We start from the raw sequence: 114883 nt of genomic DNA, 5'->3' as shown, positions 1-114883 counted from the left end.
GGTAAAGATATTATAATTATCTAGCATTAGCTCTGGATCTTTATTTTGGATATTCGCTAAAGCTTGTTTCTGCTCTAAATCACTACGACATTTTTTACCGGCAGCAAAATAATCAAAGCCAGAGCTGGATTGTAAATCCTTGCAAACTGATTCTCTCACTGCTGAATCTTTAGGCAAAATGGAAGCGAAAATAGCTTTAGTCATCTCACAATCAGATTTGGCAAATTGATTCATTTCCATAGCAAGATTTCTTAAATCTTTTAAGGCATTTTCTATTTGCGGAGCAAAGGTCTTAAGACCCAATGAAAATGCATAAGCTTTTGCTTGCGAGCCTATATTTTTCATTAGTTGTACCAGCTCTTCACCTGAAATAATCGAAAAACTACCAAGATAAGAATCAATACCGCTACAGCTCATGGTCAGTGTTGGCGGAGTTATAGAGATCGGATTAAAAGCTGTTTTACTAGTCCGCATTGATAATCCTCCTGCCGCATAATAGCCAGCAGCTTGAGATTGATATGCACCAGGTTTCGTTACATTAACACTCATCCCTTCAAATACATCCTGTAAGTCCCAAGCATAAGTTGTTACTTGTAACAATAAAACTATAATGAGAATATGCATCACATGTTTTATGTAGATCACTCTTCTAAACTTACTGTTACCAATCATAATCACTAACCTTTAGTACATTATAGTACTGCACTATCAATAAAATATTTTCAGCAATTTTATTTTCACTAATAATGCCTTTTGCAATTAGATATATTTGTTTGCCGCTGCTATCAACTAAATATAATACCGGTACAATATTTTCTGGATTTAGTGTTTTTAACAAACCGGTATCCTTAATGGTTGGCATCCCTTGAAATCTAGTTTCACTATTACTTACAAAAATTAATTGAAAGCCATATTTATCTGCAAATTCTCTTACAATAGGGGTAAATGCCTGACAGTAATTGCATCCTTGATTTACTTGCATAATTAATCCCCAATTCTTAGCTAAAAATCTTAGTTTTTGGCTGTTTTCTTCTTCTTGCCTTACTTCATATAATTTCTTATGTAAGGAATTTACTGGTTCATCCATGTTTACTAGCTTGTAATCTAATATCGTTGCTAGTTGCCACATGGTGGCAAATTTATGTGATTTTTCTAAAATTTGTTTATGTAACCTTTGAGCAATAATGACATTTTCAAGAGTAGGATCATCTAAGGCTTGGTGCTGTGCTCTATTAAATTCCTTCTTTAAAGCTTCTATCCTTTGATCATAAGGCTCAAGTTCTGGCTCTTGCTTTTTTTTATCTTGAGAAAATTTTAATATTTCTGGCTTGTAAGCATGATCCTCGTTATACCATAAAAACCCTTGAGGTTGTTGCCAAAACTGATTATTTACATTAAACCTGATCATTTCATTTTTATTACTACTATCTAACTCCATAGTACCAGCAAATGCATGATTTGACCAATCATTGATTAATAACCATAAATTAATTACTAGTAATGTAATGGCTAGTAATAATTTATTTGCTATGTTTACCAGCCACTTCATCATTTTAATAGGATAAATTTGAATCAGTATGATTATTATTAAATCTTTGTTGTTGCATTATAGGCATCTGGTTTTTTAGTTGCTGCGGAAAATTCTTATACATTTTACTTTTAGCATGATCAAGTAAATCACTAAATAACTCCTCTAAATCCACTTTAGAAAAATCTATTCTTTGCAGCTCTTCTACTGTAAACCCCCTGCAATTAGCATGTTGTGCCGTGCCAAAACCAATAGCTAATTGTTTTTTGCCTTGTTCCTGAAATACTCGTGCAAGTTTTGAATTAAAACAACAATAAGTAGATTTTTTGGTAATACATTTCTTAAATATAGGATCTTTCTTAGCACAATATGTACCAACATAGTAGCACTGACCTTTTGCCCTTTTTAAGGCTAAGGCTTGTTCTTCTGCATTACATCTGCTAAGCCCTAGATCCTTACCCCAACCTTTGAATCCGGAACAACAATTAAGAAAATTACCGATATTTGTTTTACGACAATTATCGCTTGTACCTTTAAAAACCATCATCGGATTTGTCTGCATATCTTTTTTCATTTCATTTAACATTGCAAGATACCCAACATTTCCCATATCAGTATTTGGTGCAATAGTTGCAGTATGACAATCCCCTCCTAAACAAAACATTCGAGCTCCAGCAATAGAAGAACTCAGCTCTTTTTCCTTAATGTAACAGCTATAATCTCGCCTCCATTGCAAACAGATACTAGAGGCTTGCTTAATGCAGTTACTACTTTTTAATTCACAACCTTGCTTCTTTAAATGATGACACCCATCTTTTGGCTCGCTACTACATTGATATTTAATTTGCTCACTCCAGCATGGACGATTAACCCGATATTGATCATAAAATATCTTCTCTCCTCTTTCTAAACATACCGTACCTAGCTCATGACATTCATTATGCTCTATTAATGATTCTAATTCTTCTGGATAAAGAAGCCAATATTCTCCTTTTTCCTTAAATTCTTTTTCCTTTTCTCTAAATCTATATTTAAAATTATATTTATCCCACTTTACCTCATGTCTTCTACATTCAGTTAAATTTCCGCTGCCCCTTGGATTAATACCAATTTCTTCACTAATTTGTTCTAAATTTACTCCTAGCTTTTGGGCAATAATACTTCTTACTTCACTTTGAGTGCCAATGTCACTACGCATATGCATACCATTGCGTTTCTTTTTCCAATGAACCGGATATAGTAAGTGGTAATGTAACCTACATATCTCCTCTCCAGATATATCAATAGTTCTATCTTGCCATGCTCCCCATTTATCTATTAATTCTGTTTCTAAATATAGCTTCCTAATTATATCAACCGTAAAATCTACCCCTTCAATACAACTCTTAGCAATTTTTGTTTTGGTAATTATTTCGCTATTAGAAAAACTATCTCCTTCTGTATGTTTTAAAGGATCTGCCTCAATCTTAGCTAAATTAATAATCAAGGGGTTTTTAGAATTAATGTCATATTCTTGAGAAGCATCTATTTTTTTAAGCTCACCTTGTTGTAGTAATTGACCTGCTGAACTATTATTTAACATTTGACCGCCTTGCTTTGTTAAATCTTGATCACTCATATTACTTAAATTTGAAATATCTGCATCTTTATCAAATATTACTTTATTGCCCATTTGATCAGGATTGCCAAGCCTGATACTATTTTCATATTGTTTAGCCCTATTATAACTATCGTGAATGTTAGTAATCACATTAAAACTAAACAATACAATAATCATTGATAAAAACGTGAACCTCATGAATTTTCTTTGTTCATAATTTCTAAAGCATCATGTAATGACATGTGACCAGTTAGTCTTTTTACTCCCTTGTCTTCACTATTCACTATTATTGCTGGTACAGCAGTAATTTGATATTTCTCAAATAGATTTGGATCAATATCAAAACTAATACCAATTTCATCGGCTTTTGCTTTAGTCTCGACAAAAGAATTATTTTTTAGACCTCGCATTACAAGTTTTGCTCCTGCTCGTTCTGCTTCAACATAATAACTCTTTAATGCTGCATCAGGCATTGAAAATGAGATAAAAATGTAGATTTGATTATATGTTTTAGGCTGTATTATCTTCTGTAATAATTTTTCTTGTTCTGCCAAAGCATTTGTGCTACCTAAAATTAGTAAACTAGTTAAAATTATTGTTTTTAGGTTAAATTGCATATTTTTCTGTATCTTGTCATATCATTATAGCCTTAAAGTCGGGTAATGAAAGAAAGTTACCTTTCTTCCATCCCCTAAGAACCGTACAGGATACTTTCGCATCATACGGCTCAAGCCTCTTAAAGCCCAATTTATTTAGAACCAGCTTCAACATTGAATCTCCGATTATGGATCTGTTTATGGCAATTGATGTGTAGCATCATCAAATTTGAGCTCCTATTATCACCACCTTTTGATTTTGGGATAACATGATGTATATCCCAATCTGTTTCTAATGTGATGATTTGCGTGCAATTCGGACACTTACCTTTTTGCTTATTCCATAGATTTAATAATTTTCTGTTATCTGATAAAGATTCATACATTTTATGTTTTAATCTTTTTTCAAAATAATCATCCCATTTCTTATCATATGGATTAGCTTCGGACAAAATCTTTACATGTCGCTTAATAGGCAGTTTAGCTGGGTCAATAAGCTTATAAGTAATTGGTTCTTCCCCTAATTTTGGCTTGTCAGCTATACAAGCAAATCTCCAAGCATCACCTCTTATAAACTTAAAATACTTATTCTTAACCCAGTTACTACTCTTATTTGGATGCCGACGTTTAGACCATCGCCACACAATCTTAAATATCTCGTGCCTTAATTTACTGAAACTCTCTGTAGCAACTATATGTCTATGATATAAAGTCCAACCCCTGATAATAGGGTTGAGCATAGTTATCAATAAAACTTGTTTGATCATCTTATTATCTTTAGCAATTTTCCTTATCTTTCTTATGACATTTTGTAAGTTGTTTTTAGATGGCTTGATAAGAAACTTGCCATTATATTTCCGTACATTCTGTCCTAAGAAATCAAAGCCTTGATCAATATGAGTAATTTTGGTTTTAGTACTAGATAGCTTCAATCCTCGCTCTTGCAAGAATTGCTCTACAATAGGTAAAACAAGATTCTCTAATTGTTCCTTGGATCGACCTGTGATAATAAAATCATCAGCATAGATAATATAGTTGATCTTATGAGCCGGTTTTCTTGAGGATATTTTCATCGGAAACTTTTCAGCTAGTAACTTACCCAATCCACTTAGAGTCATATTCGCAAGTAATGCTGAAGCGATGCCACCTTGCGGAGTGCCAGATTCAGTAGGGTAGATATTACCAGCTTCCATATATCCAGCTTTTAGCCATTTTCTTAATATGGTTTTATCCATTGGAATATTATCTAGAAGCCATTGATGACTAATATTATCATAACATCCTTCAATATCAGCTTCCAGTATCCATTGAGCAGCACATTTCCTAGAAAGGACTATATAACACTGTTCTATGGCATCTGCAGCTGATCTTTCTGCTCTAAACCCATACGAATGTCTATCTGCTGTTGTTTCTGCAACTGGTTCTAATGCTAGCTTATAAAGAGCTTGCATAGCTCTATCTTTCATAGTAGGTATACCAAGTGGTCTCTTACCATTCACCTTTGGTATATAAATCCTTCTAAGAGGGGATGGATTATAACCATGTTGCCTCAAGTTTATTATTGTCTGAGATTTAAGATCAGGTGTATGCCAAATTTCTTGATCTACACCCGCAGTTCTTTTTCCTCGATTCTCAGTCACTCTTCTAACTGCAAGAGCTTTGCCGCTAAAAGAATGGGTTAATAGTCGTTGTAAAGCTTTAACTTTACCCCATCTACCTTCCTGTATTGCTTTTACGATACGCATCTGATGACTTCTAATAACTCTGTTACATCGACTCCAGTTAATACTGTGCCAACTCACATTGCTGTCAGTAGATGCACTAGCTACAATTTGATTTGTAACCACCATTTGCTTTTCTCCTTTAAAAGTTTCATCAAATTCTCTCGTAATAAGAGACCATAACGGAAGTCTGCCCGCTTTCGCGTAGGGTAATGTTACAACCCTTATCTGCCTCATTACAAAACAGCCTTCGCTTTCTCCGTCTCTCCTCTACCTGCATCCCTATCAGCTTACCTTACAGCTTACTTTCCCAGTCCAGGAAGAAATACAGGCTTACTGTGTTCTATATATATGACATAGATAGGTTAGGTTCTACCTTTCTGCCGGTGATCATAAAGTCTACGTATCGTGAGCCTATAGCACAATAACCAGATCACTTATCCTTTTGGACAGAGCTTATCAGCATCTTTAGCTCCTTACGACTGTAACGACATTTATCAGTAGTTCACATATGTTAACCATACCATCTAAGCCTAGCCTCTAACCACATGATGCTTGCAGTTTAATCTTTACCTCACAGCTTAGATTCTCTTTAAAAGCCGAGTACATTGTCCTGGTAGCTTCAAACAAAGAATTACTTCAATGCATGTACCAGTAGGCTACTGTTGGTAGAACAACAGGTTTAATCAATTTTCATAGTTAAACAATCATATATATAACCTCACATCGCCCAGAGGCAGCAGGCTCTTTTCCTCCAAATCAAATAACCAAAATCCTCACCTTTAACCGGGAATTCGCGTGCACCCTGCCAGGTAGTTTCAGTCTCACCAATTTTTTTACAAGAATAAACTTCTGGTATAGGATAGGTCATCTGCAGTCTATATTGGCTCTTCTTGATTATTGGCATTGGATATTTACCGCATAATCCGCTACTCCCAATATATCCCCATAATAACAACTCCCTATGTAACTTAGCCATAAATTTAGCCACTATTAATGCAGAAGTTCCAACTCCGCCATTATAAGAGCTAGTTGTACCGGTAAAGGGATAAAGAGAACCTTGACATCCCCCGCACCAAAACATCGTATCATTTGAGAGGTTACCAGAACTACAGCTCACACAATCAGCTATGCAGGCACTTTGAGCTGCAATATTGCCAAATAATAAACTTTCAGGATTTAATATAGCAGCCTTGTTATCATCTCCCCATAATGGATCAAATTCAGTTAAATATGCGATATCTACTTGTGACATCTCTAAACAGGCAAAATCAAGTAATATTTCAAGCCAGTAAATCACTGGATAAATATACCAATGAACATGATAAAAGCTACTTCCCTCTATATCATCCTTAACACCTTTTTGCATGCTAGTACCAAGATTAATGCCTCCAAGGCTTACCATACACATCGGAGATTTAGTTACATCCACCAGTCTTACCGGCTCCCAGAATCCAATTGGAATTCCTGGCACTGGCATCGGAATTGAAGGCTTAGGGCAAAAACAAACAATTTGCCTTGGGTTATTAGTATCAGCCATAGAACTTGACACAATTTTTACTCCTCCGATAGTAATTGGAAATAAACATTTCCAGCAAACATCAGTGATTGGATTTACAAACCTGCCTACGCAGCCAATTGATGCATAACTATAATTACCAAGCAAAATAATTATAATAAACATTATTAACTTCATTATTACTTGTATATTTCAGAAGTTATTAAATCTGTATTTGCTTGTACCTTTGCTTGCTCTGCTATCATATTATTTTTCTCACCTGCTATTAAATACACTACTTCTCCACTAGGCTTTACTATTGCGTGCACCCTACCTTGTAATACATTTTCGATTATCTTTTCTAAATTTTTCTTTGCTTCTGGTAATTGCCACTTCTTCATAGATTACCTCCGGATTTGATCAGTTGTTATTCACACCTTAATTTTTACTCAAATACTATAATATTTCAATTAATCTTGATTTCACTAATCTTTAATAAAATCCCTTCTTGTTCTATTATAACTGGAATAGCTTTTATCTTAAAACGAGTAGTTAGAACGCCACCTTGATCAAAAAATATTTGCTTGTTTAATTCTTGCCCAAGCTCTATAGGGTTTCCTTTAGTAAGTACTAATTTTCCTATTTGTGATTTAGACCACTTAACCTGCTGCTCATCATCTCCATCAATAAATATTAATGGTTCTCCCCAGCTTACTTTTTCTAAAGGATTGACACTTGTGCCAGCTTTTACTATGATCTTTCCCGCTTGATCTTTTATATCTGTCTTTTGTATAAAGCTCGGATCATAGTGCCAATTTCGGTTTATGCTTGTTTTTGCTAAAGCTAAGATAGCAGTTGGTCTAGAGATTTTCTGTTTTACTTTATTTTTAAATTCTTCCTGCATTTTCTCTAAAACGCCATTTTGTTTTGCTATTTTGAGCCTCGCCATAATGACCTCTAATAATGACTCTTCAATAATTGGAAATACATGACCTTGTACTTCATAATCTTTAATTTCTATTTTAGAATTATTATCTATGCTTATGTCTAAATTATTATTGTGTGCATTTACATAACTTACCTTCAATATAATCATAAATAAAACAAAGGAGTTTATGGCAATAATTTTTATGTCTAAATACCTTCTCATATTTTCTAATCACTTTAAGCCAAGCCTCGCTCTTCCATGATACTATTAATTGCATCCGTTGCATTTAAGCCTTGAATCATTCTATCCTCTATAGCTTGGTAATCCCTAGCATTAGTAGATGTTAGCATCAGAGTAAATGGATCTAACATTAACCTTGCTACTACTCCGTTAACACTTGGTCCATAAATCGCTGCTTCACTATAATGCGGTGGATTTGAATGAATAGACTGCAGTAAATTTAGCTTCCAGTCCTCATCGACAAAACCTGCAAGTTTGGGGTTGGCTCTCATTGCTTTAAAGCTCTCAGGATTTTGCTTGAGAATAACTTTATGTGATGAATTCTCAAAAGCTTTTTCAGCAGCTGATCCTGCTTCCCTAAAGTAATCAGTTAATTGCTGAGTAGCAAGGGTTATTGAGCCGTTGTATTTTCTAGCTATTCTTCCGGCTTCTTCAATAAATTCTCCAGATCTCTTGCCGGATAGTAATTTCCATGCTTCATCAATCATGATTAGAAACGGACGCTTCCTATCACCTTTAACCATTGCTTGGTTAATATGCACAATCATGATTTGCACGATCACTGCAAGTAGTGCCGGGCTACTACGAAGATGATCAGTTTCAATTACTACTATATCTGAGCTTAAGGATAATTTTGCCTTACCACTAAAAAACTTGCCATATTGCCCATCACGGGTAAATGGAAATAGCATATTACCAAGTTCTTGCGAGTAAGACTCTTCTCTTTTAAGCAACCAATCTGCTATGTCAGTGATCTCAGCTCTTGCTCCTTTTGCTTGCCACACAGCTATTAAGGCTTTTTGCAGCATTGGTTGCTGCAAATCATTAGTTCCATACTGAGGAGCTGCCATGGTTGCTAGAATCGATGGAAAACTTGCTAGAAAATCTGCTTGTGCTTCAATTGAGTCTTCGCTGCCGCCTGCTGGAATTTCTGAGAATGGATTAATTGATATCGGATTTTTTACATCAAATTCAATATAATTACCGCCCAGTAGCAAACAGGTTCTTTTAAATGATCTACCATAATCAAGAACAAATACTTTGCCGCCAGTGCCTAAGACTGATAGCATTAGTTCTTGCATAAATACTGATTTACCGGATCCTGGTACTCCTGCTATACAAAGATTAAAATTTTCATTGGGAGCTGCAGCTGTGCTATATAAATTTGAACCAATTAATGCTGAACCAAAGGGCGACCAATACATTATCTGTCCTCTTCTACCGGTAAGCAGCATGCCAGGAGAGCTTAAATCCCCTTTCCATTCACCAATAATAGGCAGTAACACCTTACTTTCTGAAGCAATAGTCCTTATGCCTCTACCAAGATTTGATAATGCTACGCCAACTCCCCTAGTCTTTTTATTAAATATGTTATTGAATCTATTAAATTTACCTACTAAAGAATTTGGTGCTGCTTCAACTAACTGCATCGGCAAACTAGCAAGTACCACCGCTAAATGATCATATTTACAAGGGACAAAATACCAGCCACTTCGACGAAGCTGTGAGCAAAACTGTGATGCTGCTTGTTTGGCTTTATTCTTCTGATCCCACATAATGACATTTAAGTGGATATTTACTACTCTATCACCATTTTGTAAGCACGATACTGCTCCTGCTAAATCTTGTGCCTCGTACTGCAGATTAGGAAAGAATTTCGGCTCTGTCGCATCTATTGCCAAGTGTCGTAATATAGGCTATAAAGAGCCAAAAAATTAGCAGTATGCCATTTGCAATATCACCAAAACTTTTGAAGTATTTTAAAGGATTTTGTTCATCTCCTGAGATAATCATGTTATTTGTGTATATGAAATGTAGATTTTCGTTAAGTTACAGAGAACTTGAGGAGATGGCAAGTATCAGAGGTGCTAAAATAGATCACGCTACTCTTCAAAGATGGTTAATTAAATTTGCTCCTTTGATAGATAGGGAGGTTAGAAAACGTAAGAAACCGATTGGCAATAGCTGGAGAATGGATGAAACATATATTAAGCTCAATGGTAAATGGGTATATCTATATAGAGCCATCGACTCTTGTGGCGATACTATTGAGTTCTTATTAAGAAAACGTAGAGATGCTGCAGCTGCTAAGGCGTTTTTTAAAAAAGCCTTTAAGAGTAACGATATACCTAAAAAGGTAGTAATAGATAAGAGTGGTAGTAATACTTCGGCTCTTACTGACTTTAATAAAAACTCACCTAAAGAACAAAAGATAAAAATACTTCAAAATAAATATCTGAACAATTTGATAGAACAAGATCATAGATTTGTTAAGAAACGAACTAAGCCAATGCTTGGTTTTAAGAGTTTCCGTAGTGCTAAGATAACTATTGCTGGTATTGAAAATATTCGTATGATTCAAAAAGGACAAATAGTAGGAGCTAATGAGCAGGTATCTACTTTTGAAAACTTTAAAATGTTAATGGCAGCATAATATCTAAAATCTTAGGTTTTAGTGAAAATACTAGACATGATGTATAGATGCGACAGAGCCCACTTTTTTCATTAATTTTAAGAGTTAAGTTATACTTAAAATTATCTTGATTTATAGCAAAATTCATGAATCTAAGTTTGTTTCTATATTATTGCTGGTCAGGTTTTTTACACTTTCAAAATCACCTTTAATAAAAGCGATATCTAAATCAGTTGCCTCTAAACGTTTTAGTTCTTTCACTCTTTCAGGGGAGTCAGCTAACTTTTTAATTGTTTTAATAGCAATAGGAAGTAATGCTGTTATTTCTTCATTTTCAGGGTCGTGACTATCTGTTATAGCTTGATCAATTGCACATCTTATAATATCAATATAACTATTATTTGCTTTACTAGTTTTAACAAATTCTACTTTTTTTATATTTTTTAATTGAGTAATTAAACCTTGTAAATTTAAATTAAAAATATCTGTGTTATGACTATCAAAATTTAATTTTCCATGCATAAATAATTTCCTTTAATAATTATAAATTAACTTTTAGTGCATTACCATATAATATGGTTCTAAAGTTTGTCAACAAAAAGTTTATAATAATTAAGATTTCAGTATAATAAATATTAATATAAATTAAACTAATGATTAGTTTATCAACTTTCTTTTGAAGCAGCGTAAATATTTTACATTAGTTTAATATCAAGCTATTCTTGATTATTATTAAAAAATCTTTAACAGAGGTGATTATGACTAAAAATAAAAAATCAGTTCGATTTAATGAAAATCCACAAATTAAAGAATCCAAAACTCGATAAAAATAGCGATATCTATTCTATAAAGAGAAAAATAATTAATATAGTTGACGATGAGGTAGAAAATGAAACTAAATTACTTACTGAAACTCAGTTTCTTGTTAAAAAAACTCTGCATGGTAAAGATTTCAGATATGAGATAACTGGTTTTATTAATAAAGCTGGGGAATATATAACTGAACCTGAACAGATAAAACAAAATTTAAAATTATACGCTTTTGCAGAATTTGCCGATTTACAAAAAGATATTTTAGGCAAGTTTGATAAGGAGGGTAATTTAAAAATATCTAAAAATTTTGAAGCCGATGAAGAGATAGTATTACGAAAAAATGGTAAGTTATTGTTTGTTAAAACAGAGAAAGGCTTAGTAATATAGGCAAGGAGAATTGAAGAAAGTGAATAAAATTTTACAAAAGATGGATTCTTTTTTGAAGATTCAGTGTAAAAGTTCCAAAAAGTGCAATAAGTCCTAATGGAAAGCCAAAAAAGTCGATTCTTAAAAGAAGTTAAAATAATATTTTATTCTTATCGTAAAAAAGAAATTTAAAAATTATTTAAAATAGTGTTTGACAACATTCGAAATTATGGATATAAAATCAATCACACAAGGTTTGAAACACAAAACTTTGTAGCTGTTTAAAAAGTTGATAAAGCTAAAAACTAAATACACCGCGATAATAAAAATTTATATCGTGAGTTAGATACTGAAGAAATTGTAAAATTAATTCTGTATGCATCGTGTAATCTCAAGTAATAAAGCGTAAGTAAATATAATAAGAGCATTTGGTGGATGCCTTGGCATTAGAAGGCGATGAAAGACGTAATACGCTGCGATAAGCTTCGGGGAGCTGCGAATAAGCTTTGATCCGAAGATTTCCGAATGGGGAAACCCACCTAATTTATTAGGTATTGTATAGTGAATACATAGCTATATGAGGCAAACCCAGCGAACTGAAATATCTAAGTAGCTGGAGGAAAGGACATCAACCGAGACTCCGTTAGTAGTGACGAGCGAACGCGGACCAGGCCAGTGGCTTCAAAAAAATAACTAAAACAACATGGAAAGGTTGACCGTAGAGGGTGATAGTCCCGTATAGGTAAAAAGTTTGAAGTCCTTGAGTAAGGCGGGACACGTGAAATCCTGTCTGAACATAGGGGGACCACCCTCTAAGCCTAAGTACTCTCTAGTGACCGATAGTGAACAAGTACCGTGAGGGAAAGGTGAAAAGTACCCCGACAAGGGGAGTGAAATAGTATCTGAAACCAAATGCTTACAAGCAGTCGGAGCAAGCATTTATGTCTTGTGACGGCGTACCTTTTGTATAATGGGTCAGCGACTTAGTTTATCTAGCAAGCTTAAGCCGTTAGGTGTAGGCGTAGCGAAAGCGAGTCTGAATAGGGCGACTATAGTTAGATGAATTAGACCCGAAACCGAGTGATCTAGCCATGGCCAGGTTGAAAGCGGAGTAAAATCCGCTGAAGGACCGAACCCACTACTGTTGAAAAAGTAGGGGATGAGCTGTGGTTAGGGGTGAAAGACCAATCAAACTCGGATATAGCTGGTTCTCCGCGAAATCTATTTAGGTAGAGCGTTATAGCGGTTACCATCGGAGGTAGAGCACTGAATGAGCTAGGGGGTCCCACAGACTTACCAAACTCAATCAAACTCCGAATGCCGATGAGTATAGCATAGCAGACAGACTATGGGTGCTAAGGTCCATAGTCGAGAGGGAAAAAGCCCAGACCGCCATCTAAGGTCCCTAAATCATGACTAAGTGTTAAAGGATGTGAGAAGACCAAAACAACTAGGATGTTGGCTTAGAAGCAGTCATCATTTAAAGAAAGCGTAATAGCTCACTAGTCTAAATAAGTTTTCTTGCGCCAACAATGTAACGGGGCTCAAGTCATGTACCGAAGATGCGGATTCACACATTTGGTGTGAGTGGTAGTGGAGCGTTCCGTAAGCCTGTGAAGGTGAACCGTAAGGTTTGCTGGAGGTATCGGAAGTGAGAATGCTGACATAAGTAGCGATAAAGAATGCGAGAAACATTCTCGCCGAAAGTCCAAGGGTTCTTGCGTAAAGTTAATCTGCGCAAGGTTAGTCGGTCCCTAAGGTGAGGCTGAAAGGCGTAATCGATGGGAATCAGGTTAATATTCCTGAACCTGAAGGATGTGACGAAAGTAGTAAGTTGTACAGTCTTATTGGATTGATTGTGCAGCGAATATTTTCCAGGAAATAATACCTTCATTATAGACCGTACCCGAAACCGACACAGGTGGACAGGTAGAGTATACCAAGGCGCTTGAGAGAACGATGCTGAAGGAACTAGGCAAATTGCATCTGTAACTTCGGAAGAAAGATGACCTACATATGGGCAACCATTTGTGGGTGGCACAAGCTAGGGGGTAGCGACTGTTTATTAAAAACACAGGGCTCTGCAAAGTCAATAGACGAAGTATAGGGTCTGACGCCTGCCCAGTGCTGGAAGATTAAGAGGAGGGGTGCAAGCTCTGAATTGAAGTCCCAGTGAACGGCGGCCGTAACTATGACGGTCCTAAGGTAGCGAAATTCCTTGTCGGGTAAGTTCCGACCCGCACGAATGGCGTAACGATTTCCCCGCTGTCTCCAGTATCGACTCAGCGAAATTGAATTCTCCGTGAAAATGCGGAGTTCCCGCGGTCAGACGGAAAGACCCCGTGAACCTTTACTATAGCTTTGCACTGGTGTTAGGAATCAAATGTGCAGGATAGGTGGGAGACTATGAAGCAGAGGCGTCAGCCTTTGTGGAGTCATCCTTGAGATACCACCCTTTTGGTTCTTGACATCTAACCGAGATCCTTGAATCAGGATCCGAGACAATGCATGGTGGGTAGTTTGACTGGGGCGGTCGCCTCCCAAAGAGTAACGGAGGCGCGCGATGGTTAGCTCAGGTTGGTCGGAAATCAACTTTTAGAGTGCAATGGCATAAGCTAGCCTGACTGCGAGTCTGACAAGACGAGCAGAGACGAAAGTCGGTCATAGTGATCCGGTGGTCCCGAGTGGAAGGGCCATCGCTCAACGAATAAAAGGTACTCCGGGGATAACAGGCTGATGATTTCCAAGCGTCCATAGCGACGAAATCGTTTGGCACCTCGATGTCGGCTCATCACATCCTGGGGCTGGAGAAGGTCCCAAGGGTTCGGCTGTTCGCCGATTAAAGTGGTACGTGAGCTGGGTTTAGAACGTCGTGAGACAGTTCGGTCCCTATCTGCCGTGGGTGTAGGAAGTTTGAGAGGATCTGCCTTTAGTACGAGAGGACCGAGGTGGACGTACCCCTGGTGGACCAGTTGTCGTGCCAACGGCACAGCTGGGTAGCTAAGTACGGAAGGGATAACCGCTGAATGCATCTAAGCAGGAAACCCACCTCAAAACTAGACTTCCCCATTAGAGCCGTGGAAGACCACCACGTTGATAGGTCAGGTGTGGAAGCACAGTAATGTGTGTAGCTAACTGATACTAATAGCTCGATTGATTTACTTTGCTGTGAGATTACACATGTATATAGTGTTTATTCTATAATATGTCAGTATCAACTTACAAAGTTATCAGGTTAAAATAGCTTTATCAATTAATAAAAGTGTTGTTGCATGATTGTTATCCCGTGGCTTGACCACGAGATCCAGTAAAATATAATGTCATCTCGTGGCTTGTCCACGGGATCTCAGGATACAAATTGTGATACAAGATAATTAAGCCATGCAACAACACTAACAGCAACCAATACAAATCTACTATTTAAAAAGTTTGTATTGCTAGCTTGGTGGTTATAGCATGAGTGAAACACACGATCCCATCCCGAACTCGAACGTGAAACCTCATAGCGCTAATGGTACTATGTCATAAGGCATGGGAGAGTAAGTCGCTGCCAAGCTTGCAATGCAAATTTTTTAATTCCTCTTGTTAAATCTTCTTTTTATACTCAAAAAATTAAGTTCAATTACAAAAAGTAGAGACTATAAATAATAAAATGAGCTATGAGCGACAAAAAGCATCGTTAGGACATTCAATCATTTTATTATATACTCCTAATAAATGAAGAGTTGGGTATACGAAGATCAACTTGGAAAAGAGTAATCGGTCTAAAGCCCTCTGAGCGAAGCGTATACTTAATACGTGGCTACCTGCGATCTTATAAGACGACGTAGCCAATTTTTCAAGTTCTATCTGAGTATATACATAAGATATGATTTTTCTTTATATATTTTTTAGTATTATTTTTTTAACTAGCTGTCAGAATGATAATCACAGAAACAGCGATCTTAAATATATTTATAACGAAATTCAAGAAAATCATCCTGGTATTTTTAATAAAGAAGACCCTACATTTAAGGAAAACCTTAAACATAATTATCTAAAAGCAAACAAAGCTTTTTATAAAACATCTCAACAAAACCCTAAGCAAATTATAGAAGCTTTTATCAGCACTTTTAACGATACTCATTTAAGCGTTAATTGGTATAATGAAATGCCAAAAATAATACCTTATAATTTTAAACCATTTCAAATTAAGTATTTTCTTAAAAATATTGTTTGGATAGAGTTACCTAACTTTGATTTAACTGAATCGCAACAACAAGAATTTAATTCACTTCTTGCTGCAATTAAAAACTTTAGAAAAAAGAATATAATAGTTTTTGATTTAAGGGGTAATCAAGGAGGAAACTCTGATTATGGTAGCGAACTTATTAACCAATTATTTGGGAAAAATTATGCTACACAACAAAGAAATCTAGCTTATAAAAATGTTTATGTAGATTGGCGGGTAAGCCTTAATAATTTAAATCATGTTAAAAATTTATATAAACGATATCAAAATCCTTGTCTTAAAAATATTATTGAAGGTTTAGAGAAAAATTTACAAGAAAAGCAACCTTATTATAGAGAGTTACTATTTGATAAATCTTTACCCTTAAATACTTCTTTACTAAATCCGGTTAAAGCAAAAATTATTATAATTATTGATGAGAAAAATGTAAGTAGCACACTTGATTTTATCGATGAGTTAGAAATAATGACTCAAAATGTAATTCTTGTAGGAAAGACTACAAAGGCAGATCGGTTATATATGGAATTAAGAACGGTCGAGCTACCAAGTAAGCTAGGCGTTTTTTCTTTTCCTATTAAGGTTTATAGGAATCGCAATCGAGGCGACAATATACCTTATATTCCTGACTTTGAAATCGATCCTAAAAATACGCCTAAATTAGAAGATTTTATTTTAAATAAAAATTATGATTAATAACTTAATTTCTGATATCCGTTATTTATAACGTTTGGTTTTGCATTACCAGTATATTTTAGTGATATATAATAATTACTAATCTGTTCTAGTTTTATGCATTCATCAATATCATATATATTATCTGTATGTAACATTTGGTGATTAGCAAAAAGTTTATTCCTTGCTGCTTTTATTGCTTCTGCTCTAGATTTTGCTACTGTTAAAGTCATAAAATGACTTTCGCCAAAATTATCTTGTAGGTAATAACCTAAATTGACAAAAAATAAACTATTAGGCGTTGGTTTTATTTTGCCTTGATTAACTTCTATCTCAAATCCATCAATATTTTCTATCTCAAATCCATCAATATTTTCTATCATAAACCAAGAATCTATATGGAAAGATGGGTTGCCAATCCATTTTTCTTTAACTTTATTTGCTATTTCAATATCAGATTGTCCTATAACAAACACTACATCATGAATTTCTATATTGCATTTATCGATTTTTCCTCCTAAATAAAAGATAAATAATTTAGGTTTATTATTATTTTGGTTTTCAAAAAATTTCATAATATAATATTAGTATGGATATATTTAAAAATAATATAATTAGTAAATATAAAGAGCAAGGAAAAGCTTGGCTTGAAAAATGGTATTGCTAAGTAACGACTGATAGTAATAAATTTTTATTAAAAAGTAGAAGAATAGAGTTATAGATCATATCAATAGCCTTACTGTATCGCTTAGTTTTACGATTGAATCTAGCAAGATAATTCCGTATTAGAGAGTTAAATGACTCTACTAAAGCAGTTTCTTTTTTAGTAAAATAATACCGTTTTGCTATCTTATATGCTCCATAAACATCGTAATGATCGCTGCATGAAATATCTATCTCATAATTCTCCTCGAGCCTTAAAGCCATAGGTAAATATGAACTAATATCTCGTCCTTTAATCATTTCAAAGTCAACAACTTGATTTCGGACTCTATCAACAGCAAGCCATACATAGACTTTGTTAGTTTTTTTTGACAATACGAAAATAACTCGTCTAATTCTATTATCTCTATTTTCTTTACATCTTCAGGTATCTCTATCTCATTTAAACGTTGACGCAATATTTTTGAAAATTTACGTATCCATTTTATTATTAATGGATTTGGCACATTCTCCATTCTCTCTATTGACATTATACCAGCTCTTTCCAGATACCATTTAATTACTCTGAGTTTTTGTTCTGTACTATATCTTTCTCTTAAATCTCCTTCTCTATAACTCTTCCCGCAACTCTTATATTTATATCTTTGCTTCCTTTTTACATAACCGTTTTTACTCTCTCTGCTGACCCGCAGCTCTTACATTTTCCTTCCATTTTAAAACCCTTTTTCTTTAACTTTAACACTTCTTTCTATACTTCTCTATACTTAGTCAGTAATGCCGTATTTTTTATCTAAAAAATACCCCACCTTTTTTTATTATTAATTATAATGGAATTTTCGTTACCGTTGCTATCATTAAAATCTATTTGTTCAAGAATGCAAGTACTATTCGGAATAATTTTTTTCCAAATAGTACTAATAGGTCCTTTGGTAGGAATATGAAATATACCTGAAGCAAATACTTTATAGCCGTAAGGATTATCGGGTAAAATAGTTATATTACCAGGCAACATAATTATTGTTTTTTCAAACCCTAAAGCAGTAGTTGTATTTGGAATTAATAATTTTAAATTTGATTTTATAGGATCTTCTTTAAGTAGTATTCCTGCAGGAAAAGGAGTTCTTAAAAGTAATGTACCGTTATAAGAAAAAGTTCCTTTTATATTAATGTTGTAATCACACTTTTCATCACTATCAAAAGCTAATTGCTCAATAAAATTTGTGTAAGGAAAATCTTTTTCTTTACATTCCTCAAAATCTTCAACGTATACTAAGCCAATAATATTTCTTTCTTCTTGACCGTGAACTGCAATATTCTCTGCAACCAAATAATAAATCAGTTCTACTGTTTTTTCTTCAGTGATGCCTAGCTGCATTAATTTCTTTTTAGCGATCTCCTTAGACCACATTAACGAGGGAATACTATGCACAGAAGTAGGAAAACCTGTATTTTTTATTCCATATTCGTATGTAAAGTACCAAAATGCTTCAGCTGCAAGTTTTTCTATTAATAAAGGGTTAATATTCATATGTTTATTTTCTAATAATACAATTATGTTTTATGCAACTAATAATATATAATATAATTTAGCTTAAGCAACTATATTTTTCCAACTCTTCATTTATTAGCAATATACCTATTTACAAAGAGCAAAAATTTTGAGAGATAAGCTACTTGAGCGTACCGAACCTCAAACTTTACTTCATGGTGATTTACATCATGACAATATACTACAAAATGGAAAGCAGTGGGTGGCAATTGACCCTAAAGGAGTGATTGGATATCCTATAAATGAAATATGGGCATTTATTATAGATATAGAGAAAGATACAGAATTTGTAGCAAATTATTTTAGATTTAATCTACAAGAAGTTAGAAATTGCTATTTCGTCCAGCTTATTTTAGCCATTTGCTGGAATCTTGAAGATGGGATAGAAAATAAATTAATTTCTGAAACTAGCTAAAAAAGCTTATGAATTAGTTTAGTTATTTCTTAGCAATCCAGAAAAAATAATAAAAAATGCTATGCATTTTACTGGATTGCGTACGTACAATTACTTCGTAATTTCCTCGCAATGACAGGTTCTTTTTTAATAACTGTCGGGTACTATTAAAAATCTTATAAATTACTTACGTAAATTGAAATAACCCGTTAAATATTGCAATAAATCAACTAGTAAAGTTAATTTGCCTTTCTAAAAGGAAAATCCATCCATATGTCATCATCAAAATTTTCTTCTTCATTCAATTTATTTAATATATCATTTAGTTTCTGTGTTTTGTCTATCTGCTCAGATATATTTTTTAAGTTCATATCATCAATTTTTAAAATTTTTATTTTTGCTTTGATCATGTTCATTAAAGTATTTTCCTTATTTTTGTTTGGTGTCTCTCAGTAAGAGCATAAATTACTTTAAGACATAATATATTAGTAACTAAAAAAATAAAAATAATAATTATTTTTCATCTAACTTTATTAACAATAGTTGAATTATATGTTAAAAAGATATCAGTAAAAATTACGGATGGTTTTTAAATTTATAATTGATATCATTTATTTCATATTTATTTTTAGTACAGAATATTTTATTGATTGTATAATTATGTCTAGTTTAGCTGAAATCAATGCTCTTGCTTATCAATATTACTTATCTATAGCTAACACGGGAAGGTTTGTACCATTGCTGCTGTTATTGCATCACGAAAATCTTTAAAGTTTTTAATAATTTTTCTCAGGTAATTTTTAAAATTAGCCCAACAGTGTTCGATAGAATTTAAATCTGGAGAATAGACCGGTAGATAAATAAGAGTACAACCCGCTTTTTCTATTAATTCCTTTACCAACAGTGACTTATGAATACTCGCATTATCCATTATTACAAATTGTCCAGGTTTGAGTGATGGGCATAATAGCTCACCTACCCACTGATTAAATAATTGCTTATCAATATAACCGGAATGCTCTAATGGAGCAATTAATTCTTTGGTGCCCTCATTATAACCAGCAACTATATTTACTCTCTCAGTAGCAAAACCTCCTTGCTCTGCGTAAGATCTGGCTCCTCTCTCTGACCATCCGTACAACATGGTTATATTATTACTTACCCCCATTTCATCACAATACACAAGTTTGTCAGATGCTATTTTATCAATATATTCTACAAATTGTTTTCTGGCTTCTTCATTCCTGCCTTTGTATTTTGGCTCTTTTTTTTATATGTAATCTTCATTCTATGAAGCGTGTCATAAAATGTGCTCATTGGTAGCTCGGGTGCTACTACATCTCTTATATCTATAGCTCGGCTATCAGGATTCTTTGCTAAAAATTCAATTATATGCTCCTTATTAGTAAACCTAGCATCACGTCCACTTTGCATATGTTGTCTTGAGCTGTAGTCTCCATTTTCTTTATAACGTCTAATCCAATTTGATATCGTATGACGCTCTATACCCAATAAGTCTGATATTGCTTTTATTCTATATTTAGAAGTATTGTGCAGACTGATTACCCTATCTCTTAAATCCTGACTGTATGCTTTCATCTCTACCATAATTAAAAGCTTTATCTTATATGATTCTAAGGAATAATGCTAGTCGCGTTAGCTATACTTAAAGAGATTAAAAACTATATATGATCATTTAATAAGCCTTGGAGTTCCCTTTTTTGGATATATAAAAATTTTTAAGGATGGTTCTTATTTACCGCTTATATCAAATATTACAACTGAGTTTATGCAAGCCTATTTTTCTATAATAAAAAATCAAGGATTTACGGGTACTACAGTAATTAATAAAACAATTAATACGAAATATAACTATGTATTTTTTCCAACTGAAATAGAACATTACGATAAAAGAAAAGATCCAATTATGAATCTTATGTATGATTTCAATATTTGGAAAAATATGCTCGGTATATATAAGCTAATTAACTCAGAATTTATAGAATGTTATATGTTTAGTATGGAAGGTAGTGCTATTCAAGCTATGAATTTTTACTTAAATAACACTCAATTACTAGAATATGGTATAGATTATTTTGATGTTAAAGCAAAAGATCTTATAGATACTACTGATAAGACAAAACTAGCTTATTTTAAACAGAAACTTAATTTTAATATATTAGATCAAAAAGAATTAATTTTGCAGCAATCAAAACAATTTTCATTGAATGCCGAAGTAAAAACAGGAAAATATAGCAAATTATCTTATAGAGAAACGGAGTGTATATATTATTTATCTTTAGGAAATAGTATGAAAGAAATAGGAAGTATTTTAAATTTATCTCCTAGAACTGTAGAACATCATTTAAATAGTATAAAGCAAAAAACAGGCTTATTATATAAATCACAACTAGTTAAAGAGTTTATTAAAAATGCTCCCTCAGCACTTTTTAAAGATATAAGAACCTAAATAAAATTCATAATAATATTGTAGAATTAAAGATTGTAAAATATAATATTTCTTCAAGTTTTTCAATTTTTTTATGAACCACTCACCTAAACCCATCCCTTTTTTATGGTCGATTATAAAGCCATATAAATATTTCTATCTTATTATGATGATTGCACCGATTGCAAGCGGTGTTTATCCTATCATATATAATTATGCTGTAAAGCTGGTATTAGATTTATTTACGCAAAACGAGAAAATTACATTTGCTCAAAGCTATAAACCAATAATGGTTTTTATAGCGGCACAAGCTCTACTTGATGGAGCTTGGCGAGCTCATAATTTTGCTCAGCTTAAAACGATGCCTTATGTTTTTCAAGATATGATGGATAAAATATGTAATCATTGTTTCAATTTACCATATAGTTATTTTCAGGATAATCTTTCCGGTTCTATAGTAGGGAAAGTACGTGGCATAGGTGATAATTATTATAAAATACATGAAGCAATCGAATATAAATTAAGTAAGCCATTATTAATTACTATATTATCTAGTATCACTCTTGCTAATACTAATCTTAAAATATTTATCGCTGTCATCGCTTTTACTGCTGTTTATTTACCGCTTGCATTACAATTTTTTACCAAGCTTGCTAAAATGGAACAAGATAAGCAAGATTCTTGGTATAATTTATTTGGTATAGTAGCCGATTGCATAACAAATATTTTTACTGTTTTTTCATTTGCAGCAAAAAAGCGTGAGTTAAATAAAGTACAAGATTATTATTGCAAAGTGCATAACCCTTTGACAATCAGATATTTTAAATATGATCTTATTATCTGTGTAATATTATCTTTAGTATATTGGGTATATTTAATAGGAATATTTATATATGTAATTTACTTGCGTAATTTAGGAGAGATTAGCATTGGTGATATAGCTTTTATTATGTCGCTAACTTTTTTAGTTGCTGAAAATTCATGGCATATAGCTAACGCGACTAGCATTATTCCTTAGAATCATATAAGATAAAGCTTTTAATTATGGTAGAGATGAAAGCATACAGTCAGGATTTAAGAGATAGGGTAATCAGTCTGCACAATACTTCTAAATATAGAATAAAAGCAATATCAGACTTATTGGGTATAGAGCGTCATACGATATCAAATTGGATTAGACGTTATAAAGAAAATGGAGACTACAGCTCAAGACAACATATGCAAAGTGGACGTGATGCTAGGTTTACTAATAAGGAGCATATAATTGAATTTTTAGCAAAGAATCCTGATAGCCGAGCTATAGATATAAGAGATGCAGTAGCACCCGAGCTACCAATGAGCACATTTTATGACACGCTTCATAGAATGAAGATTACATATAAAAAAAAGAGCCAAAATACAAAGGCAGGAATGAAGAAGCCAGAAAACAATTTGTAGAATATATTGATAAAATAGCATCTGACAAACTTGTGTATTGTGATGAAATGGGGGTAAGTAATAATATAACCATGTTGTACGGATGGTCAGAGAGAGGAGCCAGATCTTACGCAGAGCAAGGAGGTTTTGCTACTGAGAGAGTAAATATAGTTGCTGGTTATAATGAGGGCACCAAAGAATTAATTGCTCCATTAGAGCATTCCGGTTATATTGATAAGCAATTATTTAATCAGTGGGTAGGTGAGCTATTATGCCCATCACTCAAACCTGGACAATTTGTAATAATGGATAATGCGAGTATTCATAAGTCACTGTTGGTAAAGGAATTAATAGAAAAAGCGGGTTGTACTCTTATTTATCTACCGGTCTATTCTCCAGATTTAAATTCTATCGAACACTGTTGGGCTAATTTTAAAAATTACCTGAGAAAAATTATTAAAAACTTTAAAGATTTTCGTGATGCAATAACAGCAGCAATGGTACAAACCTTCCCGTGTTAGCTATACAACTATGGAGCTTAAAAGCTTTTTAGAGAAAATTGCAGCTTTCCGTTCCGCCTTTACAATTATACAAGCACCGCAAGATACAATAGATAAAGAAAATGCAGCTGAAATAAAAATTTCCAAAGGTGAAATAATATTTAAAGAAATATCTTTCGCCTATAAAGAAGATATTAACCCACCAATTAAATACCTGACATAATAGTTGCAAATACTAAAATATAATGTTAGAATGAAATAATGCTAAAAAAAGAAGATTTTAGGACATTATCAACGAGTGCACAAGCAGCTTTAAGAAAAGTTGCATTAAGAGCAATTGATAAAGGAGAAAAACAATCAGATGTATCAAATGAGGTGGCCCAATTTGTCTAGACTAAAAATTAAGATTTATGAGATATAAATTGTATTATAATTTTACTCAATAATTTTTGTAGAATACACCTGTTCTGGAGTGAGATATTCTAATGACTGGTGCATTCTTTTTCTATTATAAAAATTTATGTAATCAGTTATAGCATTTTTTGCCTCCTTGACAGTATTTAAAACCATCAAATATATTTTTTCTTGTTTTAATGAACGCCAAAATCTTTCTATAAATACATTATCTAGGGCTCTGCCTTTACCATCCATACTGATTTTGATTTCACGTTTAATTAGTTTATCTGTAAAATCTTTTGATGTAAATTGAGAACCTTGATCTGTATTAAAGATTTCAGGCTGACCATATTTTATTATTGCTTCTTCAAGTGCATCAATACAAAAGTCACTTTCTAAACTAATAGACACCTTCCAGCTCACAATATAACGACTAAACCAATCAATAATTGCTACCAAATATACAAATCCTTGTGCCATTCTAATATAAGTGATATCTGTACTCCATACCTGATTTACTTTAATAATTTCAACTCCTTTTAAAAGATATGGATATATTTTATGAGCTTGATTGCGCTTACTTAAGTTCATTTTAGGATAGATAGCTTCAATAGCCATTATTCTATAATAACGACTTACTGCCTTGCGACCAATTGTGATGCCCAATGGTACAAGGTGCTCAGACATTCTTCTTGCTCCAAAGTAAGGATGCTGTGTGTATATTTCATCAATCACTTGCATTATTTTTAAGTCTTTTTGGGTTAAGCCTTGTGGCTTGTAATAATAGCTAGATTTGTTAATAAACAGTAGAGTACATTGCCTAGCGATACTTAGATTACTACACTCTTTATCTACCATATTTTTTCTAATTGCCAAGTCCAAACAATGTAGATTTTTTTTTCAACCAGTCACGTTCAACAGTTAACTGGCCTATTTGTTCATACAATTGTTTTATTAAATCCTGATGATCTGGATCCTTAGATTGTGGCTTAATTTGAAAACCACTAATTAAATTTTCTATACCTCTTTTCTTCCATGCTTGTATTTGTGTCGGATGAACTCCATATTTGCTACTAATTTGAGCTATTGTCATTTCAGCTTTTATTGTTTCTAAAACTATCTTTGTTTTTTCTGCTGCACTATATTGTTTTGCTTTTTTGGACATATAATTTCTCTTTTGTATCTGAAAATTATATCTCATTCTAGCATTTTAGTAGTCCAGTTTTTGGGTACCATTATAAAATCTTATAGGAGTAACACGTCAGACTATTAGTAACTGGGTTAACAAAAGAAGAAGAGGTGATAAATATGCAATAACTGGCAAGTCTAGAGGAAGAAAGACAGGAGAGAAAAGAATAATAAATGAAATGCTGGGTAAAAAAATACAAGATTATATAAATCACTCTAGACCAGAAGATCACAATATCAAATCTGCACTATGGTCAAGAAAAGCTATTAATGCCCTGATTAAAAAATGCTGTGGTTTCTTTTTGCCATTAAGTACGATTGGAGAATATTTAAGAAGATGGGGATATACTGCACAAAAACCAAAGAAATTAGCTTATGAGCAACAGCCAAAACAAGTTCAAGTATGGCTAGATGAAGAATATCCCGCAATAGTAAAACAAGCACAAATGGAACAAGCTGAAATACACTGGTGTGATGAAGTGGGTATAAAATCAGAATGTCAGGTGTTACAGAGCTATTCTTTAAAAGGCAAAACACCCGTAGTTATTCATAAATCAAAACGATTTACTATAAATATGATATCAACTGTTACGAACAATGGTAAACTAAGGTTCATGTTATATGAAGATACACTAAAAACAGATATATTTATAGAATTTCTAAGAAGATTAGTGAAATCTGCAAGAAGGAAGATCTTTTTAATATTAGACAATTTAAAAGTACATCATAGTAAAAAAGTATACAGCTGGACAAATAAGCATAAAGATAAAATTTCTTTGTTTTTTTTTGCCTCCTTATACTCCACAACATAATCCAGATGAATACTTAAATAATGACTTAAAAAGAAATGTAAATAGAAAACACATATACCTCTTACAAAAGATGAGTTAAAATACAATCTTAAATCTTATTTACGTTGCTTACAGAACAATCCTAAGCATATACAAAAATTGTTCCAAGCCGATGATGTTAAATATGCCTCTTAAGTCAGGTATTTAATTGGTGGGTTAATAGTAATGTATTTAAAAATCTTAATTTGCATATTAAAGCCGGCGAGAAAGTTGGTATTGTCGGGCATTCAGGCGGTGGTAAATCTACTTTGATTGCGTTGTTGTTGAAGAATTTTAAAGCCTCAAGCGGCGATATTATTATCGATAAGCAAAGTATTTATGATAGTTCCTCTGATAGTTTGCGATCACAAATATCGTTAATTCCACAAGATATTATGCTATTCCATCGCTCTATAGGTGAGAATATCGGTTATGCCAAAGAAAATGCTACGCAGGTCGAAATAGAAAATGCTGCAAAAGCTGCAAATATTCATGAATTTATAGAAAACTTGCCGGAGAAGTATAACACTATTGTCGGTGAGAGGGGCGTAAAGCTAAGCGGCGGGCAGAGGCAACGTATAGCGATTGCTAGGGCTATTCTTAAGAATGCCCCGATCTTAATTTTAGATGAAGCAACCTCAAGCCTTGATAGCCATACCGAGCAGGAAATACAGAAATCCATTAACGCAATGCTCGATATTGATAACGCCAGTTTAGGATAAGAGTGTAAGGAATAAAGATAGTTAACCACCCTGCATTGCAAATGCAGGGCTTAAGATTATGGCATCAATGCCTTAGCTATAGCTAGTTTTCAACTTGAAAGTTTCCAAACTTATCATCTCTCGATTCATGTTTATCAATATAATCCTTGATCATTTGGTCAGTCACATTGCCTGTGGTTCTGACAAAATATCCAACAGCCCATAAGTGTTTACCCCAATACTGTTTCCGTAATTCTGGAAATTCCTGCTGAATCTTCCTTGAACTCTTTCCTTTTAGATACTGTACCACCTTACTAATACTTTGATAAGGTGGCACAGATACATAGATATGTACGTGATTTGAAGCTATCTTCCCTCTTAATATCTCTACTCCATTATCCTTACATATCTCTTGGGTTAGGTCCTTGACTCTCCTACCAATATCACCAACCAATATATTATATCGATATTTAGTCACCCATACTATATGATAAGTGCAATCGTAAACTGTGTGGCTTATCTTCTTGTAATACTGCATCTCTACATTCTATATGTTAAAACGACGCACTGCAAGTGCGGGGTTTTTCTCCCAAATTTGGGACAATAAAGCAGGGTATTTACAAGAGAGGAGTGTTGAGTTACATAGATTTTGAATCAAAAAAATATGCACTCAACAATGAAAAGATGTATCATAACTCTATTTTGTATAATAGATAATTATTGTAAAGTTTACGAAGAATGGGAAGAAAGCAAATTAATACCCAGCGTTAGGAAGCGTAGGAGATCAGGGAGTTTAAGGCTTTCATGTCATTGTCAAATAAAAAGGGAGCACTAAATTACGTAAAAAAGGGACCACTTTATTTAAAATTTTTTATGTCATATTACCTCCAGATTTATAGTTATTAATACGATAACTTTTACCTGTGATGTTTAGTATATGTGCATGATGTACTACTCGATCAATAATTGCATGAGTTAATAACTCATCAGCAAATATTTCATTCCATCTTTCAAAATCCTTGTTTGTGGTGATAATGGTAGATTTATTTTCATATCGTTTAGCAATAATATTAAAAAAATCATCTACTGAATGTTTTGGTAATTGCTTAAAACCTAACTCATCAAGAATTAATAAGTCAAATGATAAGAGTAATTTAACTTTTTTGTGATAGCTATTATCTGCTCTTGCAATATGTAAATTATAAAGCATATCCGATACCGTAGTAAAATATACAGAGTATTCTCGTGTTAAAGCTTTTAATGCTAATCCAATAGCAAGATGAGTTTTGCCAGTTCCAGAATTACCTATGAATATGACATTGCCCTTAGTATTAATATAATCACAAGTAGATAAATCACTTATTACTTTGGTATCAATACTTGGTTGGAACTGAAAATCAAAGTCTTCTAAATTTTTAGTTACCGGTAATTTAGCAGCATTTTTACGACGACGGTAATTATTATACTTACGGTGAGATTTTTCATCTTCACATAATAGTGAGAGAAATTCTTTAAATCCTAGTTTATTATTTTGAGCATAAATAATCCTTTCATTTAAGCTATTGACTATACCTGATAATCTAAAACTACGTAGGTCATTAAGCAAGTTCTGCATTCTGACCTCCAAACTCTGGCAATGGTAAGTTTACTGCATTACTATTTAAGATATTCTTAATTTTAGAGTAAGAACTTATACCGTAATGTAATGCTCTATGACAGGCTTTATCTATTAACTCATCATTGTAAACCTTACGTAAAGAAATAATACCTCTGGCACAACGTTGCCAATCATTTACTCGTGTTTGTTGTAATAACTCTAATAATAAACTGCAATTATTGCCTATCTGCTGCATTTGTTGTTGATAATGTTCGCTATATTCTATAAAACCTGGGCATAGACGTTTATATTTGGCATAATGAGACGGATTAGTGGTAAATATTCCTTTGCCATCTACTCTAACGTGCCTTGCTATTAAATCATTTTGTATAGAAAATATTTGAACAAGGTTTGGTGATAATTGTACCAATACTTCACTGTATATATATTTTGCTGGTACGGAATAATAATTATTATCTATGGTGATATGACAATCTTTTGCTACTTTTCGATTATGCCACGATGACAAATCAAACGTTTCTAATGGTAAGGGCATTAAATTATTACTTTCTTCTTGCTCAAATAGTTCCTGAGGAATTTTTTTAGTAGTACCATGTATTCGGTTATTTGCTTTATTTAACCAGTTTGCAAGATCGTGTATTAATTCTTCATATCTATGAAATTTACGTCCAGCAAAAAAATTATTTTTGACATACTTTATGCCTGATTCTACTTTGCCTTTTTCTTGAGGTTGATATATACGACAAGGAGAAAGTAAAATCCCATAATGATCAGCTAAACGTTTGTATTCCTTCTGATATACAGGCTCATAGAAATTGCTATCTACCACCCCAGCTTTAAGATTATCAAGTTTTATTACTTTTGGACTACCAGCAAAATAATTAAATGCATTGATATGACATTGTATCCATGTTTTACAACTTTGATCAAACACTACTTCATAATAATCAAGGCGACTATAGCTTAAACGCATATTAAACACATATGCTTTAACTCTACGCCCTTGGGCATTATACTGTAAGCCTATGTCACCAAAATCTACTTGTGCTTCCTCTCCTGCTAAAGTATGAAAACGAATGCAACTGTTATTCTGAATCTTATATTTTTTGATATAACGGGTTAGCGAACCATAACTTTTTGTATAACCTTGAATTTTTAACTCTTCAAAAATTCTTATGTAACTTAGATTCTTTTCTAATAACTCAATTATTTGTTCGTGCCAAGAATCCAGTGCTGAAGATCGTTCATAGGGTGCAGGATATTCTGTACCAGACTCTACGTAACGATTTATTATTTTTCTTACTGTTTTACGGTCTATCCTTGTTAGTTTGGCAATATTTCTTTGACTGTTGCCTTGCTTATAAAGGGTGATAATTGTTGTGTACATATTTATTCTTATCATTGTATCACTAGATATTTATTTTAATTAATTATCTAGTGAATATTGCACATTATAACCTTATTAGGTTACACCAAATTCTCTGGTCCCTTTTTCGTGCAATTTAGTGGTCCCCTTTACTTTAGCAATGACACTTTCAGAACTATATAACTATAGTATTATATTTTTATATATCTCCATGCAAAGATTTTAAGAATTATTATTTATATCATCTATCATGTAAATATAGAGGATATTTTAGTCTTCCTAGTTACAGTCGGATAATCCAGTTGTGGCCAAGATTAGTATTACCTTTAACTATAATGTTACAATTATTTACAGGAGATGAGACTGGTATATATTTTGTTGATTCAACCAAATTATCGATATGTCATGCAAAACGTACAAATAATAATAAAGTGTTTAGTGGCATTGCTAAAATAGGTATGAGTAGTTACGGATGGTTTATGGGATTTAAATTACATATTGTAATTAATAATAAAGGTCAGATTATGGCAATTAAAATAACAAAGGGTAATGCTAGTGATTTATCTGCTGTAGACTCAATTACCAAAGGATTATGGGGTAAATTATTTGGAGACAAGGCTTATATTTCTAAGGAAATGTCCGCTAAATTATTTAGTCGTGGGCTACGGTTATTTACTGGGATTCGCAAGGATATGAAAAATCATTTATTAGATATAGAAGATAAAATACTCTTAAAAAGCAGATCAATAATTGAATCAGTATTTAATGTACTAAAAAACAGCATGAACCTTGAACATTCAAGACATCGCTCCCCTATTAATTTCTTAGTTCATATACTTTCTTGCGTAAATGCTTTTAATTTCAATAAATCTAAAAAATTTCTAACACTACTTGCTTATCCTCAGACCTCCTTATCCTAAACTGGCGTTAGTAAGTAAAAACAACTTTCGATACTAATAATTTTAGTACCTTAAGCTGGATCCCGCGATCAAGTCGCGGGATGACAGAGGAAAAATCGATCCACGCGGGCAATGCCCCCACGGGACGACAGTATGAGTATATTAATCACTAAAGCTTTGGTTGATATTTTTCCTAGCACTTCTTATATCTTTTAAGCGTTCATGGACTTTTTCGAAGACTTGTTTAGGAAGAATAGAAGTATTGATTTGTAAAAATTCGTCATCTTTTAGCTTGATAGAGAAAGAGGGTTCTTGAAATTCTGGTCCATCGATTTCTCTAGCAATCTTTATATAATAACCGATAATATGGCTGTTATAATAATCGCTTTTACTGATCATTTTTTTAGCTATCTTATTAATATTCATATCAGTTTTAGCAGTATAAGTAACAGTTAGTGCAATACCGAGCATTAGACGCTGTCTATGGCTAAAGGGAATATCTGAAGACAGAATAAATTCTGAAACGAAATTAGCTCTAAGTGTTTTATCGATATTTTTGTTATACTGAGCAAGCATTATAGCTAGCTCGACTGTTATTAGAGTAGTATCATCTGGATTAATGAGAAGATATTTTACAGCTTCAATATATTGATCGATTTTACATATATTTCTATCAAATTTTACTAATCTCTTAACTCGCTCATAAATAATATCTTTTTCTTTTTCATTATCCGGTAGTGAATCAAACCTCACCCCTTCTTTTAAGCCATAATTTGAGATGATAATTTTTTCTGGAGAAAATACTTTAATCATCGCCTTTATTACTAAAACAGCGTTATAATTAATCGCTTTTTGTTCATAATAGCTAAGCTTTAACTTATCGATTTGTGATAATTTTTCCAAATATAACTCAAATTCTACACGGCTTATTTCAAAGTTATGTAAATTTTTAAGAGGGTAATTAATAGATTCCATATATATTCGGCTCATTAAACGTAATGCACCACCGATTAAATATAGATTAGGATAATGCTCAAGACCAAATTCTTTTTCAATTAATTCAGTAATAAGCCCAAGATTATCAAAATTATTATTAGCAATAATCCGCGTGCCAAGCGGTAGCGATTTTAATTTACCAACTTTTTTATCTGCAATTTGTGCAAGCTCTAAACTGCCGCCACCAAGATCAGCTACAATACCTGAAGCATCGCTAATTCCTGAAATTAAACCGGCAGCGGTTAAATAAGCTTCACGTTCACCTGAGATAATCTCAACTTCAATATTGAATTTCTTTTCGATTATTGCTTTAAATTCTTCTGCTTTTGGGTGTTCCCTGAGTATAGCTGTTGCAACGCATCTGATATTAGTAACAGAAAGCTTAGTAAAAATATGAGTGAGATATTGTAGAGATAAATATGTTTGATGTTTTATATCTAAATTATCTAAATTGAGTAGATTGGTTAGGTAATTTTTGAATTTATAATTAAAAATTTCAGGAGCTCCAAGCTCATCGGTTTCATAAACTACAGCTCTTAAAGCATTTGAACCGATATCAATAATAGCTGAACGCATCTTCGTATATACTTCTTTTCTTTTAAGAGTAGAATTATACTCAAATCATTTGGGTATATATTACTCACTGTTTTCTGGAGCAACAGCAGCCTCTTCTGTCTCATTAGAAGTTTCGTTAGTTTCGTTATTATTTGCTCGCGGATCAAAAGGTACTTGAGTAGGTACAAAAGTCGGCGGTAATAATCTACTGGTAAAAAACTTATCCTCAAAATATTTAATCTTACGAGATTTTATCGGAGGAAAAGACTCTATTAAAACAATCTGCTCGTTTCTTGGTAACTGTATTACTTCTTGAGGTAAAAGTAAAGCCCTTTGAACTTGAGAAACATTTTGTGTTCTAGTAGAAATATTAAGATCAAAAAATATAGGTTTGCTGAACGATCTTTGTTCTACAGTTTTATTACCTACTAATTGTGATATTAAATTTGCGGTTTCATAGTTATTAGCAGCAAAGGTAATACGATATGTTGAGTTAGATAAGAAAGAGTTCATACCCGCATCTTCATATGTTCCTTTTAGCTGCTGTGTATCTTGAATAATTAAGAATAAACGAACTCTATAACCCCTGAAATAAGCAATACCTGCTTTGAACGTATCCATCTTACCAAGTGTTGGGAACTCATCAAGTAAGAACATCACGCCATAAGGTTCTTCTTTTAAATCAGGCATTTTTCGGCTTAAAAACTCTGTAGCTTGCTGATAAAATACCTGCATTAATTTCTGCAAACGTTGTATATTATCAGGAGTAAGACCTACATATACAGTTGTTTTTATTTTCTTGAATTCTTGCACGTTAAAGTCAGAAGAAGCAGTAGCAGAGTCAATTAATGGGTTTGCCCATAACTCAAGTGATGAGTTCATGGTTGATATAACACCTGAACGCTCTTTATCGGCTTTTTGTAGGAAAGCTGCAATATTCATATATGCAACAGGGTGAATTATCCCGCCCAAAGTATCAAGCACGACCGCTAGATTATAGACTACGTCATCACTTCTCATGGTACGCACCACTTCACCAAAGGATTTGGTTTTAACAGGATCGGCTATTAAATATAAAGTTACGCCCAAGAATAAGCTTCGTGCTTCATTATTCCAGAAATCCTTTTCAGGCATAATAAGGTTTGAAATTTTTTGTACGTCATCAACCATTTGTCCAGGCTTAGTACTAACCCAGTCAATCGGATTATAGCAGTGAGTAATACCATCTGGGTTAGATGGTTCCCATACAAAGACTTTCTGACCTTGTTTCTCACGCCAACCGCTCGTTAAGCCATGGTTTTCAAGTTTTATGTCATGAACAACTACTGAATCAGACCAAAATAATAGGTTAGGTATAACAAAGCCCACACCTTTACCAGAACCGGTAGGAGCAAATAATAAGGCGTGCTGGAATCCATCAGCAACAAAATAACCACCACTATCAACTCCGATTAGCATACCTTTTTTAGCTCTAAGACCAGCCGATTCAACATCTGCAGGACTTGCCCATCTGGCATCACCATAGACTTTTTCGGGTTGCTCAAAAAATTGTAGCGATTTGATTCTCTCAAAGTTCTTAATGTAAAATATTATAACGACAAGAGCAGGACCAAGAAGTGAAGCAAGTAGCTTTAATTTTAAATAGTTATAATCAGAGATTTTTAATTGTCCCCAAACGCTAACAAGCCAATAAGCCCATTTATAAGCAATATTTATAGCAGTTACATCTACTCCAAGAGTCCCAATTTCATTGGTAAAGATTGCAACAAATGCACCACTTATCCATAAGGTACTAAAAATAACAACCGGATGAATTATAGCATGACCGAATATATTTCTAGTGACTTTGAGTATGTTATGCCATTCCATTTAGTAATCCTTGATTTTTATTTTTTATGTCATTGCGAGCGACTAAAAGGAGCGTGGCAATCTCAGGAGTATTGTACTGTTTTATGAGATTGCCGCGTCGATGCTATGCATCTCGTCGCAATGACGCTCTCACTACACCATTCCTTCGGCGTTTTTATTCTTTTTATAATATACTTCCGATACATATCTTTTACCGCCGCTGCCACGTTTTAATTGTACTACAATATCTACAACTGTTAAAATATATTTTTTTACTTCTTCAGGTGGCATACCAAGATCAGCTTGCATAACCATCAATTTTAGTTGTTCAATTGCCATAGCAGGACTATCAGCGTGAAGTGTAGATATAGAACCTGGGTGACCAGTATTAATAGCTCGCAAGAAACTAAAAGCTTCTTTACCTCGAAGCTCACCAACTATAATTCTATCAGGTCTTAAACGCAAACACGCTTCTATTAGATCTTGAGTAGTAACGTTTGCTCGTCCTTGTCCACCTTTAGAAGCAAGCAAATGAACTCTATTAGGGTGACTAGATAATACAACCTCACGAGCATCTTCTACTGTAATTAATCTTTCCAATTGAGGTATTTCAGTAAGTGCTGCATTAGTGAAAGTAGTTTTACCTGTTGAAGTACCGCCGCTAATTATAATATTTTTCTTTGAAATAACTGCGTGTTTAATGAATTCTTTTATCTTTTTTTCAGCTAAATATCCGTTTAGAATTATTTCATCTTGATCTACTAAACTTTCTGTTGCGGTTTCATCAAAAGCTCCCATTTTAGCGTATTCATCTAGAGTTAGATTCATACCGCTTGGCTTTCTTATAGAATAAATGATTTGCCCTATTTCACAAGCAGGTGGAAATACTATTTGAATACGATAACCATTTGGAAGTGTGGCTGAAAGTAAAGGTTTTTCTTCTGAAATCATTTGTTCAGTAGATTGAGCAACTAAACGTCCAAGCGAAAGTAAATGTTCCGCGTCAAGCTCTGGTAATTGTTTAGAATATATATCTCCTTTCTTCTCAACCCATGCTTCTCCAGGTTTATTAACCATAATCTCGTTAATACCATCTTCAGCAAATAATTCTTTAAACGGTAATAAAAAGGTCTCTAAGGCAGCGAATGCATCACTCATTTTACTACCTTTGATTTTGTTAAAACAGTAGCAGGGAATTTATAATCCTTATTAACGTATATCTTAATCGGAGTACCTTGATTAATCGTTGTAGTAGGTTTAAATTGCTGCTGAGTTATCATATTTTGTACAGTATTAGTAATATCTGTAAAAGCTTGCGTAGAAGCTTGTTGTGCCTGAGTTGGATTTGATGCTATAGAAGTACTAGTAAGCAAGCTTGAAGCAGCTGTATTAACCGCTTGTACTAATGTAGCTAGCCTCTGTTCAGGTGTATTTGCCGAAGAAGCATCTTGGGCAGTTGTACAGGCTTGTGTCATTGTAGTATAGGCAGTAGATGTTTTATCAGTAATAGCAGCTAAAACATTTGTACAAATTGTAACTATTCTTGTATTTGGATCCAAACTAGTATTTTGGGAAATTGTTTGAGCAGTATTTAATAACTGAGTAGCAATAGCACTATTAGTAGCAGCAGCTTGTGAGTTTATAGGCGGAGGTACTAATTTATCGAGAACCTTGGCAATTCCTATATTGAAAGCAGACTGTAATACTGAGTTAGCAAACTGCTCCTTATATTTATTATCTACTCTTCCTTGTACCCCTGGTCTTCCTAAATTATCAACTGCAGGCGAATCAAATGCTATAGTATAGCCATTAGTTAAGTCTATTCTATCCCATATTACAGAAACTCTGCCATAGCTATCTGCTGAAGTTGAAGTTGCATATTTACCAAATACTTTCGATCCTTTCGGTATTAATATTATTTTATCTTTCTCAGAATATACATCTCTACTAATAATAGCTCTTATTTCGCCACCAAGATCGCTATTTATAGCTGTTTCAAGTACTGCCTTAATTAATTTACCACGCCCTAAGATTAAAGACATGTCACCACGATCTTTAAATACTGCATCCGCAGCAACTTGTTCAGCTGTCTTCTTAGGTTCTACGCCGCTAACTAGCACAATAGATGATGTTCTTTTTGCTTGTTTACGCTTCTTTTCCTCATCACTTTCAACTAAAGGTCCGTTTGTTGAAGGTAACGAAATAGGCGGAGCTGGAAGTGTTTTTGACTTATCCGTTTCTACTGGGGTAGTTGGAGGTAAAACTGGTGGTACTTCCACTACCGGAGGGGTAGGTGGAGGTGGTGTCGGTGTCTCAAGCTTTGGTGGATCCGGTAATTTAGGTATTTCAGGTACGTTATCTGAATTATCTTCAACAGGTTTAACAATATTGCTAGGTATATTAGTATTTTGAATTTCTTCTTTTTTAGGAGCAAAGAAAAGAGAATAAAAAATATATATAAGAATACCGCAAATTACAACTACGATAGCGATACTTTTATTAAAACTCACTGAAACTTTTGATAATTCTTTTTGAACTTCAGGTGTATCCGCTCCTGATAAAGAACTGTTATTGTTTTGCTCTTCGGCCATATTTAAATTATATTATAGTTTGTTGTTATTAAGTGGCAATCTCAGGAGTTTGCTTTATGAGATTGCCGCACTCCTTGCAGTCGCTCGCAATGACGTAAACTATACTAGTATCTTGCCATGTAATTATTGCTTGTTCTATTCTTAGAATAGTCAAATTTAATTACATATACTAACTCTTTCTCATGACCTTCCATTAACTCAACAGAAGAAATATCAAATTCATATGTTCTTTTGTTAGTTATGATAGTCATGTTAGTACGAATATATTTTTCAAGAGGTTTTATAAATAAACGATTACCAATAGGAGTTAGTTTCCATGCATAGGCGTCTCCAAGGATGATATTTTGAACTTCTTCATTTTTAGCAAATTCTATATGTGCTTGAAAACCGAAATGCAGTGTTAATAAATAAACTTCATTAGGATTATATATATATGTTTGTATCCTATTATCCCTAGTTATAGATAAATCATCCAAATAATTATTACTGATATTACTACATGGATCATTTTCTAAAAGTGGGCAGTCAGCATTAGCTATTAAGCCACTTAAATATATAAAAATTAAAAAACAAAATCTAACTATTATCATCGTCTACCCTATATCCGTTAACTTGAAATCCTACAGGATTTATATCAAGTTCTGAATCTGTTAATTGCATTGGTACGTAAGCATAACTTACTACTGCTATTTTATTATAAACTGTTTGATTTCCTGTTGCTTCATTTACGGAAAATCTAACTATATATTTGTCTGAGGCAATTTTTGACCATGACTTTACTACTAAATAAGTCGTATTATTTTCCTGATACTTTAAACTTGGATCGTTGTTTTTATCTCTTATATACCCAAGATAACCATAAAAAACATTACTCGTTGAAAGTAATCTTATAGTAGTGCGTGCCAAGGTAGTGAAATCAACAAAATTATATGTTTCTCTTGCATTTATATATTTTTTTATAAAATATCTTGTAAGAGATTCATCTGCAGTAAGCACTGGTGATGAAATAGGTTCTACTACTGATGCACGACCGGTAGTATCATCAAGCTGAATGACAAAAGGATCAATTTGTTTAGATTTTACCACAAAAGCTATTACTAAAGTAGATATTACCATAAAAATTGATAATATTATTAGTAATATTATTAATAAGTTACGTTGAACAATCAGCTTATCAGCACGTTCTTCATACCAATTTTGAGTTATCTTTAGCGGATTTGCTTGGTTTTGCTCGCTCTTTGCATCATTTTGTGCTTTATCACTTGATTTAAAGAAGCCGAATATATTATCTAACATACTTCTATTGTTATATTAAACGGTTACTAGCGAAATAAGTGTCATTGATATATTTATGCTATATCTATTATAGAATTAACCGGTCTTCTTACACAAGGATTCATACTTAACTCTGCTTCATCATTAATTTCAGCTGCAACACACGGGCTTTTAATTTCGTAAGGTGCTGAGGGTGTACATGATAATAATTGTGAAAGCATAATTAATAATACCCCAAACTTGAATAATTTTAACATCTTAAATATATAATAGTGGTTTATTTTATTACTTGTTTAAATTAGCTTAGTATATAATTGTTCACAAGCATTTTTTACAAAAATTTATTTTAAGTGTAAAAAAATATTAAAAAGATTGTAAACAGTGTTATATAACAATAATATTGATACAATATTATTACCATCAATAATTATTATTGTATAATTTAAGTTTACGATTGCACTTATCATATAGTATGGGTGACTAAATATCGATATAATATATTGGTTGGTGATATTGGTAGGAGAGTCAAGGACCTAACCCAAGAGATATGTAAGGATAATGGAGTAGAGATATTAAGAGGGAAGATAGCTTCAAATCACGTACATATCTATGTATCTGTGCCACCTTATCAAAGTATTAGTAAGGTGGTACAGTATCTAAAAGGAAAGAGTTCAAGGAAGATTCAGCAGGAATTTCCAGAATTACGGAAACAGTATTGGGGTAAACACTTATGGGCTGTTGGATATTTTGTCAGAACCACAGGCAATGTGACTGACCAAATGATCAAGGATTATATTGATAAACATGAATCGAGAGATGATAAGTTTGGAAACTTTCAAGTTGAAAACTAGCTATAGCTAAGGCATTGATGCCATAATCTTAAGCCCTGCATTTGCAATGCAGGGTGGTTAACTTTAATTTTAAAATTAAGTAGTATTTTGGTATTGTAGCAACAATATAAAGTTATTTTATAACTTAAATAATCTTAAATTAACAAATGATAATTATATTAAAATAATTATGCTAAGGTTATGGGGATAAAAATACTCATCAATTACTAAATAATTATGGATCCAGTACTTAGTGCCGTACAAGAATATGTTAAATCCGGCGAATATTTTAGTGATGCAAGAAAATGGTACAGCTTTAAATATGTAGTGCCGTTAAGTAGTAGGTCTCTTTTACTTTTAGCATGTGCAACATTTACGTTATTACTTACTATTATTTGTATAAATATTGATGTATTATTACCTATAAAAGAAAAAATAAGTTACTTGATAAAATCTAGTACCGAAAAACAAGCTACTATTACTAACACTAAAGAATCTGCATTGCGTGACCCTTATGGTTCTGTTGCTAATATTATGCTCAAAAATTACGTACTACAGCGAGAGGAATATAATTATGATTTATTAAAACAACAATTTGTTTTTATTAAAAATAGTTCTACAAGTATTGTTTATATGCAATTTGCTAATTTTATGAATATTGATAACCCGCTATCACCGGTTATGCGATATCAAAAATTATATAGGCGTTCAATTAATATAACATCAATTCAAAATATAAATAATAATGAAGTAGCTGTTACTTTTGAGTCATTAGCTAAAAATAGTGCAGGGGAAGTTTTAGAAAATATGTTATGGGAAGCAAAAATAGGTTATATAATGGATTCTATCGGTGCAAATCTTCCGCCTAATGCTCCATTTAATTTTACTGTTACCAGTTATAAGCTAAAATTATTAAAAGATAAAAACCAGAAATAATATGAAGCGATTAATAATATTTTTTACAATAATATTTTTTACATTAAATATATTTGCTATTAGAGAGTCAAGACCTTTGGGGCAAGATTCTCGTTTAAGAGTTATGGTTTATAACCCTGATGATGTTTTTAAATTTACAGGATATTACGGCTATCAAGCAAGTATAGAACTTGCAAGAGATGAAGAAATAGTGAGTATCTCTATGGGTGATACTACTTCTTGGCAAATAGTACCTGCAGGTCATAGGATTTTTATTAAACCGATGGAACAGGATGCCACTACTAATATGACTTTAATTACTAATAAACGAACATATTTCTTTGAACTATACGCTGCTGAGACTCTTGATATGCGTGATCCAGAAATGGTTTTTAACGTAAAATTTCTTTATCCAGATGATGACAATGATAATGCTGGTGGTCACATGCAAACTTATATTGCCTCTTCGGCAAGCCCTGATCTTAATCATCCAGAAAAATATAACTTTAACTATTATATTAGCGGTAGTGAAGAAATAGCTCCTATCAAAATTTTTGACGATGGCGAATTCACCTATCTACAATTTAGAGATAAAAATTCTGAAATTCCTGGTATTTTTGCTGTAGATGATTCACTGCGTGAGTCTTTAGTAAATTATCGTCTCGCTCCAGATAACCCTAATTTAGTTATTCTTGAACAAGTATTCCCAAAACTTGCTGTGCGTAAAGGTAAAAAGATTACTTGTATATTCAATGAATCTTTTAGAGCATACTGATACTCGATGAACTTGAAAAATTGGCTGCGTCGTCTTTGTAAGTCCTCGGCTGCTCACGTATTAAGTATACGCTCCGCACCTCGGCTTACAGTCTCCTTGCTCTTTTTCAAGTTGATCTTCGTATTATCCTTCACTTAACTATATAACATATGTCCCATTTAATATATTTTTTTGCTTTAATATTACTGACTTCGGGTTTATTTATAATGCTTACAAGTCATAATTATATTCATAAAATTATAGGTCTTGGGGTTTTTCAAAGTTCAGTATTAGTTTTTTATTTAGCTTTGGGTAAAGTTAAAACAGGTATTGTACCTATTATGCAAGAAAGCGTCACTACCTACACCAGCCCGTTGCCTCATGTATTGATGCTAACAGCTATAGTAGTGGGTTTTGCAACACTTAGCGTAGCTCTAAGTTTCATATATCAAATTTATAAACACTTTGGTACAATATCAGAAAACGAAATTAGTTTTGATAAATAGATATATTTCTAGTATGTTATTTGTAACCACCTGTCATCCCGTGGCGGCGTTGTTGCGTGGATCATTCTCCCCCTGTCATCCCGCGACTTGATCGCGGGATCCAGCTTAAAGTACTAAAATTATTAGTATCAAAAGTTGTTTTTACTTACTACCGTGGACAAGCCACAGGATGACACCGATTTGAATAAAAACCCATGATCCTAGCCAACCATTTCCCAATCTTACAGATTTTATTCCCATTTGCAGGGGCATTACTTGCGACAATATTTTTTCGTTTTATTTTATTAACTCGAATCATTACTATCTGCTGTGTTTTAACAAGTTTTATAATTAGTATTTACGGGTATTTTATTGTAAAAAATACTGAAATTTCTTATGTGATGGGAGGATGGGCTTCCTCTATCGGGATTGAGTATTATTTAAACTCTTTGAATCAAGCTATTATTATTTACCTTAATTCGGTTTTATTATTCTTTCTAATTTTTTGCTACAATATCACTAACCAAACTATCCTAAAATATATTAACATTAGTAGAAGAACTTTATTTTACGCCATATTACTGTTTGCTCATATGGGTTATTTAGGAATGGTTAGTACTAATGATTTCTTTAATTTATATGTATTTATAGAGATTTCAGCACTTAGTAGCTACGTTCTGATAGCTAGCGGTGGTAACCATAAATCCTTAATAGGTGCTCTTGATTATTTAATAATGGGTAGTATTGGGGCAACTTTAATTCTTATAGCCATAGGCTTTCTGCTAAGCATTACAGGTAGTTTAAATATGTTGGATGTAGCTGGATTTTTACAAAAATATTCTAATTCAAATATTGTAACTTTATCTATAGGATTTTTCTTAATAGGGGTTATTTTAAAAACTGCTTTTTTCCCTATGCATTTTTGGATGATGAGAGCTTATAGCAGCACCGCTTCAGTGATTCTAGTATATTTGGCAGAAATTTCGACTATAATAGGTGTATATATAATATATAAATTTACCTATCTCATTATAAATTATGAAACGATTAAACTAGCAATTAACAATTTTATAAGACCTATTGCTTTATTGACGCTTATTATAGTCCCGTATTTTGCTTATAAGTCTGAGAGTTTTAAGAAAATTATAGTATATTCGTGTATTACTCAAATAGGCTATGTATTTTTGTTATATGTTACCGATAGCGGTATGAAAATTTTGCCATGCTTATTGATTATAGATAGCATAAATAAAATAGCTCTTTTTCTAATTGCTGCTTATAAAGAAGCATATTCGAAAAAACCGAACCAAGTTTTAGTAATAATAGCTGTAATTTGTAGCAGCGGCTTGCCAATTAGCCCATTATTTTTTGTTAAGGTAAGTATTCTAGAATTATTTTTAAAGCAAAATCTATTATTAGATTTTATAATAATTTTACTAAGCTCGGTAGGATCATTATTCTATCACTATAAAATGGTGAAACTTTTATTTTTGCAAAAGCAAGAATCAACTTAAGAAAAGAAAAAGCTTTTGATGTTATTACTTGTATAAGCCGAGAGGTATCTTCGGTGTCATCCCGTGGTCAAGCCGCGGGAGACATTGTTGCGTGGATCGAAAGTCGTCTGAGCTACGCGAATGAAATGAGCGTGGCAATCTAGAAAAAATAATAAAAAATACTATAAATTAGCATTTTTTAGCTGGATTGCTTCGTCAATTACTTCGTAATTTCCTTAGCTTAGACGGAAAAACCGATCCACGCAGGCAATGCCGCCACGGGATGACACTGAGGATGCTTTTCGAGGTACGTAACAACGCCGAAAAAGCTAACTAGATGACACAATAAAATCCTGAGATTGCTGCGTCGTGGCTTTGCCACTCCTCGCAATGGTGTTGATAACTAATAAAAACATAATAACATGCTAGCACAATTTACCACTCCGAATCTTTTGATTCTATCAACTTTACTAGTTGGTATGCTGAATTTAACTAGTCCGTTTGTGACTAAAGAAGATAGTTTTACACGTAATTTTTTACTTATTGCTATCGGGATTTTTTTCTTTAGTAATATTCTAATTATTGATTGGGTATTTTTAAAAGGCGTAAGAGCAGGGTTTAAGTTCCATATATTCGGTAATTATTTTATAGGTTTTCATCTCGAACCTTTAGGGCTGATCTTCTTAAGTTTGATTAGCTTTTTATGGATTTGCTCGCTGCTTTATACTCCGAAATATCTTGCTATTAATAATATAGAAAACTCTTCAAGGTTTTTATTCTTCTTTAATCTAACTATTCTTATCAGCGTTTTAATTGCCCTATCTAGCAATTTATTTACGATGTTTATTTGTTATGAGCTTTTAACAATTTCTACGGCTTTTTTAATAGGGCATACTAAAAATAACATAGTGCTTACGGGATTATATAAATATTTAAAAATTTTGATGATCACCGGAATTATGTTATTTTTGCCGGCTATTATAATCATTTATGCTAAAATCGGTAATGGGGATTTCGGAAGTAAAGGGCTAATGCTAGAGCATTTTTCTAAAAATCAGTCTATTCTTTTATTGCTAATGTTTATTTTCGGTATTGCAAAGACAGCGATTTTTCCAGTACATACATGGCTTCCCGCAGCAATGGTTGCACATTATCCTGTCAGTAGTTTACTGCATGCAGTGATAGTAGTAAAAACCGGCTTATTTTGTATTTATAAAATTTTAGTATATATATTTGGCTTATCATACTTACAAGAAATATTTGAAGCATTTAACTGGCTGATTTTTATTCCGATAGTCAGCATTTTTTATAGTACATTTAAAGCTTTTGGAACGGATAATATTAAGAAAATACTTGCTTATTCCACTATGAATCAATTAAGTATAGCATTGCTTAGTGCTTTTATGCTAACGCCTAAGTCCTTAGCCGCTGCAACTCTACATTTAGTATCGCATTCTTTTACAAAGATTTGTTTATTTTATAGTATGGGGAGTATTTATAGCCTAAAGAAAGCCAATCAAGTGCAGGATTTAGCAGGTACTTCAAAAGAATTCCCATTGATTTCTTTTATGATATTAATATCGTCATTATCGCTAATCGGTATTCCGATATTAAGCGGCTTCATAAGTAAATTCTCAATTTTATTGGCAGCAGCCGAACAGAATCAGTTTATCGTGATGGCTGTTATAATAATTAGTAGTATATTCTCAAGCCTGTATCTTATCAAAATATTAGGATTTATTTATAAACCTTCTTCGACTGAAACCTCAAATATAGCAAAACAGCTTCCGCAGCTTATGCAAATAAGTATCATGATCTGCTGTGCTGCTGTGATATTCTTTTACTTCATCCAAATTCTAATCAAGAAGTTTTTAGGATATATTTAAATTTATACTTTTCTGTACAAAAGTGTTGCATCGCCGTAGCTAAAAAAACGCATTTGTTCTTTTATGGCGTATTTATATAGTTCGTGCATTTCTTTAAAGCCAGCAAAAGCACAAACTAGCATAAATAAAGTAGATTTTGGGAAATGAAAATTAGTAAGCAACATGTCGACTATTTGAAATTTAAATCCTGGAGTTATAAAGATATCGGTTTCAAACTCGCCAGAATTTAAATTGCCATTTATAGCAGAGCTTTCAAGAGTTCTAAGGCTTGTAGTGCCGACTGCTATAATACATCTTTTTTCTTGTTTAGCCTTATTTATAATTGCAGCGGTTTCAGGAGTAATAGAGCAATATTCCGTATGCATTTTATGCTCGTTAATATTCTCGGTTTTAACTGGCATAAAAGTTCCTGCTCCGACATGTAGAGTTACAAACGCCACTTGCACCCCTTTTTCTTTAAGCTTATTTATTATATCGTTTGTGAAATGTAAGCCTGCCGTTGGTGCAGCAACCGAACCTTGAATATTGCTATAAACTGTTTGATAACGTTCATCGTCGAGTTTATTGTCATTGCGAGGCATCCTTTGGGACACCGTGGCAATCTCAGGATTTTGTAACGAGATTGCCGTGTCAGGACTGTGTCTTTCCTCGCAATGACGTTGAGCTAGCGATTTTTGAAATGGTCTCTTAATATAAAGTGGTAATGGCATTTCGCCGTATTTATCTAAAAACTCAAACACCGAAATATTAGCAAGTTCAAATTTAATTTTAATCTCACCCATTTCGAGCTTTTCGGTGATAATTATTTTATGATCATCAAAATAAAACTCATCGCCTATCTTTAGCTTACGTGCAGGTTTTGCAAAAGCTGACCAATAGTCGATTGATTTAAGTTTGCCTAGATCGTCGTTCGTCACTATATCCTTAAGTTTTTGATTTAAGTTTATGGTGATGTTTTTGTCTAAATTTAACTTGGCTTTGATCACTTTACTGTTATTAAAAACTAATAGATCCCCTTCTTTTAAATAATCAATAATATTGTAAAATTTGGTCTTGACATATTGCTGTGTAGAAGCAATTAATAAATTTGACTCATCACGTTTGCTTACTGGGTTTTGAGCGATTAGCTCTAAAGGTAAGTCAAAGTCAAAATCGGATAATTTCATGAGATTTGTATTAAAGATTTAGAAAAATTATCATTCATTTGTTAAGAAAGAACAGATTAAAGTAAATAAACTTTAGTGTGGTGGAGGCAAGTAGTACGATTTGCTAACCACCACGGATAAAAAACAGTATATAAATGAAGCTTTTTTTATGCAACAAAATTTACAAGCAGGATGAATTTAAGGGGACAAATTGTCCTTGTCCGTTTTTCAGCCAAACATACTATCTGCTCCAAGGACATTAGTATCATCATTTATATTTTGTTGTTCTATTAATTCCTCAAGCTCTTCTTTTATGCCCATAAATTTTGACGCTGTAAACTTATTATTTAAAAGCTTGTGTATATCAGTTATTATTTGGTCTCGGTCGATTGTCCTAATAAGGAGAGGAGTTTTTTGTATTATGTATTTTATAGTATCTTCTATTATAGATTTATCTTTTATGTTAGCATTATTAGCTATTTTAACGCCAGTTTAGGATAAGAGTGTAAGGAATAAAGATAATAAAGCAGGGTATTTACAAGAGAGGAGTGTTGAGTTACATAGATTTTGAATCAAAAAAATATGCACTCAACAATGAAAAGATGTATCATAACTCTATTTTGTATAATAGATAATTATTGTAAAGTTTACGAAGAATGGGAAGAAAGCAAATTAATACCCAGCGTTAGGAAGCGTAGGAGATCAGGGAGTTTAAGGCTTTCAGAACTATATAACTATAGTATTATATTTTTATATATCTCCATGCAAAGATTTTAAGAATTATTATTTATATCATCTATCATGTAAATATAGAGGATATTTTAGTCTTCCTAGTTACAGTCGGATAATCCAGTTGTGGCCAAGATTAGTATTACCTTTAACTATAATGTTACAATTATTTACAGGAGATGAGACTGGTATATATTTTGTTGATTCAACCAAATTATCGATATGTCATGCAAAACGTACAAATAATAATAAAGTGTTTAGTGGCATTGCTAAAATAGGTATGAGTAGTTACGGATGGTTTATGGGATTTAAATTACATATTGTAATTAATAATAAAGGTCAGATTATGGCAATTAAAATAACAAAGGGTAATGCTAGTGATTTATCTGCTGTAGACTCAATTACCAAAGGATTATGGGGTAAATTATTTGGAGACAAGGCTTATATTTCTAAGGAAATGTCCGCTAAATTATTTAGTCGTGGGCTACGGTTATTTACTGGGATTCGCAAGGATATGAAAAATCATTTATTAGATATAGAAGATAAAATACTCTTAAAAAGCAGATCAATAATTGAATCAGTATTTAATGTACTAAAAAACAGCATGAACCTTGAACATTCAAGACATCGCTCCCCTATTAATTTCTTAGTTCATATACTTTCTTGCGTAAATGCTTTTAATTTCAATAAATCTAAAAAATTTCTAACACTACTTGCTTATCCTCAGACCTCCTTATCCTAAACTGGCGTATTTTATCATTTAACTTATCTACTAACTTTTGAAAATTACTATGTTCTTCCAATAAATTCTTATTTCTCTGTAAATATTTCTCAATTATAATTTGACTTTGTTGATCCATATTATTTTGTTCTAAATCTATACGCATAATAGTAGTACTTTCTTTTAAAGCTTCAATAATTGCGTTTATTCCTACAGTCCCTATATAATTCGCATTAAGGCAAAGATGCGTAAGAGTCTTAAGTTGTAAAACTTCGGCTAATACTGATATTTTTTGATTACCTAAATCACACCCGCTAAAATCAAGTTTCTTTAGTTGTGTACTTGCTTTTAGTGTCATTGCTAAAGTAAAGGGGACCACTAAATTGCACGAAAAAGGGACCAGAGAATTTGGTGTAACCTAATAAGGTTATAATGTGCAATATTCACTAGATAATTAATTAAAATAAATATCTAGTGATACAATGATAAGAATAAATATGTACACAACAATTATCACCCTTTATAAGCAAGGCAACAGTCAAAGAAATATTGCCAAACTAACAAGGATAGACCGTAAAACAGTAAGAAAAATAATAAATCGTTACGTAGAGTCTGGTACAGAATATCCTGCACCCTATGAACGATCTTCAGCACTGGATTCTTGGCACGAACAAATAATTGAGTTATTAGAAAAGAATCTAAGTTACATAAGAATTTTTGAAGAGTTAAAAATTCAAGGTTATACAAAAAGTTATGGTTCGCTAACCCGTTATATCAAAAAATATAAGATTCAGAATAACAGTTGCATTCGTTTTCATACTTTAGCAGGAGAGGAAGCACAAGTAGATTTTGGTGACATAGGCTTACAGTATAATGCCCAAGGGCGTAGAGTTAAAGCATATGTGTTTAATATGCGTTTAAGCTATAGTCGCCTTGATTATTATGAAGTAGTGTTTGATCAAAGTTGTAAAACATGGATACAATGTCATATCAATGCATTTAATTATTTTGCTGGTAGTCCAAAAGTAATAAAACTTGATAATCTTAAAGCTGGGGTGGTAGATAGCAATTTCTATGAGCCTGTATATCAGAAGGAATACAAACGTTTAGCTGATCATTATGGGATTTTACTTTCTCCTTGTCGTATATATCAACCTCAAGAAAAAGGCAAAGTAGAATCAGGCATAAAGTATGTCAAAAATAATTTTTTTGCTGGACGTAAATTTCATAGATATGAAGAATTAATACACGATCTTGCAAACTGGTTAAATAAAGCAAATAACCGAATACATGGTACTACTAAAAAAATTCCTCAGGAACTATTTGAGCAAGAAGAAAGTAATAATTTAATGCCCTTACCATTAGAAACGTTTGATTTGTCATCGTGGCATAATCGAAAAGTAGCAAAAGATTGTCATATCACCATAGATAATAATTTATAATGGTACCCAAAAACTGGACTACTAAAATGCTAGAATGAGATATAATTTTCAGATACAAAAGAGAAATTATATGTCTAAAAAAGCGAAACAATATAGTGCAGCAGAAAAAACAAAGATAGTTTTAGAAACAATAAAAGCTGAAATGACAATAGCTCAAATTAGTAGCAAATATGGAGTTCATCCGACACAAATACAAGCGTGGAAAAAAAGAGGTATAGAAAATTTAATTAGTGGTTTTCAAATTAAGCCACAATCCAAGGATCCAGATCATCAGGATTTAATAAAACAATTGTATGAACAAATAGACCAGTTAACTGTTGAACATGACTGGTTGAAAAAAAAATCTACATTGTTTGGACTTGGCAATTAGAAAAAATATGGTAGATAAAGATTGTAGTAATCTAAGTATCGCTAGGCAATGTACTCTACTGTTTATTAACAAATCTAGCTATTATTACAAGCCACAAGGCTTAACCCAAAAAGACTTAGAAATAATGCAAGTAATTGATGAAATATACACACAGCATCCTTACTTTGGAGCAAGAAGAATGTCTGAGCACCTTGTACCATTTGGAATCACAATCGGTCGCAAGGCAGTAAGTCGTTATTATAGAATAATGGCTATTGAAGCTATCTATCCTAAAATGAACTTAAGTAAGTGCAATCAAGCTCATAAAATATATCCATATCTTTTAAAAGGAGTTGAAATTATTAAAGTAAATCAGGTATGGAGTACAGATATCACTTATATTAGAATGGCACAAGGATTTGTATATTTGGTAGCAATTATTGATTGGTTTAGTCGTTATATTGTGAGCTGGAAGGTGTCTATTAGTTTAGAAAGTGACTTTTGTATTGATGCACTTGAAGAAGCAATAATAAAATATGGTCAGCCTGAAATCTTTAATACAGATCAAGGTTCTCAATTTACATCAAAAGATTTTACAGATAAACTAATTAAACGTGAAATCAAAATCAGTATGGATGGTAAAGGCAGAGCCCTAGATAATGTATTTATAGAAAGATTTTGGCGTTCATTAAAACAAGAAAAAATATATTTGATGGTTTTAAATACTGTCAAGGAGGCAAAAAATGCTATAACTGATTACATAAATTTTTATAATAGAAAAAGAATGCACCAGTCATTAGAATATCTCACTCCAGAACAGGTGTATTCTACAAAAATTATTGAGTAAAATTATAATACAATTTATATCTCATAAATCTTAATTTTTAGTCTAGACAAATTGGGCCACCTCATCTTGCTATTGGATTAGCATTAAAAGCTTTAACACGAGAATACTCTGTATATTTTACTACGGTATCGGATATGCTTTATAATTTACATATTGCAAGAGCAGATAATAGCTATCACAAAAAAGTTAAATTACTCTTATCATTTGACTTATTAATTCTTGATGAGTTAGGTTTTAAGCAATTACCAAAACATTCAGTAGATGATTTTTTTAATATTATTGCTAAACGATATGAAAATAAATCTACCATTATCACCACAAACAAGGATTTTGAAAGATGGAATGAAATATTTGCTGATGAGTTATTAACTCATGCAATTATTGATCGAGTAGTACATCATGCACATATACTAAACATCACAGGTAAAAGTTATCGTATTAATAACTATAAATCTGGAGGTAATATGACATAAAAAATTTTAAATAAAGTGGTCCCTTTTTCACGTAATTTAGTGGTCCCTTTTTATTTGACAATGACATACTCACTTCCTTTGCTCTTTCTAGCATTTTATCTACTTCATTTAAGTAAATATTGCTTAAATGCGGTGATAGTGGTCCGCCTTGAGATATGCCTCTTTTTCCACCTGCTTTGACTATCAATTTTAGTAGCTTCATAACATCTTTGTCATTTACACGCTCTGCTATCTTGTTAAATAGCTCAAGGTGAGCAATCGTGTCAAAGTAAGAGCGTAAATCTACATCTATTACTCTTGTCTTCTCCTTAATTGCTGCTACTGTAACTTTTTCTATAGCCGCAGCTGCAGTCCGTTTAGGGCGATATCCATATGATCCAGGTTGGAAGTCAGCTTCAAATATTGGTTCTAAAATGAGCTTTAGTGCTCCTTCTACCACTCTATCTTTGATAGTTGGTATGGATAACTTCCTCACTTTATTCCCATTATCTTTAGGAATTACCTTGACCCTTTTCCTTTCAGGATAATAGGTTCTGGCTTGTAATTCTGTTTGTATGTTTTCTAGAAATTGTTCAACCCCCGCTAACTCTATCATTTCAAAGGTAACACCATCTATTCCAGGTGCCCCCTTATTATGCTTAGCTAGCTTGTAGGCTTCTCTTAGTGTTTCTATCTTACATACATGAACATATAATCCCCAAAATCGCCATTGCTTTTCAGCTTTAGCTTTGATGTATATTTTCCTTCTCAGGTCTTGTAATTCTATAGACGTTTTTATCATTCGTCTTTCACCTCCCTTGTTGTTGGAATAATGTTATCAGTAGGGTGTCTTCGCTCCACAGGCATTACTCTGCTTCATTGCTAATACACACCCATCCGCCATCCTCTCATCTTCAATTCATTTCCTAGTTTTGCTAGTTATAGAATTTACCTTGCTCCAAGAGCTTTCTTCCTGGGATGAGTAGGACTTCTCCAGTCACTTAATATGTCCTTATTATCATGCTGCCACTCCCACCCCGCCGAAGTGTCCAATTGTATCAGTTAGTTTTCAATTGAACATATTGCCTTCACTCTACGGTCGCTAGTTCGGCCTTCGGGGCTTCGCACTTTCGGGGCCACCTATGTGTTCGCTCTCGCTGCGGCCTGATAATTCGCTCTTACCCTATAGGTAAGTTTGTCGATAGGTTCCAACATCTTGATTTCTCGCCATGCTGCTATCCTAGCTATAGATCTCTAACTTTTAATCTAGTAGGGTTACCTCCTACTGAACATACCAGTTTCTCTGGACACACAACCTGCTGTGCCTGTTACCTTAGCATAATCTTCTAAAGCATAACGAAGAGTCATAGGAATCAGTAAATTATGCCCGACCATATGTAGCATCATAGGTGCAAATATCATAATAACCGCTATGTTTTGACCTACCTCTTTATCCTGTAATATTAGAGCATCAATTACGAGCAAGCTACAGCCTATTACACTAAAAATAAGCCCTAAAATCATTACTTTTTGATCATGTACATGACGTTTTTTTATTAAATATCCTCCTAAAAATCCGCCAAAAATACCAGCAAAAGATAACAAGAATGCCAATTTACCGTAAAATGATGGGCAACTTTTATTTTATCAATGAAAATAAAAGGAGCTTCTATATAAAAACCATAATATATACCGTTAAATGCTCCAATAATAAAAGCATATAACCATAAGCTTTTATCTCTGATAACTACTTTTAAAACTTCAAAATATTTGCTAGTTTGCGAAAAATTTATATAAGGATTCGTTTCAGGTAAAATTTTATAATATAAAATTAATAATACTGTACCTGTAAGACTGAAGAATACAAAAGTGTAATGCCAACTTGAATATTCATACCCCCCCATAGATGAACCCAAAGAAGGGATAAATAAAAGCCATGGAGATAGGCTAGCATAAACATATGATAATTCTGAACCTTGATAAGAATCACGAGCCATAGCCTGCCCGATAACTGAACCAACACTTACGCCGAAAGCCTGCACAAAACGGGCTAACATTAATGTTTCTATGTTAGGTGCAAAAATGCTAATAATGGAAGATATAGCGTAAATACAAAGCCCAAATAAAACAACCGGTCTTCTGCCATAAATATCGGATAATCTGCCAAGCGTTAATATGCCAAGAGCAAAACCTAAATAATATAGGCTAGATGTGATTTGAGTAGTACTACCATCAGTGTTAAAATATTCAGTGATACTTGGTAGCCCTGAAGTATAGATTGTTTCCGTTATGGGTGATAACGTGAATAAGCATAAAAGCATCCATGCTGGAATCTTCGCAATAATTTTCATAAGTGCTATTATATTCTAATATGCTAAATAATTTAAGAAAAATAAACACTTGTAAAAAATTTTCAATATTATTTAAAGTAAATCTTTCTTTTTCTTTTTCAAGCTGTTTTTCGTGCTGTAATTTATCTAGATATTTACTATAAAACTCATTAGTTATATAAGTTAAATCCATATTAAAATTAAGATGAGGAGAGTCTAAAATAATAGTACAGTTACCATCAATAAAAACTGCTGATTTATTACCCACAAAAGGTATATTTTTTTCTTTCAATGTATATTTTTCTGATAACATACCTAACAATTCATTAAAATTGTTTTTATCCATTACTAAAATTACAGCTTGCACTATATTATTATCATTACATATTATTAAAGCACTTGAAACATTTTTAAAATCAATATCTTTAGTATCTATATAATAGTTAGTACCATTCCACTTATTAGCTTCCATCCTTATAACTTTATATTTTTCTTTCACCTCTTCTAAGGTTGTTTTATTTAATTCAAGTCCTATAGGTTTAGGATTAGCGTAGGAAACTATACCAAAAAACATTATAATTAATATGAGTGAAAACTTTGTAAACATAAAATACCTAATCTAAAAAATTAAAAATAAATCAGTTTAAATAAATTTTCAATTATTAATTTAATATAAAAAGTCTATGATCTTTTACTATTTTGCTTATTGCTTCTAGCCCTTCAGGATAGTTTTTCTTAACTTTTAATATATCAGTTAAATCATGACCACCGTCAATAATAGCATGATACTCAGGTAAAACAATTTTTAAAAATAATCGCTCTCTTACGCTTAACAGAACATGAGACAAATATTCTTCTTGTGAATCAAATGATGCAAATATTCTATCAAAACGTGCATAAACTTTTGTGTTATTGAATAGATATAAATAAAATTTTATAAATGATTGCTCATAATAATAATATTTTTCTTTATCTTCCTTAAATTTAAATTTCTTTTGATACCATATTATTAGTTCATCATACTCTTCATCAGTAAGCCAATGATCAAAAACCGAAATACAACGAACATTATATTTCTTTCTAACCTTTGTATGATATGCTTTCTCTTCTTCTTCAGTACGCCAAATATAATCATCGTCTATTAACGGAAACATTTGATGAAATTTAATATTTTCCTTACTTAATACTTCTTTTACCATATCCCATATAATAATTAATTAGTTCAGATTGGAAAAAAGCTATGAGTCTGTAAGACCAAGAGCGGCAGCAGTTACTTAATATGTGAGCATCCAACGAGTTACAAAGATGATAACGTCAATTTTTCAAGTAGAGCAAATAATACTTTAAGTATTTATACATTAAACCTAAAATGTACTATATCCCCATCCTGCATTTTGTATTCTTTACCCTCTAGTCGCACTTTTCCCACTTCTTTGGCTTTTGCTTCGCTACCGAGATTTATATAATCTGCGTAACCTATTACTTCCGCTCTAATAAAACCTTTTTCAAAGTCGGTATGAATAATACCTGCAGCACCAGGGGCAAGCGTACCATCTTTAAAAGTCCAGCTATGTGCTTCTTTAGGACCAATCGTAAAAAAGCTTTTCAGATTTAAGAGATTATACCCTTCTTTAATTACTTGACTTAAGCCTGTTTCTTCAAGGTCAATGCTATTTAGGAATTCTTTCTTCTCTTCCTCATCTTCAAGCAAAGCAATATCTGCTTCTATTTTTGAGGAAATAATAACGCTTTTAGCTTCTTCTTTTTTTGCTTGTTCTGCTACTAATTTTGTAAACTCGTTACCACTTGCTGCATCCTTTTCAAGTACATTACATACATATAGAACAGGCTTAGAAGTAAGTAGCTGTAACTGCTTTAGATTATCAGTTCCTAAAGTTTTATTTAGCACTCTTGCAGGTTTACCATCGGCTAATACTTTATGAACCTCTTTTAATAGCTCTATTTGCTCTGCTAAAGTCTTATCACCTGATTTCAAACGTTTTTCGCTTGTAACAAGTCGCTTTTCCACCGATTCTATATCGGCAAGTATTAACTCCATCTCAATTATTTCAAGGTCATGAATCGGATCAACTTTATTATGTACGTGCGTTACGTCTTCATCCTCAAAACAACGTAATACGTGCAATATTGCGTCTACTTCTCTAATGTTTGATAAGAACTTATTACCAAGCCCATCCCCTTTGCTTGCACCTTTAACAAGGCCTGCAATATCGACAAATTCGATATAAGATGGAATAATTTTTTTACTTCCTACAAGTGCGGCAAGCTTTTGTAAACGCTCATCAGGTACTGAAACAACGGCACTATTTGGCTCAATCGTACAAAACGGATAATTAGCAGCTTCAGCTGCCACGCTTGCCGTTAAAGCATTAAATAACGTTGACTTACCGACATTCGGCAAACCCACAATTCCTAATTTTAATGTCATAAATCTTTTTTATTGTGATGTTAATTATATTATTAATGAGTATTCTTGTATTTTTTTTAGTTCTTGTTGTATTAATTTTTTTGTATCTTCAACTTTTCTATATGTTGTTGCTATTTCTTGTTGTTTTTCAATATCAAATTCACCGGTTGAAGTTATAGGAATCGAAATTATTGCGTTTTCAACGATTGAAGTAGAAACCTCAGTAAATTCATCTTCTCCTCTTTCACCTTTTCTACCTTTAGCTAAATCTCTTAAAATAGGTTCTAAGCTATACTTAACAAAATCGATATCTATTTTATTATTTTTTGAAATTAATACTCCTATATTTCCATTGATTGAAAATTTTCCTTCTATGATCTTGATATACCCTGCAAACCCGGTCGTTGTCCAAGTAAGATATTTTCCGTTATAATCATAATTATTGATATAAGTGAGCGGTGCTAAATTTGAAGCAGAATAAACAGGATATTCACCCTTATATAATTGTCTGTAACTCTTGGTATATTTTGATAAACCTTTTTGTATTGTAAAAAAATCTCCAATTTTAACATCTTTACTTTGGACTATATTGAAGTTATTTTGTATTACGTTTATTTCTTTTAAAATTTGTTCATATTCCTTTATTTTTTCAAGTTCAGCAACAATATTATGTTGTTCAACAACATGTTGTTGAGTCTCTAAATCAAATACCCCACCATCAACAGGTATAGCTAATTCAAGGTCTGATATTTTGCCAATAGTCGGTTTATTTTCCCAATTAAAATTTTGTTCCGCTAATATATTTTTTACTAATATTGTTAGATAACGATAATCTAAATTATTATTTTTTCTTATCAATAACCTTGCATCTGAATTAATATTAAATTTGTGTTTCTCGCGATAAAATACTGTTCCGGCATAAACCCCGTTTGTGGTGATTTGAATACACTCTGTGTCATAATCAAATGAATCTATCATACCGAATATCCCAACTTTTTTTGTATTTGATGAGTAAACAGGATATTCTCCTTTGTTTTTATCAAGATATCTTTTTGTAAGCTTTGAATTTCCACTCTTTATATGAAATAATTCATTTAACTTGAACTTTAAAAATTGTTTGTCTACTTTAAAGTTTTTTTTTCTCCAATTTCTTTAAGAATCTTACTAAAATTTTCAAAAGTATTAGCCATATCTGACATTAGTAAACTAAATTCCAAAACATCTACTGTTTTATTTTCTTTTTCAATTCCTAATGCAATTTTCTCTTCTTTATTCCACCATCTATCAATAGCCCAATGAACATTTGGCTCAAATTTTTCTATTGGAACTATTTTACACCGCATATCAGTATTAATAGCTTTAAATGCTTTTTTATCACCTTTAAAAAAATTATAGAGTGTAGTAGCTTCTATAAGATCATTTTGCTCAATATCAAAACGATAAACATCACGACTTTCACCAATTTCGCTCACCAAATAAGTAAAAACTGGATCACTTTGAATATCTGATTTATTAGTCTTTTTAGTTATACATAATATATATGTCTTTTTGTTTGTGGTAAAAAATGTATTTAACGGCAGCGATATTATTCCATCAATAAAACACTCTTGACGTAATAGTGCTCTTAGGTTTGTACCATTCTGACGATTAAATATACCGTCGGGAACAATAATAAAAGCTTTGCCATTCGGCTTTAAAGCTCTAACTATCCATTCCATAAATAGCCCTTCAACACCTATAGCATTAACCTTATAATATTTTTTTAAAGCACTATCTTTTTGTATTTCTTCCTTTAAGTTGCTGCTACCACTAGTAACATATGGAGGGTTTGTAAGGATTAGATCATATACATCTTCAACAGGATCGTTTAATGTCCCTAAAATTGAATTTGTCTTAAGAGTAAATGTAGAATTAAATAATTCTGCAAATTTCTTCGTATGATTTGGATAATTTTTTATAATTTCACTAAAATAAATTAGCATATTAGCTTTTGCAAGTATAATTGTTTTTTGCTCGTCTTTATCAAACCCTTTATCAAAACCATGAATAGTTATCCTAGAGATTATTTTGTCATCTTCAACTTGATAAAAACGATCTAATTTACCTTTTATAGGCTCTAACAAAAACTTTCCAACGCCGCAAGCAGGATCGCATATAACTGCTCCCTCTTTAATTTCATCACGAGTAATCATTTCTATTGCCCGAACTACTTTCATTGGAGTAAAAAATTGACCCCAGTTTTTTTTGCTAATACTTTCTTTTAAAAAGCTCTCAAATAATTTACTTTTAAAATCGTAATCAATATGTTCAAGCCGACCATATTTATTGAATTTATCAAGTACTTTGAAAAACACGGTACTATATAACCTGCAACAGCTTTCTGATCTTTACTTACAAATATTGAACCGTTAATTATAGTTGTATTATCTAGTGGATTATATGGAAATAATTCCTTTATTTTTTTCTTATATTATCAACATAGAAAATTAATACTTCATCATGAGTATCTGTTGCGTACATTTCCATTAAAGAATAAAAGCTATTTCTAGATTTTAAAATACCAAGATCACTAAGATATTTAAATATAAAAAGCTCTACAAAAGTATAAAGACAGTTCTCGGGAGTAGCACCGCTAACACTCCAAACATCTTGCCATATAGAACTTGCTAAACAAGTCGGGTTTACTAATTTTGGTGATAGTAATTGATTATTAGTCTCATTAATTGAATAGCTAATTTTTTCTATAAGTACCGGAAGCTGTTCGTTAAACGGGTCAAATAGTAGAGAAATATTTTTACCTTCTTCATCTAGAATTCTCTCTCCTGTTAAAGCATTAATCCATATAGTATCAACTGTATCAGTTGCAATAACTATTTTTGCTCCTAAAATTTTTGCAACATTAATTGCTTGATCAATTGCTTTTTGTTGTTGAGAGTTGGTTTTAAACTCTCTAGGCTGTTTAAATTCTATAACCGCAATAACACTTTGTTTACTTACAATTAGTGCATCAACTTTTTTACTTTCTAGTTCACCATAATTAACATTTCTAATTATCCCTGCATTTTTTAGAGCTTTTAGTGTTGTAGAGCCAATATTATAATAATCCCATTTTCCTATTTTAGATGTGGGGTTACTTTTGTTTAAACCTCTTTGTAATAATTCTTCGCTCATAAAAAATTCCTAATTATTAAGTAAATATTTTTATATTATAAATCTTTCCTTAAATGATATGAAACTGAATCTTTTTCATAGCCATGTCTTGTGAATTCAAGTTTATATCCTAATTTTTCATAAAATGGTTTAGCCTGAAAATCCATAGTCGATAAAACAATAAAAGTACAACCACGTTCACGTGCCAATTCTTCAGCTTTTTTTATCAATAAACTTCCGTAATTTTGATTTCTATGATTTTTATATCCACAAGTAATGAAGTAATGTACAAACTACCCCACAAACTCACACCACCGACCCCTGCAATAAAATTTTTATCTTGATCTAACAAAGAAAATGAAAAGGATTGTAAATCTCCTATTAAGCCTTTTTTCTCTCGTGCATCTATTATTAAAAGCATCCCAAATTATAGCTGAATAGGCTTTATCCATTTCTTCGGCATATATAATTTCAAAATCTTGGGTCATAATTTATCTTTTTATTCATTTTTAGCTAATTGGATATTTTTAACTTCACATTGTCATCCCGTGGCGGCACTGTTGCGTGGATCGAAAAGCATCCTCGGTGTCATACCATGGCTTGTCCACGGTATCCAGAAAATAATAAAAAATACTAATTTTATTAGTATTTTTAACTGGATCCCGAGATCAAGTCGCGGGATGACAACTGGAAAATCGATCCATGCAACAACGCCGCCACGGGATGACACCGAACACTATTTCATGAGATTGCTGCATCGATGCTACGCATCTCCTCGCAATGACAATCAAAATACTTAAACCATTTTACTCTTAAACTCTTCTAGTTTATTCTCTAATATTAAATTAAAGTTATCGGTTATTTTATCTATAGCCTGCTCTGCTAGTACATATTCAGATTTAGGAAAGTTATTTAGCACATAATCAGCTACATCCTGACTGTTTTGCGGTCTACCAACACCAATTCTAATACGGTTATAATTATTTCCTATAATTCCATCAATGGACTTTAAACCGTTATGTCCACCATTTCCACCACCAGTTTTAAACTTTATTTTACCCAATTCTAAATCAATATCATCATGAATAACAAAGATTTTTTCAAGAGGAATATTATAATATGTTTTTACTGCTATCACCGACTTACCCGATAAATTCATGTAAGTAGTAGGTTTTATGAATATTAGCTTCTGCCCACTATTAGTACTTTCAGCAATTTCGCAATGAAATTTTTTCTTTACGCTAAATGATGCATCATATTGTTTTGCTATATTTTCTAAAGCAATAAAGCCAATATTATGCCTTATATGCTCATACTCTTTACCTGGATTACCAAGACCAATAATAAGCATCATAATATTATACTCGTTTAATATGGAAAATTTTAAAGATATATATGATTTGAAATAGAATTAGGATGTGCGTATTTTGTTCTTGTGCGAATCTTACTCCTATGTGGTCATTTCCGCTTAAGGCTTACCCCGCGTGGGTTCAAAAGCACCCTAAGGTAGTCATCTAGTTGCTTGGGAACTAGATCCAGAAAATAATAAAAAATACTAATTTTATTAGTATTTTTAACTGGATACCTTGGAGCCGGTCTTATTGCATGACTCCTCCAATGTCATTCCCAGCAACGGCGGGAATCCAGTCAATTATATTGTCATCCCGTGACTTGATCACGGGATCTTGTGCCATAGAATGTGTCCTGAGATACCGCAGTCAAGCCGCGGTATGACAGACTTTTTTCTAGATTCCCGCCTCCGCGGGAATGACATACAAGGCATTTTCCGAGCCATACAACAACGCTTTTAGTTAGCAATAAAAATTATTTTACTTCGCTGCTTCAGCTGGTTGCTCGCTTTCAGCTTCAGTTTTTGCTCCTCTACGTCCTATTATAGTTGCAAGCACAAATTCTTTCTTTGTAGTAAAGCTACAACCTTCTGGTAGTTTTACTTTTGAAGATTTTAATGAAGTAGCAATCGGCATATTAGTAACGTCAATAGTTACGTTTCTTGGAATATTATTAACATCACATAATAAAGTAACTCTTCTTTTTACTATATTGAAATATCCGCCTCTTTTAACGCCTAATGCTCTTTCTTTCCCTTCATATACTACAGGAACTTCCATTTTTTGGGTTTTATCTTCTAAAAAAACAAAATCAACGTGACGTACTATATCTGTAACAGGATGTAATTCTACAGCTTTCGGCAGCACTTTATATTGCTTACCATCGATTTTTAAACTAATTAGCTGAGATATGAAAGCTGGCTTTCTATAATATTTTGTTATTTCTTTTTCTTCTAAAGAAATACTAACTGGGGTTTTCTTTGCACCATAAATAATAGCAGGAACACGCCCCTCTCTTCTTAATGCTCTTGCTGCACCCGTACCAAATTCATTGCGAGACTTTGCTTCAAGTTCTAATATTTCACTCATTATTTCAACACTTTAAACTTTATAAAAAGGTTATAATAGTACTAATTAATCTAAAATTCAAGATATATTTGTAATTACTCTATGCCTATAAATTTATGAGTTTGTACTGACAACCTAGCACCACTCTCTAAAGCTAATTTTACCGCTAATTCGTTATTTTCTTTGTTAAGTTTTTGATCATTTTGATCCATAGGCTGAACAAAAACCGGTATATTGTAAGCAGTTTGTCCTATTTCAGGTATTAAGCTATACTCTAAAATATTCTTAGCAATGATAAATTTTACAGCACTAATTTTAGGCAATAAATCTTCTCTGATTTTGCTATAGCCGTTTTTACCTGCTTTAGGCGAGCATATTATAGATACTTTATCCGGCAAAGAACGATATAACGTGCCGTTAGTTTCTATCTGCACCTTAAAATCTTGTTCTAATAATTTTTGGCACAATAATTCTATAGGTTGACGCATCGGCTCACCACCCGTTATCACTACTAACTTAACTGATTGCTTGTTTTTAGAATTTAAAGTAAGTAGGCTAACCTTAGATAAAATATCATCTATTTTGATTGTTTCGAAATTTTCAAATTCTGTATCACAAAAATCGCACGCAAGGTTACATCCTCCAAACCTGATGAATATGGCAGGAACACCTACAAATATTCCCTCACCTTGAATAGTTTTAAAAATAGATTGCACTTGTAATTGCGTCCCGTCACCTTTTAATATTCCTCTTTTAGGATTTTGCCCAAACATTATTTTGCAATTAAAAACGTTAATGATTACTATTATAGCATAAATAACAATATAGTTAAAGTTACTAATTTTAGCATAAATAACATATAGTAATAAATTACAAAAAACGTCTTGCAATAAATTATAAAAGAAACTATTATTTAGCTTTCAATCGGTAACGTGGCTTTGGTATGCCTAAATATTACCGGTAAATGTCTTATAAATACCAAATTAAAGGAAAATCATGCCTAAATTAAAAACAAAATCTGCTGTAAAAAAGCGTTTTAAACTTACTGCTAGTGGTAAAGTGGTTGCATCTCAAGCAGGTAAAAAACATTTTATGCGTCGTCGTACTAAAGCTCAAATTCGTAACTTACGTGGAACTACGATACTTTGTGATCAAGATGGATATAACATCAAAAAATATTTTCTTCCATATGGTACAAATTAATTAAGGAGCTAAAAAATGACACGTGCAAAATCAGGAAAAATTTCCAAAAATCGACATAAAAAAATCCTCAAACTTGCAAAAGGTTATAGGGGTAGAGCTAGTACTTGCTTTAGAGTAGCTATTGAGAAAGTAGAAAAAGGACTACAATATGCTTACAGAGATCGCAGAAATCGTAAGCGTGATTTCAGAGGTCTGTGGATTCAAAGAATAAATGCAGCGGTAAGAGAGCATGGTTTAGTATATTCTCAATTTATGGGGGCTCTTAAAAAAGCTCAAATCGACATAGATCGTAAAGTCCTTGCAGAACTTGCTGTAAATAACAATGAAGGATTTGCAAGTATCGTAGAACAAGCAAAGGCACATATTTAATATAGACAACGTCATTGCGAAGCGCCACTTCGTTGCTGTGGCAATCCATATACAATACTGGATTGCTTCGTCAAATTACCTTGTAATTTTTCTCGCAATGACATTTATTTCATTATAAATAATTAATTTTCGTTTGGTATAAATATTATGAAGCGTACATTTCAACCTAGTAATTTAGTAAGAAAAAGAAAACATGGTTTTAGAGCTAGAATGGCTACTCCCTCTGGAAGAGCAATTTTAAGAAACCGTCGTGCTAAAGGCAGAAAAAAACTATCCGCATAAATACTAATCTGACCTATTCAATTGTTTATCACCTCTTTAAAAAATCAAAAGGAATTTGAGCTTATAAATAAGCTTGGCAAAAAATTTCATGAAAAATATTTTATTTTGGTGATAGCAAAGAACATCCCAAAAATCTTTCTTGAATCAAAATATAATATCTTCCTAGGAATAAAAGTTAGCAAAAAGCTAAATAAAAAAGCTGTAGTACGTAATAAAATTAAAAGACGTATAAAACATCTTATTAGGCTTATTTGTAATAATTCTAATCTCAAAAAGCTTGCGATGATAATTATTCCAAGAAAGGGCTTTGATACGGCAGACTTTTCAGTATTAAATCATGAATTGAGCAAAGCAATTTTAGATTTTTACAATTCAAAAAAATAATACACTGAATTTTGTGACAAGCATGAGAGTAGAACAATAGTACCAGACAGTTTTTATTCTATGTCATTCCCGCTTAAGGCTTGCCCTGCATAGATCGGTTTTTCCGTCTGAGCTAAGGAAATTACGAAGTAATTGACGAAGCAAGGAAGTAAAAAAATGCTAACTTTATAACATTTTTTATTATTTTTTTCTGGATTGCCACGCTCATTTCATTCACTCGCAATGACGATTCTCGATCCACGCAGGCAATGCCTTTGTGGGAATAATATAAAAGCCTTATTGCGTAAATCAAAAAATACTTTCGGTATCATCCCGTGAGCTTGTCCAATAGTACCGGACAGTTTAAAAAAAATGTTATATTTTATTCAGGTGTAAGTGACCTTATATGTCATTCCCGCGAAAGCGGGAATGACATAGAATAATAACTGTCCAGTACTATTGAACAAGCCACGGGATAACAATCTTTCACCTTTATCACTAACTATCAAAATGTTGTTTTAAACCCTAAGATTTTTAGCACAACATTTATATCTAACGTGTTGGGCTATTTCTCCTTGCTAGAGTTTTTCTTAGATCGTCTTGAAAATTATTATTTCCTTGCTGCTTATTCCCATCTTGAGATGTGTGTATAGTTTTTAATGTTTCTTGCAATTTCGGTGGAATAGCAAACATTGGAGATGGTTTTGGACCAGCCCCACCTGGAGGTGGTGGAGGTGGCGGAATAGGAACGCCTTGTCCCGGCATTGGAGGTGGCGGTGGTGGAGGCGGTATAACACCAGGTTTTATAGGTTGTGTAGCTGGATTATTAGCGATTATAGCCTTACTAGCAGCTTCTTCTTGTAATCTTTGCTCTTTTCTAAGCCTGATTAATTCCATAGCAGCTTGTTGCTGCTTATCAGCTGCAGTAGGCTCACCTTTTAAAGCCGAAGATTGTGAGCTTTTATTAAATTGTTTCTCTCTTTCTTCAGCAGTATTTATAGTATTATGTTCTTTTTTTATGCTTTCAAGATGCTTAGTAACTCCTTCTAATTCAGCGACAATTCTCCATTTTTCTTCTTTAGTAATATTAGAATTAGCTTTTTTTTCTTCAAGCTCTTTCTTTTTATTTTCTAGCTCTTCCTGTTTTTGCTTTAATTCCTCTAAACATTTTTTGTGATTATCTATTTGTGCTTTAGGTTCTTCGTTTTTAGTTACTGGAGCATTAATAGCTTGCTTTTTTTGTGCATTTTTCCAAGCTAACTCTTCTGCAAACGAATTAAATTTTGGCTTTTTTACTGGTTGATTTAGCTCTTCTATTGGTTGAGTTTTTGCTGGCTGAATGCCTATCTCTGCTTCTTTGAGATCTTGAAAATTTGTTTCAGAGGCTAAAGGAATGCTTTTAGTGTCAGGTATTTCTGGATCAACTTGTTGTACTTTTGCAGTAGTTTCTTTTATTTGATTATGAAGATCTACCACTGAATTTGCTTTTCTTAGTTCTTGTTCAGGGTTTTTATAATAATTTTCTAAGTCCTGTTTTAGATAATCATATGTTGCTTTAATAGAGGTTACTTTAGTGTCAAAACTTGCTGCAATTTGAGCTGCTAATTTTAAAGATTGCTCTGATCCCCCTTTAGGCTGAATCATAAGCTTACTTTTTTCTCCTAAAAACCATTTTGACAAAATATTTGGCTTATAAACTTGTATTTCTACCTCTGCATTACCTGCTTTAACTGATACACTACCCTCATAACCTGTAAACTTATTAAGCCATGTTTTTGGTTGTTTATGCTCGGCAGTTACATTATTTCCTAGATTAGAAAAAACTTTGTTTATATCTGTTTTTGCTGTTAAAAAATCATCTAGTTTTTTAAAAGTTTTATCATTTTGTGAACTTATACCGGCTATTTCATAACCAGTAGCAGTTTCTATAAAAATTGCTTCAAAAGGCTCTGCCTTTATTCCATTATAACGCCAGTTTAGGATAAGAGTGTAAGGAATAAAGATAATAAAGCAGGGTATTTACAAGAGAGGAGTGTTGAGTTACATAGATTTTGAATCAAAAAAATATGCACTCAACAATGAAAAGATGTATCATAACTCTATTTTGTATAATAGATAATTATTGTAAAGTTTACGAAGAATGGGAAGAAAGCAAATTAATACCCAGCGTTAGGAAGCGTAGGAGATCAGGGAGTTTAAGGCTTTCAGAACTATATAACTATAGTATTATATTTTTATATATCTCCATGCAAAGATTTTAAGAATTATTATTTATATCATCTATCATGTAAATATAGAGGATATTTTAGTCTTCCTAGTTACAGTCGGATAATCCAGTTGTGGCCAAGATTAGTATTACCTTTAACTATAATGTTACAATTATTTACAGGAGATGAGACTGGTATATATTTTGTTGATTCAACCAAATTATCGATATGTCATGCAAAACGTACAAATAATAATAAAGTGTTTAGTGGCATTGCTAAAATAGGTATGAGTAGTTACGGATGGTTTATGGGATTTAAATTACATATTGTAATTAATAATAAAGGTCAGATTATGGCAATTAAAATAACAAAGGGTAATGCTAGTGATTTATCTGCTGTAGACTCAATTACCAAAGGATTATGGGGTAAATTATTTGGAGACAAGGCTTATATTTCTAAGGAAATGTCCGCTAAATTATTTAGTCGTGGGCTACGGTTATTTACTGGGATTCGCAAGGATATGAAAAATCATTTATTAGATATAGAAGATAAAATACTCTTAAAAAGCAGATCAATAATTGAATCAGTATTTAATGTACTAAAAAACAGCATGAACCTTGAACATTCAAGACATCGCTCCCCTATTAATTTCTTAGTTCATATACTTTCTTGCGTAAATGCTTTTAATTTCAATAAATCTAAAAAATTTCTAACACTACTTGCTTATCCTCAGACCTCCTTATCCTAAACTGGCGTTTATAGATATTTTCTAAGAACTCATTGCTAAAATTTTTACCACTCTTAATTCCTTGCAATTTACTTTCTGTATTTAAACCTTTTAGTTGATCCTTAAACTGATCAATTGTCCATTTATCTTTTACGCTAGGATTATGAAGATTAGTATTAAGACCTACAGTAGCGTAAGCTGATATAAAAGCTGCGTCTGCATGATTTATGTCAGTAGTAGTATTTTGCTCATGATATTTAGAGGCAAAACTTTCAACCAATCTATCTATTTTTTGAGCCTCACCTGGTAATTTAAAAGCCTTTAAAAACTCTCTTAAACTTTTCAAATAATTTTTATCTTTAAAATCAAATTGTTTAACAAAACTATCCAATACTTTTTTATTATCTTCTCCATCTGTTCCAAGATAATCCCCAACAGCTACTAAATCTAAATTATTTTTTTCCTCACGAAAAAACTTAGCTGTCTCTTCTGCAAAATCTTTATTATTACTAGCACACCATTCTTTAATCTTACTGATTCCATCTTTAGGTTTATCATTAAATGAACTTATTACTTCTCTTTTTATTAGGGGGTCCATAACTATCTCTCATAAGTTAATTATTATTAATCTTTAATATAGCTATTTTATAGACTCAACACAAGCAAAAGTTGCTATTTTTAGTATTTCACTTGCTGATAGCGTGGCTTGCAGGATTTGAACAGGCTTTTCAAAACCATTTGTTATAGGACCTATGAAACTATTTGAAGAAAACTCTTGCAATAATTCAGTAGAGATAGCAGCAGAGTTTAAACCTGGCATAATAAGGACGTTAGCAGGACCAGACAACCTACAAAACTTATATAATTTACGTAAGTTAGAATCTAAAGCAACTTTAACCGACATTTCGCCATCATATTCAAAATCTACATCCATATCATTAAGCTTTGCTTTATCTTCACTAAAATTATCTAATATATTTACTGCTTCACGAATACGAGCTGTTTTTTCCTTAGAAGAATTGCCAAAGCTTGAAAATGAAAGAAGTGCAACACGTGGGACAATTCCCATATCTTTAGCTATTTCTGCTGTCTGAGCTGCTATTTCTGCAAGCTCGTGACTATTTGGATATTCAGTAATGCAATTATCAGAAATAATAATATTATTGTCTTTTGCAATCATGATAGAATAACCTAAGATTCTACGATTAGGCTTTCGTGAAATAACTTTTAATATATCTTCTAAACTATCAACATAGCTTTTTGTCACCCCTGTTAAAAGTGCATCACCATCTCCACAAGCAAGCATACAAGCAGCAAAAATATTCTTATCGGTTTTAACGAGCTTAGCACAATCTCGGTATAAATAACCTTTGCGTTGCAACCTTTTATATAAATAATCAATATATATTTCAAGCTTATAAGTTAAAGCAGCGTTCATTATGGTAATACCATCTAAGCTAATATTCTGCCCTAATTGCTTTAATTTTGCTTCAATTCTCTCAATGCGACCGACTAAAATAGGATTCCCATATTTCTCATCCCGCATCATTATTGCCGCAACAATTACTTCTTCTTCTTCCCCTTCGGCAAAAATAATACGTTTTAGAGGTGCATTATGGATTTTTTCAGATAAGAAATTCATATAGTTAGAGGTAGGGTTTAGTCTACTTTCTAATTCTTTTTTATATTTATTGAGATTGAAATCAGAAACTTTAGCAACATCGCTATCTATTGCTGCTTTAGCTACCGCTATCGGCACTACTGTAATTAAACGGGGATCAAATGGAACAGGGATAATATATTCATTACCGAAAATCATCTTACGTCCGGCATATGCCTTATATACTTCCTCCGGCACAGGCTTGCGAGCGAGTTCTGCTATAGCTTTTGCTGCTGCTATTTTCATTTCTGTATTAATGGTTTTAGCTCTAACGTCTAATGCTCCCCTAAAAATATAAGGAAAACCCATAACATTGTTAATCTGATTATTATAATCAGATCTACCTGTTGCTATAATCGCATCATTACGAACTTGCTTTATCTCTTCAGGCGTAATTTCCGGATCAGGGTTAGCCATAGCAAAAATAATTGGATTATTTGCCATTTTGCTAACCATCTCTTTAGTTACTGCACCTTTTACGGATAATCCTATAAATACATCCGCATCTTTTAATGCTTCTTCTAAAGTTCTAAGCTGCGTGCTATTTGCATAAGTCTCTTTCCATTTATTCATACCATCTATGCGACCCTGATAGATAACACCTTTAGTATCGCATAAAATAATTTTTGATTTATCCGCTCCAAGAGCAATCAATAGATCAATACAAGCAATAGCGGCAGCACCCGCACCATTAACTACTATTTTTAAATTCTCTAGCTTACGGTTAGTAATATAAGCAGCATTTATTAGCCCTGCTGCTGTGATAATTGCCGTTCCGTGCTGATCATCATGAAATACTGGTATATCCATTAAAGATTTCAGCTTCTCTTCAATAACAAAACACTCAGGAGCTTTAATATCTTCAAGATTAATTCCGCCAAAGCTATAACCAAGATATTTTACAGCATTAATAAACTCTTCCGGATCATTAGTACCAACTTCTAAGTCGATTGCATCAATATCGGCAAAATTTTTAAAAAGTACCGCTTTACCCTCCATAACTGGCTTTGAGGCAGCAGCTCCTAAATTACCAAGACCAAGCACCGCAGTACCATTAGAAATCACAGCAACCAGATTCCCACGTGCTGTGTATTTATACATTTCATCAGTACTTTTAGCAATCTCAAGACAAGGAGCCGCAACACCAGGAGAATAAGCCAGCGATAAATCATGCTGCGTAACAAGCGGCTTAGTCGCAGAAATAGCAATTTTACCTGGTTTATCTTTTTGGTGATACTCAAGTGCTTCAGTGTAATTTATTTTGTTCATTTCGTCCATTTTTTAGATATTCCTGTTTTGTTATTGTGTTTTTTGGCTTTTCGTCATTGCGAGGAGAAACGCAGTTTCGACGAAGCAATCTCGTAAGGACTCCTGAGATTGCTTCGTCGCTACGCTCCTCGCAATGACGTTGAATTACTAATTACCCTACTAAATACATAATAATTGATATAGTCACTACCGAGAAGAAAGTTGTAAATGTTATAATCGATGCCATCGAATCAGGATTGCCGCCGAGCTGGCGTGATAAAACATAAGCAGTGCTTGCACATGGCAGTGAGCTATATAATATACCTACCGATCTATCTATCCCGCTAATTGACATCATCCATAGCACTACTACACTCACTAACGGAAAAGCGATTAACTTAACAAAGCTCGTAAATACTATGCTATGTAAAAGCTCTTGTCTAATAGTAAAATTAAGCCCTGCCCCAACATTTAACATACCAATTGCTAAAGCAGCATTAGATAAACTATCTAAAGTTTTTTTAAGACCTAAATGTAGTTCAAGATTTGAATAATTAAAAACAAACCCTACTAGGCTGACAATAATAAGCGGGTTGCGTATGATTAGCTTGATCATTAAAACCAAACTTGTTCTAATGGTGGTAGTGACAGATTTATCTGGAACGTAATATGCAAAAATCATTACCGATAAAATATTGGTGATGATAATCATATAAGAAGAAATAACGGCAACAATAGAAAGACCACTAGGACCAAGTAAGGGACTCGCTGCTCCAAAAAAAATGTAGCTATTATAGCGAATTGATCCTTGAAAAATAGAAGTGAATTCTATTTTATCAATATTATATTTTCTTTGATAAATTATTAGACCTAACGTAATAAGAAGTGTAGAAATAATAAGAGCGATTACTAGTTTGATTATTGAAGCAACACTTAAATCAGCTGTAGAGATATAGTTAAAAAGCATTGCAGGAAACAATACAAAATAGGATAATTTCTCAATACCACGCCAAAATTCTTCTGAAGTTAGCCATTTATTTTTTATAATACTACCAAGTAAGGTAATTAAAAAAATCGGCAACGTACTGCAAAAAATATTATTCATTCATTTTTGATGTCATACCGCGACTTGATCGCGGTATCTTTATAAGTTAGTTTTTAGATACCGCGATCAAGTCGCGGTATGACAAAAATTACCCTTTACAACTTTTCCTCAATCAACTTCATAGTTTCATTTATACCATAAAGCTTTATGAAAGTACCAAGTCTTGGACCATCGCTTTGCCCAAGTAATATTTGGTATAAATCTTTGAAATAATCACGCAAATTTTCATACCCTGCTTTCATGCCGATATCATAAATTCCTTTTTGAATACTTTCCGCTTCTATCTGCTCAGGCAAGCTTTTTAACATATCTAAAATATCTTGCAAAATAGCTTTATGCTTTTCAGACGGAGCTAAATATGATTTATGTGCTTTAACAAAATCATTATAATATCTTATAGCAAATTCTGCTAAGTGGTCAAGATATGGACTATTATTTGGTGTCGCTTTTGGTTCATATCTGCTAATAAAACCCCAAAGTACTGATTTATCGGATGGATTACACACCGAAGTTAGATTTAATAACAGCGAGTAAGTAATACCAAAAGTCTCAATTTTAGGCACATTTCCATGATGAATATGATAAACCGGATTTACAAAACGTTTTGATCTATCTTCTTCTAAATGATATTTTTGATTAAAGGTAATATATTCATCAACATTTTTAGGAATTACATCGAAAAATAACCTTTTAGCCCTAGTAGGATTTTGGTACATAAACAATGCCATACTTTCAACAGGTGCATATTTAAGCCAATCATCAACGCTAATACTATTGCCTTTTGATTTCGATATTTTTTCACCATTTTCGTCTAAGAACAGCTCATAACATAATTGTACCGGCGGCTTTCCACCTAAGATTCGGCAAATCTCAGAGTAAAGTCTACCATTTGCTAAATGGTCTTTCCCGTACATTTCATAATCAACTTTTAAAGCTGCCCAACGCATACCGAAATCCGGCTTCCACTGCAATTTACAATGACCTTTTGTTACAGGTACTTCTATATCATTCCCGTTTTCATCTTTATAAGTTATTGTACCAAGTTTTGCATCCCATTTATGTATAGGTACTTGCAGTACCTTGCCAGTTTTCGGACAAATGGGCATAAAAGGTGAATAGGTAGCTTTCCGCTCTTCTCTAAAAGTCGGTAGCATCAGCTCCATTATCTCGTCATATTTCTCAAGTACTTTGATCAGCATTTCATCAAACATACCGGCTTTATAGCACTCGGTGCTGCTATAAAATTCATACTTAAAGCCAAATTTATCAAGGAATGAGCGGAATTTTGCATTCATATAATGCCCATAGCTCTCACATTCACCGAAAGGATCAGGGATAGAGGTTAACGGCATATCCATATATCCGGCTACCATTTCAGGATTTGGGATATTGCTTGGTACTTTACGCAAGCCATCCATATCATCAGAAAAGCAGATCAGCTTAGTCTTTATATCTGATAATTGTTCAAATGCTTTCTGTACCATTACCATACGAGCATTCTCGCCAAAAGTCCCAATATGCGGTAGTCCTGATGGACCATAGCCTGTTTCAAACAGTACATAACCTTTTTCAGGAGTTTTGCCGTTTAAGCTATCTAGTATTTTTTTAGCTTCTTCAAAAGGCCAAGCTTTTGATTTGATTGCATCTTCCAAAATTTCCGACATTTATTTTTCTTATACTTGTAATTAATTATCAGTGACAATATACTATATTTAATTAATTGTAAAATTTAATTTGTTGCTCCCAACAATGGTTTGTTGAATAACTCTTATGTTCTTCCCGGGTAGCATTGTTGCGTAGATCGAAAAACGTCCTCGGTGTCATCCCGTGGCTTGTCCACGGGATGACAAGTGTGCAATGCCTCCACAGGATGGCACTGTTTGACAATACAAAAACTATAAAATAAAAATATGCCATTTAATACCATTATAAACTACATAAGAAAAGACAGCTATAAAATGCTGCATATAGGCTTAATTGCGATTTCTGTCACAGCTCTTGCTATAGCTTATTTTGCTGAGTATATATTGCATTATGCCCCCTGCCCTTTATGCGTTTACGAAAGATTCCCTTATCTAACATTAATAAAAATTTGTCTAACTGCTTTAATTATCAGGCAATTAAGTAAATACACTTTAGTATTTATTTTTTTAACACTACTTAGTTCATGCATATTATCAACCTATCATAGTATGGTAGAGCGAGGAATAGTTCAGCCAAGCAGTCTTTGTTCATCTATGATCCGCTTCCCAAAAGGCTTATCTATTGAGCATATTAGACAGATGCTTTATTCACAGCCAATAACTTCCTGCACCAAACCGGCAATTAAGCTTTTAGGGATTTCCATGACGGAATACAATTTACTTTTAAATCTCGGTCTTTTAATCGGATTGTTAATTGTTTGGCTTTATCCTAAAGAGTCTTCATTATGAAGCTGTATTTACTGATATTAATTGCAATAATACTAGATTTGATCTATTTTAAATTTAGAATTATTTTTTAAAGTAATTATTATGAATCAAAACCCATCCAGTCAATTAACTCAAGATGAGCAAAAAGCACATGATTATGCAGCTCTAATTTATTCATTGGCAGAAAATGCTGTTCTTACAACGCAACTTGCCTTAGCAGATATTGAATTAAGAAAAGCTAACGAAAGCTTAAGAGAAGTCGAAGCTAAAGAAAAACAACTTGCAATAGAAAGAGAAGCTTTAAAAAATGAATTAGAAGCACAAAAAAGTCTTTATAATACCATAACATCCCTTCTTACTGAATACAAAGAAATAGACCTAGTTGAAATAAAACCTGAAGAAGCATTTAGAAAACTTCTTGGTAGGCATGCTCCAGATTTTCTAGACCCAAACACAGGAGAATAGTTGTTATATTTTACCCTAACATCTTTTTCAATTCTTTCATAGAAAAAGCCGGTGGTTTTAGGTAGTCTTGTGCTACCTTACCATTATCTAAAACCACAAGTCTTTTTCCGTAATTTACAGCATCTTCCAAATTATGTGTGATCATTACGGCAGTTATTTTATGTTCATCAATAATCTCTGCCGTTTTTTTCATTACCTCATGCGAAGCTTTAGGGTCAAGGCTTGCAGTATGTTCATCTAAAAATAATATTTTAGGTGGATGAGAAATAGCTAGTGCGAGCAATATAAGTTGTTTCTCCCCACCGGAAAAATTACTAAGCGGCTGCGTTAGACGTGACAAAAAACGCTTAGATTTCGATAAACCGATAAGCTCTAATACTTCCACATCTGTTTTACGCTCATTTGCTGGAAAGCGGCTTTCCCATAAAGTAATATTTTCTTCTAAAGTTAACTCCGAAAATAATCTATCTTCTGCTTTTTGGGTTATAGTTATTAACATATTAGCTTTTTGCGATTGCGGTAATTTATCAATTCGTACTTGATCTAAAAACACCTGCCCGCTAGTCGGCTTTAAATAACCTGCTAGAATTTTTGTTAAAGTAGATTTACCGCTGCCGTTAGTTCCAAGCACTACAACAAACTCTTCTTCGGCAATATTTAAAGTAGTTTCCGATATTATCGGCTCATTACGCTCTTTTACTTTAAACTGCACTTTCTCGGCATATAAATAAGGTTTCATACAGCCTCTCTTTTCACAGAACGAAGAGAAATAAATAGCACCATTCCTAAGATAAGCTTAAGGTTTATAGGATCAATACCGATGCGGAGTAAAATACTTAAAGTGATAAAGTAAAATAATATACCTATAAAACAGGAAAATATTTCTTTAAAAGTATCAAAGCTGTTATTGCGAATTAGGATATGTCGCCCTATAACTATTGCACCGATACCAACAAGTGCTACCCCAAAACCCATATTAATATCGGCAAAACCATTTACTTGTGCTGATATAGTACCAGTTAATGCAGCAAGTGCGTTACTTATGCTAAGCCCAAGCGTACGATAGAATTCGGCAGGCTTTCCTAAAATAGCAAGTAAATCTTTATTAAACCCAAATGCTCTAAGCATTAGACCTAGTTGCCCTTTTAATAAAATTATTATTGCAAATATCACAATAATATTCAACATGCTCAAAGGTAATAACCAATTTTCAGCATTAAATATTATAATGGTACCCAAAAACTAGACAAGAAAATAGAGAAAAGTAGGTATAATATCTCCTAGGAAAAGGAGCAAAAAATGAAAAAACAAGTTAAAAAATATAGTGCAGAAGAAAAAGCAAAAATAGCAATTGAAGCAATATCTGGAGAAATGACTATAGCTCAAATTACCAGCAAATATGGTGTTCACGCTAATCAGATTTATAAATGGAAGAAAGAAGCTTTAGATTTTATGGTTTCTGGATTTAAATCGAAATCTAAACAACAAGATACCGGCCAAGAAGATTTAATTAAATCATTATTTGAGCAAATAGGCCAGTTAACAGTTGAAAGAGACTGGCTTAAAAAAAAATCTAGTATCTTTGGATTTAGAGGTTAGGAAAAAAATGATAAGTTATGCTTCAAATTTAACCATAGCAAGACAATGCAAACTTTTAGATTTAAACCGCTCAAGTTACTACTACCGAGCTAGGAATACCTTAGATGATAAGGAGTATAGAGTACTGAACAGAATTGATGAGATTTTTACAGAGCATCCCTATTATGGTACTAGAAGAATGTCTCATGTCCTAAAATCCGAAGGGTTAAATGTTAGTCGTAAGATGATAAGAAAATATTATAAAATACTTGGTATTGAAGCAGTATACCCAAAGATTAATTTAAGCCGTAGGAATCAGGCTCATAAAGTATACCCATATCTATTAAATAATATAGAGGTGGTTTGCTCCAATCAAGTTTACTGTGCAGATATTACTTACATAAGATTAAAGCAAGGTTTTGTATATTTGGTTGCTATAATGGATTGGTATAGTCGTTATATTTTGAGTTGGCGGGTGTCGATTAGTTTAGAAAATGATTTTTGTATTGAAGCTCTAAATGAAGCAATATCTATACATGGCAAGCCTGACATTTTTAATACGGATCAAGGAGTACAATTTACATCAAAAGATTTTACTCAAATACTTGAGCAACAAGGCATAGCTATTAGTATGGACGGCAAAGATAGAGCCTTAGATAATGTATTTATTGAACGTTTTTGGCGATCTTTGAAACAAGAGAAGATTTATCGTTTTGATCTTGAAACGGTACGTGAAGCAAAGATAGCTATCAGAGATTATATAGAATTTTATAATCAGCAAAGACCTCATCAATCGCTTGAATATAAGACACCTGAAATGATACATTTTGCAGAAAAACTAGAAAATTATCAAGAGGCTATATGACATAGAAAATGCAAACTTTACTTTGAAAAACCAATACATTAATACAGGAGAATTACACCTCTAAAATTTAAAAAATTTGTCTAGACAAAGGGTACCACCTCAAAACCTTGCTTTAATCTTATGTAAGTAATATCTGCACAGTAAACTTGATTGGAGCAAACCACCTCTATATTATTTAATAGATATGGGTATACTTTATGAGCCTGATTCCTACGGCTTAAATTAATCTTTGGGTATACTGCTTCAATACCAAGTATTTTATAATATTTTCTTATCATCTTACGACTAACATTTAACCCTTCGGATTTTAGGACATGAGACATTCTTCTAGTACCATAATAGGGATGCTCTGTAAAAATCTCATCAATTCTGTTCAGTACTCTATACTCCTTATCATCTAAGGTATTCCTAGCTCGGTAGTAGTAACTTGAGCGGTTTAAATCTAAAAGTTTGCATTGTCTTGCTATGGTTAAATTTGAAGCATAACTTATCATTTTTTTCCTAACCTCTAAATCCAAAGATACTAGATTTTTTTTTAAGCCAGTCTCTTTCAACTGTTAACTGGCCTATTTGCTCAAATAATGATTTAATTAAATCTTCTTGGCCGGTATCTTGTTGTTTAGATTTCGATTTAAATCCAGAAACCATAAAATCTAAAGCTTCTTTCTTCCATTTATAAATCTGATTAGCGTGAACACCATATTTGCTGGTAATTTGAGCTATAGTCATTTCTCCAGATATTGCTTCAATTGCTATTTTTGCTTTTTCTTCTGCACTATATTTTTTAACTTGTTTTTTCATTTTTTGCTCCTTTTCCTAGGAGATATTATACCTACTTTTCTCTATTTTCTTGTCTAGTTTTTGGGTACCATTATACCTTTCATTTAAGCTATTGACTATACCTGATAATCTAAAACTACGTAGGTCATTAAGCAAGTTCTGCATTCTGACCTCCAAACTCTGGCAATGGTAAGTTTACTGCATTACTATTTAAGATATTCTTAATTTTAGAGTAAGAACTTATACCGTAATGTAATGCTCTATGACAGGCTTTATCTATTAACTCATCATTGTAAACCTTACGTAAAGAAATAATACCTCTGGCACAACGTTGCCAATCATTTACTCGTGTTTGTTGTAATAACTCTAATAATAAACTGCAATTATTGCCTATCTGCTGCATTTGTTGTTGATAATGTTCGCTATATTCTATAAAACCTGGGCATAGACGTTTATATTTGGCATAATGAGACGGATTAGTGGTAAATATTCCTTTGCCATCTACTCTAACGTGCCTTGCTATTAAATCATTTTGTATAGAAAATATTTGAACAAGGTTTGGTGATAATTGTACCAATACTTCACTGTATATATATTTTGCTGGTACGGAATAATAATTATTATCTATGGTGATATGACAATCTTTTGCTACTTTTCGATTATGCCACGATGATAAATCAAACGTTTCTAATGGTAAGGGCATTAAATTATTACTTTCTTCTTGCTCAAATAGTTCCTGAGGAATTTTTTTAGTAGTACCATGTATTCGGTTATTTGCTTTATTTAACCAGTTTGCAAGATCGTGTATTAATTCTTCATATCTATGAAATTTACGTCCAGCAAAAAAATTATTTTTGACATACTTTATGCCTGATTCTACTTTGCCTTTTTCTTGAGGTTGATATATACGACAAGGAGAAAGTAAAATCCCATAATGATCAGCTAAACGTTTGTATTCCTTCTGATATACAGGCTCATAGAAATTGCTATCTACCACCCCAGCTTTAAGATTATCAAGTTTTATTACTTTTGGACTACCAGCAAAATAATTAAATGCATTGATATGACATTGTATCCATGTTTTACAACTTTGATCAAACACTACTTCATAATAATCAAGGCGACTATAGCTTAAACGCATATTAAACACATATGCTTTAACTCTACGCCCTTGGGCATTATACTGTAAGCCTATGTCACCAAAATCTACTTGTGCTTCCTCTCCTGCTAAAGTATGAAAACGAATGCAACTGTTATTCTGAATCTTATATTTTTTGATATAACGGGTTAGCGAACCATAACTTTTTGTATAACCTTGAATTTTTAACTCTTCAAAAATTCTTATGTAACTTAGATTCTTTTCTAATAACTCAATTATTTGTTCGTGCCAAGAATCCAGTGCTGAAGATCGTTCATAGGGTGCAGGATATTCTGTACCAGACTCTACGTAACGATTTATTATTTTTCTTACTGTTTTACGGTCTATCCTTGTTAGTTTGGCAATATTTCTTTGACTGTTGCCTTGCTTATAAAGGGTGATAATTGTTGTGTACATATTTATTCTTATCATTGTATCACTAGATATTTATTTTAATTAATTATCTAGTGAATATTGCACATTATAACCTTATTAGGTTACACCAAATTCTCTGGTCCCTTTTTCGTGCAATTTAGTGGTCCCCTTTACTTTAGCAATGACAGTAAGCTAAGAGATGGCTATGACCATATAGAGTACGTTAGATGGGCTGATGATCTGATCATACTAATTGATGGCTATAGAAAATGGCAGTGGTTAGAGAGAGCAATCAATATAAGGCTAAGACAAGAATTGTTGAAAATAAAGGTTGAACTAAACGAAGAGAAGATAAAGACAGTTGATCTAAAGAATGGTGAAACATTTAGCTTTTTGGGATTTGATTTTAGACGAGCGAAAACTAAGCAAGGTAAAATTGGAATCCAGAAGACGCCTAGAATGAGAGCGCGAACTGCCCTGCTAGCAAAACTAAAAGAGATATTCCGCAAGTTTATATCGCAACCAGTTGATAGAATAACATACCTTATCAACCCGATATTACGAGGTTGGATAAACTACTTTAGGATTGGTAACTCTAGCCGTTGTTTTGGATATGTAAGAGACTGGGTAGAGAAGAAAGTAAGACGCCATTTAATGAAATCACGAGGATTGAAAGGCTTCGGCTGGGAAAGGTGGAGTAGGAGAGATTTGTATGAGAAGATGGGGTTATATAACGATTACCAAATTCGATATTACAGACCTTTGAAAGCAATAACAGCGGATAGGTCATAGGCAATGATAAGAAGTTATCAGGAAAGCGTAATACGGGAAATCTGTACGTTACGTTTGACGAGGCGGGTGATGGAAACGGGAGCTACTGACTTACCGCGCCATTGCTCGACCCTACCTGTATTTGGTGCAATATATTATGTACTAATCGCAGCCGTAACTTTTTTAGTCTCTAAATTACACAGTGATACAATAGGTAATTTTGCTTTATTGTTCTTAGTTTTAAGTGTTAGCTCTGCTGCTGCGTTTTATTATATTTTAATTTTGTATAAGAAAAAATTGACATGAGCCGCTGTATGTCCTACAATAGCGGATATAATAAATAAAAATAGGCAGTATTATGAATACCGTAGATATCAGATTACGCATTGCAGAAGACACAAAAATAGAAGCTGAGCAAATATTTAAGCAAATGGGTATGACTATGTCGGAAGCCATGAGAATATTCTTAAATCAATGTATAAATAGCGGCGGACTGCCTTTCAAACCGCATGTTAAGATTCCAAATAAGGAGACTTTGAAAGCTTTTGAAGACGGGGATAATAAAATTGGTTTAACTGTTTCAAAAAATACAAAAGAAATGTTTGATAAGTTAGGTATATAGATTGTGCTTGAACCGATATATACAAAGCCTTTTGAAAAAGATATAAGAATTATGAAAAAAAGAGGCAAAAACTTAGAAAAGTTAAAAAATATTATAGAGTTGTTATCCAATAAAGTTTCTTTACCAATAAAATATAAAGATCATAATTTAGTTGGCAATTTTATCGGTAGAAGAGAATGTCATATAGAGGCTGATTGGTTATTAATTTATAAAATTGATGAAGATTCTATTATTTTTTACCGGACAGGGACTCATTCTGATTTATTTTAAATACAAAGAAAACTAAAGAATAAGCTAGAAACTTATTCTTTAGTTTTATTATCTAGATAAAGCCTGTTTTTTAACGCTCTACCTTTGTTGAGATTGTTTAGCGTTTCGTTCTCTTCTAGTTAAAACTTTTTTACTTCTAGTACTAACATCGCTAGCCCATCCTGAATCAGTTCCGCTATCACTATTACTTCTTTCGCTATCGCTAGATGCTGTTGCTGATTTTATTTTATCTAGAGTAGCTTTCATAAGATCAGATATTTCTTTATTACCATCTTTATTTTCAGGTATGGTTTTGTTAAGCTTAGGTATAGGTTTACCATCTGCGTCATATTCAACTTTTTTAAGGTTAAATCCTCCCTGTATTTGTTTCATTAAATTTGTAGTATCTACTGCTGGGCGAGGCTGGTTAGTTTCTTTAGCCTTTTGAGGTGTTGATGTAGCGATATTATTACCAACGGGAGGAGGTGGTGGTGGCGGAACATTACCTGTAGGCATAGGCGGTGGTACATTAGATGCAGCAGTTTCTATATTTTTATGCTCAGTAGCTTCTGCTTTTGACACAGGGGGTGGCGTAGGAATATTATCTGTAGGCATAGGTGGTGGAGGCGGTGGTGTAAAAGTTTTTTCTTCAGTTACAGGAGGTGTTGTAGATATAGCATTGTTAGGCAATACAACAGCAGTTGGTTTAGTTTCAGCAGATTGCAATTGAGCAGCACTCGCTTGTTCAGTTATATTATTCGTATCTTTTACGTTTATATGCTTTTGAAGATTTTCTCTTATATCCTCTAATCTTTTACTATCTGGTAATTTTGAAATTATATTTTCAATATCTTGCTTTTTATTACTAACTAGTTCAAAAAACTTATTATTAGCTTTATGTAATTTTTCTTCTATATTTATAATAGTTTTAGTATTGTTTTCTTTATTTTTTGCTAAAACTTGCTCACTATTATTGACAAAAATATTTTTGATTTTTTGCCAGAAATTATTTAATTTTTCAAGTTTAGTAAAAGGTACCTCCTCTCTAATTTCAGCAACTTGTTTTTGTATTTTTTTGAGTTCTTCAATATTAGAATTTTCAGTCAATAAATTTAGGACATTTTGCTGGATGACTTTTAAATCGTTATGCTGATTTTCTAATTCTTCTGCATTAGGGAAATGCAAAGGTTTAGACATAGGTAATTGAGCAAATTTTTGTGGGTTAGCTGCATATTCATTATTGAATAAATTGCTAAGCCTTTCACGTTGATCTTTAGATAAGTCCTTTTTTGCTAAATTCTCAAAATTCTTTCTAAGTTCTTTTTGTAACTCTTGTTTTAAAGGACCGGACTTATCTGCTATAGATAATATAGTATTGTCTATACGCTTTAATAATTTATTGTTTTGTTCTATAGCGTCTTTAGCTAATTGTTCCTCACTTTTTACAAAAACATATTTTATATTAGAGACTGTATTTATAAGTTTTTTAAACCAAGAAAGAGATTTAATATGCTCTTTTTTTAGTTCTTTAACTTCTTTCTGTATTTCAATAAAGCCTTGTAACTTTTGATTATGTTCGCATAGCTCATTTAGGTTACTTAGTACTTTATCTAATGCTTCTTTTTCTTGATTTAAGTGATGATCAAGCTCAGTTATCTTTGCCATATAAACTCATTATAATTTAATGAGACATTATAATGAGTTTAAACCTTGAAATCAAATAAAAATTAATATTTTTTAATACATTAGCGGCATAAGTATTAACGTAATTTAAGAGATGATAATCCAATAAGGACAAATATGAGAGAGATAATCCAGAATCTTATTACGACTTTTGATTCTGCCCAGCCGCTTTTTTCAAAATGATGATGCAATGGTGCCATTTTAAATATTCGCTTTCCTTTGGTAGCTTTAAAGTAATATACCTGCATAATCACCGATATTGTTTCAATAACAAATAATCCGCCAACAATGCCTAAAACTATTTCATGTTTAGTAATAACGCTGATAATTCCAAGTACACCGCCAAGGCTTAAGCTGCCAGTATCGCCCATAAAAACTTCAGCTGGTTGTGCGTTAAACCATAAAAATCCAAGACAGCTACCTACTATACTTGCACAAAAAATCGTTAATTCTCCAGTATTTGGTAGGTAAGTTAGTTGTAGATAATTTGAGTAAATTAAATTTCCGACTAGGTAGCTTATTAAAGCAAAAGAACCGGCAGTTAAGGCAATAGGAACTGTTGCGAGTCCATCAAGTCCATCAGTGAGGTTAACAGCATTAGAAGCACCGACTATAACGAATATGGCAAAGAATATATATAAATAACCAAGGTCCATACTTAAACTTTTAAAAAATGGCACGTTAAGCATATGACTAGGGCTATCAATTGTATATTCTAGTAAAATACATACTATTAAGCTAATGATACCTTGAAGTAAGAGTTTACTTTTTCCCTTTACGCCATAATGGTTATTTTTAGTTACTTTTGCATAATCATCAAGAAAACCGATAATACCGAAGCTAATAAAACCAAATAATGTAATCCAAATATATTTATTGGTTAAATCGGCAAGCAATAAGGTAGAAAAACAGCTGGATAATATAATCATAATACCGCCCATAGTAGGAGTGCCGGCTTTTGCTTGATGTGATTCAGGACCATCTAAACGTATCGGTTGACCATATTTTTGAAGAGCTTGTAAAAACTTTATTAGCCTTGGACCGATAAGAAAACTAAGACTAAGAGTAACTAGAACGGCAAGCCCGCTACGAAAAGTTATATAATGAAATAAGTTAGCTATATGTGAATTATGAATGTAAGGTAGTAAGAGGTTGTATAACATATTTTAGTTTAAATTTAAAAGTATAAGTTAGTTTAATTTACTTTAGTGTAATAATCAATAATCTTGTCAAGTTTTATTCCTCTAGAACCTTTTATCAAAATAAGCTCATCATTTTTGAATAAATCATTTGTAGATGTAATTAATTCATCAACGTTTTCAAAATATGCTTTAGTTATTTTTTCAGGTAATGAATCATAAATATATTTAGTATTTGCACCTACCAAAAAAATCTTAGAACAGCCTGAATCTAATATATAAGGTACTAGCTCTTTATGTAGTCTTTCTGAATTCTGCCCAAGCTCTAGCATCTCGCCTATTATAGCGGTTTTATTTGTGGCAGGCATTTGCTTTAAATATTCTAAGGCAGCCTTCATTGACGTAGGGCTTGCATTATAATAATCACAAATAATGCTGCTATTTCCTATGTTAATAATTTTGCCTCTGCCTTTTGTTAACCGAATATCACCTAAATAGCTAACAGCTTTATTTAAATCTTGATTAAGCAAAAATATAATCAATAATACACCAGCATAATTTTCAGCAAAGTGCTTAGGTATAAAGGGTATAGTAGTCTCTATAATCGCGTCATATATCTTATATTTTAAATGAACTTGCTCACCTAAAACCTCATATAAAATTAACTCAGCTGAGGATGATTTACCAAAATTGTGTATATTTTCTATAGATAATTTTTTTAATATAGATAAGATTTTATCATAACAATTAGTACCTGAATTAATAACGGCAATTTCATCTTTGTCAAAGCTCTCAAAAATTTCGCATTTAGCTTCAGCAATATCTTCAAGTGAGTTAAAAAACTCCAAATGTGCTTCTGAAATATTAGTGATCATAGCAATATTTGGTTTTAATATTTGAACTAGCTCCCGTATCTCACCTTTATGGTTCATACCGAGTTCAAAAATAGCAAATTCTGTATTATCCGGCATCGAAGCAAGATTGATAAGTAACCCTAAATGATTATTGAAATTACCTCGGCTGGCAAAAGTTAGTGCGTTGTGTTCTAATAAAGTCTTTAATGCTTCTTTAGTTGAAGTTTTACCAACACTACCGGTTATAGCAATAAATTTGGCGTTTGAATTTTTTCTTTTATACAAAGCCAGCTGCTCTAGGGCTTTTAGGCAATTGTCTACTAGGATAATCTTACTTGGGTCAGATATATCTACTTGCTTACTAACTATTACTGCGGATGCTCCTTGATTAATGGCATCCTGAACATAATCGTGACCATCTTTATTGCCTTGAAGTGCTATAAATAAATCACCTTTTTTAACATCTTTAGAGTTAAATTGTATTTCGTTAGCGATAATAGATTGCGATATTGATGCTCTTAAGGCATCGCTTAAAGTTTTAGAATTCCAAATCATGTGTTTTTGTTGTTGTGCGTGTTTATCGTCATTGCGATAAGGCATTGTTGCGTGGATCGGTTTTTCCGTCATTGCGAGGAAATTACGAAGTAATTGACGAAGCAATCCAGCTAAAAAATGCTAATTTATAGTATTTTTTATTATTTTTTCTGGATTGCCACGCTCATTTTATTCGCTCGCAATGACGACTCTTGATCCACGCAACAATGCCTTGCGAGGAGTATAGCGACGAAGCAATCTCAGGAGTCTTATCTGATTTATGAGATTGCCACGTCGATGCTATGCATCTCCTCGCAATGACATTAGTTTTCCTGCCACCTCGGCGTCATCAAACTCTATCTTCTCATCACCTATAATTTGATAATTTTCATGTCCTTTGCCGGCGATTAGTAAAATATTATCTTCTTTTAAATTATTTATCCCGTATTTAATAGCTTCTTTTCTGTCAGCTATTTCTATGTAGTTTGTTGTTGCTATCCCGCTAATAATTTCTTGTCTGATAGCTTTTGGGTCTTCATGGCGTGGGTTGTCATCGGTCACAATAACATTATCTGCTATTGAGGCTGCTATTTTTCCCATAATCTTTCTTTTGGTAGTATCACGATTACCGCCACAGCCAAAAATTACACTTAATTTACTACCTCGCACTTTAATATTTTTTAGCTCAGTTAAAGCTTTTTCAAGAGCATCGGGAGTGTGGGCATAATCAATGAATATATTAGCATCTTCTATTCGTTCCATTCGTCCTTTTACGGCTTTAACTTTAGTTAAAGCACTTATAACTTTACTAAAATCAAAACTGGTATAATAAACACTAAGTCCAGCTATTAATAAATTACTAGCCTGAAAGCTGCCTATTATAGTTGTATTAAAAGCATAATTTGACTCCTTATAATCAAAGAAAATAATTTGATTATATAAAGAATGAGTAAGTTCAGTAATTTTTATGTTATCTTTCTTAGAAACTTTTTTCCCAACGCATAAATATTTTATCTTATGCTTATCTAAATAGTCTTTAATAAACTCTATTTCTTCTATATCAGAATTTAATATTGCAATGCTATCTTCTGATAAATGATCGGTAAATAACTTTAATTTAGCAAGCAAATAATTTTCTTTTGTGTGATGATAGTCAAGGTGGTCTTGGCTGAAACTGGTGAAACATGCAATATTTACCTTTAAATCACCAAGCCTTTGTTGATCTAAGCCATGGCTTGAAGCTTCAAATGCTAAATAATCTATCCCATTTTCAGCTAGCTTATGAGCGATTTTTCGAAAGCTTAAATAGTCAGTTGTAGTTAGCCCGCCTATAGATTCATTAAAATTATCGATGCCAAAAACTTCTACGCCTATTGTGCCTATAGATGCTGCTTTTTGTCCAAGTAACGAATATATTTGAGCTATATATGATACTACCGAGCTTTTGCCGTTAGTACCAGTTACGGCTATCATAGTCTTAGGTTTTTTAGGATAGAAGAGTTCTATAGCTTCATATAAAGTTTCTTTAATGGCTTCTACAAAGATTACTTTATTTGTAGTATTTTTTTTATCATCAGTAATAACTAATGCTGCCCCTTTATCTAAAGCATCTGCAATAAAATCATTACCATTTTTAATGGCAAAAAAGGCATCATTTGCCTTAATAGTTTTAGAATTATTTGATAAACCTTTTACGTTATGCTTTTCAAATAAAAAATGAAGTTGTTTTAATGTTATATGTTCCATAAATAAATACTTTGAACTAAATTTTGGCTTCATTATATAACAACTAAAAAATATGTTGTACTTTTTTTGATTCATTTTTTTATAGTTAAAAAATATTAACTATAATGTATTAATCAATCGTGTTATCTCTTAATTTTTATTGACAATCACTTAACCTTAATTTATATAACCATACTTCATGATAATTAAGTTTGCAAAAATTATCTTAATTATTATGAATTTAATTAATATAAAAAAAGAGTTAACGAATGAATTTTAAAATGCCTTGTTCCTTTATTTTCCAAAACAATTTTAACAAAAATCAACGATTTAGTAGTAGGGACACATAGTTTAGCCAATGAAACTTTTTCATCATTTTATAATTCTGAGCATCAAGATGGGATAATTATGAAAACTACTAAATGCGTTATAGATTATACTTATAAATTTTTAAATAATCATCCTTCAGTTAAACCTTGTGAAAATCCTGCTACAATTGTAGGTATGATGGATGAAAATTTATTATTAGAGCCTAAAGAAATATTAAATGGCACAACAAATATTTTTGGTAAAGAATATAATATTGCCGATAACAGTGAATCATATAGTACGCTAACTTTAAATGATGTAGTTGAGTTTTTAGGGCTTGAAGATTGTTCAATTGAATCGGTAACAAACGCTCTGCAGCAATGGGCTATTTCTCAAATTCCTACCACCACAACTATTACTACTGAATTACCGACAACAACGGAAAATTTTTCAACCATGAGTTATTTTGATAATAATGAAAGTAATTGTCTAACTCCAGGAAACATTTTAATTGCTACCGGAATAGGAATATCCGGTATAACAATAGGGGGAATGTTAGGATATTTTGTAGGGAAATACCAAAAGCAGAAAAATGTAATTAAGGATTATAAAAATATAAATTCTCAGCTTAAAGGTGAAAATTTAGAGTTACAACAAGATTATACTACTTTATTAGTAACCAAGGAACAAAATTATGCCGGTAATTGTGAGCCAACACTAATAACACCATATGCTGTAACAAACATAGTAGTGCAGAATGATGAAATACCATTAACAGGTATAAATCAAACTGGAACACCAGATTATGAAATTATGCCGTAAGTAAATAATAATAATATAGTTTTACTGCTTTTTCATTACTAATTTTATAAAAAAAGTAAAAATAAGATAGAAGGCAGTTTTTTGTCTTCTATCTTTCAAGTTATAGAAAACAGTTTAAACCTCCGATAAATTCCACAACAACTGATTCGCCTCAGCAATTATATTCTTACCTACTAATTTCTTGATAAATACTAATTTATTATCAGGTTTAATTTTTGCGTTAGCAGTATAGGTACTGACGAATTTTAGAATCTTATCAGCCATATCAGCGTTTTTATAAAATTTAATTACAAAACCGTTATCGCCTGAATCTAGATTTTCAATGTTCAACTTAAAGCATAATAATTTTATTTTAACAATATCAAGTAAATTATTAAATTCAGTTGGCAGGCTACCAAATCTATCTATCATTTCGTCTTTAAATTTTTCTACTTCTAAATCATCGTTTAGATTACCTATTCTTCTATATAAACCAAGCTTTAGAACTGAATCCGATACATAATTATCAGGAATAAAGACCGATAAACCTAAATTAATAGTCGGGATGAAAGGCTGTTCACCGCTTATTGGCTCATCTTTAAAAATAGCTATCTGTTCTTCCAGCATTTCTTGGTAAAGCTCTGTTCCAACTTCTCTAATTTGTCCTGATTGCTCTTCACCGATTAAATTACCAAAACCTCGTAAATCCATATCATGACTTGCGATAGTAAAGCCTGAACCGAGAGCACAGCTATTCTGGATTATCTCTAAACGTCTTAAGCTATGTGGCGTCATTTTCTTATGACTTGGCAGCGTTAAGTAGGCATAACCTCGCATCTTACCTCGTCCAATTCTACCCCGTAACTGATATAATTGACTCAAGCCCAGCATATCGGCTTTATGGATAATCATAGTATTAGCGTCTTGTATGTCAATTCCTGACTCTATTATAGTTGTTGAGATTAATATATCGAATTTGCTGGCATAAAATTCGCTCATAATCTCATCAATTTTATTCGGTGACATTTTACCATGTGCTACTTTATAGCTTAATTCAGGGACTATTTGCTTTAACTGCTTTTCGATATCTTCTATATCATTAATTCTTGGAACGACAAAAAAGCTTTTACCGCCCCTAAAATGCTCACGCAGTAATGCATCCCTGATAATAACAGGATCAAACGGCATAACAGAGGTGCGGACTTCCAGCCTATTTAGCGGAGGTGTTGCGATAATGCTTAGCTCTTTTAAGCCGGTCATCGACATTTGTAAGGTGCGAGGTATTGGAGTCGCAGACATTGCAAGCACATGGGTAGAAGATTTTAGCGATTTAAGGAATTCCTTTTGGCCAACGCCGAAATGCTGTTCTTCATCTATAATTAATAGTTTAAGGTTACAAAATTTAGTAACTTTATGTAGTAAAGAATGCGTACCTATTATTATATGTATCTTACCGCTTTCAAGTTCCGATCTTACAATCTTTGCTTCTTTGGAGCTAACAACACTAGATAATTGCTTGATATTTAAGCCAAAATCTTTAAATCTTTCGGTAAATCTTGCAAAATGTTGGCTGCATAGAATAGTAGTTGGTACGACAACCGCCACTTGCGGTGAATTTTCGTTTAGGGATTTAGCAACCATAAAGGCAGCACGCATTGCTACTTCAGTTTTACCAAAGCCAACATCTCCGCATATTAGCCTATCCATTAGCATGCCATTGCTTAAATCTTCTCTAATATCATTTATTGCATTTAATTGATCTTCAGTTTCGGTAAAAGGAAATTTAGCACAAAATTTATCATATTCTTCAAGGTCAAATTCAATAGCAGCAGTGGTATTAAGTTTTCTCTTGGCAGCTATTTGCATTAAATGCAAGGCAATTTCCTTAATACGGTTTTTAAGCTTAGCTTTATTTTTTTGCCATGAGACGCTTCCGAGCTTATCAAGCTGGGCAACATCACTGCCATATTTCTTTATTACCTCAATATTTTCAACGGGTATATATAGCTTATCATTACCGGCATAGAGAATCTTTAAGAAATCATGAAGCTTGCCTTTAATTTCTAAAGCTTCAAGCTTTAAGAACTGCCCTATACCATGATCTTTATGGACTATTAGTTCTCCCTCGGCTAAATGATCAAGCTCAAGTAAAATATTTTTGAGTTTCTTATTAGTGTTTGTAGTGATAACTTTTTCTTCTAATAGCTCGCTAGCTGCAATAAATAAATATTCAGGAGTAGAAAAGCTTTGATTTAAGGGTAATATGGCAATATTTATTGCACCAAGATTTGCTTCTTCCAAATACTCTACTTGATTGTAATTATATTCATAATTTCCGATTATACTTTTAACTCTTTCAAAGCTACTTAAAACGCTTGAGCCTATAATAATTTTCTTACGAGAATTAGCTTTGATAACTTCAAACAGCTTATCAAAAACAGTTTTCTTTTCTACAAAGCTTGCAGCTGCTATATTTTCAACTATGCTAGCCTGTTCGGAATTTTCATAACTAATTAGGATATTATTTTCCTGCTCAAGTAATTCTATAGCTTCAAGAGAAGTAAAATATAGCTGGGAGGGTGAAAGAGTAGGGTAAAAGCTGTTAAATTTAAGCTTATTGGCATCTAGTCTTGCTTTGTAAAAATCATTATAGCTATGCTCAAATTCTAAAATAGCCTGCTTTGTTAGATTATCAAAGATAATGACCGGCTTATTAAGATAATCTATTAAACCGGAATAGTCATCATAAAATAAAGGTAGTAACTGCTCATAACCTGAGAACTTTCTTCCGCCGGTTATTGCTTCATATAAAGGATTATCGGTATGGTTAACTCCAAAATTACGCAGGTAATTATCTTTAAAATTACTGATTGTTTCAGAATTTAAAACTATCTCATTTGCTGGACTAATAATTAGTTCATTACAAGATTTAGTTGAGATTTGGGTATCAATATCAAATTGTTTACTCGACATAATCCCAGCTAAAATTAATTCTATAGCCTTTAGATTCAGGTAATATTAAGTCAACAATCTCGCCTCTAACTGCAAATTCTCCAACATCAACAGTGCTTGCATTCCTCGTAAAGCTATTTTCTACCAAAAACTTACTTAACTCATTTGCACTCAGCTTCATTTTAGGAAATAATTTTAGATAATATTTAGCAAAGAATTCTCTAGGCGGTAATTTATTCAATAAATTCGTTGCTTGAGTAATGACTAATTTATTTCCTTTATTGGTCGTAAGTTTGGTTAATGTTTCGGCTCGCTTAGATAGTATATTGCAATTTGGTGACGTATGGTCATAAGGAATTGTATCATAGCTCGGAAAATAATATATATTTTCGCTCGGTAAAAAAAATAAAGCCTGCTTGTATAATTGCAACGCCTCTTCTTCATTACTTGTAACTAAAATGAAATCTTGCTTAGAATTCTTTATAAAGCTATCAATTGTGAAGAAAGATTTAGCAGCTTGTGGAAATTTTTGTTGTAACATGTATGATGGGAAATTATATTTTTATTATTTTGCGTAATTGCTCCATTATTTCGGCATCTAAATTAGAAGGAACGGAAGATTTATTAGTAATCCAATTATAAAGATCATTGTCATTTTGATCAAGTATTAAAGTATAGCTTAAAAGTTTTTCTTCCGCCATGAAAGGTAGATAAAGACTAGCAAAATTGCCTAATATATAATCCATTTCTTTGCAGCCACGATTTTTACTACGATAAAAAAGTTTCTTTTGTAAAGAGTTTTTATTTAATTTATTCATGTTATAAAATCTTGCAAAATTTTTTTATGATAATATTATTAAAACTATCAGAGACCAAGAATATTTTAAAAATATTTAAGGTTTTACGAAAGCTATACTATCTTAATAAATTCATCTTCGCATGAATAAAATCCAATAGTTTAAACATTTTTATTATATATAAAGCAATATATAGGCAAAATATGTTAGTTCAAAATATCTGTTCTAAAGAAGCTTATAATATGCTGGTTTCAAATAATAATACTTTTCTTGTTGATGTTAGAACAGAAGAAGAATGGAAACATGTGGGTGTTCCGAGTTTGAGTAATAAAAATAATGTAATCTTTTTAAGCTGGCAGCTATCACCTTTTATGGAGCTGAATAGAGATTTTGAAGATAGATTTTTATCTATTATTGATGATAAAATGTCTAACATTATATTTTTTTTATGCAGATCAGGGCATAGATCATTAATGGCAGCAAATTTTATGGCTAATATAGGTTATAAAAATTGTTATAATATTATTGATGGTTTCGAAGGAAATCTTCAAAATAAAGGCTGGAAACAAAATAACTTACCGTGGCAGTTTTAAGTGAATACTAATCAAATAATTTTAACAAATCAAAATGATAATAGTGTAAATGTCTGGAGTAACGTAACCCAAGACCTTTATAACTATTACGGTGAGGCTTTATATAATAGCTGGTTTAGTAAGGTCAATTTTATAGAATCTTCACTAAATACTGTTATCCTTTGTGCTCCTACTAATTTTATTAGAGATTGGATAAAATCTAAATATTCTGTCGTTATATTGCAATTATTTCAGCATTATAATAATGCTATTAAAACAGTAGAAATAATTACTAAAGAATTGCCGGCATCTAATCAAGCAACTCTTGAGTTGCCTACTAAAACTTTTGCCGATATTGGTAGTAGCGAGCTTAATTCAGAAAATATTTTCTCAACACTTGATATACGTTTTACTTTCGATAATTTTGTTGTTGGTGCTCCAAATGAGCTTGCTTATGCTGCTGCAAGAGCAGTAGCTGAATCTTCAAGTGCAGTTTCCGAATCTAACCCTCTTTTCCTATATGGTGGGGTAGGGCTTGGTAAAACCCATTTAATGCATGCAATTGGTTGGTACATAAAACAGAATAATCCAAGCCGTAAGGTTATATACATGTCGGCAGAAAAATTTATGTACCAATTTGTTAAGGCTTTGCGTAACAAAGAAGTAATGTCTTTTAAAGAGAAATTTCGCTCAGTTGATGTATTAATGATTGATGATATTCAATTTATTTGTGGTAAAGATAGTACGCAGGAAGAGTTCTTCCATACGTTCAATACGCTGATTGATAATAACCGTCAGATGGTTATTTCTTGCGATAGGTCGCCTTCCGATTTAGATGATATTGAAGACCGAATTAAATCCCGTTTAGGGTGGGGTTTAGTGGCAGACGTTCATAGCACTACTTATGAGTTACGTCTTGGTATTTTAGAGTCTAAAATTGAGCAGATGAACGTTAAAGTTCCAAAAGATGTAATTGATTTTTTAGCTTCTAAGATCGTTTCAAATGTAAGAGAGCTTGAGGGAGCGTTAAATAAGGTTATTGCCTACTCTAACTTTACTGCAAAAGAAATAACACTCGAAAATACACAAAATATTTTAAGAGATTTGCTCCGTTCTAATGAAAGGATAATTACAGTTGAAGATATTCAGAAAAAAGTAGCTAATCGTTACAATATTAAATTATCTGATATGTCATCGCCAAGAAGAATGCGTGCTATTGCAAGACCGCGTCAGATAGCTATGTATTTAAGTAAAATCCTTACCCCTAAAAGTCTAGTCGATATAGGTAAAAAATTCGGTAAAAAAGACCACACAACAGTTATGCATGCCATCAAAAAAGTAGAAGAGCTACTAGAAAGTGACTTAGAATTACGCGAAGAAATTAACCTAATGATGAAAATCTTGCAGAATTAGCTTATGTGTCATTGCGAGGAGAGACAAAGTCTTGACGTGGCAATCTCATGAAGTAATATTAAGACTCTATTAAAGGCAAATATAATAATGCGGTGATTATATCAGAAGAAGAATATGAAGGGTTGCAAGAAACTCTAGCTATTTATTCTGTGCCTGGATTAGTTGAGAAAATTCTTAAAGCTAGTAAAGAACCGTTAGAAGACTGCATTACTCATGAAGAATTTTGGAAAAAATAAAATCTTTGCAAAACTTTCTGGGAAGTACGATATTAAAAGAACCATAGAGAATTATGGTTATGGGGAAGGGTGGCGTATTTTTTAGAAATTAATCCTAACGAATTACTATATAAGGAAGAGCTGAGCTTTAATTATTATGGCTGTGATAATCAAATATTTGCAGTAAAAGAATATAAATATATTCTGGAAAATAATAATATCATCAAATATTTTACTACTCCAGAGAATAGCTTGTTTTATCAGTTAGATTTCATCAATAATATATACTCAAATGATTTGAAGAACTGGAATGTAAAACAAGGGATAAGCACACATAGCCCATGCTTAATAGGCAAGCATGTAAGTTCCCCGAAGTTTTGCAGAGCCAATTCTTCAGAGCAGAAGAGTATAAAGGCTGTAGGTAGACATTTATGCGGTAAAGACCACTATAATGCTACCTATATATTTCTAAATCCTGATTCCTTTATTCTTAATTACCAAGTCCTAGGACCAGAAAAAAATTATAATATTAATAGTAGTTTTACAAGGATATAGAGCTGCTATCTTCCCCCATTATCTTATAATATTCTTTTATTGCATCATCTAAACTTGAATCATAATTTTCTTCATTATGAGTTTTTAAAAGTTTGTTATTAATATTTTCAGTACTAACTAGTTTTCTTTTAATAGGAGGTATTGAAAATTTTAATTTATCTCCGGATTGAGAAAATATAGAATTAGAGTTATTTATTTTGGCTGTAATATCTTTTAATACTTCTTTATAGTCCCTTTGGTGGTTAAAACCTCCATCTTCCAGATGGAAAAGCTTTAGCTTGCCATGTGCGCCATGATGCGTTAGCATCATAAGCACCATGACTCAATACAGCAACAAATCACACACAGTTTACTATCATCGCTATCATATAGTGTGGATTACAAAATATCGATACAAGGTGTTAACCTATGATATCAAAAAGCGAGTGAGAGAAATTATTGCAGTAGTTGCAGAAGAGCTCAATATTAAAATAGAAAATGGAGTAATATCAAGCGATCATATACATATATTTGCCAATATACCACCTCATATTAAAGTAAGTGAATTTGTGCAAAAAGCTAAAGGAAGATCGTCAAAAAAGATACAAGAAGAATTTCCAATATTAAGAAAAAAGTATTGGGGTAGACATTTATGGGCAAGAGGATACTTTAGTTCGACTAGTGGCAATGTGACTGATGACATGATTAATGAATATATTAATAGACATACTGATGCTCATGAACCAGCAATGACTACTAATATAAGACTGGAATAAGCTTTAGCTTGATTCTCGACTTCTAGTCGCTATAGACAAACTTTCATCTCTCAGATGAAAGTGATTGATTTTTAAGTTCTTCTACTGTTTTTACATTTGTGATATATTCAGGTGCATCAATATTGTACCATTCTTTTATCTTCGCACATAAAATTTGTAAAATCTCAGGGATAATTTTCTTGATATCCTTTTTTAAATCTGCTTGGACTTTGACTAAAAAAGAGTCAAGCTTAGGTAATATTTTTTGGAATTCAAAAAATGTATTTTCTATCAAATCTTTAACTTTCTTTGAAAATATGGTTTTTTTTAATAGTGCTTCTTTAAATAATAGTAAATATTGTTCTGGTCGACTGCCAAAATGAGGAATTAAATTATGTAGATTTTCCTCTAGTACTTTTATTAAATTAGCAGGATAATTTTTTAGCTTCCCTATAGAACCTAAGAATGCTTGTATTTCTTGTAGCTTTATTGAATCTATTTCTTTTTCTTGAAGAACTTTTTTTGTATATATTAGATTAAATATTTGAGTAATATTATTTAATTTATCATTACCCATAACTTTCTGGAGCCATTCAACAAAAACATGCCCTTCTTGTCTAAGTAATAAGTTCCCTTGAGTTACATTATGTGTGTCATAATCCATAAAATAACTGTTTGGAAGTTCAAGAGGATAAGAATACGCTATACCTCTTGCTTGTGAGACTGCTGTATGAGTAGCCATAGGAAAAAAATCTGTTTTTAGATATTTGCTATCTTGTGCAACAAGCTCAAGGAATATAGGAGCAGTAAATAATGTTGCATTATTTCTTTGCATCTCAATTATAAATAGTTAACCACCCTGCATTGCAAATGCAGGGCTTAAGATTATGGCATCAATGCCTTAGCTATAGCTAGTTTTCAACTTGAAAGTTTCCAAACTTATCATCTCTCGATTCATGTTTATCAATATAATCCTTGATCATTTGGTCAGTCACATTGCCTGTGGTTCTGACAAAATATCCAACAGCCCATAAGTGTTTACCCCAATACTGTTTCCGTAATTCTGGAAATTCCTGCTGAATCTTCCTTGAACTCTTTCCTTTTAGATACTGTACCACCTTACTAATACTTTGATAAGGTGGCACAGATACATAGATATGTACGTGATTTGAAGCTATCTTCCCTCTTAATATCTCTACTCCATTATCCTTACATATCTCTTGGGTTAGGTCCTTGACTCTCCTACCAATATCACCAACCAATATATTATATCGATATTTAGTCACCCATACTATATGATAAGTGCAATCGTAAACTGTGTGGCTTATCTTCTTGTAATACTGCATCTCTACATTCTATATGTTAAAACGACGCACTGCAAGTGCGGGGTTTTTCTCCCAAATTTGGGACAATAAATGAGTTAGTTGTTCAGCAAAATTATTTAGTTTTTTAGGTAATTCTATTAAATTATCATGCTCTTTATTTTGAACAACTTCAAAAATACGTTTTATTATGTTTTTTTTGTATGGTTCATTATTTGATATTTCTTGAAAAATTTCTTTATAAGTTCCAAATCCAAACTTTTCTGTTTGTACGTTACTTGTTTTATAATGCAATATATGAATATCTGTAAAAACTTCTAATTGAGAATTTGAAATTTTATAAACAGTAGATGAGTTATAATTGTTTGCTTCTTGTATTTTTATATATTTTAATGTGTTTTTAATATTCCTAGTATTGAGTTTTGAATAAGATAAAATTTCCCCTACATTATTGAAAGTTGAATTGATTTCTAATGGATTTTTAAATAATGGTTTTAAATTAATTGTAGAATTTTGCAATTCTTTAAGTAAAATTTCTCTCACATTAGCGATGGTAATTGTATCTTTTAAAATAAAAGTTTGTGGTAATTTTAAATTTCTATCAAATATAAAGTTAAATAAGTCAATATAATCATCATCTATTATAGGATTTTCTTTATTATAATTAATAAATAACTGATTTAGTTGCTTGTTAAAAACAGTTTTTATATCATCTAGTATTTTATTATATTTTTCAGTACTTAAACTTAATTTTGTAGCTTTAATGTTTTGATAAGTATTATTAATTATTGAGCTTTAAATAATCTATCAGCTAAATTATGTAGTATTAGTCCTAGTTTAGTTTTAAATTCATCAGCATTATTTATATGCTTAAAATTTAATATATTACCTAATAAATAATTATGATAATCTACCTGCTTAATTTTAGTAACTACTTGATTTTCTCTTTCTTCTCCTGAACTTGAGCTATCTATATATATTTTTTTCATAAATACTAATTATTTTCTTCAATGTAATTTAAAGCTTTACATGATCCTAAGAAACTAACAGCAAAATCTTCATAATTATGTTGAATTGCTACTGGTTCTATAAATTTTAAATTAAGTTCCTGTCCATCAATTCCTGTAATACCTAAAACGCAATCAATTAGGGCAACAGCAGTAATAACATCTTTTTTTGCCATACATTCCAAAATTTTACCTTGGATATAATGAACAATATTTTGTTTTTGATCAGGTATAGTAAAAAACTCCAGCACCTTTTTTACACTAGGTTTTATTGAATTAACTTTCTTCCCTACCTCTCTAGGATCATACTCAATCATAATTTCTACCCTTAGTTTTTTAAATATCCTTATCTATATACTAAAATATTAACTACTAATCAAGTATAGTTTACTAATAGTTGTAACTTTATTTAACAAGTTAAAATATACTAAGTATTCAAATAGCAATAAGTTGACAATTATTAACTTTTATTATATATTGCCGCACAATTAAACTTTGGGGTTATTGTGATGGCAGAGATAATAGATGGCGTAAAAACTAATGATAATGGAATAGATCTCTTATTATTAGAAGGAGGAGGTGTAAAAGGGGATATAGAAGTAGTAATATTAAACAATATAGAGCAATTAACTGGTAAGCCCACATGTGAATTATTTCCCGTTAGAGGAGGTACTAGTGTTGGTGGACTTATTGCTATTTTGTCTGGAATACCTGATCCTAATGATTCTCATAAACCATTACTTACTATGCAAGAGGTTGTGGATTTATTTGAAAAAATGGCTCAAGATATTTTTCCGCAGGAATTAACTTTTAGGAAAGTATGGAGCTTAAACGGCTTATTAAGTTACAAATTTTCTCCAGAACCTTTAATAAAATTATTAAAAGAATATTGTAAGGATTACACTTTAAAAGATTTAATCGGAGATGTTATAGTTACAGGCTATGACCTTGATAATAAAGAAAATCCGCTTATTACTTTTTCTACAATAGATGCTAGGAAAAGTGACGATAATAATTATTTACTATCTGATATAATTCAAGGAATAACTGCTGCACCAAGATTTTTTCCTAGTAAATCATTAAGCAATGTAACTAACACTAAACATCATACGATTATTGATGGAGGAGTGTATGCTAATGATCCGGCTTTAATGACATGGAAATTATTGGAGGAAAATAATTATAAAATTGATAATGCTATGTATCTATCATTAAAAGAAGAATCAAATGATGAGTACCAAACTATTTGTTGTGGTGGAGGAATAATAGAGTTATTAAAAAACAATATAACAGGTAAAATTTTAGATGCAACGCAATTATCTGATGAAATGATCACACAAAAAATTTTTGGTGATAAACTAATAGAAATAGCTACCTATATTCCAGAAGAGCATTATGGAATGAGTAATTCAAGCACTGAAAATCTTCAAGTACTTAAAGAGCTAGCAAACAAATCTATTCATGAAAGCTCTAATTTTAAGAATATAAATTATAATGAAAATTTTAAAGAAATTGTTGATAGGGTGGTCGTTAATTATAATAAAAATAACCCCGATAATAAAATTGTTGAGAATGATTATTATAAAGAATTATTTTCTAATGTTTTTGATAGGAATAATATTGTGGATGAGGGATTTGAAGAGGATAAGAATATAGAAGTTGTAAAAGCTAAACCCGAAAAACAAGTTTTAGATTTAGAAGATGAAGGTTTTGAAGATGATATAGAATATGAAAAAGCTGAACTATTAACAGGTGTAAAGAAATTTTTTGAGGAATTTAGTGAAAAAAATCCAGACCTAAAAGAAGATATAGAGCAGTTTTTACAAAAGGCTGAAAGCTATACATTAGAAGAAGTAAAAGAACGAGTTGTTAATTTTGAACAAGCAAGTTTAAAATGGCAAGAAGAGCAAGCTAAAGACGATATGTTAAGTAGTTGTGCTACAGAAGCTTTAAAAGAAGATATTGAACTCGAAGGTGAAGAGCATACTGATGATGCCCTAGGTTATAATGAAATCATGGTGTAATATACTATCTTTATAGTACTAGACAGTTAAACATTGTTATTGTGAAAATGTTACGTAATAGCCAGCAAAGCAATCTAGTACCTTATATGTCATTCGAAGCAACGGCGGGAATCTAGGAAAAAAAGTCTAAATACAGCAATTTTTTAGAATATAAAAGCTTAGGTATCTCGCTTTATGCTGGATTCCCGCCGTTGCTACAGTAGTGTCCGGAGAAAAAATAAACGTTGTTATTATTAGGTTTTTTCGTCATTGCGAGAAGAATTACAAAGTAATAAGGGCGAAGCAAGGAAGTAAAAAAATGCTAAAATTAGTTATTTTTTACTATTTTTCTGGATTGCCACGCGGTCTACGACCGCTCGCAATGACGGTTTTAATAATACTCCAATTTTCTCCGGACACTACTGTGCCGTTGCTAAGAATGACATAGAATAAATCACGGGATGACAGTGGAAACTGATCCACGCGGGCAATGCCACTATAGGATAACACGCAGAAGATATTTTTCGATCTATGCAACAACCCCACCTAAATGACAAAGATATAAAAACAATAGGTAGACAAAGTTTAATTTGAAAAAGAGCGAGGAATCCGCAAGACAAAGAACGGCGGTAGTTACTTAATATAGTTCGTACCGCAGTACTTGTAGTTTTTTTAAGTTAAACAAGCATGATATTAACGAGAATATAGCTCGACTACTAAATGAACTTCAGGAGTGAAAGGATATCTAACGTCGGAAATCGTTGGGACTCTTAGATATTTACCACTTAGTGAATCTACATCAAATGATACATAATCAGGTGTTGTTTGACCTTGCTTTGAAACTGATTCTTGAATGATGCCCATTTGTCTTGAAGCTTCTTTGATCTCTATAACATCACCTTCTTTAAGACGCATACTTGCTATATCAGCTTTCTTACCGTTTACTTTAATATGACCGTGTGATATTAATTGTCTAGAAGAGAAAATAGTTGGTGCAATATTCATTCTGTAAACTATAGAGTCAAGCCTACTTTCAAGTAATCCGATGAAGTTCTCACCAGTATTACCTTTCATTTTTTGAGCAAATCCAAAGATATTTCTAAATTGCTTTTCAGTGATACGACCGTAATGGCATTTTATTCTTTGTTTAGCTTTTAAATGTAACCCATAATCGGAGGTTTTAACCATGGTATTGCGTCCATGTTGACCTGGGCGATAATTTCGGGTATTAAATGCATCTTTACCATCACCCCATAAGCTAACACCAAGTCTTCTACTAGCTTTATATTTAGAACGTACGATTTTTGTCACTGAAAATATCCTTAACTTTTAAATTATAATTACAAAAAAATATATACATTTCTTACATTAAAGTCAATCGTTGATTTTTACCTTAAAACTTTTTATATTTAGTAAAAAAACTTTTATATGAATTCTTTAACAAAATCAATAAGTTTAGATAAAGTTAGTTATCCTCAAAGTACAGTTAAAGACTATATTTTACTAATGAAACCACGTGTAATGTCATTGGTTGTTTTTACTGGCTTTTCTGGAATGTGGCTTGCTCCTAATTCTCTGCATCCTTTCATTAGTGTAATTGCTTTAATCTGTATAGCGATAGGTGCAGGTAGTGCTGGAGCGATTAATATGTGGTATGATAGGGATATTGATGCCTTGATGAAACGTACACAAAAAAGACCGATAATAAGAGGTGCTATAGAAGCTGACGAAGCGTTATCATTCGGATTGATAATGGCATTCTTTTCAGTATTTTTTATGGCATTATGCGTAAATTTCCTATCAGCATTATTATTATTATTTACTATTTTTTATTATATTTGCATTTATACTATGTGGTTAAAGCGTAGTTCTATCCAAAATATTGTTATTGGTGGAGCTGCTGGAGCTCTCCCTCCTGTAATAGGTTATGCTTCTGTAAGTGGCAGCGTGTCTTTGGATTCTATTATATTGTTCCTAATTATCTTTATTTGGACGCCGCCTCATTCTTGGGCTTTGGCTTTATTTTGTAACGATGATTATAAAAACTGTAAAGTGCCTATGATGCCTGCGATAAAAGGAGCTTTATATACTAAGAAGCAAATTCTAATTTACAGCATACTTTTATTTTTGACTTCTCTTATGCCTTTTTTTATAGGTATGAGTAATATTATATATTTAGTAATTGCTGTGGTACTTGGTTTAGTGTTTTTATATTATTCTATATCATTATTTTATGATAATGCTGATAATAAGCAGGCAAAAAGATTTTTTGCTTATTCGATATTTTATTTGTTCCTCATATTTCTACTTTTAGATTTTTGTCATACATAGTTTTAAACTACCTTGACAAACCTAATCACAAAATAGTTACTTTTTATTAACAAGCCTATATAATGCCCTTTTAAAATCATTTTTTATAAGGACATTAATGGTTAATACAAGAAAATTTGCAAATGAAGAACAAAAAATATTAGAAAATTTTGTAAAAAGTAATCAAGTCATAGAGTTGATCAATGATAAAATTTATGATACTGAAAAATGTAGGCAGTGGGTAAATGAAAATTCAAAAATTAATGATGCTCTAAGTAAATATCTAAATTTCAAAACAAAATATTCATTAGATTATAAAGATAAATTCTTGTGGCTATTATCCGATATAATAAATTGTCAGTCAGATGAAAAAGCTAGCCCATATCATAAACAAATTAATAATTCTGCAAATCTTAAAAATCTTTTGATATTATTAGGAATATGTGCAGAAATTAACGAGATTCAAAATATAATAAGTGACGATCTTATAAAAAATAATAAATACTTAGAAGAAATAGCAAAAATGTGCTTGGATCATTACTCTCTGGAGAAAAAGAACTTCATACCTTCAAATAGACTTAATTCAATCTTAAAAGAAATTAACAAATATAATAATAATTTCACAAGTAATTTATATAATGATTCAGAGATTGAAGAAGATATAGATGATCTAATATCTTACATTGAAGAGAAAAAAATACCTTACGATTTCATAGAATTAGAAGAAGAAAAATTTGAAAATAGAGGTATAAAACGAAAATACGAAGAAGATATAGATGAGAATAACAACGATAATGATGAGTATCCCACAAAAAAATTAGTTAAAGATGAAAAAATATGTTATCCTGCTACAATATTACCATTTAATTTAGAATGTATCGGTGAATCAATACCTAGTTCAGATTCTGAATAAAATCTAAGTTATTTAATATACTGCTATATTCTATTTTAGTTGTGTGAATTTTAATAATGTCCTTTACAACTTTCTATTATAATAATTTTAGTTTCTTTATTGAAAGAATAAACTAATCTATGCTCTTGATCTATTCTTCGAGACCAAAAACCACTTAACTCATACTTTAAAGGTTCAGGCTTTCCTATACCGGTACAAGGTGTTGACATAATACTATCTATTAAAAGATGTATTCGTTTAGTCATTTTTTTATTAGTGTACTTCCAAAATTCTAACTGTGTTAAAGCTTCATCAGACCAAACAACTTTCAAAATTTTTACCTTCTTGTTTCTGTTTTGCTTTTAAAAGTTGTTCTGTAATATCTTCAGCAGGTACACCGCTATCATAATTCATCCACCACTGATCTTCTGCATTTTCTATTTGTTCAAGATCTTCCTTATTAATCAATAAAATATAATCTTTAATATTATTAATTATATTAACTTTAAAAAATTCCTGTATTTTTTCTTTGGTCATAGTATGATTTATACTTTCTATAGCTTCAAGCCAAATAGAATGCCGGTGTGTTAAATTACGTAAATAGCTTGCCGTATGTTCGCCATATATAGAATATATTTTATAAATTAAGTTTTTTTGCTGTTGTGTGTAAATATCAAAGTCCATTTCACCGGGGGCGGCAATTGGACCATCTTGTAAATTACCGAACGGTATACGTAATTTTGGTACTACTGGTCCATGTTTCCATGCTTCAATCTCTTCTTCAAAAAAAGGTTTATTAAATAAAGCGAGATGAACACCTTGAGCAAAATATATTAGTTTTTGAAGCTTTAGCTGAGTTATAGTATCTCCTGCTTCTCTATCTACTAGAACTAAGAAATAATTAGCTACGTCAAAACAACTAATGGTTTTTTCTGTTTGTTTGTTATTCATAATTATAAATAATTATACTTATCTTTTAACTTTATAACATAAATGTATAATAAATACTACAAATCAAAACAGTTTCTTTAATCCTTTTTGCAGCAGTTTATTAACAGGATCGGTAGGTTGTTGGTTTTGCGGTTGCTCTGTATTATTCTGTTCATTACTACTATCTTCCTTTTTCTTTCTTAAACCTAAAGCATCTTTTATAATATTTTCAGGTTTCTTTTCACCACTTTTTAGGTCTTTAAGGACGCTGCTAAATACATTTTTTACTAAATATGTTTGAAGAGCTTCTATATCTAATTTATGTTGCGGATTATTTATAGAACCATAAAATTTGACCCCTAGAGGAGGAAAATTATTGATAGTGACGCTTGCCCCAACATCTAGCATATATTGCGGTAGGTTGATTTGACCATGAGCATTGGCTTTAGCCGGGCTAGCATCTAAATGACATTCAGTTAGTCGTACCATGCCACGCTCTATATTGCCGGTTGCTACTAAATTGGAAAAGGATGTAGTACCGCCACTAAAAGATCCATTAATAAGGCGTAGAACTCCTTCGGTATTTTTAGCATTATTTATCGCATCCACAATGCGGTTTAAATCAAATCCGCTAATTTTTCCATTACTACTATTTACGTTAAATTGTCCATTTAAATTATTAACATAAGTATAAACGCTATTACCAGTAGAATTAAGTTCGGTGGTAAAATTTAATCGTCCATCGATTATTTTTATTTTACCACTTTGTGGAGTTAAGCTTTTAACATAAGCATTTTTTAAATCAATTTTAATCGCTGCATTTTGATCTTTTCCTGAGCTTACATAACCGTTTGCGTTAAGATCGCCACCATAAATATTTGCACTAACTGAAGTAATATTTAGCTTACCTCCGGTAATAGCTAATTTTGCTTTAAAATTATTTATTACCAATGAATCATTGGTTAGTTTATCTATATTTGCTGATAGCTGTCCCTCGATTGTATTTAAAAAGCTTAAATCAATAGGACTATTTGACCAAGGAGTGCTACTTTTAGGAGCATTAGCAGACGCTTGACCTGTATTATTTGCAACAGGATTAGAAGTAGATGTAGGTGCAGGAGCAGGGCTGCCTGAGGTAATTTTTTCTAAGTTAATTAATGGGCTGTATATATTAAGGTTAAAATTAGTTTTTTGAGAAGCTAAATTAACATCGCCTTTAATTGCTATATTAGTATTAAAGGCTGATATTTTATCATTTATCTGTAATGTATCTTTAGTTTTTTGCACTTCCCCATTTAATTGTAATGTTCCAATACGATTTAGATTATTGACTCCAAGCAAAGCCATAAATGACTCAAAATTATTAATTTTTAAATTATGAATAGCAGATATGTCTTGCTTCAGATTTTTCAGGGTTACATCGCCTGATAAATTACTATTTCCAGCAATTAAATTGATATTATGTAAAATTAGGGCTTGTGAATTATAGACTACATTGGAAATAAGAGAAATTTTTTGGTTAATAATAGGAGGTAATTTATCAGTTTTTATTTTCAGAGCGTTAAGTAAAGGTTTTAGATTATCTGCTGCTATTTTAATATTACCATTGAAAATACTTGCCTTATCTAAATTAGAGCTAATATCACCAATGATATTACCCGGGTTTGCAATAATATTTGCCTTTAAACTACTATGTTCTATATCATAATTTGCGTTTGCCAGTAATTCTATATTAGTATAGTTAAGCCTTGCATCTTTTAAATTTAGATTTTTGCTATCTGCAATTATGGATGCTGCTAACTCATAATCATTTTGTAAATCACTTGGCAGCCCTAGAGTTTTAGTATTACCTTTAATATTTGCAAGACCTATGAAAGAATTATTTTCACTATCGAGCTTTCCCTCAATTTTAATTTTTTCGTCCGCAATATTTATATTTGCACTTAATGGTATTACTTTTCCAATTTCTTCAATATTACCATCTATATAAATTTTTTGCTCTAGAGCCTCTAATGCTAAAGTAAAATCTATTGGACCTTTAGTACTTTTAACGTGAGTATCTAAATTAATATTGTTAAATATTTTTTCATTACCATTATCTCTATATATAATTTTACCATCTGATATCTTGAAGTGATTGATAAGAATAGGAAGTTCTAACTCAGTTTTGGCATTAGAAGCTGTAGGTATAGGAGCATCTTGATTTATTTCAGTTTTATTTTTAGGCGTGGAAAACTCCCAATTTTTTTGTCCATTATTTAAAACTTCAAGATTTATAACGGGCTTTTGTAGCTCTACAGATGCTACTTCAATTGTTCCTCTAAAAAGTGGTAGAAGCTTAAGTGAGGCTTTAGCGTTTTCAACAGATACTAAATAAGGCTCTTTTGTTTTATCTATTGAAGATAATTTAACTTCCGGTAAGGATATTGCAGGATTTGGTAGTAAAGATAATTTTATATCGCCATTAATAGTTAAATCTCTATTTATCGTTTCTTTGACTTTACTTATTATTATCCCTTTATAATTGTTCAAAGGGATAAAGAAAGGAATAATAATTAACAATAATATTATACTGATAAATATAATAAGTGAGTATTTCAAAGTTTTATTCATATGATTTAACCTTTCTTAAAGCTATATTTAATTAATCGGTATTTCTTTTGCGTCCTGCTCTTTAACCTCTATGCGTGGCAAGGTAATAGTAAGTATACCGTTTTTTAGACTTGAAGAAATATTTTTTTGATCTACATCCTCATATAAAGATATTACATAATTAAAGTTCTTATTCATATAATTATTTGAATCATCAGCTTTATTTTCGTCTTCAATGTTTCCTTTAACGAATAATTTATTACCATTTACTTTAATTTTGATATGATCTTTATCAAAGCCAGGTACTTCCATAATAATAATATATTGTTTGTCTTTAGTAATAAATTTGCTCTTAATGCTACTCGATTCATAAAAAGGTAACTTATTTTTAAATAGGTTATCAATATTTGTAATCTGGTTGTCTAGTAATTCTATTGCTTGATGTAAGGAAGTTGTATGATTAGAGTTATATGCTTGGTTTTGATTTGCTAATGTAGCATTACTAGATAAGATGACAGCTGCTATAGCTGGGATGTAAGCTTTAATTTTCATAATACTAACCTTGTATACTCGATGAACTTCAAAAATTGGCTACGTCGTTCTATAAGTACTGCGGTACTCACGTATTAAGTATACGCTCCGCTCCTCGTCTTATGAACTCCTTGCTCTTTTTGAAGTTGATCTTCGTCTACTAAATTTTTATTTATTAAAAGTATATATTCTAAATATATAAATTCATTTTATTAAAATTCAAGTCTTATATTTATATAGTTTGTTGAAAGTACGTTGACCAAAATAGAAGCTAATAATACCTGCAAAGATGGTTTGATCATCAATAGTCCATAATATATCTAAATATTGTACTAGTAGGGCAGAGCTTTTTAATGATTTATATTGAACGTATTTAACTATTCCATACATAGCAAAAAAACTATAAGCAAGCACCGGTCTTACCGAGCCGTTTAAGGCATCAACCCAACTAACTCCAGATTTATAAGTAGAATAAAGGGCATGCTGTTCTGCCATTTCTTGTGATATTGTAAGCTCGGTAAAAGTTTTAGATTGGTTAAGTTTGTTATTAGTAATTTGGCGATCTAAAATATCTATCTCATGCCTTTTGTCGTTTATATCTTTATAAATTTTCAAAATCTCAGGAATTATAGAACTAATAAAACCTGTTATCGCTGCAAGTAAAGTAATCATAAATATACCTTTGATATTTCAAGGTTTGGTAAGTCAAATTTCGGGATTCGTTGTGGCTTTGTTGCGTAGATCGGAAAACGTCCTCGGTGTCATCCCGTGGCTTGTCCACGGGATGACAGGGGAAAGTTGCCCACACAACAAAGCCTTCGTTTGTGCACACGTAATTCCCATATATTAAATTTAATATAGCAAGATATATATTTTGCACTAAGTGTTCATAATAATTAGTAAAATATTGTTAAATATAATAAACTTTAATTATTAACTTAAAGTAATAATATTATGCCTGATTCACCAAGCGAAATAACAAAAGGTTATGTTAACGAAGATGTATTAGAACGAATAGTTAAAGGAGAACCGACGAAAGAAGATGTGGCTACTTTAAGCAGTAGTTTTGAGAGTAATCCAAAAGAGAGAACAGAGTTTGTTAAGAATTTAGGAGATAATTTAACTCCTAATGCATTACATAAGTTAAACTCTATGGTAATGCAGCAAGCCGATAGATTATCACAAGAAACTGATCCGAATTTTCAATGCCGAATTGCTGAAACTAAAATTTTTCAAGAATTATTACAGTTAGAAGCAGAAAAAACGGGCATGAAAGCGGAATTTGATAAAGAGGGCAATTTCATACCTCCTAAATTATCTTCTGCTATTGAAGACCATTATGCTACTTTAGCAGATAAAGGAGGTTTCTATGATAAGCGTTCCGGTTTATCGTCAGATCCTAAAGAAACTAGGATAGCTAAATCAGTAGGTTTTATGCTTGATGCTCTACTTGCAAGAAATACTGAACATTACAAAAATTTACCTCCTCAAGAACAATATGGCTTAGAAGATAAGTTAAGAGATATAAGAGTAAATAAATTAAATGATAAAACTTCTGCCCCGCCTCAACATAAAACTGATAAAGAGATGGGAATTAATGAAACAAAACTTACTGATAAAGAAGCTCAAGAAAAAATCTCTAAAATCGGCAAACCATTTTCTAAATTTTTAACAAATAATATAGTTGATGCTACATTAAAAAATCTAGAAAGCGAAAATTTTAAACTAGACGAAGAACATAAAACCAAAATCACTGCGGCATTGTCTGAATCTTTAGAAAAGATTTCATTCTCAGAATTATCAACAAATAAACCGGAAATAATAAATAATCTAACTAAAGACTTAAAAGAAAAGCAGACTATGATTTCAAAAGCTGCTCATGCTTTGCCCGGCAAATCTTCTTATCATATTTCCACCGAAAATGTTAAAAAGATTGCTAATAATATTGGTGAAAAATATCAAGAAAATAAACCACCTGAAAGTGCTATCATCAAATCTACACCTCCTGTTACTTCTAAAAATGAAGAGCAGAGCAATAGTAAAAAGAAAAGTTTTATCAAAGAAAAAGTATCCCATATGAAAGATACTTTTGGTAAAGCAGTAATTGCAACAAAAAATATTAATCAACTTCGTACTACTTTGTCTAAATCTGTAAAGGTGAATAAAGATCAAGATAGAGGAAGATAGTTATGTCATTTCCGTCATTGCGAGGAAATTATGAAGTAATTGACGAAGCAATCCAGTAAAAAATGCTAACTTTATAACATTTTTTATTATTTTTTCTGGATTGCCACGCTTATTTTATTCGCGTAGCTCAGACGATTTGGTATCCACGCAAGCAAGTCTTGCGAGGAGCGTAGCTTTGTTGCAATCTCATGAAGTAAGATTCATGAGATTGCTTCGTCGGTTATTACATAACCTCCTCGCAATGACATTATCCACTATTTCAAATTAGACCAGATGCGGTTTTTGGCAATATAGAAGAATATAGTAAACGCTACTAAAAACATCATAACTTTAAGCCCCATAGATTTACGATGTTCCATTTCCGGTTCAGCTGCCCATTGTAAAAATACTGCAACATCGTGGCTCATTTGCTCAACACTTGCATTAGTGCCGTCCATATAAGTCACCTGCCCATCTATTAGAGGAGGGGGCATTGCTATCTGACCGCCTGGGAAATACGGATTATAGTGAGCACCATTCATTAGCTTGAATCCTGTAGGCGGTTCAGCATAACCGGTAAGTAGTGAATATACATAATTCGCTCCATCATGACGAGCTTTAATTATCAATGATAAATCGGGCGGATGAGCACCGTTATTAGCCGCTCTTGCTGCCTGCTCATTTGGATAAGGCGATACAAAACGATCAGATGGAAGAGCAGGGCGATCAAACATCTCACCATCATCATTCGGACCATCCTTTACTGTATAATTTTTAGCAATTTCTTTGATCTCTTCTTCAGAAAAGCCAATATCCCTAAGATTACGATAATATAGATTGCTTAAGCTGTGGCAAACGCTACATACTTCTTTATAAACCTGAAAACCTCTTTGTGCGGCTTCACGATCAACACTGCCACGCAAGCCCTCAAAGTGCCATTTCATTTTTTTTGGATGTAACGCTTCCTCATTGGCTAAGCTTAAAGCAGAAATTAATATTATAATGATAGAAGTGAGTAGTTTAGTTTTCATATGATTTTTTTGAATTGTCATTGCGAGGAGATGCATAGCATCGACGTGGCAATCTCAGGAATTTATTATTATTTAATAAGATTGTCATATTGAGGTTTTGTCTTTTCTCACAATAATATTTTTATTTATAGAATAATTTCATTATATAAATCATCCCAGTTTGTATTTATTTGTTCTATTAATTTAATCTTTTTATCTCTTGAACCAGCCTTAATTTGTTTTTCTTTATTTATTGCCGAATCCATAGTTTGATGAAGCTCATAAAATACTAATATTTTACAATTATATTTTTTACTAAAACCTTTAATATTTTCGTTTTTATGTTGGTATATTCTTTTTATAAGATTAGAGGTTACACCGGTATAAAGTATACCATTTTTTTTTATTAGTAGTTATATATACAGCTGGTTGTTTCATAAATTTGTATAATACAAAATGTCGTGAGTTATGCCTCCTGAGATTGCCACGTCGATGCGTTACATCTCCTCGCAATGACGTTTTCCAATTTCCTGAGATTGCCACGCTCCTTACAGTCGCTCGCAATGACAATTATCTGATCTCTTTCATAACTCTACAACTCCTCCGGTAGTGGTAGTGGTTTCTCATATTTACCAATCAATGGCAAAGCTACTAAAAAATGGAAGAAATAGTAGCATGCAGCGAATCTACTGATAGTAATATACGGCTCTTCTGCAGGTTGCCCGCCCAAATAACCAAGTAATAAGCAATCTGCCATAAATATCCAAAAAGCAATACGATATATTGGTCTATAGTTGGCACTTCTTACCTTTGAAGTATCTAGCCAAGGTAATAAAAACAGTACAAATATACTGCCGAACATTAATAGCACGCCACCGAGTTTAGACGGCACAGCACGTAAGATCGCATAAAATGGCAAGAAATACCATTCAGGAACAATATGAGCAGGGGTAACTAATGGATTTGCAGGTATATAATTATCTGGATGACCTAAATAATTTGGTTCATAAAAAATAAAATAAGCAAATATTATGAAATAAACCCCGAAACCAACAAAATCCTTAATCGTATAATAAGGATGAAATGGAATCGTATCTTTAGGACCTTTAACATCAATACCTTTCGGATTATTTGAGCCATGTTGATGCAATGCTACTAGATGTAGCATTACAAGAGCAACGATAACAAAAGGCAATAAATAATGCAGTGAAAAGAATCTGTTTAACGTTGGATTATCCACCGAAAAACCACCCCACAACCATGTAACTATAGACTTACCTACAAGCGGAATAGCTGAGAATAGATTAGTAATAACTGTTGCACCCCAATAGCTCATCTGTCCCCAAGGTAGTACATAACCCATAAAAGCAGTAGCCATCATGGTTAGGAAAATAATTATACCGATATGCCACAGTAGTTCTCTTGGTGCTTTATACGAGCCATAATATAGTCCTCTTGCTATATGTAAATATACGGCTGCAAAAAACATTGAGGCACCAACAGCATGAGTATAACGCAGTAACCAGCCATAATTAACGTTACGCATGATTTTTTCAACGCTATCAAAAGCATGATCAACATGCGGCGTATAATGCATAGCAAGTATTATACCGGTAATTATCTGAATTACTAACGCAATGCCGGCAATAGAGCCTAGATTCCACAAATAACTAAGGTTTTTTGGGGTTTGATAATGGCTAAAATGCTTTAGAAAAGAGAAGACCGGAAGACGGTAATCTATCCACTCTATAATAGCATTATTCTTTTCAGTTTTTGGGGTAATGTTGTCGCTCATAGGTAATTACCCGATTCTAATTTTTTTGTCGCTAATAAAAGTGTAGGGCGGTACTGCTAAATTTAAAGGAGCAGGACCTCTTCTTACTCTACCTGATGAATCATATTGTGAACCATGGCACGGGCAGAACCAGCCGCCATAATCGCCTTGATTTGCAAGTGGTACGCAACCTAAATGTGTACAGATACCAATTGTTACTAACCAATTAGCATGCCCAGCTTTTACACGGTTTTGATCTTCTTCAGGATCAATAAGCTCTGACATTTTTACAGCCCGTGCTTCAGCAATTTTATCTGGAGTACGATTAGTAATGAATACCGGTTTTCCTTGCCATTTAACTGTAACTGTTTGACCTACAGCAATATTTGATAAATCAACTTCAATTGATGATAAGGCAAGAACGTCGGCTGAAGGGTTTAAAGAATCAATAAGAGGCCAAAGTGTACAAGCAGCTCCAACCGCTGCAACGCTACTAGCCGTTAGGACCATAAAATCACGACGAGAGGTTTGTTTTGTATTGTTATTAGTATCTTCAGTATCTGACATATTTAGTTTGTATTCGTATTATTACTGTTGTCATAAGGATTTACTACCGGAGTAGTAGGTTCAGGGATAGTACCATCTCCTTCACCACCATCTTCAGGCTTTTTAATAAGCCTTTCTACACCTTGCTGTAATTCTTCTTCTCCTGTACCTTCTTTAACCTCATATTTTCCTGGATCACCTAAGCAATTCCAAAAGTTGACTAAGTGATCCCAGTCAGGACCAAGTTTTACAGTACAATTTTGAGCAATAGCTTTACTAGTGTCTAATATCTCAACTGTTGTTCTGCCAAAATAGTCTATAAAGCCGATTTTCTCAAGCCCTTTTACTACATAAAATAATACTATTAATGATGCAACAGCTATCATTATATACCATTTAGTAATAATGCCCCATAAGAAAACGCCCATAGTGTTAGCTGCAATTAACCTTCGTAAAGCTTGCCACATATTATTTTCTCAAAAAAATTTATTATATTATCTTATACTATTCTGCTAGTAAAAATAAAGAAAATAATCATGTTATGCTGTAAATATTTCTGATTAAATATGAACTTAAGACAAATGAAATAGGTAAAATTACTAAATTAATACCTATCATAATGAAAATTAATTGTAAATTATTGTCTTGTAGTACTAACCCTGTCATTATAATGCTGGGAATTAGCAAAGGCATAATAAATATGCCGATAAAATTAGCATTAACCCTAAAATAGCTTTGCATGCTACCCGATAATACTACTAAACTGCTTGATAAAATTATTACAAGCCAGACGCTGAAAAAGAAAAATATTATTTCTAGCAAGGTTTGGCTGAAAAAAATATAAATAATAGGTAATGTTAAAATTATCCCTATCGTACTACTTATAAATATCGCAAAAAATTTAGCTAGCACTATTTTAGTTGGATTAACTATAGATAACATTAATTCTAAGCTTCCATCTTCTAAGTCAGACTTAAATATAATAGAAGAAAAACCAATCAATGAAATTAACAAACAAATTACCGAAAAGATTAAGCCGAATTTCTTAATATCTTCATGGCTGTTAATTAAAGTAGTGCTAATAATACAAAATAGAAAAAATATCATCAGATATTTAATCATATTATTAATACGATTCTGCACTATAAATTCACGTTTGATTAGTAAAAACAAGCTATTCACAATTGTTAAATGAGTTGTAAATTGAGTACATAATAGCAGAAACTGTTAAGCCTATGCCTATCTCTACAGCAAATATTCCTATATGTTGAGCAGTTAGACTATCGTTAACAAAGTTTGCTAGAGAATAATAGTTTAAGTAATTATCGTTAAAAAATAGCGATATCACACCAGTAAATCCGTATATCATAACACCTAAAGCAGCAATAATTATTAGAGTATTCAACGAAAAATATCGATTTAATTTTTGGTTACCATATACTAGATCATAAGCAATAAGAGAGGAGGCAAATATAACGCCAGCTTGGAAACCACCACCAGGTGATGCTTCTCCATTAAGCTGAATATATAAGCTATATAGGATTATATAAGGTACTATAAAAATAGAGATGTTTTTTGTTATTTTTGTCATCCCGTAGGCTTGCTGACATTGTTGTATGGTTTTGATGTCATTCCCGCGTAGATCGTTTACCCCTGTCACCCCGTGGCTTGTCCACGGGGTCCAGTTAAAAACTAGCAGCACAGAAATTCCGGCAATTAAAATTACACTAGTTTCACCTAAGGTATCGTACCCACGATAGCTAGCTAAAATGGCTGCTACAAAAGATGGTATTCCAATATCCTTACTAGTATTTTCTATATAATATTTAGTTAGGTGTGTGTGGAGCAAGGCATGTTCATCTCCATAATCTGGTAGTTCAAGCCCCATGTAAGTAAGAGTTACTACAAACAATAAACATATTAAGCTTGCCGAAATAATTCTAGTTCTTTGGATTATTTTTAAATTAGAGGGTAATTTTCGTAATAAATTTAGATATACGCAGGTTGATAGACACGCTCCAAGGGCTACTTCAGTCATTGCAACATCCGGTGCATCCATTAGTAAATAAGATACACCAATTAATAAGCTAAATGCTGAGCTATATATTACTGCTTCCAATAAATCTTTAGCAATAATGATTTTAATTGATATTATAACCAGTAAAAAAACAATAAAATTAAGTAAGTAATTACTGAGATCAAAATTTAAAAGCATAAATATTTTCTTATTTTTTCTTAGCTTCTTGTTTTTGTAAAAATGACCTTGAAAGTAGTGACCCTTTACCAAGAGCGTGAGTTGCTACCGGATTTAATAAGAAAATTAATATAGCAGCTAGAAGTAGCTTAAAACAACTAAAAAGATTTCCTGCAAGGCATGCAAAGCCTATTAAGCAAATCGGTACTCCAAAGCTTTCAATAACACTTGCAGCGTGCAATTTTGTATAAAAATCAGGGAAACGGAAAAAACCGATAATACCTGAAAATATAGCAAACAGCCCAATAATTACCAATAATATTCCGATGTAAGATAATATCATATTTTTATTTTAAATAGGAGAAAGCAGCATTGTTATGTGGATTGAAAAGCATATTATGTCATTCTTGTTTAAGGCTTGCTTGCGTGGATACCAAATCGTCATTGCGAATGAGCGAAGCGAGTGTGGCAATCTAGGAAATAATGATGAGATTGCTTCGTCATTGCGAGAAGAATTACAAAGTAATAAGGGCGAAGCAAGGAAGTAAAAAATGCTAAAATTAGTTATTTTTTACTATTTTTCTGGATTGCCACGCGGTCTACGACCGCTCGCAATGACGGTTTTAATAATACTCCAATTTTCTCCGGACACTACTACGCCTCCGCGGGAATGACATTGGAGCTATGCAACAACATCGGACAAGCCAGGGTATGATCCCGAAGACGTTTTGCAACAAAGCCTTTGCGAAAATAACGTATTAGTCGTCATAACACAGTCAGAAAACTATTTCTCTCTGAATGCCTTAAATGCTGTATCGATTACAGGATCAAGGAGATATCTAAGCAATGTTCTAGTTCCAGTAACGATCTGTACTTCGGCTTGCATACCAGGATGTAATTCTAGATTTTTTATTTTGGCAATTCTGTTGAATTCATCCATGTCAATCTCTACTCTAGCAATATAGTAATTATCTTGCTGTCCGGGATGCTGTCTTTCATCTTGAACAATATCCGGTGATACACTGACCACTTTACCGGTAAATGTTGGAGTAGTACGTGATTTAAAAGCACTAAAGCGTATTTTTGCAACTAGTCCTTCATGCACTGAATCTATATTTTTTTGTGATACCTTTGCTTCTATAATTAGTGGATCGTTAGTAGGTGAAATCTCCATAATAGGTTGTCCGGTACCTATATAACCACCAATTGTATGATATTTTAGATTATTAATTATACCATCAACAGGTGATTTGATTACTATCCGATTAAGTGAATCAGTTAAAGAGTTATATTTTTCTTTAAGAGAAGCTGTTTGTACTTGTGCATCACGAAGCTCTGTTAAAGTCTTTTCAGTATATTTATTTTGTAGGTTTATAATGCTAATTTGAGATTCAGTAATAGCGTGGTGTGTTCCTGCTATTTCCGTGTCAGTCGTTGCAACGTCACTTTTTGCACTAGCAACTCTTGCTTCTTGTTCTAACAAATCCTTTTTTTGCACAAAGCCTTTATTTTGTAGAGTTCTTAAAGCCTTTAAACGTTCTTGGTAAACTTCGGCTGTTTTAGTTGCAGCTACTTTTCGTGCCTCCAAGCCTTCAATCTTCTTTTCAAGCTGAGAAATACGTTGCTGTAAAGCATCTTTTTCTGAATTATATACTTCTTTTTTTGATCTAAATAAATTTTCTTGAGTGTGTATTATCTTAGCGACTTCCGGTAAATTAATATCTTGCATTAAAAAATCAGAAAATTCGATTTGCTCTAGATTATCACGCTCAGCAATTAAACGATTTTCAGTAGCCAGAGCAGTACGATATTGACCTAAAGTGCTCTCATGCTCGCTTTTTATTCGTGTTTCTTCAAGCTCTATTAGCTTATCACCTGCTTTAACTTTATCACCTTGTTTCACATAAATAGCTTTGATTATTCCACCTTCATTGTGCTGGATTGTCTTCTTATTAGTGCTTGGCATTAATATTCCAACTGCTACAGCTCCACTATCAAGCGGTGCAACAGCCATCCAAACACCACCGATTAATACTAAGAAAATAATAACATAAATACCAAAAAGTATAGGTGATCTTGCAGCTTGTGCGACATTATTACGATCTTTATCAGTTTTTTTAGTAGTAAAATTAACAAATCTATCAAGTTTAAGCAGTAAAAATTCTATTACTTGTGAAGTCTTTTTTAATGTGCTATTTATTAAAGCTTTACGTTTAGAGCTTTGACCTTTAAGGCTTAGTGAATTTTCTCTCAAGGACAGTAATTGCTTTAACTGCTCCGGTGTAATTTGAGGTTTATTATTTTTTAAGTCCTGCATAATATTTAATCATTCATTATTATTTTTTGTCGTTGCGAGGAGCGTAGCAACATGGCAACCTCGTTAAGATAAACTCCTGAAATTGCGTACGTACAAAACTTACAGTTTTTCCTCGCAATGATGATTTTGCACTATTTATTATTAATATGAATTGTGCCGCCCTTTAGAGTTTTAAAGTGGTTTTGAATTTCATCCGGCGTTCCGTGAACTGCAACAGCTCCATCCTGTAATATTAAGATTTTGTCAACAACTGATAATACAGAAGGTCTATGTGAAATTACAACGACTGATATTCCTTTTAGTTTTGCTTGTTTTAAAGCACTAGCAAGTGCTACTTCACCAGCTTCATCTAAATTAGCATTAGGTTCATCTAAA

Annotated in this window: 123 protein-coding genes, 2 rRNA genes and 9 pseudogenes (2 of these 134 running past the window's edge); 50 read left to right on the top strand and 84 right to left on the bottom strand. The window is 32.3% G+C overall.

Features of this window, described 5'->3' with window-relative positions; genetic code table 11:
* The 9 genes and pseudogenes from AAGD54_RS06210 to AAGD54_RS06170 all read right to left on the bottom strand — a co-directional run.
* Nucleotides 1-672 carry the 5' portion of a conjugal transfer protein TraH gene (locus tag AAGD54_RS06210; protein WP_341794392.1) on the bottom strand. The gene continues 657 nt to the left of window position 1, outside the view, so only the first 672 of its 1329 coding nucleotides appear in the window; the start codon lies at nucleotides 670-672; its stop codon lies beyond the left edge, outside the window.
* Nucleotides 662-1552, bottom strand: a complete 891-nt coding sequence (locus tag AAGD54_RS06205) for a conjugal transfer protein TraF (RefSeq protein ID WP_341794391.1) — start codon at nucleotides 1550-1552, stop codon at nucleotides 662-664. Before AAGD54_RS06205 ends, AAGD54_RS06210 begins: the two co-directional genes overlap by 11 nt.
* Before the next feature lies 1 nt (nucleotide 1553).
* Entirely contained in the window at nucleotides 1554-3305 is a 1752-nt protein-coding gene (locus AAGD54_RS06200) for a conjugal transfer protein TraN (RefSeq protein WP_341794390.1), read from the bottom strand.
* 17 nt (nucleotides 3306-3322) lie between these two features.
* On the bottom strand, nucleotides 3323-3745 hold the full coding sequence (gene trbC, locus AAGD54_RS06195; protein ID WP_341794389.1) for a type-F conjugative transfer system pilin assembly protein TrbC: 423 nt from the start codon (nucleotides 3743-3745) through the stop codon (nucleotides 3323-3325).
* Between the two features lie 131 nt (nucleotides 3746-3876).
* The gene (ltrA, locus tag AAGD54_RS06190) at nucleotides 3877-5574 is read right to left on the bottom strand and encodes a group II intron reverse transcriptase/maturase (RefSeq protein ID WP_410526060.1); all 1698 of its coding nucleotides are present in this window, start codon (nucleotides 5572-5574) and stop codon (nucleotides 3877-3879) included.
* 592 nt (nucleotides 5575-6166) lie between these two features.
* Nucleotides 6167-7141: a conjugal transfer pilus assembly protein TraU gene (gene traU, locus AAGD54_RS06185; protein WP_341794387.1), complete on the bottom strand. Its 975-nt coding sequence runs from the start codon at nucleotides 7139-7141 to the stop codon at nucleotides 6167-6169.
* Nucleotides 7142-7143: 2 nt separating this feature from the next.
* Nucleotides 7144-7344, bottom strand: coding sequence for a type II toxin-antitoxin system Phd/YefM family antitoxin (locus AAGD54_RS06180; protein WP_341794386.1), 201 nt, complete (start codon nucleotides 7342-7344; stop codon nucleotides 7144-7146).
* Nucleotides 7345-7409: 65 nt separating this feature from the next.
* Nucleotides 7410-8093: a type-F conjugative transfer system protein TraW gene (gene traW / locus AAGD54_RS06175; RefSeq protein WP_341794385.1), complete on the bottom strand. Its 684-nt coding sequence runs from the start codon at nucleotides 8091-8093 to the stop codon at nucleotides 7410-7412.
* 14 nt (nucleotides 8094-8107) lie between these two features.
* Nucleotides 8108-9787: pseudogene (locus AAGD54_RS06170) on the bottom strand (ATP-binding protein); the annotation flags it as partial.
* A 47-nt stretch (nucleotides 9788-9834) separates the two neighbouring features.
* Between AAGD54_RS06170 and AAGD54_RS06165 the strand changes: the two are divergent.
* Nucleotides 9835-10545: an IS6 family transposase gene (locus AAGD54_RS06165; protein WP_341794245.1), complete on the top strand. Its 711-nt coding sequence runs from the start codon at nucleotides 9835-9837 to the stop codon at nucleotides 10543-10545.
* Between the two features lie 123 nt (nucleotides 10546-10668).
* Here AAGD54_RS06165 and AAGD54_RS06160 read toward each other — a convergent pair whose 3' ends face one another.
* Entirely contained in the window at nucleotides 10669-11046 is a 378-nt protein-coding gene (locus AAGD54_RS06160) for a hypothetical protein (protein WP_341788898.1), read from the bottom strand.
* A 414-nt stretch (nucleotides 11047-11460) separates the two neighbouring features.
* Between AAGD54_RS06160 and AAGD54_RS06155 the strand changes: the two are divergent.
* From AAGD54_RS06155 to AAGD54_RS06140, 4 genes and pseudogenes are all read left to right on the top strand, one after another.
* A pseudogene (locus AAGD54_RS06155) lies at nucleotides 11461-11764 on the top strand (hypothetical protein); the annotation flags it as partial.
* A 346-nt stretch (nucleotides 11765-12110) separates the two neighbouring features.
* Nucleotides 12111-14869 (top strand): 23S ribosomal RNA (locus AAGD54_RS06150).
* Nucleotides 14870-15144: 275 nt separating this feature from the next.
* A 5S ribosomal RNA gene (gene rrf / locus AAGD54_RS06145) occupies nucleotides 15145-15259 on the top strand.
* A 312-nt stretch (nucleotides 15260-15571) separates the two neighbouring features.
* Nucleotides 15572-16627: a S41 family peptidase gene (locus tag AAGD54_RS06140; protein WP_341788899.1), complete on the top strand. Its 1056-nt coding sequence runs from the start codon at nucleotides 15572-15574 to the stop codon at nucleotides 16625-16627.
* Here AAGD54_RS06140 and AAGD54_RS06135 read toward each other — a convergent pair.
* The 3 genes from AAGD54_RS06135 to AAGD54_RS06125 all read right to left on the bottom strand — a co-directional run bounded on the left by AAGD54_RS06135 (nucleotide 16624) and on the right by AAGD54_RS06125 (nucleotide 18797).
* The gene (locus tag AAGD54_RS06135) at nucleotides 16624-17181 is read right to left on the bottom strand and encodes a DUF1543 domain-containing protein (RefSeq protein ID WP_341794384.1); all 558 of its coding nucleotides are present in this window, start codon (nucleotides 17179-17181) and stop codon (nucleotides 16624-16626) included. The genes AAGD54_RS06140 and AAGD54_RS06135 overlap by 4 nt on opposite strands.
* 88 nt (nucleotides 17182-17269) lie before the next feature.
* A complete protein-coding gene (locus tag AAGD54_RS06130; protein WP_341794383.1) occupies nucleotides 17270-17644 on the bottom strand; it encodes an IS1 family transposase in 375 nt (124 codons plus the stop codon).
* Between the two features lie 415 nt (nucleotides 17645-18059).
* Nucleotides 18060-18797, bottom strand: a complete 738-nt coding sequence (locus AAGD54_RS06125) for a hypothetical protein (protein WP_341794382.1) — start codon at nucleotides 18795-18797, stop codon at nucleotides 18060-18062.
* A 130-nt stretch (nucleotides 18798-18927) separates the two neighbouring features.
* Between AAGD54_RS06125 and AAGD54_RS06120 the strand changes: the two genes are divergently transcribed.
* Complete coding sequence (locus AAGD54_RS06120; RefSeq protein WP_341788905.1) at nucleotides 18928-19233, top strand: aminoglycoside phosphotransferase family protein; 306 nt, start codon at nucleotides 18928-18930, stop codon at nucleotides 19231-19233.
* A gap of 218 nt (nucleotides 19234-19451) precedes the next feature.
* Here AAGD54_RS06120 and AAGD54_RS06115 read toward each other — a convergent pair whose 3' ends face one another.
* The 3 genes from AAGD54_RS06115 to AAGD54_RS06105 form a co-directional block, all read right to left on the bottom strand.
* Nucleotides 19452-19628 (bottom strand): hypothetical protein, encoded by a 177-nt coding sequence (locus AAGD54_RS06115; protein WP_341788906.1) that lies wholly within the window; start codon nucleotides 19626-19628, stop codon nucleotides 19452-19454.
* 299 nt (nucleotides 19629-19927) lie between these two features.
* Nucleotides 19928-20422, bottom strand: coding sequence for an IS630 family transposase (locus AAGD54_RS06110; protein WP_341795144.1), 495 nt, complete (start codon nucleotides 20420-20422; stop codon nucleotides 19928-19930).
* 5 nt (nucleotides 20423-20427) lie between these two features.
* Nucleotides 20428-20820, bottom strand: coding sequence for an IS630 transposase-related protein (locus tag AAGD54_RS06105; protein WP_341794381.1), 393 nt, complete (start codon nucleotides 20818-20820; stop codon nucleotides 20428-20430).
* A gap of 181 nt (nucleotides 20821-21001) precedes the next feature.
* Here AAGD54_RS06105 and AAGD54_RS06100 point away from each other — a divergent pair, with 181 nt between their 5' ends.
* From AAGD54_RS06100 to AAGD54_RS06075, 6 genes are all read left to right on the top strand, one after another.
* Nucleotides 21002-21682 carry a helix-turn-helix transcriptional regulator gene (locus AAGD54_RS06100; protein ID WP_341794380.1) on the top strand — a complete coding sequence of 227 codons (681 nt, stop codon included), beginning with the start codon at nucleotides 21002-21004 and terminating at the stop codon, nucleotides 21680-21682.
* 145 nt (nucleotides 21683-21827) lie between these two features.
* Nucleotides 21828-22679, top strand: a complete 852-nt coding sequence (locus AAGD54_RS06095; protein WP_341794379.1) for an ABC transporter transmembrane domain-containing protein — start codon at nucleotides 21828-21830, stop codon at nucleotides 22677-22679.
* A gap of 26 nt (nucleotides 22680-22705) precedes the next feature.
* Nucleotides 22706-23098, top strand: a complete 393-nt coding sequence (locus AAGD54_RS06090) for an IS630 transposase-related protein (RefSeq protein WP_341794304.1) — start codon at nucleotides 22706-22708, stop codon at nucleotides 23096-23098.
* A gap of 5 nt (nucleotides 23099-23103) precedes the next feature.
* A complete protein-coding gene (locus tag AAGD54_RS06085) occupies nucleotides 23104-23598 on the top strand; it encodes an IS630 family transposase (protein ID WP_341795144.1) in 495 nt (164 codons plus the stop codon).
* A 10-nt stretch (nucleotides 23599-23608) separates the two neighbouring features.
* Nucleotides 23609-23800, top strand: coding sequence for a hypothetical protein (locus tag AAGD54_RS06080; RefSeq protein WP_341794378.1), 192 nt, complete (start codon nucleotides 23609-23611; stop codon nucleotides 23798-23800).
* A gap of 38 nt (nucleotides 23801-23838) precedes the next feature.
* Nucleotides 23839-23970, top strand: a complete 132-nt coding sequence (locus AAGD54_RS06075) for a hypothetical protein (protein WP_341794377.1) — start codon at nucleotides 23839-23841, stop codon at nucleotides 23968-23970.
* Nucleotides 23971-24012: 42 nt separating this feature from the next.
* Here the strand turns inward: AAGD54_RS06075 and AAGD54_RS06070 are convergent, their stop codons facing one another.
* Together AAGD54_RS06070 and AAGD54_RS06065 are read right to left on the bottom strand one after the other, a co-directional pair.
* Entirely contained in the window at nucleotides 24013-24831 is an 819-nt protein-coding gene (locus AAGD54_RS06070; RefSeq protein ID WP_341794310.1) for an IS3 family transposase, read from the bottom strand.
* A gap of 7 nt (nucleotides 24832-24838) precedes the next feature.
* The gene (locus AAGD54_RS06065; RefSeq protein WP_341794311.1) at nucleotides 24839-25138 is read right to left on the bottom strand and encodes a transposase; all 300 of its coding nucleotides are present in this window, start codon (nucleotides 25136-25138) and stop codon (nucleotides 24839-24841) included.
* Nucleotides 25139-25220: 82 nt separating this feature from the next.
* On the opposite strand from AAGD54_RS06065, the gene AAGD54_RS06060 reads away from it, so the two are divergent.
* On the top strand, nucleotides 25221-25973 hold the full coding sequence (locus AAGD54_RS06060; protein ID WP_341795196.1) for an IS630 family transposase: 753 nt from the start codon (nucleotides 25221-25223) through the stop codon (nucleotides 25971-25973).
* A 224-nt stretch (nucleotides 25974-26197) separates the two neighbouring features.
* Entirely contained in the window at nucleotides 26198-26713 is a 516-nt protein-coding gene (locus AAGD54_RS06055; RefSeq protein ID WP_341794376.1) for an ATP-binding cassette domain-containing protein, read from the top strand.
* An 82-nt stretch (nucleotides 26714-26795) separates the two neighbouring features.
* On the opposite strand, the gene tnpA (AAGD54_RS06050) is transcribed toward AAGD54_RS06055, so the two are convergent.
* The 3 genes from tnpA (AAGD54_RS06050) to istA (AAGD54_RS06040) all read right to left on the bottom strand — a co-directional run bounded on the left by tnpA (AAGD54_RS06050) (nucleotide 26796) and on the right by istA (AAGD54_RS06040) (nucleotide 29697).
* Nucleotides 26796-27230: an IS200/IS605 family transposase gene (gene tnpA, locus AAGD54_RS06050; protein WP_341794258.1), complete on the bottom strand. Its 435-nt coding sequence runs from the start codon at nucleotides 27228-27230 to the stop codon at nucleotides 26796-26798.
* Between the two features lie 333 nt (nucleotides 27231-27563).
* Nucleotides 27564-28307, bottom strand: coding sequence for an IS21-like element helper ATPase IstB (gene istB, locus AAGD54_RS06045; RefSeq protein WP_341794375.1), 744 nt, complete (start codon nucleotides 28305-28307; stop codon nucleotides 27564-27566).
* Nucleotides 28291-29697, bottom strand: coding sequence for an IS21 family transposase (gene istA / locus AAGD54_RS06040; RefSeq protein WP_341794291.1), 1407 nt, complete (start codon nucleotides 29695-29697; stop codon nucleotides 28291-28293). The genes istB and istA (AAGD54_RS06040) overlap by 17 nt, the downstream gene beginning before the upstream one ends.
* Before the next feature lie 158 nt (nucleotides 29698-29855).
* Between istA (AAGD54_RS06040) and AAGD54_RS06035 the strand changes: the two genes are divergently transcribed.
* Nucleotides 29856-30596 (top strand): IS982 family transposase, encoded by a 741-nt coding sequence (locus tag AAGD54_RS06035; protein WP_341795150.1) that lies wholly within the window; start codon nucleotides 29856-29858, stop codon nucleotides 30594-30596.
* A gap of 141 nt (nucleotides 30597-30737) precedes the next feature.
* Here the strand turns inward: AAGD54_RS06035 and AAGD54_RS06030 are convergent, their stop codons facing one another.
* The 7 genes from AAGD54_RS06030 to AAGD54_RS06000 all read right to left on the bottom strand — a co-directional run bounded on the left by AAGD54_RS06030 (nucleotide 30738) and on the right by AAGD54_RS06000 (nucleotide 38097).
* Complete coding sequence (locus AAGD54_RS06030) at nucleotides 30738-32147, bottom strand: Ppx/GppA phosphatase family protein (protein WP_341794374.1); 1410 nt, start codon at nucleotides 32145-32147, stop codon at nucleotides 30738-30740.
* A gap of 60 nt (nucleotides 32148-32207) precedes the next feature.
* On the bottom strand, nucleotides 32208-33995 hold the full coding sequence (locus tag AAGD54_RS06025; protein ID WP_341794373.1) for a type IV secretory system conjugative DNA transfer family protein: 1788 nt from the start codon (nucleotides 33993-33995) through the stop codon (nucleotides 32208-32210).
* A gap of 132 nt (nucleotides 33996-34127) precedes the next feature.
* Nucleotides 34128-35132 carry a P-type DNA transfer ATPase VirB11 gene (virB11, locus tag AAGD54_RS06020; protein ID WP_012151688.1) on the bottom strand — a complete coding sequence of 335 codons (1005 nt, stop codon included), beginning with the start codon at nucleotides 35130-35132 and terminating at the stop codon, nucleotides 34128-34130.
* Nucleotides 35129-36565 (bottom strand): TrbI/VirB10 family protein, encoded by a 1437-nt coding sequence (locus tag AAGD54_RS06015; protein WP_341794372.1) that lies wholly within the window; start codon nucleotides 36563-36565, stop codon nucleotides 35129-35131. Before AAGD54_RS06015 ends, virB11 begins: the two co-directional genes overlap by 4 nt.
* Nucleotides 36566-36669: 104 nt before the next feature.
* A complete protein-coding gene (locus AAGD54_RS06010) occupies nucleotides 36670-37155 on the bottom strand; it encodes a TrbG/VirB9 family P-type conjugative transfer protein (protein WP_011477674.1) in 486 nt (161 codons plus the stop codon).
* Nucleotides 37142-37861 carry a virB8 family protein gene (locus AAGD54_RS06005; RefSeq protein WP_341794371.1) on the bottom strand — a complete coding sequence of 240 codons (720 nt, stop codon included), beginning with the start codon at nucleotides 37859-37861 and terminating at the stop codon, nucleotides 37142-37144. Before AAGD54_RS06005 ends, AAGD54_RS06010 begins: the two co-directional genes overlap by 14 nt.
* A gap of 53 nt (nucleotides 37862-37914) precedes the next feature.
* Entirely contained in the window at nucleotides 37915-38097 is a 183-nt protein-coding gene (locus AAGD54_RS06000) for a DUF2706 domain-containing protein (protein ID WP_016948043.1), read from the bottom strand.
* Nucleotides 38098-38307: 210 nt separating this feature from the next.
* Here AAGD54_RS06000 and tnpA (AAGD54_RS05995) point away from each other — a divergent pair, with 210 nt between their 5' ends.
* The 3 genes from tnpA (AAGD54_RS05995) (at nucleotide 38308) to virB9 (ending at nucleotide 40360) form a co-directional block, all read left to right on the top strand.
* A complete protein-coding gene (gene tnpA / locus AAGD54_RS05995) occupies nucleotides 38308-38691 on the top strand; it encodes an IS200/IS605 family transposase (RefSeq protein WP_341795195.1) in 384 nt (127 codons plus the stop codon).
* A 216-nt stretch (nucleotides 38692-38907) separates the two neighbouring features.
* Complete coding sequence (locus AAGD54_RS05990) at nucleotides 38908-39606, top strand: VirB8/TrbF family protein (RefSeq protein WP_341788260.1); 699 nt, start codon at nucleotides 38908-38910, stop codon at nucleotides 39604-39606.
* 1 nt (nucleotide 39607) lies between these two features.
* Nucleotides 39608-40360 carry a P-type conjugative transfer protein VirB9 gene (gene virB9 / locus AAGD54_RS05985; protein ID WP_341788259.1) on the top strand — a complete coding sequence of 251 codons (753 nt, stop codon included), beginning with the start codon at nucleotides 39608-39610 and terminating at the stop codon, nucleotides 40358-40360.
* Here the strand turns inward: virB9 and AAGD54_RS09465 are convergent.
* A pseudogene (locus tag AAGD54_RS09465) lies at nucleotides 40347-40470 on the bottom strand (palindromic element RPE5 domain-containing protein). The gene virB9 and the pseudogene AAGD54_RS09465 overlap by 14 nt on opposite strands.
* A gap of 39 nt (nucleotides 40471-40509) precedes the next feature.
* Between AAGD54_RS09465 and AAGD54_RS05975 the strand changes: the two are divergent.
* The 3 genes from AAGD54_RS05975 to AAGD54_RS05965 all read left to right on the top strand — a co-directional run bounded on the left by AAGD54_RS05975 (nucleotide 40510) and on the right by AAGD54_RS05965 (nucleotide 44203).
* Nucleotides 40510-40845, top strand: a complete 336-nt coding sequence (locus AAGD54_RS05975) for a Na+/H+ antiporter subunit C (RefSeq protein WP_341788258.1) — start codon at nucleotides 40510-40512, stop codon at nucleotides 40843-40845.
* A 194-nt stretch (nucleotides 40846-41039) separates the two neighbouring features.
* Nucleotides 41040-42338, top strand: coding sequence for a proton-conducting transporter membrane subunit (locus tag AAGD54_RS05970; RefSeq protein WP_341788257.1), 1299 nt, complete (start codon nucleotides 41040-41042; stop codon nucleotides 42336-42338).
* Nucleotides 42339-42739: 401 nt separating this feature from the next.
* A complete protein-coding gene (locus AAGD54_RS05965; RefSeq protein WP_341794370.1) occupies nucleotides 42740-44203 on the top strand; it encodes a proton-conducting transporter membrane subunit in 1464 nt (487 codons plus the stop codon).
* A 2-nt stretch (nucleotides 44204-44205) separates the two neighbouring features.
* On the opposite strand, the gene queA is transcribed toward AAGD54_RS05965, so the two are convergent.
* Nucleotides 44206-45369: a tRNA preQ1(34) S-adenosylmethionine ribosyltransferase-isomerase QueA gene (queA, locus tag AAGD54_RS05960; RefSeq protein WP_341794369.1), complete on the bottom strand. Its 1164-nt coding sequence runs from the start codon at nucleotides 45367-45369 to the stop codon at nucleotides 44206-44208.
* Between the two features lie 709 nt (nucleotides 45370-46078).
* On the opposite strand from queA, the gene AAGD54_RS05955 reads away from it, so the two are divergent.
* Nucleotides 46079-46819: an IS982 family transposase gene (locus tag AAGD54_RS05955; protein ID WP_341795150.1), complete on the top strand. Its 741-nt coding sequence runs from the start codon at nucleotides 46079-46081 to the stop codon at nucleotides 46817-46819.
* Here AAGD54_RS05955 and AAGD54_RS05950 read toward each other — a convergent pair.
* On the bottom strand, nucleotides 46770-47156 hold the full coding sequence (locus AAGD54_RS05950) for a hypothetical protein (RefSeq protein WP_341794368.1): 387 nt from the start codon (nucleotides 47154-47156) through the stop codon (nucleotides 46770-46772). The two genes, AAGD54_RS05955 and AAGD54_RS05950, sit on opposite strands and share 50 nt — an antisense overlap.
* Before the next feature lie 139 nt (nucleotides 47157-47295).
* On the opposite strand from AAGD54_RS05950, the gene istA (AAGD54_RS05945) reads away from it, so the two are divergent.
* The 4 genes from istA (AAGD54_RS05945) to AAGD54_RS05930 all read left to right on the top strand — a co-directional run bounded on the left by istA (AAGD54_RS05945) (nucleotide 47296) and on the right by AAGD54_RS05930 (nucleotide 49909).
* On the top strand, nucleotides 47296-48240 hold the full coding sequence (gene istA, locus AAGD54_RS05945) for an IS21 family transposase (protein WP_341794367.1): 945 nt from the start codon (nucleotides 47296-47298) through the stop codon (nucleotides 48238-48240).
* Between the two features lie 70 nt (nucleotides 48241-48310).
* Nucleotides 48311-48610, top strand: coding sequence for a transposase (locus tag AAGD54_RS05940; RefSeq protein WP_341794366.1), 300 nt, complete (start codon nucleotides 48311-48313; stop codon nucleotides 48608-48610).
* A gap of 7 nt (nucleotides 48611-48617) precedes the next feature.
* Nucleotides 48618-49436, top strand: a complete 819-nt coding sequence (locus tag AAGD54_RS05935; RefSeq protein WP_341794365.1) for an IS3 family transposase — start codon at nucleotides 48618-48620, stop codon at nucleotides 49434-49436.
* A 50-nt stretch (nucleotides 49437-49486) separates the two neighbouring features.
* The gene (locus tag AAGD54_RS05930; protein ID WP_341795194.1) at nucleotides 49487-49909 is read left to right on the top strand and encodes an ATP-binding protein; all 423 of its coding nucleotides are present in this window, start codon (nucleotides 49487-49489) and stop codon (nucleotides 49907-49909) included.
* Here the strand turns inward: AAGD54_RS05930 and AAGD54_RS05925 are convergent.
* From AAGD54_RS05925 to AAGD54_RS05860, 13 genes and pseudogenes are all read right to left on the bottom strand, one after another.
* The gene (locus AAGD54_RS05925) at nucleotides 49875-50690 is read right to left on the bottom strand and encodes a reverse transcriptase domain-containing protein (RefSeq protein ID WP_341794364.1); all 816 of its coding nucleotides are present in this window, start codon (nucleotides 50688-50690) and stop codon (nucleotides 49875-49877) included. The two genes, AAGD54_RS05930 and AAGD54_RS05925, sit on opposite strands and share 35 nt — an antisense overlap.
* Before the next feature lie 506 nt (nucleotides 50691-51196).
* Nucleotides 51197-52239 (bottom strand): annotated as a pseudogene (locus tag AAGD54_RS05920) (Bcr/CflA family efflux MFS transporter); the annotation flags it as partial.
* Complete coding sequence (locus tag AAGD54_RS05915; RefSeq protein ID WP_341788214.1) at nucleotides 52136-52825, bottom strand: hypothetical protein; 690 nt, start codon at nucleotides 52823-52825, stop codon at nucleotides 52136-52138. The gene AAGD54_RS05915 and the pseudogene AAGD54_RS05920, both read right to left, overlap by 104 nt.
* 55 nt (nucleotides 52826-52880) lie before the next feature.
* Nucleotides 52881-53417 (bottom strand): hypothetical protein, encoded by a 537-nt coding sequence (locus AAGD54_RS05910; RefSeq protein WP_341794363.1) that lies wholly within the window; start codon nucleotides 53415-53417, stop codon nucleotides 52881-52883.
* Between the two features lie 152 nt (nucleotides 53418-53569).
* Nucleotides 53570-54667: a redox-regulated ATPase YchF gene (gene ychF / locus AAGD54_RS05905; RefSeq protein ID WP_341794362.1), complete on the bottom strand. Its 1098-nt coding sequence runs from the start codon at nucleotides 54665-54667 to the stop codon at nucleotides 53570-53572.
* A 24-nt stretch (nucleotides 54668-54691) separates the two neighbouring features.
* The gene (locus AAGD54_RS05900) at nucleotides 54692-55726 is read right to left on the bottom strand and encodes a restriction endonuclease subunit S (protein ID WP_341795193.1); all 1035 of its coding nucleotides are present in this window, start codon (nucleotides 55724-55726) and stop codon (nucleotides 54692-54694) included.
* A 41-nt stretch (nucleotides 55727-55767) separates the two neighbouring features.
* Nucleotides 55768-57000 carry a class I SAM-dependent DNA methyltransferase gene (locus AAGD54_RS05895; protein ID WP_341794361.1) on the bottom strand — a complete coding sequence of 411 codons (1233 nt, stop codon included), beginning with the start codon at nucleotides 56998-57000 and terminating at the stop codon, nucleotides 55768-55770.
* Nucleotides 57001-57100: 100 nt separating this feature from the next.
* Nucleotides 57101-57817, bottom strand: a complete 717-nt coding sequence (locus tag AAGD54_RS05890) for a hypothetical protein (protein WP_341794360.1) — start codon at nucleotides 57815-57817, stop codon at nucleotides 57101-57103.
* A gap of 35 nt (nucleotides 57818-57852) precedes the next feature.
* Nucleotides 57853-58026 (bottom strand): GNAT family N-acetyltransferase, encoded by a 174-nt coding sequence (locus AAGD54_RS05885; RefSeq protein ID WP_410526047.1) that lies wholly within the window; start codon nucleotides 58024-58026, stop codon nucleotides 57853-57855.
* Nucleotides 58023-58217, bottom strand: a complete 195-nt coding sequence (locus AAGD54_RS05880; RefSeq protein ID WP_341794359.1) for an N-acetyltransferase — start codon at nucleotides 58215-58217, stop codon at nucleotides 58023-58025. The genes AAGD54_RS05885 and AAGD54_RS05880 overlap by 4 nt, the downstream gene beginning before the upstream one ends.
* 375 nt (nucleotides 58218-58592) lie before the next feature.
* A complete protein-coding gene (gene pth, locus AAGD54_RS05870; RefSeq protein ID WP_341794358.1) occupies nucleotides 58593-59150 on the bottom strand; it encodes an aminoacyl-tRNA hydrolase in 558 nt (185 codons plus the stop codon).
* A gap of 475 nt (nucleotides 59151-59625) precedes the next feature.
* A complete protein-coding gene (locus tag AAGD54_RS05865; RefSeq protein WP_341788221.1) occupies nucleotides 59626-60234 on the bottom strand; it encodes a 50S ribosomal protein L25/general stress protein Ctc in 609 nt (202 codons plus the stop codon).
* Nucleotides 60235-60308: 74 nt separating this feature from the next.
* Entirely contained in the window at nucleotides 60309-60986 is a 678-nt protein-coding gene (locus tag AAGD54_RS05860) for a 7-carboxy-7-deazaguanine synthase QueE (protein WP_341794357.1), read from the bottom strand.
* A 223-nt stretch (nucleotides 60987-61209) separates the two neighbouring features.
* Here AAGD54_RS05860 and rpmI point away from each other — a divergent pair, with 223 nt between their 5' ends.
* From rpmI to rnpA, 4 genes are all read left to right on the top strand, one after another.
* On the top strand, nucleotides 61210-61416 hold the full coding sequence (gene rpmI / locus AAGD54_RS05855) for a 50S ribosomal protein L35 (RefSeq protein ID WP_011477530.1): 207 nt from the start codon (nucleotides 61210-61212) through the stop codon (nucleotides 61414-61416).
* A 15-nt stretch (nucleotides 61417-61431) separates the two neighbouring features.
* The gene (rplT, locus tag AAGD54_RS05850) at nucleotides 61432-61785 is read left to right on the top strand and encodes a 50S ribosomal protein L20 (RefSeq protein ID WP_341788223.1); all 354 of its coding nucleotides are present in this window, start codon (nucleotides 61432-61434) and stop codon (nucleotides 61783-61785) included.
* A gap of 147 nt (nucleotides 61786-61932) precedes the next feature.
* On the top strand, nucleotides 61933-62067 hold the full coding sequence (gene rpmH, locus AAGD54_RS05845; protein WP_341794356.1) for a 50S ribosomal protein L34: 135 nt from the start codon (nucleotides 61933-61935) through the stop codon (nucleotides 62065-62067).
* A gap of 21 nt (nucleotides 62068-62088) precedes the next feature.
* Nucleotides 62089-62451: a ribonuclease P protein component gene (rnpA, locus tag AAGD54_RS05840; protein WP_341794355.1), complete on the top strand. Its 363-nt coding sequence runs from the start codon at nucleotides 62089-62091 to the stop codon at nucleotides 62449-62451.
* A gap of 531 nt (nucleotides 62452-62982) precedes the next feature.
* On the opposite strand, the gene AAGD54_RS05835 is transcribed toward rnpA, so the two are convergent.
* Nucleotides 62983-64326 (bottom strand): hypothetical protein, encoded by a 1344-nt coding sequence (locus tag AAGD54_RS05835; protein ID WP_341795190.1) that lies wholly within the window; start codon nucleotides 64324-64326, stop codon nucleotides 62983-62985.
* Between the two features lie 318 nt (nucleotides 64327-64644).
* On the opposite strand from AAGD54_RS05835, the gene AAGD54_RS05830 reads away from it, so the two are divergent.
* Nucleotides 64645-65385 carry an IS982 family transposase gene (locus AAGD54_RS05830; protein ID WP_341795150.1) on the top strand — a complete coding sequence of 247 codons (741 nt, stop codon included), beginning with the start codon at nucleotides 64645-64647 and terminating at the stop codon, nucleotides 65383-65385.
* Nucleotides 65386-65395: 10 nt separating this feature from the next.
* Here AAGD54_RS05830 and AAGD54_RS05825 read toward each other — a convergent pair.
* From AAGD54_RS05825 to AAGD54_RS05810, 4 genes and pseudogenes are all read right to left on the bottom strand, one after another.
* Nucleotides 65396-65962: pseudogene (locus tag AAGD54_RS05825) on the bottom strand (Sec7 domain-containing protein); the annotation flags it as partial.
* A gap of 42 nt (nucleotides 65963-66004) precedes the next feature.
* Nucleotides 66005-68302 (bottom strand): NADP-dependent malic enzyme, encoded by a 2298-nt coding sequence (locus tag AAGD54_RS05820; protein WP_341794353.1) that lies wholly within the window; start codon nucleotides 68300-68302, stop codon nucleotides 66005-66007.
* 142 nt (nucleotides 68303-68444) lie between these two features.
* On the bottom strand, nucleotides 68445-69377 hold the full coding sequence (locus AAGD54_RS05815; RefSeq protein WP_341788227.1) for an AEC family transporter: 933 nt from the start codon (nucleotides 69375-69377) through the stop codon (nucleotides 68445-68447).
* A 95-nt stretch (nucleotides 69378-69472) separates the two neighbouring features.
* The gene (locus AAGD54_RS05810) at nucleotides 69473-71041 is read right to left on the bottom strand and encodes a lysine--tRNA ligase (RefSeq protein ID WP_341794352.1); all 1569 of its coding nucleotides are present in this window, start codon (nucleotides 71039-71041) and stop codon (nucleotides 69473-69475) included.
* Nucleotides 71042-71287: 246 nt separating this feature from the next.
* On the opposite strand from AAGD54_RS05810, the gene AAGD54_RS05805 reads away from it, so the two are divergent.
* Nucleotides 71288-71809, top strand: a complete 522-nt coding sequence (locus tag AAGD54_RS05805) for a disulfide bond formation protein B (RefSeq protein WP_341794351.1) — start codon at nucleotides 71288-71290, stop codon at nucleotides 71807-71809.
* Nucleotides 71810-71890: 81 nt separating this feature from the next.
* Entirely contained in the window at nucleotides 71891-72253 is a 363-nt protein-coding gene (locus tag AAGD54_RS05800; RefSeq protein ID WP_341788230.1) for a hypothetical protein, read from the top strand.
* Between the two features lie 10 nt (nucleotides 72254-72263).
* On the opposite strand, the gene AAGD54_RS05795 is transcribed toward AAGD54_RS05800, so the two are convergent.
* Entirely contained in the window at nucleotides 72264-72992 is a 729-nt protein-coding gene (locus AAGD54_RS05795) for an ATP-binding cassette domain-containing protein (RefSeq protein ID WP_341788231.1), read from the bottom strand.
* A pseudogene (locus tag AAGD54_RS05790) lies at nucleotides 72989-73477 on the bottom strand (ABC transporter permease subunit); the annotation flags it as partial. The pseudogene AAGD54_RS05790 and the gene AAGD54_RS05795, both read right to left, overlap by 4 nt.
* 75 nt (nucleotides 73478-73552) lie before the next feature.
* On the opposite strand from AAGD54_RS05790, the gene AAGD54_RS05785 reads away from it, so the two are divergent.
* On the top strand, nucleotides 73553-73852 hold the full coding sequence (locus tag AAGD54_RS05785; protein ID WP_045812944.1) for a transposase: 300 nt from the start codon (nucleotides 73553-73555) through the stop codon (nucleotides 73850-73852).
* Between the two features lie 7 nt (nucleotides 73853-73859).
* Entirely contained in the window at nucleotides 73860-74696 is an 837-nt protein-coding gene (locus AAGD54_RS05780; RefSeq protein WP_341794232.1) for an IS3 family transposase, read from the top strand.
* A gap of 80 nt (nucleotides 74697-74776) precedes the next feature.
* Here the strand turns inward: AAGD54_RS05780 and AAGD54_RS05775 are convergent, their stop codons facing one another.
* The 4 genes from AAGD54_RS05775 to istA (AAGD54_RS05760) are packed head-to-tail and all read right to left on the bottom strand — an operon-like array spanning nucleotide 74777 to nucleotide 77031.
* The gene (locus tag AAGD54_RS05775; protein ID WP_341794350.1) at nucleotides 74777-75190 is read right to left on the bottom strand and encodes an IS3 family transposase; all 414 of its coding nucleotides are present in this window, start codon (nucleotides 75188-75190) and stop codon (nucleotides 74777-74779) included.
* A 7-nt stretch (nucleotides 75191-75197) separates the two neighbouring features.
* Entirely contained in the window at nucleotides 75198-75497 is a 300-nt protein-coding gene (locus AAGD54_RS05770; RefSeq protein ID WP_045812944.1) for a transposase, read from the bottom strand.
* Between the two features lie 15 nt (nucleotides 75498-75512).
* A complete protein-coding gene (locus tag AAGD54_RS05765; RefSeq protein WP_341794349.1) occupies nucleotides 75513-75641 on the bottom strand; it encodes a hypothetical protein in 129 nt (42 codons plus the stop codon).
* The gene (gene istA, locus AAGD54_RS05760) at nucleotides 75625-77031 is read right to left on the bottom strand and encodes an IS21 family transposase (protein WP_341794291.1); all 1407 of its coding nucleotides are present in this window, start codon (nucleotides 77029-77031) and stop codon (nucleotides 75625-75627) included. Before istA (AAGD54_RS05760) ends, AAGD54_RS05765 begins: the two co-directional genes overlap by 17 nt.
* Nucleotides 77032-77139: 108 nt before the next feature.
* On the opposite strand from istA (AAGD54_RS05760), the gene AAGD54_RS05755 reads away from it, so the two are divergent.
* From AAGD54_RS05755 to AAGD54_RS05740, 4 genes and pseudogenes are all read left to right on the top strand, one after another.
* On the top strand, nucleotides 77140-77781 hold the full coding sequence (locus AAGD54_RS05755) for a group II intron maturase-specific domain-containing protein (protein WP_341794348.1): 642 nt from the start codon (nucleotides 77140-77142) through the stop codon (nucleotides 77779-77781).
* 117 nt (nucleotides 77782-77898) lie between these two features.
* Nucleotides 77899-78066: pseudogene (locus tag AAGD54_RS05750) on the top strand (Bcr/CflA family multidrug efflux MFS transporter); the annotation flags it as partial.
* A gap of 52 nt (nucleotides 78067-78118) precedes the next feature.
* On the top strand, nucleotides 78119-78382 hold the full coding sequence (locus AAGD54_RS05745; RefSeq protein WP_341788212.1) for a type II toxin-antitoxin system RelB/DinJ family antitoxin: 264 nt from the start codon (nucleotides 78119-78121) through the stop codon (nucleotides 78380-78382).
* A 3-nt stretch (nucleotides 78383-78385) separates the two neighbouring features.
* Nucleotides 78386-78652: a type II toxin-antitoxin system YafQ family toxin gene (locus tag AAGD54_RS05740; protein ID WP_341788211.1), complete on the top strand. Its 267-nt coding sequence runs from the start codon at nucleotides 78386-78388 to the stop codon at nucleotides 78650-78652.
* A gap of 78 nt (nucleotides 78653-78730) precedes the next feature.
* On the opposite strand, the gene AAGD54_RS05735 is transcribed toward AAGD54_RS05740, so the two are convergent.
* The 4 genes from AAGD54_RS05735 to AAGD54_RS05720 all read right to left on the bottom strand — a co-directional run bounded on the left by AAGD54_RS05735 (nucleotide 78731) and on the right by AAGD54_RS05720 (nucleotide 84587).
* Nucleotides 78731-80296 carry an Arp2/3 complex-activating protein rickA gene (locus AAGD54_RS05735; protein ID WP_341794347.1) on the bottom strand — a complete coding sequence of 522 codons (1566 nt, stop codon included), beginning with the start codon at nucleotides 80294-80296 and terminating at the stop codon, nucleotides 78731-78733.
* Between the two features lie 95 nt (nucleotides 80297-80391).
* Nucleotides 80392-81477 (bottom strand): phospho-N-acetylmuramoyl-pentapeptide-transferase, encoded by a 1086-nt coding sequence (gene mraY / locus AAGD54_RS05730; RefSeq protein ID WP_341788209.1) that lies wholly within the window; start codon nucleotides 81475-81477, stop codon nucleotides 80392-80394.
* A 32-nt stretch (nucleotides 81478-81509) separates the two neighbouring features.
* Nucleotides 81510-82862: a UDP-N-acetylmuramoyl-tripeptide--D-alanyl-D-alanine ligase gene (locus AAGD54_RS05725; RefSeq protein WP_341789232.1), complete on the bottom strand. Its 1353-nt coding sequence runs from the start codon at nucleotides 82860-82862 to the stop codon at nucleotides 81510-81512.
* A 279-nt stretch (nucleotides 82863-83141) separates the two neighbouring features.
* Nucleotides 83142-84587: a UDP-N-acetylmuramoyl-L-alanyl-D-glutamate--2,6-diaminopimelate ligase gene (locus AAGD54_RS05720; RefSeq protein ID WP_341794346.1), complete on the bottom strand. Its 1446-nt coding sequence runs from the start codon at nucleotides 84585-84587 to the stop codon at nucleotides 83142-83144.
* A gap of 387 nt (nucleotides 84588-84974) precedes the next feature.
* Here AAGD54_RS05720 and AAGD54_RS05715 point away from each other — a divergent pair, with 387 nt between their 5' ends.
* On the top strand, nucleotides 84975-85697 hold the full coding sequence (locus AAGD54_RS05715; RefSeq protein ID WP_341794345.1) for a hypothetical protein: 723 nt from the start codon (nucleotides 84975-84977) through the stop codon (nucleotides 85695-85697).
* 114 nt (nucleotides 85698-85811) lie between these two features.
* Here the strand turns inward: AAGD54_RS05715 and mfd are convergent.
* Nucleotides 85812-89169, bottom strand: a pseudogene (gene mfd, locus AAGD54_RS05710) (transcription-repair coupling factor).
* Between the two features lie 13 nt (nucleotides 89170-89182).
* Nucleotides 89183-89446, bottom strand: a complete 264-nt coding sequence (locus tag AAGD54_RS05705) for a succinate dehydrogenase assembly factor 2 (protein WP_341794344.1) — start codon at nucleotides 89444-89446, stop codon at nucleotides 89183-89185.
* A gap of 182 nt (nucleotides 89447-89628) precedes the next feature.
* Here AAGD54_RS05705 and AAGD54_RS05700 point away from each other — a divergent pair, with 182 nt between their 5' ends.
* From AAGD54_RS05700 to AAGD54_RS05685, 4 genes are all read left to right on the top strand, one after another.
* On the top strand, nucleotides 89629-90018 hold the full coding sequence (locus AAGD54_RS05700) for a rhodanese-like domain-containing protein (RefSeq protein ID WP_341788205.1): 390 nt from the start codon (nucleotides 89629-89631) through the stop codon (nucleotides 90016-90018).
* Nucleotides 90019-91410 (top strand): chromosomal replication initiator protein DnaA, encoded by a 1392-nt coding sequence (dnaA, locus tag AAGD54_RS05695; RefSeq protein WP_341788204.1) that lies wholly within the window; start codon nucleotides 90019-90021, stop codon nucleotides 91408-91410. It begins immediately after the preceding gene.
* A gap of 92 nt (nucleotides 91411-91502) precedes the next feature.
* On the top strand, nucleotides 91503-91646 hold the full coding sequence (locus AAGD54_RS05690; RefSeq protein ID WP_341788203.1) for a hypothetical protein: 144 nt from the start codon (nucleotides 91503-91505) through the stop codon (nucleotides 91644-91646).
* Nucleotides 91647-91715: 69 nt separating this feature from the next.
* Nucleotides 91716-92180, top strand: coding sequence for a DUF6314 family protein (locus AAGD54_RS05685; RefSeq protein WP_341794343.1), 465 nt, complete (start codon nucleotides 91716-91718; stop codon nucleotides 92178-92180).
* Here the strand turns inward: AAGD54_RS05685 and AAGD54_RS05680 are convergent.
* Nucleotides 92167-92490 carry a hypothetical protein gene (locus AAGD54_RS05680; RefSeq protein ID WP_341794342.1) on the bottom strand — a complete coding sequence of 108 codons (324 nt, stop codon included), beginning with the start codon at nucleotides 92488-92490 and terminating at the stop codon, nucleotides 92167-92169. The genes AAGD54_RS05685 and AAGD54_RS05680 overlap by 14 nt on opposite strands.
* 7 nt (nucleotides 92491-92497) lie before the next feature.
* Between AAGD54_RS05680 and tnpA (AAGD54_RS05675) the strand changes: the two genes are divergently transcribed.
* Entirely contained in the window at nucleotides 92498-92935 is a 438-nt protein-coding gene (tnpA, locus tag AAGD54_RS05675; RefSeq protein WP_341794341.1) for an IS200/IS605 family transposase, read from the top strand.
* 43 nt (nucleotides 92936-92978) lie between these two features.
* Here the strand turns inward: tnpA (AAGD54_RS05675) and AAGD54_RS05670 are convergent, their stop codons facing one another.
* The 5 genes from AAGD54_RS05670 to AAGD54_RS05650 all read right to left on the bottom strand — a co-directional run bounded on the left by AAGD54_RS05670 (nucleotide 92979) and on the right by AAGD54_RS05650 (nucleotide 95560).
* A complete protein-coding gene (locus AAGD54_RS05670) occupies nucleotides 92979-93749 on the bottom strand; it encodes a hypothetical protein (RefSeq protein WP_341794340.1) in 771 nt (256 codons plus the stop codon).
* A gap of 76 nt (nucleotides 93750-93825) precedes the next feature.
* Nucleotides 93826-94260 (bottom strand): IS200/IS605 family transposase, encoded by a 435-nt coding sequence (gene tnpA, locus AAGD54_RS05665; protein WP_341794258.1) that lies wholly within the window; start codon nucleotides 94258-94260, stop codon nucleotides 93826-93828.
* A gap of 9 nt (nucleotides 94261-94269) precedes the next feature.
* Nucleotides 94270-94779, bottom strand: coding sequence for a hypothetical protein (locus tag AAGD54_RS05660; protein WP_341794339.1), 510 nt, complete (start codon nucleotides 94777-94779; stop codon nucleotides 94270-94272).
* Between the two features lie 242 nt (nucleotides 94780-95021).
* Nucleotides 95022-95225, bottom strand: coding sequence for a hypothetical protein (locus tag AAGD54_RS05655; RefSeq protein WP_341794338.1), 204 nt, complete (start codon nucleotides 95223-95225; stop codon nucleotides 95022-95024).
* Nucleotides 95226-95230: 5 nt separating this feature from the next.
* Nucleotides 95231-95560 (bottom strand): hypothetical protein, encoded by a 330-nt coding sequence (locus AAGD54_RS05650; RefSeq protein ID WP_341788199.1) that lies wholly within the window; start codon nucleotides 95558-95560, stop codon nucleotides 95231-95233.
* Nucleotides 95561-95752: 192 nt separating this feature from the next.
* Here AAGD54_RS05650 and AAGD54_RS05645 point away from each other — a divergent pair, with 192 nt between their 5' ends.
* Complete coding sequence (locus AAGD54_RS05645; protein WP_341794337.1) at nucleotides 95753-97267, top strand: patatin-like phospholipase family protein; 1515 nt, start codon at nucleotides 95753-95755, stop codon at nucleotides 97265-97267.
* Nucleotides 97268-97939: 672 nt separating this feature from the next.
* On the opposite strand, the gene rpsD is transcribed toward AAGD54_RS05645, so the two are convergent.
* Nucleotides 97940-98557: a 30S ribosomal protein S4 gene (rpsD, locus tag AAGD54_RS05640; protein WP_011477507.1), complete on the bottom strand. Its 618-nt coding sequence runs from the start codon at nucleotides 98555-98557 to the stop codon at nucleotides 97940-97942.
* Between the two features lie 117 nt (nucleotides 98558-98674).
* Between rpsD and cyoE the strand changes: the two genes are divergently transcribed.
* The gene (gene cyoE / locus AAGD54_RS05635; RefSeq protein WP_341788197.1) at nucleotides 98675-99577 is read left to right on the top strand and encodes a heme o synthase; all 903 of its coding nucleotides are present in this window, start codon (nucleotides 98675-98677) and stop codon (nucleotides 99575-99577) included.
* A 97-nt stretch (nucleotides 99578-99674) separates the two neighbouring features.
* Nucleotides 99675-100469, top strand: a complete 795-nt coding sequence (locus AAGD54_RS05630) for a hypothetical protein (RefSeq protein WP_341794336.1) — start codon at nucleotides 99675-99677, stop codon at nucleotides 100467-100469.
* Nucleotides 100470-100519: 50 nt separating this feature from the next.
* Here AAGD54_RS05630 and AAGD54_RS05625 read toward each other — a convergent pair whose 3' ends face one another.
* The 5 genes from AAGD54_RS05625 to AAGD54_RS05605 all read right to left on the bottom strand — a co-directional run bounded on the left by AAGD54_RS05625 (nucleotide 100520) and on the right by AAGD54_RS05605 (nucleotide 105173).
* Nucleotides 100520-100783 (bottom strand): Txe/YoeB family addiction module toxin, encoded by a 264-nt coding sequence (locus tag AAGD54_RS05625; RefSeq protein WP_342170241.1) that lies wholly within the window; start codon nucleotides 100781-100783, stop codon nucleotides 100520-100522.
* Nucleotides 100761-101399, bottom strand: a complete 639-nt coding sequence (locus AAGD54_RS05620) for a Panacea domain-containing protein (RefSeq protein WP_016948198.1) — start codon at nucleotides 101397-101399, stop codon at nucleotides 100761-100763. The genes AAGD54_RS05625 and AAGD54_RS05620 overlap by 23 nt, the downstream gene beginning before the upstream one ends.
* Before the next feature lie 63 nt (nucleotides 101400-101462).
* Nucleotides 101463-103991: an AsmA family protein gene (locus tag AAGD54_RS05615; protein WP_341794335.1), complete on the bottom strand. Its 2529-nt coding sequence runs from the start codon at nucleotides 103989-103991 to the stop codon at nucleotides 101463-101465.
* A gap of 27 nt (nucleotides 103992-104018) precedes the next feature.
* A complete protein-coding gene (locus AAGD54_RS05610; RefSeq protein ID WP_341789231.1) occupies nucleotides 104019-104516 on the bottom strand; it encodes an Hsp20/alpha crystallin family protein in 498 nt (165 codons plus the stop codon).
* A gap of 204 nt (nucleotides 104517-104720) precedes the next feature.
* Entirely contained in the window at nucleotides 104721-105173 is a 453-nt protein-coding gene (locus AAGD54_RS05605; RefSeq protein ID WP_341795223.1) for a hypothetical protein, read from the bottom strand.
* 282 nt (nucleotides 105174-105455) lie between these two features.
* Between AAGD54_RS05605 and AAGD54_RS05600 the strand changes: the two genes are divergently transcribed.
* Nucleotides 105456-106688 carry a DUF5410 family protein gene (locus AAGD54_RS05600; RefSeq protein ID WP_341794334.1) on the top strand — a complete coding sequence of 411 codons (1233 nt, stop codon included), beginning with the start codon at nucleotides 105456-105458 and terminating at the stop codon, nucleotides 106686-106688.
* A gap of 254 nt (nucleotides 106689-106942) precedes the next feature.
* Here the strand turns inward: AAGD54_RS05600 and AAGD54_RS05595 are convergent, their stop codons facing one another.
* From AAGD54_RS05595 to AAGD54_RS05555, 9 genes and pseudogenes are all read right to left on the bottom strand, one after another.
* Nucleotides 106943-107698 carry a cytochrome c1 gene (locus AAGD54_RS05595; RefSeq protein WP_341788191.1) on the bottom strand — a complete coding sequence of 252 codons (756 nt, stop codon included), beginning with the start codon at nucleotides 107696-107698 and terminating at the stop codon, nucleotides 106943-106945.
* A gap of 125 nt (nucleotides 107699-107823) precedes the next feature.
* A complete protein-coding gene (locus AAGD54_RS05590; RefSeq protein WP_341794333.1) occupies nucleotides 107824-107943 on the bottom strand; it encodes a nuclease in 120 nt (39 codons plus the stop codon).
* A gap of 3 nt (nucleotides 107944-107946) precedes the next feature.
* A pseudogene (locus AAGD54_RS05585) lies at nucleotides 107947-108030 on the bottom strand (GIY-YIG nuclease family protein); the annotation flags it as partial.
* A gap of 239 nt (nucleotides 108031-108269) precedes the next feature.
* The gene (locus AAGD54_RS05580; RefSeq protein WP_341788189.1) at nucleotides 108270-109472 is read right to left on the bottom strand and encodes a cytochrome b/b6; all 1203 of its coding nucleotides are present in this window, start codon (nucleotides 109470-109472) and stop codon (nucleotides 108270-108272) included.
* Nucleotides 109473-109478: 6 nt separating this feature from the next.
* Nucleotides 109479-110018 carry a ubiquinol-cytochrome c reductase iron-sulfur subunit gene (gene petA, locus AAGD54_RS05575; RefSeq protein WP_341788188.1) on the bottom strand — a complete coding sequence of 180 codons (540 nt, stop codon included), beginning with the start codon at nucleotides 110016-110018 and terminating at the stop codon, nucleotides 109479-109481.
* Nucleotides 110019-110020: 2 nt separating this feature from the next.
* Complete coding sequence (locus AAGD54_RS05570) at nucleotides 110021-110464, bottom strand: DUF2670 domain-containing protein (RefSeq protein WP_341794332.1); 444 nt, start codon at nucleotides 110462-110464, stop codon at nucleotides 110021-110023.
* A 67-nt stretch (nucleotides 110465-110531) separates the two neighbouring features.
* On the bottom strand, nucleotides 110532-111179 hold the full coding sequence (locus AAGD54_RS05565) for a heme exporter protein CcmB (RefSeq protein WP_341788186.1): 648 nt from the start codon (nucleotides 111177-111179) through the stop codon (nucleotides 110532-110534).
* Nucleotides 111172-112212, bottom strand: coding sequence for a DUF4040 domain-containing protein (locus AAGD54_RS05560; RefSeq protein WP_341794331.1), 1041 nt, complete (start codon nucleotides 112210-112212; stop codon nucleotides 111172-111174). The genes AAGD54_RS05565 and AAGD54_RS05560 overlap by 8 nt, the downstream gene beginning before the upstream one ends.
* Nucleotides 112213-112222: 10 nt before the next feature.
* Nucleotides 112223-112534 (bottom strand): Na+/H+ antiporter subunit G, encoded by a 312-nt coding sequence (locus AAGD54_RS05555; RefSeq protein WP_016947696.1) that lies wholly within the window; start codon nucleotides 112532-112534, stop codon nucleotides 112223-112225.
* 55 nt (nucleotides 112535-112589) lie between these two features.
* On the opposite strand from AAGD54_RS05555, the gene AAGD54_RS05550 reads away from it, so the two are divergent.
* A complete protein-coding gene (locus AAGD54_RS05550) occupies nucleotides 112590-112739 on the top strand; it encodes a hypothetical protein (protein ID WP_341788184.1) in 150 nt (49 codons plus the stop codon).
* A 236-nt stretch (nucleotides 112740-112975) separates the two neighbouring features.
* Here AAGD54_RS05550 and AAGD54_RS05545 read toward each other — a convergent pair whose 3' ends face one another.
* On the bottom strand, nucleotides 112976-114508 hold the full coding sequence (locus AAGD54_RS05545; RefSeq protein ID WP_341788183.1) for an HlyD family type I secretion periplasmic adaptor subunit: 1533 nt from the start codon (nucleotides 114506-114508) through the stop codon (nucleotides 112976-112978).
* A gap of 131 nt (nucleotides 114509-114639) precedes the next feature.
* Nucleotides 114640-114883, bottom strand: the final stretch of a protein-coding gene (locus AAGD54_RS05540) for a type I secretion system permease/ATPase (protein ID WP_341794330.1). The gene runs 1514 nt beyond the window's last position; the window shows 244 of its 1758 coding nt (coding positions 1515-1758); its start codon lies off the right edge, out of view; the stop codon is at nucleotides 114640-114642.

Source organism: Rickettsia endosymbiont of Rhinocyllus conicus (genome assembly GCF_964026465.1).
GTDB lineage: Bacteria > Pseudomonadota > Alphaproteobacteria > Rickettsiales > Rickettsiaceae > Rickettsia.
The sequence above is the reverse complement of the archived record's forward strand: the minus strand, read 5'-3'. Positions and strand labels throughout refer to the sequence as shown.

Excerpts from the sequence above, each read along its gene's own strand:
- AAGD54_RS05630 (WP_341794336.1), top strand. The coding sequence starts at position 99,675 with ATGGTTAATACAAGAAAATTTGCAAATGAAGAACAAAAAATATTAGAA.
- AAGD54_RS06140 (WP_341788899.1), top strand. The coding sequence starts at position 15,572 with ATGATTTTTCTTTATATATTTTTTAGTATTATTTTTTTAACTAGCTGT.
- AAGD54_RS05890 (WP_341794360.1), bottom strand. The coding sequence starts at position 57,817 with ATGAGCGAAGAATTATTACAAAGAGGTTTAAACAAAAGTAACCCCACA.
- AAGD54_RS05655 (WP_341794338.1), bottom strand. The coding sequence starts at position 95,225 with ATGAAAAAAATATATATAGATAGCTCAAGTTCAGGAGAAGAAAGAGAA.
- AAGD54_RS05570 (WP_341794332.1), bottom strand. The coding sequence starts at position 110,464 with ATGTGGCAAGCTTTACGAAGGTTAATTGCAGCTAACACTATGGGCGTT.
- AAGD54_RS06090 (WP_341794304.1), top strand. The coding sequence starts at position 22,706 with ATGGTAGAGATGAAAGCATACAGTCAGGATTTAAGAGATAGGGTAATC.
- AAGD54_RS05595 (WP_341788191.1), bottom strand. The coding sequence starts at position 107,698 with ATGAAAACTAAACTACTCACTTCTATCATTATAATATTAATTTCTGCT.
- AAGD54_RS05650 (WP_341788199.1), bottom strand. The coding sequence starts at position 95,560 with ATGATTGAGTATGATCCTAGAGAGGTAGGGAAGAAAGTTAATTCAATA.
- AAGD54_RS05680 (WP_341794342.1), bottom strand. The coding sequence starts at position 92,490 with ATGATGCTAACGCATCATGGCGCACATGGCAAGCTAAAGCTTTTCCAT.
- petA (WP_341788188.1), bottom strand. The coding sequence starts at position 110,018 with ATGTCAGATACTGAAGATACTAATAACAATACAAAACAAACCTCTCGT.
- istA (WP_341794291.1), bottom strand. The coding sequence starts at position 77,031 with ATGTACACAACAATTATCACCCTTTATAAGCAAGGCAACAGTCAAAGA.
- AAGD54_RS05880 (WP_341794359.1), bottom strand. The coding sequence starts at position 58,217 with ATGCTTTTAATAATAGATGCACGAGAGAAAAAAGGCTTAATAGGAGAT.
- AAGD54_RS06180 (WP_341794386.1), bottom strand. The coding sequence starts at position 7,344 with ATGAAGAAGTGGCAATTACCAGAAGCAAAGAAAAATTTAGAAAAGATA.
- rpmI (WP_011477530.1), top strand. The coding sequence starts at position 61,210 with ATGCCTAAATTAAAAACAAAATCTGCTGTAAAAAAGCGTTTTAAACTT.
- AAGD54_RS06025 (WP_341794373.1), bottom strand. The coding sequence starts at position 33,995 with ATGGAATGGCATAACATACTCAAAGTCACTAGAAATATATTCGGTCAT.
- AAGD54_RS05915 (WP_341788214.1), bottom strand. The coding sequence starts at position 52,825 with ATGTTTACAAAGTTTTCACTCATATTAATTATAATGTTTTTTGGTATA.
- AAGD54_RS06095 (WP_341794379.1), top strand. The coding sequence starts at position 21,828 with ATGATGATTGCACCGATTGCAAGCGGTGTTTATCCTATCATATATAAT.
- AAGD54_RS06065 (WP_341794311.1), bottom strand. The coding sequence starts at position 25,138 with ATGTCCAAAAAAGCAAAACAATATAGTGCAGCAGAAAAAACAAAGATA.
- AAGD54_RS05805 (WP_341794351.1), top strand. The coding sequence starts at position 71,288 with ATGCCATTTAATACCATTATAAACTACATAAGAAAAGACAGCTATAAA.
- AAGD54_RS05940 (WP_341794366.1), top strand. The coding sequence starts at position 48,311 with ATGTCTAAAAAAGCGAAACAATATAGTGCAGCAGAAAAAACAAAGATA.
- AAGD54_RS05865 (WP_341788221.1), bottom strand. The coding sequence starts at position 60,234 with ATGAGTGAAATATTAGAACTTGAAGCAAAGTCTCGCAATGAATTTGGT.
- AAGD54_RS06075 (WP_341794377.1), top strand. The coding sequence starts at position 23,839 with ATGCTAAAAAAAGAAGATTTTAGGACATTATCAACGAGTGCACAAGCA.
- AAGD54_RS06135 (WP_341794384.1), bottom strand. The coding sequence starts at position 17,181 with ATGAAATTTTTTGAAAACCAAAATAATAATAAACCTAAATTATTTATC.
- AAGD54_RS05645 (WP_341794337.1), top strand. The coding sequence starts at position 95,753 with ATGGCAGAGATAATAGATGGCGTAAAAACTAATGATAATGGAATAGAT.
- trbC (WP_341794389.1), bottom strand. The coding sequence starts at position 3,745 with ATGCAATTTAACCTAAAAACAATAATTTTAACTAGTTTACTAATTTTA.
- cyoE (WP_341788197.1), top strand. The coding sequence starts at position 98,675 with ATGAATTCTTTAACAAAATCAATAAGTTTAGATAAAGTTAGTTATCCT.
- AAGD54_RS05775 (WP_341794350.1), bottom strand. The coding sequence starts at position 75,190 with ATGATAAGTTATGCTTCAAATTTAACCATAGCAAGACAATGCAAACTT.
- AAGD54_RS05560 (WP_341794331.1), bottom strand. The coding sequence starts at position 112,212 with ATGCTTTTAAATTTTGATCTCAGTAATTACTTACTTAATTTTATTGTT.
- AAGD54_RS06105 (WP_341794381.1), bottom strand. The coding sequence starts at position 20,820 with ATGGTAGAGATGAAAGCATACAGTCAGGATTTAAGAGATAGGGTAATC.
- istA (WP_341794291.1), bottom strand. The coding sequence starts at position 29,697 with ATGTACACAACAATTATCACCCTTTATAAGCAAGGCAACAGTCAAAGA.
- AAGD54_RS05820 (WP_341794353.1), bottom strand. The coding sequence starts at position 68,302 with ATGGACGAAATGAACAAAATAAATTACACTGAAGCACTTGAGTATCAC.
- AAGD54_RS06125 (WP_341794382.1), bottom strand. The coding sequence starts at position 18,797 with ATGAATATTAACCCTTTATTAATAGAAAAACTTGCAGCTGAAGCATTT.
- tnpA (WP_341794258.1), bottom strand. The coding sequence starts at position 27,230 with ATGCAGTATTACAAGAAGATAAGCCACACAGTTTACGATTGCACTTAT.
- AAGD54_RS05590 (WP_341794333.1), bottom strand. The coding sequence starts at position 107,943 with ATGGATTCGGCAATAAATAAAGAAAAACAAATTAAGGCTGGTTCAAGA.
- AAGD54_RS05725 (WP_341789232.1), bottom strand. The coding sequence starts at position 82,862 with ATGATTTGGAATTCTAAAACTTTAAGCGATGCCTTAAGAGCATCAATA.
- AAGD54_RS06100 (WP_341794380.1), top strand. The coding sequence starts at position 21,002 with ATGCAAGCCTATTTTTCTATAATAAAAAATCAAGGATTTACGGGTACT.
- AAGD54_RS05765 (WP_341794349.1), bottom strand. The coding sequence starts at position 75,641 with ATGCAGAACTTGCTTAATGACCTACGTAGTTTTAGATTATCAGGTATA.
- AAGD54_RS05620 (WP_016948198.1), bottom strand. The coding sequence starts at position 101,399 with ATGAATAACAAACAAACAGAAAAAACCATTAGTTGTTTTGACGTAGCT.
- AAGD54_RS05970 (WP_341788257.1), top strand. The coding sequence starts at position 41,040 with ATGATCCTAGCCAACCATTTCCCAATCTTACAGATTTTATTCCCATTT.
- queA (WP_341794369.1), bottom strand. The coding sequence starts at position 45,369 with ATGAAATTATCCGATTTTGACTTTGACTTACCTTTAGAGCTAATCGCT.
- AAGD54_RS05780 (WP_341794232.1), top strand. The coding sequence starts at position 73,860 with ATGATAAGTTATGCTTCAAATTTAACCATAGCAAGACAATGCAAACTT.
- tnpA (WP_341794258.1), bottom strand. The coding sequence starts at position 94,260 with ATGCAGTATTACAAGAAGATAAGCCACACAGTTTACGATTGCACTTAT.
- AAGD54_RS05770 (WP_045812944.1), bottom strand. The coding sequence starts at position 75,497 with ATGAAAAAACAAGTTAAAAAATATAGTGCAGAAGAAAAAGCAAAAATA.
- AAGD54_RS06160 (WP_341788898.1), bottom strand. The coding sequence starts at position 11,046 with ATGCATGGAAAATTAAATTTTGATAGTCATAACACAGATATTTTTAAT.
- tnpA (WP_341794341.1), top strand. The coding sequence starts at position 92,498 with ATGACTCAATACAGCAACAAATCACACACAGTTTACTATCATCGCTAT.
- AAGD54_RS05615 (WP_341794335.1), bottom strand. The coding sequence starts at position 103,991 with ATGAATAAAACTTTGAAATACTCACTTATTATATTTATCAGTATAATA.
- AAGD54_RS05935 (WP_341794365.1), top strand. The coding sequence starts at position 48,618 with ATGGTAGATAAAGATTGTAGTAATCTAAGTATCGCTAGGCAATGTACT.
- virB9 (WP_341788259.1), top strand. The coding sequence starts at position 39,608 with ATGAAGCGATTAATAATATTTTTTACAATAATATTTTTTACATTAAAT.
- AAGD54_RS05950 (WP_341794368.1), bottom strand. The coding sequence starts at position 47,156 with ATGACACTAAAAGCAAGTACACAACTAAAGAAACTTGATTTTAGCGGG.
- ychF (WP_341794362.1), bottom strand. The coding sequence starts at position 54,667 with ATGACATTAAAATTAGGAATTGTGGGTTTGCCGAATGTCGGTAAGTCA.
- AAGD54_RS05605 (WP_341795223.1), bottom strand. The coding sequence starts at position 105,173 with ATGATTACTTTACTTGCAGCGATAACAGGTTTTATTAGTTCTATAATT.
- AAGD54_RS05785 (WP_045812944.1), top strand. The coding sequence starts at position 73,553 with ATGAAAAAACAAGTTAAAAAATATAGTGCAGAAGAAAAAGCAAAAATA.
- AAGD54_RS05815 (WP_341788227.1), bottom strand. The coding sequence starts at position 69,377 with ATGAATAATATTTTTTGCAGTACGTTGCCGATTTTTTTAATTACCTTA.
- istB (WP_341794375.1), bottom strand. The coding sequence starts at position 28,307 with ATGCAGAACTTGCTTAATGACCTACGTAGTTTTAGATTATCAGGTATA.
- AAGD54_RS05550 (WP_341788184.1), top strand. The coding sequence starts at position 112,590 with ATGTCATTCTTGTTTAAGGCTTGCTTGCGTGGATACCAAATCGTCATT.
- virB11 (WP_012151688.1), bottom strand. The coding sequence starts at position 35,132 with ATGAGTGATGCATTCGCTGCCTTAGAGACCTTTTTATTACCGTTTAAA.
- AAGD54_RS05735 (WP_341794347.1), bottom strand. The coding sequence starts at position 80,296 with ATGGCAAAGATAACTGAGCTTGATCATCACTTAAATCAAGAAAAAGAA.
- AAGD54_RS06080 (WP_341794378.1), top strand. The coding sequence starts at position 23,609 with ATGGAGCTTAAAAGCTTTTTAGAGAAAATTGCAGCTTTCCGTTCCGCC.
- AAGD54_RS05670 (WP_341794340.1), bottom strand. The coding sequence starts at position 93,749 with ATGCAAAGAAATAATGCAACATTATTTACTGCTCCTATATTCCTTGAG.
- AAGD54_RS05990 (WP_341788260.1), top strand. The coding sequence starts at position 38,908 with ATGGATCCAGTACTTAGTGCCGTACAAGAATATGTTAAATCCGGCGAA.
- AAGD54_RS06010 (WP_011477674.1), bottom strand. The coding sequence starts at position 37,155 with ATGATAATAGTTAGATTTTGTTTTTTAATTTTTATATATTTAAGTGGC.
- AAGD54_RS06000 (WP_016948043.1), bottom strand. The coding sequence starts at position 38,097 with ATGTTAAAATTATTCAAGTTTGGGGTATTATTAATTATGCTTTCACAA.
- rplT (WP_341788223.1), top strand. The coding sequence starts at position 61,432 with ATGACACGTGCAAAATCAGGAAAAATTTCCAAAAATCGACATAAAAAA.
- AAGD54_RS05860 (WP_341794357.1), bottom strand. The coding sequence starts at position 60,986 with ATGTTTGGGCAAAATCCTAAAAGAGGAATATTAAAAGGTGACGGGACG.
- AAGD54_RS05975 (WP_341788258.1), top strand. The coding sequence starts at position 40,510 with ATGTCCCATTTAATATATTTTTTTGCTTTAATATTACTGACTTCGGGT.
- AAGD54_RS05600 (WP_341794334.1), top strand. The coding sequence starts at position 105,456 with ATGCCTGATTCACCAAGCGAAATAACAAAAGGTTATGTTAACGAAGAT.
- AAGD54_RS05800 (WP_341788230.1), top strand. The coding sequence starts at position 71,891 with ATGAATCAAAACCCATCCAGTCAATTAACTCAAGATGAGCAAAAAGCA.
- AAGD54_RS05810 (WP_341794352.1), bottom strand. The coding sequence starts at position 71,041 with ATGTCGGAAATTTTGGAAGATGCAATCAAATCAAAAGCTTGGCCTTTT.
- mraY (WP_341788209.1), bottom strand. The coding sequence starts at position 81,477 with ATGTTATACAACCTCTTACTACCTTACATTCATAATTCACATATAGCT.
- AAGD54_RS06205 (WP_341794391.1), bottom strand. The coding sequence starts at position 1,552 with ATGATGAAGTGGCTGGTAAACATAGCAAATAAATTATTACTAGCCATT.
- AAGD54_RS05715 (WP_341794345.1), top strand. The coding sequence starts at position 84,975 with ATGAAAACTACTAAATGCGTTATAGATTATACTTATAAATTTTTAAAT.
- AAGD54_RS05795 (WP_341788231.1), bottom strand. The coding sequence starts at position 72,992 with ATGAAACCTTATTTATATGCCGAGAAAGTGCAGTTTAAAGTAAAAGAG.
- AAGD54_RS06030 (WP_341794374.1), bottom strand. The coding sequence starts at position 32,147 with ATGCGTTCAGCTATTATTGATATCGGTTCAAATGCTTTAAGAGCTGTA.
- AAGD54_RS06200 (WP_341794390.1), bottom strand. The coding sequence starts at position 3,305 with ATGATTATTGTATTGTTTAGTTTTAATGTGATTACTAACATTCACGAT.
- AAGD54_RS06005 (WP_341794371.1), bottom strand. The coding sequence starts at position 37,861 with ATGTTAGATAATATATTCGGCTTCTTTAAATCAAGTGATAAAGCACAA.
- pth (WP_341794358.1), bottom strand. The coding sequence starts at position 59,150 with ATGATGCTTATTATTGGTCTTGGTAATCCAGGTAAAGAGTATGAGCAT.
- AAGD54_RS05965 (WP_341794370.1), top strand. The coding sequence starts at position 42,740 with ATGCTAGCACAATTTACCACTCCGAATCTTTTGATTCTATCAACTTTA.
- AAGD54_RS06115 (WP_341788906.1), bottom strand. The coding sequence starts at position 19,628 with ATGAACATGATCAAAGCAAAAATAAAAATTTTAAAAATTGATGATATG.
- AAGD54_RS05720 (WP_341794346.1), bottom strand. The coding sequence starts at position 84,587 with ATGGAACATATAACATTAAAACAACTTCATTTTTTATTTGAAAAGCAT.
- AAGD54_RS05700 (WP_341788205.1), top strand. The coding sequence starts at position 89,629 with ATGTTAGTTCAAAATATCTGTTCTAAAGAAGCTTATAATATGCTGGTT.
- AAGD54_RS06015 (WP_341794372.1), bottom strand. The coding sequence starts at position 36,565 with ATGGCCGAAGAGCAAAACAATAACAGTTCTTTATCAGGAGCGGATACA.
- AAGD54_RS05705 (WP_341794344.1), bottom strand. The coding sequence starts at position 89,446 with ATGAATAAATTAAATAAAAACTCTTTACAAAAGAAACTTTTTTATCGT.
- AAGD54_RS05555 (WP_016947696.1), bottom strand. The coding sequence starts at position 112,534 with ATGATATTATCTTACATCGGAATATTATTGGTAATTATTGGGCTGTTT.
- AAGD54_RS05925 (WP_341794364.1), bottom strand. The coding sequence starts at position 50,690 with ATGATAAAAACGTCTATAGAATTACAAGACCTGAGAAGGAAAATATAC.
- AAGD54_RS05580 (WP_341788189.1), bottom strand. The coding sequence starts at position 109,472 with ATGAGCGACAACATTACCCCAAAAACTGAAAAGAATAATGCTATTATA.
- istA (WP_341794367.1), top strand. The coding sequence starts at position 47,296 with ATGTACACAACAATTATCACCCTTTATAAGCAAGGCAACAGTCAAAGA.
- AAGD54_RS06165 (WP_341794245.1), top strand. The coding sequence starts at position 9,835 with ATGCCATTTGCAATATCACCAAAACTTTTGAAGTATTTTAAAGGATTT.
- AAGD54_RS06070 (WP_341794310.1), bottom strand. The coding sequence starts at position 24,831 with ATGGTAGATAAAGAGTGTAGTAATCTAAGTATCGCTAGGCAATGTACT.
- ltrA (WP_410526060.1), bottom strand. The coding sequence starts at position 5,574 with ATGGTGGTTACAAATCAAATTGTAGCTAGTGCATCTACTGACAGCAAT.
- AAGD54_RS05910 (WP_341794363.1), bottom strand. The coding sequence starts at position 53,417 with ATGGTAAAAGAAGTATTAAGTAAGGAAAATATTAAATTTCATCAAATG.
- traU (WP_341794387.1), bottom strand. The coding sequence starts at position 7,141 with ATGAAGTTAATAATGTTTATTATAATTATTTTGCTTGGTAATTATAGT.
- AAGD54_RS05545 (WP_341788183.1), bottom strand. The coding sequence starts at position 114,508 with ATGCAGGACTTAAAAAATAATAAACCTCAAATTACACCGGAGCAGTTA.
- traW (WP_341794385.1), bottom strand. The coding sequence starts at position 8,093 with ATGAGAAGGTATTTAGACATAAAAATTATTGCCATAAACTCCTTTGTT.
- rpmH (WP_341794356.1), top strand. The coding sequence starts at position 61,933 with ATGAAGCGTACATTTCAACCTAGTAATTTAGTAAGAAAAAGAAAACAT.
- AAGD54_RS05745 (WP_341788212.1), top strand. The coding sequence starts at position 78,119 with ATGAATACCGTAGATATCAGATTACGCATTGCAGAAGACACAAAAATA.